Origin of the sequence: Pseudomonas sp. S10E 269 (assembly GCF_002798465.1) — a bacterium.
Classification (GTDB): Bacteria; Pseudomonadota; Gammaproteobacteria; order Pseudomonadales; family Pseudomonadaceae; genus Aquipseudomonas; species Aquipseudomonas pergaminensis.
This window is the reverse complement of record NZ_PHIJ01000001.1, coordinates 4,460,101-4,575,443: the sequence shown is the minus strand read 5'-3', so window position 1 is coordinate 4,575,443 and position 115,343 is coordinate 4,460,101. Positions and strand designations below refer to the sequence as shown.

99 protein-coding genes and 2 pseudogenes (1 of these 101 running past the window's edge) are annotated in these 115,343 nt (G+C 62.6%); 43 read left to right on the top strand and 58 right to left on the bottom strand.

The annotated features are described in order from the left end of the window. Window positions 1-509, top strand: partial view of an aldose 1-epimerase gene (locus CWC48_RS21375; RefSeq protein WP_078049300.1) — the 3' portion only. The gene continues 370 nt to the left of window position 1, outside the view; only the last 509 of its 879 coding nucleotides appear in the window; the start codon falls outside the window, past its left edge; it ends in the stop codon at window positions 507-509. Between the two features lie 80 nt (window positions 510-589). Here the strand turns inward: CWC48_RS21375 and CWC48_RS21370 are convergent, their stop codons facing one another. From CWC48_RS21370 to CWC48_RS21350, 5 genes are all read right to left on the bottom strand, one after another. After that, window positions 590-1,741: an HlyD family secretion protein gene (locus CWC48_RS21370; protein WP_078049301.1), complete on the bottom strand. Its 1,152-nt coding sequence runs from the start codon at window positions 1,739-1,741 to the stop codon at window positions 590-592. Then, window positions 1,738-3,384 carry an MFS transporter gene (locus CWC48_RS21365; protein WP_078049302.1) on the bottom strand — a complete coding sequence of 549 codons (1,647 nt, stop codon included), beginning with the start codon at window positions 3,382-3,384 and terminating at the stop codon, window positions 1,738-1,740. The genes CWC48_RS21370 and CWC48_RS21365 overlap by 4 nt, the downstream gene beginning before the upstream one ends. A 185-nt stretch (window positions 3,385-3,569) precedes the next feature. Further along, entirely contained in the window at window positions 3,570-4,382 is an 813-nt protein-coding gene (locus CWC48_RS21360; protein ID WP_100490254.1) for a sulfite exporter TauE/SafE family protein, read from the bottom strand. Continuing rightward, window positions 4,383-5,627: an FAD/NAD(P)-binding oxidoreductase gene (locus CWC48_RS21355; protein WP_078049304.1), complete on the bottom strand. Its 1,245-nt coding sequence runs from the start codon at window positions 5,625-5,627 to the stop codon at window positions 4,383-4,385. A gap of 50 nt (window positions 5,628-5,677) precedes the next feature. After that, window positions 5,678-6,013, bottom strand: a complete 336-nt coding sequence (locus CWC48_RS21350) for a helix-turn-helix transcriptional regulator (protein ID WP_005789341.1) — start codon at window positions 6,011-6,013, stop codon at window positions 5,678-5,680. Window positions 6,014-6,107: 94 nt separating this feature from the next. Between CWC48_RS21350 and CWC48_RS21345 the strand changes: the two genes are divergently transcribed. Next, a complete protein-coding gene (locus tag CWC48_RS21345) occupies window positions 6,108-6,971 on the top strand; it encodes an MBL fold metallo-hydrolase (protein WP_078049305.1) in 864 nt (287 codons plus the stop codon). Here the strand turns inward: CWC48_RS21345 and bkdR are convergent. Continuing rightward, complete coding sequence (gene bkdR, locus CWC48_RS21340) at window positions 6,968-7,453, bottom strand: Bkd operon transcriptional regulator BkdR (RefSeq protein WP_010209335.1); 486 nt, start codon at window positions 7,451-7,453, stop codon at window positions 6,968-6,970. The genes CWC48_RS21345 and bkdR overlap by 4 nt on opposite strands. 195 nt (window positions 7,454-7,648) lie before the next feature. On the opposite strand from bkdR, the gene CWC48_RS21335 reads away from it, so the two are divergent. From CWC48_RS21335 to CWC48_RS21315, 5 genes are all read left to right on the top strand, one after another. Further along, entirely contained in the window at window positions 7,649-8,884 is a 1,236-nt protein-coding gene (locus CWC48_RS21335; RefSeq protein WP_078049306.1) for a 3-methyl-2-oxobutanoate dehydrogenase (2-methylpropanoyl-transferring) subunit alpha, read from the top strand. Between the two features lies 1 nt (window position 8,885). Next, window positions 8,886-9,944: an alpha-ketoacid dehydrogenase subunit beta gene (locus tag CWC48_RS21330; protein ID WP_034107322.1), complete on the top strand. Its 1,059-nt coding sequence runs from the start codon at window positions 8,886-8,888 to the stop codon at window positions 9,942-9,944. After that, window positions 9,945-11,228: a dihydrolipoamide acetyltransferase family protein gene (locus tag CWC48_RS21325; RefSeq protein ID WP_100490253.1), complete on the top strand. Its 1,284-nt coding sequence runs from the start codon at window positions 9,945-9,947 to the stop codon at window positions 11,226-11,228. Window positions 11,229-11,231: 3 nt separating this feature from the next. Further along, the gene (lpdA, locus tag CWC48_RS21320) at window positions 11,232-12,611 is read left to right on the top strand and encodes a dihydrolipoyl dehydrogenase (RefSeq protein ID WP_100490252.1); all 1,380 of its coding nucleotides are present in this window, start codon (window positions 11,232-11,234) and stop codon (window positions 12,609-12,611) included. 203 nt (window positions 12,612-12,814) lie between these two features. Beyond that, a complete protein-coding gene (locus tag CWC48_RS21315; RefSeq protein ID WP_100490251.1) occupies window positions 12,815-13,834 on the top strand; it encodes a branched-chain amino acid aminotransferase in 1,020 nt (339 codons plus the stop codon). A gap of 129 nt (window positions 13,835-13,963) precedes the next feature. Here CWC48_RS21315 and CWC48_RS21310 read toward each other — a convergent pair whose 3' ends face one another. Beyond that, window positions 13,964-14,857, bottom strand: a complete 894-nt coding sequence (locus tag CWC48_RS21310) for a GNAT family acetyltransferase (protein WP_078049310.1) — start codon at window positions 14,855-14,857, stop codon at window positions 13,964-13,966. Window positions 14,858-15,124: 267 nt separating this feature from the next. Between CWC48_RS21310 and ctlX the strand changes: the two genes are divergently transcribed. The 7 genes from ctlX (at window position 15,125) to CWC48_RS21275 (ending at window position 21,004) form a co-directional block, all read left to right on the top strand. Beyond that, window positions 15,125-16,051: a citrulline utilization hydrolase CtlX gene (gene ctlX / locus CWC48_RS21305; RefSeq protein ID WP_078049311.1), complete on the top strand. Its 927-nt coding sequence runs from the start codon at window positions 15,125-15,127 to the stop codon at window positions 16,049-16,051. Between the two features lie 16 nt (window positions 16,052-16,067). Then, window positions 16,068-17,114 (top strand): ornithine cyclodeaminase, encoded by a 1,047-nt coding sequence (locus CWC48_RS21300; protein WP_100490250.1) that lies wholly within the window; start codon window positions 16,068-16,070, stop codon window positions 17,112-17,114. Between the two features lie 226 nt (window positions 17,115-17,340). Next, a complete protein-coding gene (locus tag CWC48_RS21295) occupies window positions 17,341-18,120 on the top strand; it encodes an ABC transporter substrate-binding protein (RefSeq protein WP_099492968.1) in 780 nt (259 codons plus the stop codon). Between the two features lie 135 nt (window positions 18,121-18,255). After that, window positions 18,256-18,957, top strand: coding sequence for an ABC transporter permease (locus tag CWC48_RS21290; protein ID WP_100490249.1), 702 nt, complete (start codon window positions 18,256-18,258; stop codon window positions 18,955-18,957). Continuing rightward, the gene (locus tag CWC48_RS21285) at window positions 18,954-19,667 is read left to right on the top strand and encodes an ABC transporter permease (RefSeq protein WP_078049314.1); all 714 of its coding nucleotides are present in this window, start codon (window positions 18,954-18,956) and stop codon (window positions 19,665-19,667) included. The genes CWC48_RS21290 and CWC48_RS21285 overlap by 4 nt, the downstream gene beginning before the upstream one ends. Before the next feature lie 3 nt (window positions 19,668-19,670). Then, a complete protein-coding gene (locus tag CWC48_RS21280; RefSeq protein WP_218248034.1) occupies window positions 19,671-20,501 on the top strand; it encodes an ABC transporter ATP-binding protein in 831 nt (276 codons plus the stop codon). A 5-nt stretch (window positions 20,502-20,506) separates the two neighbouring features. Beyond that, window positions 20,507-21,004, top strand: a complete 498-nt coding sequence (locus CWC48_RS21275) for an Lrp/AsnC family transcriptional regulator (protein ID WP_016974875.1) — start codon at window positions 20,507-20,509, stop codon at window positions 21,002-21,004. A gap of 124 nt (window positions 21,005-21,128) precedes the next feature. Here the strand turns inward: CWC48_RS21275 and CWC48_RS21270 are convergent, their stop codons facing one another. The 4 genes from CWC48_RS21270 to CWC48_RS21255 all read right to left on the bottom strand — a co-directional run bounded on the left by CWC48_RS21270 (window position 21,129) and on the right by CWC48_RS21255 (window position 25,186). Continuing rightward, window positions 21,129-21,962 carry a TIGR03915 family putative DNA repair protein gene (locus CWC48_RS21270; RefSeq protein ID WP_078049315.1) on the bottom strand — a complete coding sequence of 278 codons (834 nt, stop codon included), beginning with the start codon at window positions 21,960-21,962 and terminating at the stop codon, window positions 21,129-21,131. Further along, complete coding sequence (locus CWC48_RS21265; RefSeq protein WP_100490248.1) at window positions 21,959-23,179, bottom strand: putative DNA modification/repair radical SAM protein; 1,221 nt, start codon at window positions 23,177-23,179, stop codon at window positions 21,959-21,961. The genes CWC48_RS21270 and CWC48_RS21265 overlap by 4 nt, the downstream gene beginning before the upstream one ends. Window positions 23,180-23,245: 66 nt before the next feature. After that, window positions 23,246-24,583: a lysine N(6)-hydroxylase/L-ornithine N(5)-oxygenase family protein gene (locus CWC48_RS21260; RefSeq protein WP_099492969.1), complete on the bottom strand. Its 1,338-nt coding sequence runs from the start codon at window positions 24,581-24,583 to the stop codon at window positions 23,246-23,248. A 120-nt stretch (window positions 24,584-24,703) separates the two neighbouring features. Further along, the gene (locus tag CWC48_RS21255) at window positions 24,704-25,186 is read right to left on the bottom strand and encodes a sigma-70 family RNA polymerase sigma factor (protein WP_078049317.1); all 483 of its coding nucleotides are present in this window, start codon (window positions 25,184-25,186) and stop codon (window positions 24,704-24,706) included. Between the two features lie 256 nt (window positions 25,187-25,442). On the opposite strand from CWC48_RS21255, the gene CWC48_RS21250 reads away from it, so the two are divergent. From CWC48_RS21250 to CWC48_RS21185, 14 genes are all read left to right on the top strand, one after another. Further along, complete coding sequence (locus CWC48_RS21250) at window positions 25,443-26,612, top strand: efflux RND transporter periplasmic adaptor subunit (RefSeq protein ID WP_078049318.1); 1,170 nt, start codon at window positions 25,443-25,445, stop codon at window positions 26,610-26,612. A gap of 1 nt (window position 26,613) precedes the next feature. Beyond that, on the top strand, window positions 26,614-28,584 hold the full coding sequence (locus CWC48_RS21245; protein ID WP_078049319.1) for a MacB family efflux pump subunit: 1,971 nt from the start codon (window positions 26,614-26,616) through the stop codon (window positions 28,582-28,584). Continuing rightward, window positions 28,577-29,995: an efflux transporter outer membrane subunit gene (locus CWC48_RS21240; RefSeq protein WP_100490247.1), complete on the top strand. Its 1,419-nt coding sequence runs from the start codon at window positions 28,577-28,579 to the stop codon at window positions 29,993-29,995. The genes CWC48_RS21245 and CWC48_RS21240 overlap by 8 nt, the downstream gene beginning before the upstream one ends. A gap of 107 nt (window positions 29,996-30,102) precedes the next feature. Continuing rightward, window positions 30,103-30,852, top strand: a complete 750-nt coding sequence (locus CWC48_RS21235) for an alpha/beta fold hydrolase (protein WP_100490246.1) — start codon at window positions 30,103-30,105, stop codon at window positions 30,850-30,852. Window positions 30,853-30,959: 107 nt separating this feature from the next. After that, window positions 30,960-31,730 (top strand): FadR/GntR family transcriptional regulator, encoded by a 771-nt coding sequence (locus CWC48_RS21230; RefSeq protein ID WP_078049322.1) that lies wholly within the window; start codon window positions 30,960-30,962, stop codon window positions 31,728-31,730. Between the two features lie 242 nt (window positions 31,731-31,972). Then, a complete protein-coding gene (locus CWC48_RS21225; RefSeq protein WP_100490245.1) occupies window positions 31,973-33,175 on the top strand; it encodes an ABC transporter substrate-binding protein in 1,203 nt (400 codons plus the stop codon). A gap of 57 nt (window positions 33,176-33,232) precedes the next feature. Further along, the gene (locus tag CWC48_RS21220) at window positions 33,233-34,093 is read left to right on the top strand and encodes a branched-chain amino acid ABC transporter permease (protein WP_016974865.1); all 861 of its coding nucleotides are present in this window, start codon (window positions 33,233-33,235) and stop codon (window positions 34,091-34,093) included. A 1-nt stretch (window position 34,094) separates the two neighbouring features. Further along, a complete protein-coding gene (locus CWC48_RS21215) occupies window positions 34,095-35,105 on the top strand; it encodes a branched-chain amino acid ABC transporter permease (protein WP_100490244.1) in 1,011 nt (336 codons plus the stop codon). Continuing rightward, window positions 35,102-35,851 (top strand): ABC transporter ATP-binding protein, encoded by a 750-nt coding sequence (locus CWC48_RS21210; RefSeq protein WP_078049325.1) that lies wholly within the window; start codon window positions 35,102-35,104, stop codon window positions 35,849-35,851. Before CWC48_RS21215 ends, CWC48_RS21210 begins: the two co-directional genes overlap by 4 nt. After that, window positions 35,851-36,546: an ABC transporter ATP-binding protein gene (locus tag CWC48_RS21205; RefSeq protein WP_100490243.1), complete on the top strand. Its 696-nt coding sequence runs from the start codon at window positions 35,851-35,853 to the stop codon at window positions 36,544-36,546. The genes CWC48_RS21210 and CWC48_RS21205 overlap by 1 nt, the downstream gene beginning before the upstream one ends. A gap of 13 nt (window positions 36,547-36,559) precedes the next feature. Continuing rightward, window positions 36,560-37,828 (top strand): Zn-dependent hydrolase, encoded by a 1,269-nt coding sequence (locus tag CWC48_RS21200; protein WP_100490242.1) that lies wholly within the window; start codon window positions 36,560-36,562, stop codon window positions 37,826-37,828. Further along, the gene (locus CWC48_RS21195) at window positions 37,825-39,228 is read left to right on the top strand and encodes an amidase (RefSeq protein ID WP_100490241.1); all 1,404 of its coding nucleotides are present in this window, start codon (window positions 37,825-37,827) and stop codon (window positions 39,226-39,228) included. Before CWC48_RS21200 ends, CWC48_RS21195 begins: the two co-directional genes overlap by 4 nt. A gap of 446 nt (window positions 39,229-39,674) precedes the next feature. Beyond that, window positions 39,675-40,538, top strand: coding sequence for a LysR family transcriptional regulator (locus tag CWC48_RS21190; RefSeq protein ID WP_100490240.1), 864 nt, complete (start codon window positions 39,675-39,677; stop codon window positions 40,536-40,538). Window positions 40,539-40,596: 58 nt separating this feature from the next. Beyond that, the gene (locus CWC48_RS21185; RefSeq protein WP_078049329.1) at window positions 40,597-41,601 is read left to right on the top strand and encodes a LacI family DNA-binding transcriptional regulator; all 1,005 of its coding nucleotides are present in this window, start codon (window positions 40,597-40,599) and stop codon (window positions 41,599-41,601) included. On the opposite strand, the gene CWC48_RS21180 is transcribed toward CWC48_RS21185, so the two are convergent. From CWC48_RS21180 to CWC48_RS21155, 6 genes are all read right to left on the bottom strand, one after another. Continuing rightward, complete coding sequence (locus CWC48_RS21180) at window positions 41,598-42,323, bottom strand: SDR family oxidoreductase (protein WP_100490239.1); 726 nt, start codon at window positions 42,321-42,323, stop codon at window positions 41,598-41,600. The two genes, CWC48_RS21185 and CWC48_RS21180, sit on opposite strands and share 4 nt — an antisense overlap. Before the next feature lie 135 nt (window positions 42,324-42,458). Further along, window positions 42,459-43,991 carry an FGGY-family carbohydrate kinase gene (locus CWC48_RS21175; RefSeq protein ID WP_100490238.1) on the bottom strand — a complete coding sequence of 511 codons (1,533 nt, stop codon included), beginning with the start codon at window positions 43,989-43,991 and terminating at the stop codon, window positions 42,459-42,461. Window positions 43,992-43,993: 2 nt separating this feature from the next. After that, complete coding sequence (locus CWC48_RS21170; RefSeq protein WP_078049332.1) at window positions 43,994-45,073, bottom strand: alcohol dehydrogenase catalytic domain-containing protein; 1,080 nt, start codon at window positions 45,071-45,073, stop codon at window positions 43,994-43,996. 22 nt (window positions 45,074-45,095) lie between these two features. Further along, a complete protein-coding gene (locus tag CWC48_RS21165; RefSeq protein ID WP_078049333.1) occupies window positions 45,096-46,088 on the bottom strand; it encodes an ABC transporter permease in 993 nt (330 codons plus the stop codon). Continuing rightward, on the bottom strand, window positions 46,054-47,562 hold the full coding sequence (locus CWC48_RS21160; protein ID WP_099492977.1) for a sugar ABC transporter ATP-binding protein: 1,509 nt from the start codon (window positions 47,560-47,562) through the stop codon (window positions 46,054-46,056). Before CWC48_RS21160 ends, CWC48_RS21165 begins: the two co-directional genes overlap by 35 nt. Window positions 47,563-47,625: 63 nt before the next feature. Further along, complete coding sequence (locus CWC48_RS21155; RefSeq protein WP_099492978.1) at window positions 47,626-48,549, bottom strand: substrate-binding domain-containing protein; 924 nt, start codon at window positions 48,547-48,549, stop codon at window positions 47,626-47,628. 294 nt (window positions 48,550-48,843) lie between these two features. On the opposite strand from CWC48_RS21155, the gene CWC48_RS21145 reads away from it, so the two are divergent. Together CWC48_RS21145 and CWC48_RS21140 are read left to right on the top strand one after the other, a co-directional pair. Then, entirely contained in the window at window positions 48,844-49,521 is a 678-nt protein-coding gene (locus CWC48_RS21145) for a sterol desaturase family protein (protein WP_100490237.1), read from the top strand. Then, complete coding sequence (locus CWC48_RS21140) at window positions 49,518-50,618, top strand: SMP-30/gluconolactonase/LRE family protein (protein ID WP_100490236.1); 1,101 nt, start codon at window positions 49,518-49,520, stop codon at window positions 50,616-50,618. Before CWC48_RS21145 ends, CWC48_RS21140 begins: the two co-directional genes overlap by 4 nt. A gap of 48 nt (window positions 50,619-50,666) precedes the next feature. Here the strand turns inward: CWC48_RS21140 and CWC48_RS21135 are convergent, their stop codons facing one another. The 6 genes from CWC48_RS21135 to CWC48_RS21110 all read right to left on the bottom strand — a co-directional run bounded on the left by CWC48_RS21135 (window position 50,667) and on the right by CWC48_RS21110 (window position 57,923). Further along, window positions 50,667-52,109 (bottom strand): hypothetical protein, encoded by a 1,443-nt coding sequence (locus CWC48_RS21135; RefSeq protein WP_100490235.1) that lies wholly within the window; start codon window positions 52,107-52,109, stop codon window positions 50,667-50,669. Between the two features lie 114 nt (window positions 52,110-52,223). Then, window positions 52,224-52,604 (bottom strand): hypothetical protein, encoded by a 381-nt coding sequence (locus CWC48_RS21130; protein WP_100490234.1) that lies wholly within the window; start codon window positions 52,602-52,604, stop codon window positions 52,224-52,226. 2 nt (window positions 52,605-52,606) lie between these two features. After that, window positions 52,607-53,602, bottom strand: a complete 996-nt coding sequence (locus CWC48_RS21125) for a hypothetical protein (protein ID WP_100490233.1) — start codon at window positions 53,600-53,602, stop codon at window positions 52,607-52,609. Between the two features lie 137 nt (window positions 53,603-53,739). Next, window positions 53,740-54,801, bottom strand: coding sequence for a lipocalin-like domain-containing protein (locus tag CWC48_RS21120; protein ID WP_078049340.1), 1,062 nt, complete (start codon window positions 54,799-54,801; stop codon window positions 53,740-53,742). After that, window positions 54,791-57,253, bottom strand: coding sequence for an FtsX-like permease family protein (locus CWC48_RS21115; protein ID WP_100490232.1), 2,463 nt, complete (start codon window positions 57,251-57,253; stop codon window positions 54,791-54,793). The genes CWC48_RS21120 and CWC48_RS21115 overlap by 11 nt, the downstream gene beginning before the upstream one ends. 1 nt (window position 57,254) lies before the next feature. Then, entirely contained in the window at window positions 57,255-57,923 is a 669-nt protein-coding gene (locus CWC48_RS21110; protein ID WP_099492986.1) for an ABC transporter ATP-binding protein, read from the bottom strand. Between the two features lie 274 nt (window positions 57,924-58,197). Here CWC48_RS21110 and CWC48_RS21105 point away from each other — a divergent pair, with 274 nt between their 5' ends. From CWC48_RS21105 to CWC48_RS21095, 3 genes and pseudogenes are all read left to right on the top strand, one after another. Continuing rightward, the gene (locus CWC48_RS21105; protein WP_100490231.1) at window positions 58,198-58,872 is read left to right on the top strand and encodes a histidine phosphatase family protein; all 675 of its coding nucleotides are present in this window, start codon (window positions 58,198-58,200) and stop codon (window positions 58,870-58,872) included. Window positions 58,873-59,049: 177 nt separating this feature from the next. Continuing rightward, window positions 59,050-60,705, top strand: coding sequence for a lipid IV(A) 4-amino-4-deoxy-L-arabinosyltransferase (gene arnT / locus CWC48_RS21100; RefSeq protein ID WP_078049344.1), 1,656 nt, complete (start codon window positions 59,050-59,052; stop codon window positions 60,703-60,705). After that, window positions 60,705-62,234 (top strand): annotated as a pseudogene (locus CWC48_RS21095) (ArnT family glycosyltransferase). Before arnT ends, CWC48_RS21095 begins: the two are co-directional and overlap by 1 nt. Window positions 62,235-62,242: 8 nt before the next feature. Here the strand turns inward: CWC48_RS21095 and CWC48_RS21090 are convergent. From CWC48_RS21090 to CWC48_RS21075, 3 genes are all read right to left on the bottom strand, one after another. Further along, window positions 62,243-62,956, bottom strand: a complete 714-nt coding sequence (locus tag CWC48_RS21090) for an AAA family ATPase (protein ID WP_100490230.1) — start codon at window positions 62,954-62,956, stop codon at window positions 62,243-62,245. After that, entirely contained in the window at window positions 62,956-63,699 is a 744-nt protein-coding gene (locus tag CWC48_RS21085; RefSeq protein WP_100490229.1) for an ABC transporter permease, read from the bottom strand. Before CWC48_RS21085 ends, CWC48_RS21090 begins: the two co-directional genes overlap by 1 nt. Window positions 63,700-63,866: 167 nt before the next feature. After that, the gene (locus CWC48_RS21075; protein ID WP_256581730.1) at window positions 63,867-64,088 is read right to left on the bottom strand and encodes a hypothetical protein; all 222 of its coding nucleotides are present in this window, start codon (window positions 64,086-64,088) and stop codon (window positions 63,867-63,869) included. A gap of 1,021 nt (window positions 64,089-65,109) precedes the next feature. Between CWC48_RS21075 and CWC48_RS21065 the strand changes: the two genes are divergently transcribed. Continuing rightward, the gene (locus tag CWC48_RS21065) at window positions 65,110-65,598 is read left to right on the top strand and encodes a hypothetical protein (protein ID WP_100490228.1); all 489 of its coding nucleotides are present in this window, start codon (window positions 65,110-65,112) and stop codon (window positions 65,596-65,598) included. A gap of 40 nt (window positions 65,599-65,638) precedes the next feature. On the opposite strand, the pseudogene CWC48_RS21060 reads toward CWC48_RS21065, so the two are convergent. Further along, window positions 65,639-65,857 (bottom strand): annotated as a pseudogene (locus CWC48_RS21060) (phosphopantetheine-binding protein); the annotation flags it as partial. Window positions 65,858-66,410: 553 nt separating this feature from the next. Here CWC48_RS21060 and CWC48_RS21050 point away from each other — a divergent pair. Next, window positions 66,411-66,899, top strand: a complete 489-nt coding sequence (locus CWC48_RS21050; RefSeq protein WP_100490227.1) for a hypothetical protein — start codon at window positions 66,411-66,413, stop codon at window positions 66,897-66,899. A 40-nt stretch (window positions 66,900-66,939) separates the two neighbouring features. Here CWC48_RS21050 and CWC48_RS21045 read toward each other — a convergent pair whose 3' ends face one another. After that, window positions 66,940-73,149 (bottom strand): non-ribosomal peptide synthetase, encoded by a 6,210-nt coding sequence (locus tag CWC48_RS21045; RefSeq protein ID WP_100490226.1) that lies wholly within the window; start codon window positions 73,147-73,149, stop codon window positions 66,940-66,942. Between the two features lie 490 nt (window positions 73,150-73,639). Between CWC48_RS21045 and CWC48_RS21040 the strand changes: the two genes are divergently transcribed. Beyond that, window positions 73,640-74,434 carry a helix-turn-helix transcriptional regulator gene (locus CWC48_RS21040; RefSeq protein WP_099493009.1) on the top strand — a complete coding sequence of 265 codons (795 nt, stop codon included), beginning with the start codon at window positions 73,640-73,642 and terminating at the stop codon, window positions 74,432-74,434. Next, window positions 74,434-75,912: an efflux transporter outer membrane subunit gene (locus CWC48_RS21035; RefSeq protein ID WP_157806833.1), complete on the top strand. Its 1,479-nt coding sequence runs from the start codon at window positions 74,434-74,436 to the stop codon at window positions 75,910-75,912. Before CWC48_RS21040 ends, CWC48_RS21035 begins: the two co-directional genes overlap by 1 nt. Here CWC48_RS21035 and CWC48_RS21030 read toward each other — a convergent pair. From CWC48_RS21030 to CWC48_RS21000, 7 genes are all read right to left on the bottom strand, one after another. Continuing rightward, a complete protein-coding gene (locus tag CWC48_RS21030) occupies window positions 75,845-76,249 on the bottom strand; it encodes a RidA family protein (RefSeq protein ID WP_100490225.1) in 405 nt (134 codons plus the stop codon). The two genes, CWC48_RS21035 and CWC48_RS21030, sit on opposite strands and share 68 nt — an antisense overlap. Before the next feature lie 540 nt (window positions 76,250-76,789). Then, window positions 76,790-77,722: a pyridoxamine 5'-phosphate oxidase family protein gene (locus CWC48_RS21025; protein WP_100490224.1), complete on the bottom strand. Its 933-nt coding sequence runs from the start codon at window positions 77,720-77,722 to the stop codon at window positions 76,790-76,792. A gap of 79 nt (window positions 77,723-77,801) precedes the next feature. After that, on the bottom strand, window positions 77,802-78,686 hold the full coding sequence (locus CWC48_RS21020) for a LysR substrate-binding domain-containing protein (RefSeq protein WP_100490223.1): 885 nt from the start codon (window positions 78,684-78,686) through the stop codon (window positions 77,802-77,804). Continuing rightward, a complete protein-coding gene (locus tag CWC48_RS21015; protein ID WP_100490222.1) occupies window positions 78,686-79,606 on the bottom strand; it encodes a LysR family transcriptional regulator in 921 nt (306 codons plus the stop codon). Before CWC48_RS21015 ends, CWC48_RS21020 begins: the two co-directional genes overlap by 1 nt. Before the next feature lie 18 nt (window positions 79,607-79,624). Further along, complete coding sequence (locus CWC48_RS21010; protein ID WP_100490221.1) at window positions 79,625-80,245, bottom strand: glutathione S-transferase family protein; 621 nt, start codon at window positions 80,243-80,245, stop codon at window positions 79,625-79,627. 1,150 nt (window positions 80,246-81,395) lie between these two features. Continuing rightward, window positions 81,396-82,187: an iron export ABC transporter permease subunit FetB gene (fetB, locus tag CWC48_RS21005; RefSeq protein ID WP_099492996.1), complete on the bottom strand. Its 792-nt coding sequence runs from the start codon at window positions 82,185-82,187 to the stop codon at window positions 81,396-81,398. Beyond that, window positions 82,184-82,867: an ATP-binding cassette domain-containing protein gene (locus CWC48_RS21000; RefSeq protein ID WP_100490220.1), complete on the bottom strand. Its 684-nt coding sequence runs from the start codon at window positions 82,865-82,867 to the stop codon at window positions 82,184-82,186. The genes fetB and CWC48_RS21000 overlap by 4 nt, the downstream gene beginning before the upstream one ends. A 173-nt stretch (window positions 82,868-83,040) precedes the next feature. Between CWC48_RS21000 and CWC48_RS20995 the strand changes: the two genes are divergently transcribed. Together CWC48_RS20995 and CWC48_RS20990 are read left to right on the top strand one after the other, a co-directional pair. Then, the gene (locus CWC48_RS20995; RefSeq protein WP_099492998.1) at window positions 83,041-84,237 is read left to right on the top strand and encodes a DUF1835 domain-containing protein; all 1,197 of its coding nucleotides are present in this window, start codon (window positions 83,041-83,043) and stop codon (window positions 84,235-84,237) included. A gap of 46 nt (window positions 84,238-84,283) precedes the next feature. Beyond that, a complete protein-coding gene (locus CWC48_RS20990; RefSeq protein WP_099492999.1) occupies window positions 84,284-85,108 on the top strand; it encodes a 5'-nucleotidase, lipoprotein e(P4) family in 825 nt (274 codons plus the stop codon). On the opposite strand, the gene CWC48_RS20985 is transcribed toward CWC48_RS20990, so the two are convergent. Beyond that, entirely contained in the window at window positions 85,077-86,450 is a 1,374-nt protein-coding gene (locus CWC48_RS20985; protein WP_100490219.1) for an LLM class flavin-dependent oxidoreductase, read from the bottom strand. The genes CWC48_RS20990 and CWC48_RS20985 overlap by 32 nt on opposite strands. A 287-nt stretch (window positions 86,451-86,737) precedes the next feature. Here CWC48_RS20985 and CWC48_RS20980 point away from each other — a divergent pair, with 287 nt between their 5' ends. Continuing rightward, the gene (locus CWC48_RS20980; protein ID WP_100490218.1) at window positions 86,738-87,115 is read left to right on the top strand and encodes a cytochrome c; all 378 of its coding nucleotides are present in this window, start codon (window positions 86,738-86,740) and stop codon (window positions 87,113-87,115) included. A 3-nt stretch (window positions 87,116-87,118) separates the two neighbouring features. Here CWC48_RS20980 and CWC48_RS20975 read toward each other — a convergent pair whose 3' ends face one another. From CWC48_RS20975 to CWC48_RS20885, 18 genes are all read right to left on the bottom strand, one after another. Then, window positions 87,119-87,553, bottom strand: coding sequence for a RidA family protein (locus CWC48_RS20975; RefSeq protein ID WP_100490217.1), 435 nt, complete (start codon window positions 87,551-87,553; stop codon window positions 87,119-87,121). An 11-nt stretch (window positions 87,554-87,564) separates the two neighbouring features. After that, window positions 87,565-89,148 carry an FAD-dependent oxidoreductase gene (locus CWC48_RS20970; protein ID WP_099493002.1) on the bottom strand — a complete coding sequence of 528 codons (1,584 nt, stop codon included), beginning with the start codon at window positions 89,146-89,148 and terminating at the stop codon, window positions 87,565-87,567. Between the two features lie 12 nt (window positions 89,149-89,160). After that, complete coding sequence (locus CWC48_RS20965) at window positions 89,161-90,084, bottom strand: ABC transporter substrate-binding protein (RefSeq protein WP_078049365.1); 924 nt, start codon at window positions 90,082-90,084, stop codon at window positions 89,161-89,163. Window positions 90,085-90,102: 18 nt separating this feature from the next. Beyond that, a complete protein-coding gene (locus CWC48_RS20960) occupies window positions 90,103-90,876 on the bottom strand; it encodes an amino acid ABC transporter ATP-binding protein (protein WP_100490216.1) in 774 nt (257 codons plus the stop codon). After that, window positions 90,869-91,834, bottom strand: coding sequence for an amino acid ABC transporter permease (locus CWC48_RS20955; protein WP_100490215.1), 966 nt, complete (start codon window positions 91,832-91,834; stop codon window positions 90,869-90,871). Before CWC48_RS20955 ends, CWC48_RS20960 begins: the two co-directional genes overlap by 8 nt. A gap of 16 nt (window positions 91,835-91,850) precedes the next feature. Continuing rightward, the gene (locus CWC48_RS20950) at window positions 91,851-94,244 is read right to left on the bottom strand and encodes a TonB-dependent siderophore receptor (protein ID WP_100490214.1); all 2,394 of its coding nucleotides are present in this window, start codon (window positions 94,242-94,244) and stop codon (window positions 91,851-91,853) included. Between the two features lie 1,114 nt (window positions 94,245-95,358). Further along, complete coding sequence (gene gspD, locus CWC48_RS20940) at window positions 95,359-97,473, bottom strand: type II secretion system secretin GspD (protein ID WP_100490213.1); 2,115 nt, start codon at window positions 97,471-97,473, stop codon at window positions 95,359-95,361. 5 nt (window positions 97,474-97,478) lie between these two features. Beyond that, the gene (locus CWC48_RS20935) at window positions 97,479-97,997 is read right to left on the bottom strand and encodes a general secretion pathway protein GspN (RefSeq protein ID WP_099491120.1); all 519 of its coding nucleotides are present in this window, start codon (window positions 97,995-97,997) and stop codon (window positions 97,479-97,481) included. Continuing rightward, window positions 97,994-98,596, bottom strand: coding sequence for a type II secretion system protein GspM (gene gspM, locus CWC48_RS20930; protein ID WP_099491121.1), 603 nt, complete (start codon window positions 98,594-98,596; stop codon window positions 97,994-97,996). Before gspM ends, CWC48_RS20935 begins: the two co-directional genes overlap by 4 nt. Beyond that, the gene (locus CWC48_RS20925) at window positions 98,571-99,563 is read right to left on the bottom strand and encodes a PilN domain-containing protein (RefSeq protein WP_100490212.1); all 993 of its coding nucleotides are present in this window, start codon (window positions 99,561-99,563) and stop codon (window positions 98,571-98,573) included. Before CWC48_RS20925 ends, gspM begins: the two co-directional genes overlap by 26 nt. Then, window positions 99,560-100,261, bottom strand: a complete 702-nt coding sequence (locus CWC48_RS20920; RefSeq protein WP_100490211.1) for a general secretion pathway protein GspK — start codon at window positions 100,259-100,261, stop codon at window positions 99,560-99,562. The genes CWC48_RS20925 and CWC48_RS20920 overlap by 4 nt, the downstream gene beginning before the upstream one ends. After that, window positions 100,258-100,827 carry a prepilin-type N-terminal cleavage/methylation domain-containing protein gene (locus CWC48_RS20915; protein WP_100490210.1) on the bottom strand — a complete coding sequence of 190 codons (570 nt, stop codon included), beginning with the start codon at window positions 100,825-100,827 and terminating at the stop codon, window positions 100,258-100,260. The genes CWC48_RS20920 and CWC48_RS20915 overlap by 4 nt, the downstream gene beginning before the upstream one ends. Continuing rightward, a complete protein-coding gene (locus CWC48_RS20910) occupies window positions 100,824-101,156 on the bottom strand; it encodes a type II secretion system protein (protein WP_078049375.1) in 333 nt (110 codons plus the stop codon). Before CWC48_RS20910 ends, CWC48_RS20915 begins: the two co-directional genes overlap by 4 nt. Beyond that, the gene (locus CWC48_RS20905) at window positions 101,153-101,578 is read right to left on the bottom strand and encodes a GspH/FimT family pseudopilin (protein ID WP_100490209.1); all 426 of its coding nucleotides are present in this window, start codon (window positions 101,576-101,578) and stop codon (window positions 101,153-101,155) included. The genes CWC48_RS20910 and CWC48_RS20905 overlap by 4 nt, the downstream gene beginning before the upstream one ends. Before the next feature lie 7 nt (window positions 101,579-101,585). After that, window positions 101,586-101,975, bottom strand: coding sequence for a type II secretion system protein GspG (locus CWC48_RS20900; protein WP_078049377.1), 390 nt, complete (start codon window positions 101,973-101,975; stop codon window positions 101,586-101,588). Between the two features lie 13 nt (window positions 101,976-101,988). Continuing rightward, window positions 101,989-103,185 carry a type II secretion system inner membrane protein GspF gene (gspF, locus tag CWC48_RS20895; protein WP_100490208.1) on the bottom strand — a complete coding sequence of 399 codons (1,197 nt, stop codon included), beginning with the start codon at window positions 103,183-103,185 and terminating at the stop codon, window positions 101,989-101,991. Further along, complete coding sequence (gene gspE / locus CWC48_RS20890) at window positions 103,182-104,843, bottom strand: type II secretion system ATPase GspE (protein ID WP_100492433.1); 1,662 nt, start codon at window positions 104,841-104,843, stop codon at window positions 103,182-103,184. The genes gspF and gspE overlap by 4 nt, the downstream gene beginning before the upstream one ends. A 252-nt stretch (window positions 104,844-105,095) precedes the next feature. After that, window positions 105,096-106,136: a LacI family DNA-binding transcriptional regulator gene (locus CWC48_RS20885; RefSeq protein ID WP_100490207.1), complete on the bottom strand. Its 1,041-nt coding sequence runs from the start codon at window positions 106,134-106,136 to the stop codon at window positions 105,096-105,098. A 208-nt stretch (window positions 106,137-106,344) separates the two neighbouring features. Between CWC48_RS20885 and CWC48_RS20880 the strand changes: the two genes are divergently transcribed. From CWC48_RS20880 to CWC48_RS20870, 3 genes are read left to right on the top strand one after another with little or no spacing between them, the layout of a single operon-like run. Then, on the top strand, window positions 106,345-108,528 hold the full coding sequence (locus CWC48_RS20880) for a TonB-dependent receptor (protein WP_100490206.1): 2,184 nt from the start codon (window positions 106,345-106,347) through the stop codon (window positions 108,526-108,528). A gap of 2 nt (window positions 108,529-108,530) precedes the next feature. After that, window positions 108,531-109,862, top strand: a complete 1,332-nt coding sequence (locus tag CWC48_RS20875) for an LLM class flavin-dependent oxidoreductase (protein ID WP_100490205.1) — start codon at window positions 108,531-108,533, stop codon at window positions 109,860-109,862. Further along, entirely contained in the window at window positions 109,859-110,779 is a 921-nt protein-coding gene (locus CWC48_RS20870) for a sulfonate ABC transporter substrate-binding protein (protein ID WP_100490203.1), read from the top strand. Before CWC48_RS20875 ends, CWC48_RS20870 begins: the two co-directional genes overlap by 4 nt. An 839-nt stretch (window positions 110,780-111,618) precedes the next feature. Here the strand turns inward: CWC48_RS20870 and fecE are convergent. Genes fecE through CWC48_RS20850 form a run of 4 tightly spaced genes read right to left on the bottom strand, consistent with a single transcriptional unit; the run spans window position 111,619 to window position 115,280 of the window. Then, window positions 111,619-112,404: a Fe(3+) dicitrate ABC transporter ATP-binding protein FecE gene (gene fecE / locus CWC48_RS20865; protein ID WP_078049383.1), complete on the bottom strand. Its 786-nt coding sequence runs from the start codon at window positions 112,402-112,404 to the stop codon at window positions 111,619-111,621. A gap of 4 nt (window positions 112,405-112,408) precedes the next feature. Then, window positions 112,409-113,377 carry an iron chelate uptake ABC transporter family permease subunit gene (locus CWC48_RS20860; RefSeq protein WP_078049384.1) on the bottom strand — a complete coding sequence of 323 codons (969 nt, stop codon included), beginning with the start codon at window positions 113,375-113,377 and terminating at the stop codon, window positions 112,409-112,411. Next, the gene (fecC, locus tag CWC48_RS20855) at window positions 113,374-114,363 is read right to left on the bottom strand and encodes an iron-dicitrate ABC transporter permease FecC (protein ID WP_078049385.1); all 990 of its coding nucleotides are present in this window, start codon (window positions 114,361-114,363) and stop codon (window positions 113,374-113,376) included. Before fecC ends, CWC48_RS20860 begins: the two co-directional genes overlap by 4 nt. Window positions 114,364-114,365: 2 nt before the next feature. Continuing rightward, entirely contained in the window at window positions 114,366-115,280 is a 915-nt protein-coding gene (locus CWC48_RS20850) for a Fe(3+) dicitrate ABC transporter substrate-binding protein (protein ID WP_371857076.1), read from the bottom strand. Window positions 115,281-115,343 lie beyond the last annotated feature (63 nt).

Below are 115,343 nucleotides of genomic sequence, written 5' to 3'. Positions count from 1 at the left end.
TTCGCCTGCACGAAGGTGAACTGAGTATTGCCCTGCGCGTGACCCATCTCGGCGAAAAAGCCGCCTGGCATGGGTTGGGTTTGCATCCTTACCTGCCACGCCGAGCCACCACGCGGCTGCAGGCCAGGGCGTCGCAGGTGTGGATGAGTGACGCGTCCAAGTTGCCCACGAGGCTGGCGCCGGTGCCGCAGGCCTGGGACTTCAGCGCCTTGAAAGCCCTGCCGGAAGGCCTGGTGGACAATGGTTTCTGCCAATGGGACGGGCACTGCCGGATAGAACAACCGGAGCTCGGGTATGCGTTGGAATGCCAGGCGAGCGGCGCGGATTACTTCCTGCTGTACTGCCCGCCGGGGCTGGGGTTCTTTTGCATCGAGCCGGTGAGCCATCCGGTGAATGCTCATCACCTGCCCGGCCGGCCGGGCCTGAAACTGCTGGAACACAATCAGTCGGTACAACTCAACTTCAAGCTCAAATACATACAACATGTGGGAGGGGGCTTGCCCCGATGACGGTGTATCAGTAATACAGTGGTGGCTGGGACACCGCTATCGGGGGCAAGCCCCCTCCCACAGTTTTGATTTGTGTTGTGTCAGGGTGGAGCGTTTTTCAGGCGCCCGGCGGTGTCGATGCTCACCACCACCGACAACCCCGGCCGCAACCGCTCGCTCTCGGCCTGGTCGGGGTCCACCGTGATCCTCACCGGCACGCGCTGGGCGATCTTCACGAAGTTGCCAGTGGCATTGTCCGCTTGCAACAGGCTGAACTCCGAGCCGGTGGCCGGGGAAATATGCTGCACCGTGCCGTGGAATTTGCGGTGGTTCAGGGCATCCACGGTGAAGGTCACCGGCTGGCCGACCTGCACATTGTCCATCTGGGTTTCCTTCATATTGGCGATCACCCACAGTTGCTTCGGCACCAGCGCCATTAACTGCGCACCGGAGTTGACGTAGGCCCCCAGGCGCACGCCGATCTGCCCCAGTTGCCCGTCGCGTGGCGCGGTGATGCGCGTGTTGGACAGGTCGATGCGCGCCAGCTCCACCGCCGCCTCGGCACTCGCCACGGCCGCTTCCAGGGAGCCGCGATTGACGATCACGGTCTGCAGGTCCTGACGTGCGATTTCCAGGCTGGCCTGGGCCTGGGCCACCGCCGCGATGGTTTGCGCGTTGGCGGCGCGGGTCACGTCCAACTCACGCTTGGACACCGAGCCGTCACTGATCAACTCTTCATTGCGGCGCAGATCGGCGGTGCTCTTGCGCGCCTGCGCCTGGCTGTCCGCCAATGCCGCCTGGCGCAACTGGATGGTGGCTTCGGCGCTGTTGCGCTGCTGCACCACATTCGCCAACGAGGCCTTCTGCACCGCCAGTTGCGCCAGCGCCTGGTCGAGGCGCTGCTTGTAGATTCGGTCGTCGAGGCGCACCAGCAGGTCGCCGGCCTTCACGTACTGGAAGTCCTGCACCGGCACTTCGAACACATAGCCGCTGAGCTGCGGGCCGATAATCGTCACCTGCCCACGCACCAAGGCGTTCTCGGTGGTTTCCACGGCACTGCTGAACGGTGGCAACTGCCAGGCATACAACACGATCAGCACCCCGACGATGGCAATCGCGGCAAAGCCCAGGGACGAGACGATGCGCACCCGCAAGGAGCGCGGCTCGGTCACCGTGGCGCCGGGCGGTGTACTGCCTTCCGGGGTGGAGGCGATGGCGTTGGTGGTCGTGGTAGTGGAAGTCGGTTCGGTCATGAAGAAGCGCCGCTGGGTTGAACGGGAGTGGCTGCTGCCTGGGTGGTGCTCATCAGCCACAGACTGCGGATAAAGATCCAGATCATGGTCAGTATCGCGATGATCGCGATCAGCATGAAGACATCGTTGTAGGCCATCACATTCGCCTCGCGGGTTGCCGCCGTGGCCAGGCTGCGAATGCCCATCAGGTTGCGCAGCTCGGGGTCGGCGACAATGCCGCCGTAGGCCGAGCCGCCGCTCTGCACCCGCGCGGCCACACGTGGGTCCAGCAAGGTCAAATGTTCGACGATCATGCTGGAGTGATATTTCTCGCGCACAATCTGGAACGTGCCCAGCAACGCCGCGCCAATCAGCCCGCCGAGGTTCTGGCAGATCCCGAACATCACCGAAAAACTCACCAGGTTACGCGGGTTGGTCAGCACGTTCTTGGTGCCCAGCACCATGGTCGGCCCCAGGAAGAACGTACCGCCGAAGCCTAGCAGGAACTGGCTGATATACAGGTTCTGCGGCCGCGTGAGGTTGCTGGAAAAGCTGTCCATCACCGACCCCGTCGCCATCAGCGCCAGGGAAATCACCAGCGGCATCAGCAAATGCGCAGGGTTGATGGTGAGCGCACTGACCGCCAGGCCCGCGATCGCTCCGGCCAGCATCACCACGTACAGCGTGTGCATCTGTTGGTAGCTCATGTTCAGCATCTGCATGAACCCCACGGCGCCGGTGGACTGCTCGGACAGCACCATGCGAATCAGGATCACCGCCAGTGCCAGGCGAATCATCACGCCACTGCCCAGCCAACGGGTCATCAGCATCGGGTTGGCGCGGTTATGCTCGATAGCCAGCCCGGCCATGATCAGCACCAGCGAGCAGGCCGAGGCCACGCCGATCCACGGCGCTTCCAGCCACCAGTCGATTCGGCCCAGGGACAGCACGGCGCAGAGCAAGGCAACCCCGGTGGCAAGGATGGCGAAGGTGAGGAAGTCGAGTTTTTCGAAGGTCTTGAAGCGGTCACCGGGCGGCAACTTGAGCAGGAACACGCAGCCCAGGCAAATCAGCGCCATGCCCAGTTCGAACAGGTACAGCCCGCGCCATTCGGCGATTTGCAGCAGGTCCTCGGAGAACAGCCGCGCCAGTGGCAAGGCCAATTGCGCCGTGCCCAACCCCAGCACCAAGGCCTTCAAGCGCCACTTGGCCGGGAAAGCCTGGATCATGTAATACAAACCCAATGAACTCAGCGCCGCACCTACCATGCCGTGGGCCGCTCGCACGGCGATGGCGGAGTTGAGATCGTTGACGAACAAATGCCCGAACGTCACCAGTGCATACAGCACCAGGAACACCTCGGTGAACGCGCGCAGGCCGAACTGCTGGCGGAACTTCACCAGCAGCAGGTTCATGCACACGTTGGTCATCACATAGGCGGCGGGCAGCCAGGCCATTTCGGCGGTGGTCGCGCCGAGGGCACCCTGCAGGTATTGCAGGTTGGCAATGACCAGCGCGTTACCCAACCCCCCGGTAATCGCTACGAGCACGCCCACCATCGCGAACAGCCACCGCTTGTGGGTGGGGTGCAATGGCGTCGACGGCGAGCCAGGCAGGCTTGGCCGCTCATGGGGCTCCCAGGTGTGAGGGGTGTATTTGTTCATTCGATGACCTAGATGACCCGACGCAGGATGTCGGTAAAACCATTACTCAGGGAGTAGTAAACCTGAGCGGAGTTCATCTTGCCATGTCGAGGGGGTGATTGATCCTCCAAACGAGCGCGGTCGTGGACGGGCAGCGGGTGCCCGGCACATTCGGCGTAGGACGGGCCCCGTCACAGGCCCGGCACTTAGGATGTAAGACAGGCCTTGACCAACATGCCAACGGCCACCAGTACGCACAGGCTGGCAAACCCCACCTGCAAGGTGCGCGCGGGAATCACCGAGCACAGGCGCCGCCCGGCCAGCATGCCGACGATGCTCGCGCCGATAAACACCCAGCCCACTGATTCGATGCGTACACCGGCATGGAACGCGCCAGCCACACCGACCAAGGAGAGCAGGCTGATCACCATCAAGGAGGTGGCGACGATGCCGCGCATCTGCACATCGGTGAGTTGCTTGAACGCCGGCACGATCAGGAAGCCACCGCCCACACCGAGCAGGCCGGATACCGCACCGGTCACCGCGCCGAGGGCGGCCAGGGTCGCGCTGCATTTGGCGGTCCAGGCGAAGCGCCCGGTCTGCTGATCGAGCATGCAGTTCTTCTGTCCCCAGGACGCCGTGCCATGGTCACTCGGCCCCGCCTCACGTTTTTCACGCTGCAACATGCGCCAGGCCACCAACACCATCAAGCCACTGAACAGCCCCATCAGCAACGCTTCCGGCAGTTGGTGGGCGAGAAACACCCCCACCGGCGAGAACAGCGCACCGAGCAAGGCGATCAACAACGCGGCGCGGTAACGCACCAGGCCATGGCGCAAACCATCGACCGCTCCCACCGCCGCCGCCGCGCCAACCGCAAGCAACGACACCGGCGCGGCCTGGGTCATGCTCAAGCCCAAACCAAGCACCAGCGCCGGCACCCCAAGGATGCCGCCGCCCGCGCCGGTCAGGCCCATGACCAGGCCCATCAATAACCCCAACACACTGGCCAGCAGCATTCAGTCCACCTTGCTCAGGCGGGTCAGCCACTCGCGGCCCTTGAGCATGCCATTCCAATAGAACCACGGCAGCAACGTGGCCTTGAGGAACCACATCGAGCGACGCGCCTGGGTCGGGTCGAGGGGAAAGGTCGGCAGCAGCTTGCCGCCGTAGCCAAACTCGGCCAGCACCACCTTGCCCTTCTCCACCGTCAGCGGGCAGGAACCGTAGCCGTCGTATTTGAGCGGCAGCGGCGCCTGTTTGCGCAGGGCCAGCAGGTTTTCAGCGACCACTACGATCTGTTTGCGCACTGCAGCGGCGGTCTTGGCGTTGGTGGTGCCGCACACGTCACCCAGGCCGAAGATGTGCGGGTAACGCAGGTGTTGCAGGCTGTGGGGGTTCACTTCGCACCAGCCCGCTGCATCGGCCAGCGGGCTTTGGCGGATGAAGTCCGGAGAAACCTGCGGTGGGACCACGTGCAGTAGGTCGAAGGATTTTTCTTCAACGCGGGCATTGCCTTCGGCGTCCTTCACTTCGAACCAGGCCTTACGCGCTGGGCCGTCGACTTTCACCAGGTTGGCGTTGAACGCAAGGCGGGCGTTGTACTTCTCCACGTATTTCATCAACGGCGGCACGAAGGTCGCCACGCCGAACAGCGCGGCACCGGCCAGGTTGAATTCGACATCGATGTTTTTCAGCGCGCCCTGCCTGAGCCAGTGATCGCAGGACAAATACATGGCCTTTTGCGGCGCGCCTGCGCATTTGATCGGCATGGCTGGCTGGGTGAAGATCGCCTTGCCGCCCTTGAGTTGCTGCACCAGTTGCCAGGTGTAAGCGGCGTGCTGGTAGCTGTAGTTGGACGTGACGCCATGCTTGCCGAGGGTGTCTTGCAGGCCTTCGATCTTCTCCCAGGCCAGGCGCAGGCCCGGGCAGACGATCAGGTTTTGCCAGCTGACACGCTGGCCGCTGTCGAGGATCAGGGTCTGCTCGTCGGGCAGTACTTCGGTGACGGCGGCTTGCACCCAGGTAACGCCGTTGGGCAATACATCGGCCAGCGGGCGGCGGGTCTTTTTCAGGTCATAGGCGCCGCCACCCACCAGGGTCCAGGCGGGCTGGTAGCTATGATGGTCGCTCGGTTCGATCAGGATGATATTCAGGTGCGGGTCGCGCTTGAGCAGGCTGGCCAGCAGGCCAATGCCCGCCGAGCCGCCGCCGATGACTACGATGTCGCCACTGATGGTTGGGCCCCAGTGTTGGTCGGTCATGGTCTATCGCCTTTGTCATACATGCACACAAGGGTCGCTGCCGGATGGCGTCACGCCCAGCTTTTTATGACCGCGCCGCAGTACAAGCCGGACAGGGTCTTCATTACTTGAATCACTTCGTGGCTGGCCAACCCGTAGAAGATGTATTTACCTTCCCGACGGGTGGCGACCAACCCTTCGTCACGCAGGATGCCCAACTGTTGAGACAGCGTGGGCTGACGCACGCCGGTCAGGGCTTCCAGTTCGCCGACATTGCGCTCGCCCTGGGTCAACTGGCACAGGATCAACAAACGATCCTCATTGGCCAGGGCCTTGAGCAAGGAGCAGGCCTTGGACGCCGATGCGCGCAACTGGGCGACTTCGCCCTCACTCAGAGTAGATTCCATTTGCCTCGGGTCCTTTTTGTCACTTAAGCTCAAAACATTATGTGAAAACGTAAACTGATTGTAACTACTTTTTTCTTCATCCGGGACAACCGCCATGCCAGCGCTGATCCAAGCCTTTCTGGACGAGGCATCGTCGACCTACACCTACGTGGTTTATGAAACCGATGGCGGCCCCTGTGCCATCGTCGATTCGGTGCTCAACTACGACCCGGCCTCGGGGCGCACCGACACCGCCCAGGCCGACAAGGTCATCCGCTTTGTGCGCGAGCATGGGCTGCAGGTGCAATGGCTGCTGGAAACCCACGCCCACGCTGATCACTTGTCTGCCGCGCCATACCTGCGCCGCACGCTGGGTGGCAAGATCGCCATCGGGCAGTCGATCAGCAAAGTGCAGGGCGTGTTCAAGAACCTGTTCAACCTGGAGCCGGAATTTCGCGTGGATGGCTCGCAGTTCGATCACCTGTTTGCGCCGGATGAGGTGTTTCACATCGGCACGCTCAAGGCCCAGGCCCTGCATGTGCCAGGGCATACCCCGGCGGACATGGCCTATCTGATCGACGACCGACTGATCCTGGTGGGTGACACGCTGTTCATGCCGGATGTCGGCACGGCGCGCTGTGATTTCCCTGGCGGCGATGCGCGGCAGTTGTATGCGTCGATGCGCAAGTTGCTGGGCTTTCCCCTGGAAACCGAGTTGTACGTCTGCCACGACTACCCGCCCGAAGGCCGTGAGGCAAAGTGCCGGACCACGGTGGCAGAGCAGCGTGCGGGGAATATCCATGTGCATGATGGCGTGGATGAAGCCACGTTTGTCGAGATGCGCACCACGCGCGACGCAGGGCTGGGGATGCCGACGCTGTTGCTGCCGGCGATCCAGGTGAATGTGCGGGCGGGGAATATGCCGCCGGCGGAGGACAATGGTGTGGTGTACCTGAAGATTCCGGTCAACCACCTCTAACCCAGGTTGATGCCGTTGGCCGGTAGCGGCAACGCAGTTTTGTAGCGCACCTGCTTGAGGGCGAAGCTGGAGCGGATGTTGGCGACGCCCGGCACCTTGGTCAAAAAGTCCATCATGAAACGCTCCAGCGACTGGATTGTCGGCACCAGCACCCGGATCAGATAGTCCGGGTCACCGGCCATCAGGTAACACTCCATCACTTCTGGCCGGTCCGAGATCGCGCCTTCGAACTGCTGCAATGCCAACTCATTCTGCTTTTCCAGGCTCACGTGGATGAACACGTTGACGTGCAGGCCCAACAGGTCGGCGTCGAGCAGCGTGACCTGGTCTCGAATCAGGCCCAGTTCTTCCATCGCCTTCACCCGGTTGAAACACGGCGTGGGCGACAGGTTGACCGAGCGGGCCAGGTCGGCGTTGGTGATGCGGGCATTCTCCTGCAGGGCGTTGAGAATGCCGATATCGGTACGGTCCAGTTTGCGCATGAGACAAAATCACCTGTTTATTATGTTTATGCAGTTTTTTTATCCGCAAATGGTCTTGAGCGCAACGAAACAGAGATAAATATTCTTCTACGCCACGCCTATGATTGTTGTAGGACAAGATTTCTCCTACCCGGAGCCTGACTGTCAGCTAGCGCGCCCACTACAAGAAATTCACAAGATAGAGCGTAGAAAGCCATGACCCAGCAGTACGAACCACTGCGCCTGCACGTCCCTGAACCCTCGGGACGCCCAGGCTGCAAGACCGACTTTACCTACCTGCGCCTGACCGACGCCGGCCTGGTGCGCAAACCCGCCATCGACGTAGAACCCGCCGACACTGCCGACCTGGCCAAGGGCCTGATCCGCGTGCTCGACGACCAGGGCCAGGCCCTCGGTCCCTGGGCTGAAGGCGTCCCCGTCGAGATCTTGCGCAAAGGCATGCGCGCCATGCTCAAGACGCGGATCTTCGACAACCGCATGGTGGTCGCCCAGCGTCAGAAAAAAATGTCGTTCTACATGCAGAGCCTTGGCGAAGAAGCCATCGGCAGCGCCCAGGCCCTGGCCCTGAACATCGACGACATGTGCTTTCCCACCTACCGCCAGCAAAGCATCCTGATGGCTCGCGACGTGCCCTTGGTGGACCTGATCTGCCAACTGCTGTCCAACGAGCGCGACCCGCTCAAGGGCCGTCAGCTGCCGATCATGTATTCAGTGAAAGACGCTGGCTTCTTCACGATTTCCGGCAACCTCGCCACCCAGTTCGTACAAGGCGTGGGCTGGGGCATGGCCTCGGCGATCAAGGGCGACACCAAAATCGCTTCCGCCTGGATCGGCGACGGCGCCACCGCCGAATCCGACTTCCACACCGCCCTCACCTTTGCCCACGTGTACCGCGCGCCGGTGATCCTTAACGTGGTCAACAACCAGTGGGCCATTTCCACCTTCCAAGCCATCGCCGGCGGCGAAGCCACCACCTTTGCCGGACGCGGCGTGGGTTGTGGCATCGCCTCCCTGCGGGTGGACGGCAACGACTTCATCGCGGTGTACGCCGCTTCCGCCTGGGCTGCCGAGCGTGCGCGCCGCAACCTGGGGCCAACGCTGATCGAGTGGGTCACGTATCGAGCCGGCCCGCACTCCACTTCTGATGATCCGTCGAAATATCGCCCAGCCGACGACTGGAGCCACTTCCCCTTGGGCGACCCGATTGCCCGCCTCAAGCAGCACCTGATCAAGATTGGCCAGTGGTCCGAAGAGGAACACGCGGCGGTCAGTGCAGAACTTGAAGCCGAAGTGGTCAAGGCACAGAAAGAAGCCGAACAGTACGGCACCCTTGCCGGCGGTCAGATTCCAAGCGCCGCGACCATGTTCGAAGACGTTTACAAAGAGATGCCGGAGCACTTGAAGCGCCAGCGTCAAGCGTTGGGGATCTGACATGAACGATCACAACAACAGCATTGAAGTGGAAACCGCCATGACCACCACCACCATGACCATGATCCAGGCCCTGCGCTCGGCCATGGATGTGATGCTCGAACGAGACGACAACGTGGTGGTGTTTGGCCAGGACGTCGGCTACTTCGGCGGCGTATTCCGTTGCACCGAAGGCCTGCAGACCAAGTACGGCAGCTCGCGGGTATTTGACGCGCCAATCTCCGAAAGCGGCATTATCGGCGTGGCCGTGGGCATGGGCGCCTATGGCCTGCGCCCGGTCGCCGAGATCCAGTTCGCCGACTACGTTTACCCTGCCACCGACCAGATTATCTCCGAAGCCGCCCGCCTGCGTTATCGCTCGGCCGGTCAGTTCACTGCGCCGCTGACCATGCGCATGCCCTGCGGCGGCGGCATCTACGGCGGCCAGACCCACAGCCAGAGTATCGAAGCGGTCTTCACCCAGGTCTGCGGCCTGCGCACGGTGATGCCGTCCAACCCCTATGACGCCAAGGGCCTGCTGATCGCCTCCATCGAAAACGATGACCCGGTGATCTTCCTTGAGCCAAAACGCCTGTACAACGGCCCGTTCGACGGCCATCACGACCGCCCGGTAACCCCGTGGTCGAAACACCCGCAAGCCCAGGTGCCCGACGGTTACTACACCGTGCCGCTGGACGTGGCCGCCATCGTGCGTCCGGGTTCGGCCGTCACCGTGCTGACCTACGGCACCACCGTGTACGTGTCGCAAGTCGCCGCCGAAGAAACCGGCATCGACGCCGAAGTCATCGACCTGCGCAGCCTGTGGCCGCTGGACCTGGAAACCATCGTCAACTCCGTTAAGAAGACCGGCCGTTGCGTGGTGGTGCATGAAGCCACCCGCACCTGCGGCTTTGGTGCCGAGTTGGTGTCACTGGTGCAAGAACACTGCTTCCACCACCTGGAAGCGCCGATCGAACGCGTCACCGGTTGGGACACCCCCTACCCGCACGCGCAGGAGTGGGCGTATTTCCCAGGGCCGTCCCGAGTGGGCGCGGCGTTGAAACGGGTCATGGAGGTCTGAATGGGCACGCACGTTATCAAGATGCCGGACATTGGCGAAGGCATTGCGGAAGTTGAACTGTCGGTGTGGCATGTGAAGGTCGGCGACATGGTCGTCGAAGACCAGGTGCTGGCGGATGTAATGACCGACAAGGCGATGGTGGACATTCCCTCGCCCGTGCACGGCAAAGTGATCTCCCTCGGCGGCGAGCCGGGTGAAGTCATGGCCGTGGGCAGTATTCTGATCAGTATCGAAGTGGAAGGTGCGGGCAATGCCAAGGACGCGCCGGTCATAAAGGAAGCACCAAAGGACGCGCCAAAGGCTGCACCGGTGGTTGAAGCCAAGCCTGAAACCAAGCCTGCGCCGGTCGCCGTTGAAAGCAAAACTGTGCCGGCTGTTGCCGCCCAGGCCCCGGTGGGCCGGGCTGCCGACGAACGCCCGCTGGCCTCCCCCGCCGTGCGCAAACGCGCATTGGACGCCGGGATCCAGCTGCGCCTGGTCCAGGGCTCTGGCCCGGCGGGCCGGATTCTGCACGAAGACCTGGACGCTTACTTGCGCCAGGGCCCGACGCCGTCCAAAGCCGCAGCCAACCCCTACGCCGAGCGCAACGACGAAGAACAGATCCCGGTGATCGGCATGCGCCGCAAGATCGCCCAGCGCATGCAGGACGCCACCCGTCGTGCCGCGCATTTCAGCTATGTGGAAGAGATCGACGTCACCGCCCTCGACGAGTTGCGTGTGCACCTCAACGAGAAACACGGCGCCACGCGCGGCAAGCTCACCCTGTTGCCGTTTATCGTGCGCGCCATGGTCGTGGCGTTGCGGGACTTCCCGCAGATCAACGCGCGTTACGACGATGAAGCCCAGGTCATCACCCGGCTTGGCGCGGTGCACGTAGGGGTCGCCACCCAAAGCGACGTAGGCCTGATGGTGCCGGTGGTGCGTCACGCCGAAGCCCGCAGCCTGTGGGGCAACGCCGAGGAAATCGCCCGTTTGGCCACTGCTGCGCGCAGTGGCAAGGCCAGTCGCGATGAACTGTCGGGCTCCACCATTACCTTGACCAGCCTCGGCGCTTTGGGCGGCATCGTCAGCACGCCGGTGCTCAACCTGCCGGAAGTCGCCATCGTGGGCGTCAACCGCATCGTCGAACGGCCCATGGTGATCAAGGGCCAGATCGTGGTGCGCAAGATGATGAACCTCTCCAGCTCGTTCGATCACCGCGTGGTCGATGGCATGGACGCGGCGCAATTCATCCAGGCCATTCGCGGCCTGCTCGAACAACCCGCCAGCCTGTTCCTGGAGTAAGGCATGACGCAGACATTGAATACCACGCTGCTGATCATCGGCGGCGGCCCGGGCGGTTATGTGGCGGCGATCCGTGCCGGCCAACTGGGCATCCCGACCATCCTGGTGGAAGGCCAGGCGCTGGGCGGTACGTGCTTGAATATCGGCTGCATTCCGTCCAAGGCCTTGATCCATGTGGCCGAACAGTTCCAGCAAACCATCCACCACAGCCAGGGTTCGCAACTGGGCATCGAAGTGGATGTGCCAACCCTGGACATCCGCAAAAGCGTGGAATGGAAAGACGGCATCGTCGACCGCCTGACCACCGGCGTCGCCGCCCTGCTGAAAAAGCACAAGGTGCAGGTAATCCACGGCTGGGCCAAGGTGGTGGACGGCAAGACCGTCGACGTCGGCGACCAGCGTATCCAGTGCGAACACCTGCTGCTGGCCACCGGCTCGAAAAGCGTCAACCTGCCGATGCTGCCGATTGGCGGGCCGATCATCTCGTCCACCGAGGCGCTGGCGCCAACGCGAGTGCCCAAGCGTTTGATCGTGGTGGGTGGCGGCTATATCGGGCTGGAGCTGGGGATTGCCTACCGCAAGCTCGGCGCCGAGGTCAGTGTGGTCGAGGCCCAGGACCGCATCCTGCCGGCCTATGATGCCGAGCTGACGCAGCCGGTCAACGAATCCCTCAAGCAACTGGGGGTGAAGCTGTACCTCAAGCACAGTGTCACCGGTTTTACCGATGGTAGCCTGCAAGTAAGCGACCCGAATGGCGACACCCTGTCGCTGGCAACGGATCAGGTGCTGGTTGCTGTGGGTCGCAAACCCAACACCCAAGGCTGGAACCTTGAAGCACTGGACTTGGAGATGAACGGCGCGGCGATCAAGATCGACAGCCGCTGCCAGACCAGCATGCGCAACGTGTATGCCATCGGCGACCTGAGCGGCGAGCCGATGCTGGCGCACCGCGCCATGGCCCAGGGCGAGATGGTGGCCGAACTGATCAGCGGTAAACCTCGCGAATTCAACCCGGCCGCGATCCCGGCGGTGTGCTTTACCGACCCGGAACTGGTGGTGGTCGGCAAGACCCCCGATGAAGCCAAGGCCGCTGGTTTGGACTGCATCGTGTCGAGCTTCCCGTTTGCGGCCAATGGCCGGGCGATGACCCTGGAGTCGAAAACCGGCTTCGTCCGGGTGGTGGCGCGACGCGACAACCACCTGATCGTCGGCTGGCAAGCCGTGGGGGTGGGCGTCTCGGAACTGTCCACCGCCTTTGGCCTGAGCCTGGAGATGGGCGCGCGCCTGGAAGACGTGGCGGGCACCATCCATGCGCATCCGACGCTCGGCGAAGCCGTGCAGGAAGCCGCGTTAAGGGCCCTGGGCCACGCGCTGCACCTGTAAAAACGAGGTGAGGCCATCGCGGGCAAGCCCGGCTCCCACAATGGAATGCATTGCAAATGTGGGAGCTGGCTTGCCTGCGATAGCGGTGGATCAGCCATTACAGAGGCTGAATGGTCCGCCCACCCGCTCCCACACCGGCCAAGAATGCAGTATTGTTGCGCCCATCCAGAAAAAAACCGACTTGACCAACGATAGAGGGTGTCATGGGTAACGAAAGCATCAATTGGGACAAGCTGGGTTTTGACTACATCAAGACCGACAAGCGGTTTCTCCAGGTCTGGAAAAACGGCGAATGGCAAGAAGGCACCCTGACCGACGACAACGTGCTGCACATCAGCGAGGGCTCCACCGCCCTGCACTATGGTCAGCAGTGCTTCGAAGGCCTCAAGGCGTATCGCTGCAAGGACGGTTCGATCAACCTGTTCCGCCCGGACCAGAACGCCGCCCGCATGCAGCGCAGCTGCGCACGCCTGCTGATGCCGCATGTGTCGACCGAAGACTTCATCGAAGCCTGCAAACAAGTGGTCAAGGCCAACGAGCGCTTCATCCCGCCGTACGGCAGTGGCGGCGCCCTGTACCTGCGCCCGTTCGTGATCGGCACCGGTGACAACATCGGCGTGCGTACCGCACCGGAATTCATCTTCTCCGTGTTCGCCATCCCGGTTGGCGCCTACTTCAAGGGCGGCCTGGTGCCACACAACTTCCAGATCTCCACCTTCGACCGCGCCGCGCCACAGGGCACCGGTGCCGCCAAGGTCGGTGGCAACTACGCCGCCAGCCTGATGCCAGGTGCCGAAGCGAAGAAATCCGGCTTTGCCGACGCAATCTACCTGGATCCGATGACCCACTCGAAGATCGAAGAAGTCGGCTCGGCCAACTTCTTCGGGATCACCCACGACAATAAGTTCATCACGCCGAAGTCGCCTTCGGTGCTGCCAGGCATCACCCGCCTGTCGCTGATCGAACTGGCCAAGACCCGCCTGGGCCTGGACGTGATCGAGGGCGAAGTGTTCATCGACAAGCTCGACCAGTTCAAGGAAGCCGGCGCCTGCGGTACGGCTGCGGTGATCTCGCCGATCGGCGGCATCCAGTACAACGGCAAGCTGCACGTGTTCCACAGCGAAACCGAAGTCGGCCCGATCACCCAGAAGCTCTACAAAGAGCTGACCGGCGTGCAGACCGGCGACGTCGAAGCCCCCGCCGGCTGGATCGTCAAGGTCTAACCCACAACAACGCGAAACCCAAATGTGGGAGCGGGCTTGCTCGCGAAAGCGGTCTATCAGCACTGAAATCGGTGACTGACACTCCGCTTTCGCGAGCAAGCCCGCTCCCACATTTATTCTCAGGTGTTCTCAGGACCGTGTCGGGATGTTTTCGGCAATCTTCTTGCCCATACTGATCCTCGGTTCCACCCCATACCCCAACGCCTCGTAAAACCCCGCCACCGCGTCATTGCCACTGGTGATCTGCAGGTTGATCTTCATGCAGCCCAGCGCCGTCAATGCCTGTTCCGCATACCGCACCAGCGACGACCCCAGGCCATGCCGCCGATAGTCAGCGTGCACCGCCACCGAATACAGCCAGCCGCGATGCCCGTCATAGCCGGCCAGAATCGTCCCGATCACGGTTTTTTTGTCCATCGCGACGAAAAACAGCCCGTCGTTGACCGCCAGCTTTTTATCAATCGCCAGCGCCGGCAGGTTATGCGCCGTGTCATAGCCAAATGCTTCCTGCCATAACGCCACCACCTGCGCCCGGTGCGGGCGGTCGCGATACGGCCCGATAGGGTGGCGGGACAGCAGCGCTTTTTCCATCACCAGCGTACGCTCGTTGCCGTGGTAGACGTCGCGCACGGTATGGAACCCCAGCTTGGCGTAGAACGGCTCGGCTGTCAGCGAAGACGGCACGCTCAGCACCGTCACCCCGGCTTCGCGGGCGCGTAGCTCAATCTCGATCATCAACAGCCGACCAATGCCCTGCCCTTGCAGCGCCGGGTTGACGAACACCGAGCGCACCACATTGCCATCGAGGGCCGCAGTGGCAACGATCACCCGTTCCTGAACCGCCACCAGCACCACGCGACGCTTGAGCAGTTCCAGCACCGCCTCAGGCGTGAAGTTAGCGGCAACCCGCGCAATCACATCCGCCGGATAGTCCCGCGCATTGCTGCTGTGCAGGGCCGCCAGAATGACCTGGCTGATCCCCTCGGCATCGGCGGTTTGGGCAGTACGAACAGCGGTAGACATGCATTCTCCTTCCTGGCTCGGGTTTCACGACCGCCCCCATACTAATGTAGGAGCCGGCTTGCCAGCGATAGCGGTCTGTCAGACCCAGCGCTTTCGCCGCCAAGCCGGCTCCTACCGTTTGAGCGCACTTCAACCTCCACAGCCGATTCGGCTGCCCTACCCCACTTTTCAGCTTTCCCGGCTGAACCTCCCCAAGTTTTCAGCCGGGATTCATCCCGCACAAGCCACACACTATTCCCACAGCTCAACCCATGGACCCGTGCACCCATGCAAACCACCAACACCGTCTTGATGATTCGCCCGGCGCGCTTTGCCTTCAACCCGGACACCGCGATCAACAACCGTTTCCAACGCCCGCCCCTCGACCCGCTCAGCGCACAGCAGAAAGCGCTGGAAGAGTTCGACGGCTATGTCGCCACCCTGCGCCAGCATGGCGTGGAAGTGCTGGTGGTGCAGGACACCCCGGCGCCCCATACACCCGACTCGATCTTCCCCAATAACTGGTGGAGCAGCCACGCCGACGGCAGCCTGGTGCTGTACCCGATGGAAGGCCAGAACCGACGACTGGAACGCAACAAAGGCGTGCTGCAAGTGTTGGAACAGCGATTTACGGTCAAGGACACCATCGACCTCAGCCACCTCGAACAACAGAACATCTTCCTCGAAGGCACCGGCAGCATGGTGCTCGACCGCCAGCACCGCATCAGCTACGCCTGCCACTCCGGGCGCACCCACCACGACGCCCTGCGCCAGTTCGCCGAACGCCTCGACTACCAGCTCTGCGTGTTCCACGCCGTCGACCGCCACCACGCGCCGATCTACCACAGCAACGTGATGATGAGCGTTGGCCGCGACCTCTCGGTGGTGTGCCTGCAAGCCCTGCCCCATGCCGACGAGCGCCAGGCCCTGGAACGCTCCCTGCGCGATACCGGCAAGGACATCCTCGCCCTCGATTTCGATCAGCTGGAGGCGTTCGCCGGCAACATGCTCGAAGTCCACGACCGCGACGGCCAGCCGCTGCTGGTGATGTCCGCCAGCGCCTGGGGCGCCTTGCAGCCTGCCCAGCGCCAACACGTGGAACGCCATACGCGGCCAGTGGTGGTGAACATCGACAACATCGAACGCATTGGCGGCGGCAGTGCCCGCTGCATGCTGGCGGAAGTGCATCTGCCTGCCCGCACCACCTTCCAATAACTCAAGGAGTCTTGCCATGACCCGCTACATCGACGTGAACGACCTCTGCTACCTGGTCTCACAAAAAGGCCTGCCCACCTGCATCTCCGAAATGGCCGAGTACATCCGCGCCGACTACCTGCGCTGGCAGGACTTCGAAAAATGCGCGCGCCTGGCCAACCACTCGCCGGACGGCGTGATCGAGCTGATGCCGGTCTCCGACGCATCGCTGTATGCGTTCAAATACGTCAACGGCCACCCGAAAAACACCCTGGCCGGCATGCTCACCGTGATGGCCTTCGGCGCACTGGGCGATGTCGACACCGGCCTGCCGGTGCTGCTGGCGGAAATGACCCTGACCACCGCGATTCGTACCGCCGCCACTTCCGCGCTGGTCGCCCGCTACCTGGCCCGCGACAACAGCCGCAGCATGGCGCTGATCGGCAACGGCTCGCAAAGCGAATTCCAGGCCCTGGCCTTCCACGCCATGCTCGGCATCACTGAAATCCGCCTGTTCGATATCGACGCCAAGGCCACCGCCAAACTGGCGGCCAACCTCAAGGCTTTCCCGGCGATCAAGGTGATCCTGGCCGGCAGCGTGGCCGAAGCGGTCAAAGGCGCCGACATCGTCACCACCGTGACCGCCGACAAGGCCTACGCCACCATCCTCACCGACGACATGATCGAGCCGGGCATGCACCTCAATGCCGTCGGCGGTGACTGCCCCGGCAAGACCGAGCTGGACCGACGTATCGTCGAGCGCGCTCGCGTGATCGTCGAGTACGAACCGCAAAGCCGCATTGAAGGCGAAATCCAGCATATGCCGCAGGATTCGCCCGTCACCGAACTGTGGCAAGTCATCAACGGCCAGAAGCCCGGTCGCGAGAATGCGCGCCAGGTCACCCTGTTCGACTCGGTGGGCTTTGCCATCGAAGACTACTCTGCCCTGCGCTATGTGCTGGACGTGGCCAAGGCGCTGGACGTGGGCAGCACCCTTGAGCTAGTGCCGGACCTGGCCGACCCGAAAGACCTGTTCGCACGCCTGGCCCAACAGCCCCGCGCACAGCAGAAAAAGCGCGCCTGAAAACGCTCTGGCCTGCCGCTTTGCGCCGTTGGCAGGCCAGGATTTGCAGGCGTAAAAGCCGATTCAGCGGGCGCTGCAGCCGATTCCGCTGCATTGGCGGTTTTAACAGCGCAATTTGCGCTTTAGGCACCGGGTAAACGACACAAAAAACGCACCATCATGAAGCATTCTCTGCTCCCAGCTATTCACTGCCCTGACATCAATTACAAAATATAGGGACCTGCACATGACTCCATTGCGATCACTCTTCGCCGCGCTGCTGTTGCCACTCTGCGCAACCGCCGCCCACGCCCAGGACTGGAAAGAAATCCGCTTCGGCGTTTTCCCCGAATACCCCCCCTTCGAATCCGTGGCCGCCGACGGCAGCCTGCAAGGTTTCGATATCGAGTTGGGCAACGCGATCTGCGCCAAGCTCGAAGTGAAATGCACCTGGGTCCACAACGAATTCGACGGCATGATCCCGGCCCTGCGCGCACGCAAGTTCGACGCGATCATGTCGTCCATGGCCGTTACCCCGGCGCGTGAAAGAATCATCGACTTCAGCGACAAGCTGTTCCTCAGCCCGACCTCGGTAATCACCCGCAAGGGCGCCGACTTCGGCGACACCCCGGAGTCCCTCAAGGGCAAGCAAGTCGGTGTGCTGCAAGGCTCGTTGCAAGAGGCGTATGCCCGTGCGCACCTGGCCAAGCTCGGCGCGCAGATCAAGGCGTATCAGTCCCAGGACCAGAACTACGCCGACCTGCAAAACGGCCGCCTCGACGCGACCCTGACCGACAAGCTCGAAGCCCAGCTCAACTTCCTGTCCAAACCCGAAGGCGCCGACTTCAAGACCGGCCCGGCCTTCAAGGACCCGACACTGCCCCTGGACATCGCCATGGGCCTGCGCAAGAACGATCAAGCTTTGCGTGAGCTGATCAACAAGGGCATTGCAGCTGTGCAGGCGGATGGGACTTATGCCGAGATCCAGAAGAAATACTTCGGCGATCAGGACATCTACAACGAATAGCAGCCTCGTCCTTATGTGGGAGCTGGCTTGCCTGCGATCGCGGTGGGTCAGCTTGCACATCTGTGACTGACGTTCTGCTATCGCAGGCAAGCCAGCTCCCACCGCCAACCTGTGCGCTCCTTCGAGATCTTCCCAATGAACGAATTCCTCAACCTGCAAGGCTACGGCCCGATGCTGGCCCAAGGCGCCTGGATGACCCTCAAACTGTCATTCCTGGCCCTGGCCCTGAGCCTCGCCCTGGGCCTGATCGCCGCCGGCGCCAAGCTCTCCAGCGCCAAATGGCTGCGCGTACCGGCCACGCTCTACACCACGCTGATCCGCAGCGTGCCGGACCTGGTGCTGATCCTGCTGATCTTCTACAGCCTGCAACTGTGGCTCAACGACCTGAGCGAAGTGTTCGGCTGGGATTACTTTGAAATCGACCCGTTTACCGCGGGCGTCATCACCCTGGGTTTTATCTACGGCGCGTATTTCACCGAGAACTTCCGGGGCGCGATCCTCAGCGTGCCAGTCGGCCAGCTGGAAGCCGCGACCGCCTACGGCCTGAGCCGCTGGCAGCGCTTTCACCTGGTGCTGTTCCCGCAACTGATGCGTTTTGCCCTGCCGGGCCTGGGCAATAACTGGCTGGTGCTGCTCAAGTCTACGGCGCTGGTGTCGATCATCGGCCTGTCGGACCTGGTCAAGGCCGCGCAGAACGCCGGCAAGACCACCAACGAGCCGCTGTACTTCCTGATCCTCACGGGCCTGGTGTACCTGGTGATCACCACCCTCTCCAACCGCATCTTCAAGCGCCTCGAGCGGCGCTACAACCTCGGCATCAAGGGGATGGCGCGATGATCGAACTGTTCCAGCAATACGGCCTGGCCTACCTGTTCAGCGATGGCGCGGGGTTGTCCGGCGTCGCCATGACCCTGTGGCTGTTCATCGTCTCGGTGGTGTTTGGCTTCATCCTGTCGATTCCACTGGCACTGGCGCGCGTCTGCGAGCACTTCTGGCTGCGCTGGCCGGTGGAGGTCTACACCTACCTGTTCCGCGGCACGCCGCTGTATATCCAGTTGCTGATTTGCTACACCGGGCTGTACAGCCTGGAAGTGGTGCAGGACAACGCCCTGCTCAACCAGTTTTTCCGCAATGCGCTGAACTGCACCCTGCTGGCTTTCGTACTCAACACCTGCGCCTACACCGTGGAAATCTTTGCCGGGGCGATCCGCAATATTCCCCACGGCGAAATCGAAGCGGCACGCGCATACGGCCTGCACGGCTGGCGGCTGAACCTGTTTGTGGTGGTACCGGCGGCCTTGCGTCGCGCGTTGCCGGCCTACAGCAACGAAATGATCCTGATGCTGCACGCCACGTCCCTGGCCTTTACCGCCACCGTCGCCGACATCCTCAAGGTGGCCCGCGATGCCAATGCCGAGACGTTCCTGACGTTCCAGGCATTCGGCATCGCCGCCCTGCTCTACATGCTGCTGTCCTTTGCACTGGTGGGCCTGTTCCGACTGGCCGAACGTCGCTGGATGCGCTTTCTCGTTCCTACCCGAGGCTAACCCATGAATCAGTCCGCGCAGGCCCTGGCCGCTTATCCCGTTGATGAACCCGTTGCCAAACCCGCCACCGCCGCCATCAAGCTGCAAGTCGAAGGCATCCACAAACGCTACGGCGAACACGAAGTGCTCAAGGGCGTGTCCCTGAACGCCCGTAATGGCGACGTGATCAGCCTGATCGGCGCCAGCGGCTCCGGCAAAAGCACGATGCTGCGCTGCATCAACTTCCTTGAACAGCCGGACGCCGGTGTCATCACCCTGGACGGCATCAGCATCGAAATGCGCCAGGGCCGTGCCGGCGCCCGCGCACCGCACCAAGACCAACTGCAGAACCTGCGCACGCGCCTGGCCATGGTGTTCCAGCACTTCAACCTGTGGAGCCACATGACCGTGCTGGAAAACATCACCATGGCCCCGCGCCGGGTGTTGGGCGTGAGCGCCGCCGAAGCGGAGAAACGTGCGCGCCTGTACCTGGACAAGGTCGGCCTGCCAGGCCGCGTGGCCGATCAGTACCCGGCGTTCCTGTCCGGTGGCCAACAGCAGCGCGTGGCGATTGCCCGGGCGCTGGCGATGGAGCCGGAGATCATCCTGTTCGATGAGCCGACGTCCGCGCTGGACCCCGAACTTGTAGGAGAAGTCCTCAAAGTCATACAGACGTTGGCCGAGGAAGGTCGTACCATGCTGATGGTCACCCACGAGATGGGCTTTGCCCGCCAGGTGTCCAGCCAAGTGCTGTTCTTGCACCAGGGCCGTGTCGAGGAACAAGGCGACGCCAGGATCCTCGACCACCCCAGCAGCGAGCGCTTGCAGCAATTTCTTTCCAACCGTTTGAAGTGAAACCCATGGATACCAAGGCCAACGGACCCCATTCCTCCCCTGCGCTGGACCGCATCGATGAAGCCATCATCGAAGTACTGCGTCACCAGGGGCGTATCACCTACGAAAAGCTTTCGTCGCTGGTGCACCTTACCCCCAGGCCCTGCCTGGAGCGCGTGCGCAAGCTGGAGCGACGCGGGGTGATACGCGGGTATGGGGCGATCATCGATGTGCAGATGGTCTCGCCAGGGCTGTCGTTGCTGGTGCTGGTGGCCTTGTCCAACCAAAGCGGGCGGTCGGCGCAAAAGGCTTTTGAAGCCTGTGTGAAGGCCTGCCCGCAAGTGTTCGAATGCCAGTTGATCAGCGGGCCATTTGACTACAGCCTGCGCATGCGCTGCCGCGACATGGAGCACTACCGGGTGCTGACCGAGACCTGGTTGAACAATGACGAGTTGCACATCGATAAGTTGGTGGCGCATCCGGAATTGGCGGTGGTGAAGAACACCGCCACCGAACTGGCCTGAGCCCCCATTTCACCAAACACTGCATAACCCCTGTGGGAGCGGGCTTGCTCGCGAATGTGGAGTGTCAGTCACTTAATTTGTCACTGATACACCGCATTCGCGAGCAAGCCCGCTCCCACATTTTTTAACCGTGCCCACTTAGTATTTTCTTGCCAGGCTTGACCCCAATCATCTTCGCCTGCCCATCCTTCTGCTTGCCCGTCCGCGCCTCACTGATCAACCCCGGTATCAACTTGCCCTCCGGCAGGTTCTTCCAGAACCGGCTGGGTAAGTGCCCTTCCATCACCTTGGGGTTCAACCGCGCCGGGTTGAAGATGTGGCTGTAGTAGGTCAGCCACATCGCACTGTGGGGGTCCTCGACATTCTGCGCCAACTGCCGCCACGCCTCGGGGCATTCCCGCTGATGGATCAACTGCTCACCGTCGTAGTAAACCCCATCCAACGGCGTGGCGATCATCCAGCGATGCCGGCCCATGCGCCCGATAAAGTGCTGGCTGGCTGATTTCAGGATGTCATGGGCCGGCTCATGCCACGCCACGTACTCGGGCAGTTCCGGCCCCGCCTGCGCCGGCAACGCAATAAACCGCACAAACGCATGCAGGTGGTGCGCCTCGCGGCTGACCTGCTTGATCCGCCGCTGCAACTCACTGCCCAGCTTATCCCCTGCCAGCATGGCGGTGCGGTCGCCGTGGCTGACCCGCCACAGCACTTCGTACAGCAGGCTCCAGCGCTGGTCGCCGTGGTAACAGGCGGCCGACTCCAACAGTTCCAGCAGGGCCTTGGGCACCCGCGTCTGGAAAGGCCCAGGCGCTTCGGGAATCGACTGGTCGGTGGCAAACAGGTCGGCCACCTCCGCCTCGCCCCAGCTTACCTGGCTGGGGTCTACCTGATGGCTGAGCAACCAGCGCGCCTGGTCGCGCCAGGTGCTGAACAGGTTGTCGCATTCCAGGCTGATCATCCCCACAACCCCATCTGCTGCGGTTGCGGGCGGTCGCGCAATTGTTCGCGCAGCAGCACGCTGGTGCTGTCGGCCTGTTGCGGGTGGTAGTCAATGGTGATGAAAAACGGCTTGGCCTTGGCCAGTACGCAGCGCATGCGCGCCAGGTCTTCGAAGCGGATCTTGCGCTCGCGGCGCAGGTCCACCAGGCGCTGGGTGGTGCGCAACCCAATGCCCGGGATGCGCGCGATCAAGGTCGGCTCGGCGCGGTTCAGGTCCAGGGGGAACACCTCACGGTTTTCCAGGGCCCAGGCCAACTTGGGGTCGATATCCAGCGCCAGGTGGCCGGGACCTTTGAACAGTTCATTGGCGTTGAACCCATAGCTGCGCAACAGGAAATCGGCCTGGTACAAGCGATGTTCACGCATTAACGGAGGCGCGGCCAGGGGCACGCTTTTCGGGCTATTGGGGATGGGGCTGAACGCCGAGTAATACACGCGGCGCAGCTTGAAGTTGCCGTACAACGCCTCGGCACCGTGGAGGATGGTGCTGTCATCGGTGTCATCCGCGCCGACGATCAGTTGCGTGCTCTGCCCGGCCGGGGCAAAACGCGGCGCGCGCGGCTCGTTACGGACCGTCTGCTCGCCGGTGTAGATGGTCTGCATGGCCTGCTTGATCGACACGATCTTTTTTTCCGGCGCCAGGGTCTGCAGGCTGGCCTCGGTCGGCAATTCGATGTTCACGCTCAGTCGATCGGCATACTTTCCGGCTTCGGCGATCAGCGCCGGGTCGGCATCGGGAATGGTCTTGAGGTGGATATAGCCACGGAAGTCGTGCTCTTCGCGCAGCAGCTTGGCCACGCGCACCAATTGCTCCATGGTGTAGTCGGACGAACGGATAATGCCGGAGCTGAGAAACAGCCCGCTGACGCAATTGCGCCGGTAGAAATCCAGGGTCAGGGTGACCACCTCCTCCGGGCTGAAACGCGCGCGCGGCACATCGCTGGAGCGGCGGTTAACGCAGTACTGGCAGTCGTAGAGGCAGAAGTTGGTGAGCAACACCTTGAGCAATGACACGCAGCGCCCGTCGGGGGTGTAGCTGTGGCAGATGCCCATGCCATCGGTGGAACCCAGCCCCGCCTTGCCTTCGGAGCTGCGCTTGGGTGCGCCACTGCTGGCGCAGGACGCATCGTACTTGGCGGCGTCGGCGAGAATGCTGAGTTTTTCGATCAACTGCATGGAAGGTTACCGATACTGGTTTTTTGTACAGTATCAGCCAACCCTCCAGGTCACAAGTGCAGCCTGTCAGCTCGCGGTGGCGAGCAACAGGTCCTGCACCGAACGCCCTTTGTCGCGCCCACGGTCCAGCGCATACAACGACGCCGCAATCTCATCCGCGCGAATCGGCAGCACCGACAGCAAGGTATCGCTCAAGCCATGGCTGGCCTGGCTGAAGCCCTGGATATAGATGCCGGCATTGCAACGTTCGTCAGTGACGATGCGGTAGTCACGCGCCACGTCGAAGTCGCCCAGGTAGGCTTCCAGCGGCGCCAGCAGCGCGCGGTGTGTCTGGCGCTCGTAGCCAGTGGCCAGGATCACCGCGTCGTAATGGTTGACGCTGGTGTCGCCGTTGGCGTTGTTGCGCAGCACCAGCTCGATGCCCAACGGGCCTGGGGTGGCCTTTTCCACCACGGTCATGGTGCGGAAGGCCTGGCGGGCGATGCCGGAGACTTTCTGGCGGTAGAAGATGCCGTAGATACGCTCGATCAGGTCCAGGTCCACCACCGAATAGTTGGTGTTCTGGTACTCGGCCACCAGGCGCTCGCGCTCGGCGCCCTCTTGCTGGAACACCAGGTCGGTGAAGGCCGGCGAGAACACTTCGTTGACGAACGGGCTGTCATCGGCGGGCTTGAGCGCCGAACCGCGCAGGATCATGTCGACCTGCACCGACGGGAAGCTGTCGTTCAGGTCGATAAAGGCTTCCGCCGCGCTCTGGCCACCGCCGATGATGGCGATGCGCATGGCCTTGCCGTCGACACACGGCTGCGTCGCCATGCGCTCCAGGTATTGAGAATGGTGGAACACCCGGCTGTCACCCTTGAGTGCCTTGAACGCTTCGGGAATGCGCGGCGTGCCACCGGCGCTGACCACCACCGAACGGGTGGTGCGCACATGCTGCTCACCCAGGGCATCACGGGAGATCACACGCAGGGCTTCGACCTGCTGCTGGTGCAGGATCGGCTCGATGGCCAACACTTCCTCGCCATAGCGCGCCTGGGCCTGGAACTGCCCGGCGACCCAGCGCAGGTAGTCGTTGTACTCCATGCGGCACGGGTAGAAGGTGCCCAGGTTGATGAAGTCCACCAGGCGGTCGTGGGCTTTCAGGTAATTGACGAAGGAGTACGGGCTGGTGGGGTTGCGCAGGGTCACCAGGTCCTTGAGGAACGAGATCTGCAGTTCGCTCTGGGTCACCAGGGTATTGCCGTGCCAGCGGTAGTCGGCTTGTTTGTCCAGGAACAGCACGTCCAGTTTGCCCTGGGCCTTTTCGCGCTCCTGCAGGGCGATGGCCAGCGCCAGGTTCGAAGGGCCGAAACCGATACCGATCAGGTCGTGAACCGCGGGCGAAGCAATTGCCTGTGTCATTCCAGTGTCCTCTGGATAAGCCCCTTGGCGGTGGGGCGGGAATACCTTTCAAGGCCTGAACAACAGGCCGTGTGTTGATAGGAAACGAGGACAGTGAAATAAAATTTAACTGATCAGTGATCAGTGCGCTTCCCACTCGCGCATCCGCACCCGGCAGTGCTTCATGGCGTTGACGATATGTTTTTCCACCAGGGCGCGAGAAATGCACAGGCGCTCGGCGATCTGCAGGTGGGTGAGGCCGTCGAGCTTGCGCAGCAGGAAGCTGTCGCGACAGGCCGGCGGCAGCTCGGCCAGGGCGCGTTCAAGCAGTTCCAGGCGTTGGGCGTGGTCGTGGTTGGTGTGGGGCGAACTGCTGGCGAAGCGTTCTTCGGCATCCAGCACGTCCAGGGGTTCAACCTGGCGCAAGGCATTGCGCCGGTGGCCGTCGATCACCAGGTTGAGCGCGGTACGGTACAAAAAGGCGCGGGGTTGTTCGATGGGGGTGTCGCTGGAACGTTCCAGCACCCGGACATACGCGTCATGCACCACATCCTCGGCCACCTGACGGTTGCCCAGCTTGGCGTTGAGGAAACACACCAGCTCGCGATAGTAGTTTTCCAACATGACTCCCGGCCGCCGGGTAGCGGCATTAGGTCCCTGGGTGCAAAAAAGACAGCGTTAAGGTGATGGCAGTTTGAGTGCGTGCAATTTATAGTAATTCTCATCTACTTTTAAAGCAGACTTGCATCAACGGACGAATTTTTTCTTCAAGGGAGCTGTAACTGCTTATGTAACCGCCTAAATCCCCGCGCAATTCTCTCGTTTACTTGTCAGCTCTCCCGCAACTGCGGTCCGAACTTTCCTGGCTGGAAACCCAAGCATGAAACGCCCTCGACCTGCCCGACGCGCCTTGCTCGTTATCGCGTGCCTGATCCCCCTGATTGCCGTCGCGGCCTGGCAGGTGCTGCCGCCGGGGCGTGACACCCTCACCACCGTCACCGTCACCCGCGGCAATATCGAGAACAGCGTGACCGCCCTGGGCACCCTGCAGCCGCGTCGCTACGTGGACGTGGGCGCCCAGGCGTCGGGGCAGATCCGCAAGATCCACGTCGAGGCGGGCGACCAGGTCCAGGAAGGCCAGTTGTTGGTGGAAATCGACCCGTCCACGCAAAAAGCCAAGCTCGACGCCAGCCGCTACGCCATCGAAAACCTCAAGGCCCAGTTGCAGGAACAAAAGGCCCAGCACGAACTGGCGCGCCAGAAGTACCAGCGCCAGCAGCGCCTGGCCGCCGGTAACGCCACCCGCGAAGAAGATGTGCAAACCGCCAAGGCCGAACTGAGCGCCACCCAGGCCCGGGTCGACATGTTCCAGGCGCAGATCCAGCAAGCCCAGGCCAGCCTGCGCAGCGATGAGGCCGAGTTGGGCTACACGCGTATCTACGCGCCAATGACCGGCACTGTGGTCGCGGTGGACGCACGGGTCGGCCAGACCCTCAATGCCCAGCAGCAGACCCCACTGATCTTGCGGATCGCCAAATTGTCACCGATGACCGTGTGGGCGGAAGTCTCGGAAGCCGATATCGGCCACGTCAAACCGGGCATGACCGCCTATTTCACCACCCTGAGCGGCGGCAACCGACGCTGGACCAGCACCGTGCGGCAGATCCTGCCGATCCCGCCCAAGCCATTGAACGAAACCCAGGGCAGCGGCAGCCCCAACAGTTCGAATAAAAGCGGCAGCGGCCGCGTGGTGCTGTACACCGTGTTGCTGGATGTGGACAACAGCGACAACGCGTTGATGGCCGAAATGACCACTCAGGTATTTTTCGTCGCCAGCCAGGCCAAGGACACGCTGACGGCACCGGTCGCTGCGCTGCAGGGAACCTCGGACGCCAGCCAGCAGATCGCCCAGGTCGTGGGCAAGAACGGCCGTATCGAGCAGCGTCAAGTGCAGGTCGGCATCAGCGACCGCCTGCGCGTGCAGGTGCTCGCCGGCCTGAACGAAGGTGATCAACTGCTGATCGGCCCGGCCGACGGCAACGGGGGTTGAGGTGACCACGCCCCTGATCGAACTCAAGAACATCCGCAAGTCCTACGGCGGCGGCGACAGCCCGCAGGTCGACGTATTGCGCGGCATCGACCTGGCCATCCATGCCGGGGAATTCGTCGCCATCGTCGGCGCTTCCGGCTCCGGCAAGTCCACGTTGATGAATATCCTCGGCTGCCTTGACCGTCCAAGCGTCGGCGACTACCTCTTCGCCGGCGAGAACGTCGCGCACTTGGACAGTGACGAACTGGCCTGGCTGCGCCGCGAAGCCTTTGGCTTTGTGTTCCAGGGCTACCACTTGATTCCCTCGGGCTCGGCCCAGGAAAACGTCGAGATGCCGGCGATCTATGCCGGTATCAGCGCCACCGAGCGCCATGCCCGCGCCAACGCCCTGCTCACGCGCCTGGGCCTGGCCGAGCGCACCGGCAACCGTCCGCATCAGCTTTCCGGTGGCCAACAGCAACGGGTGTCCATCGCCCGTGCGTTGATGAACGGCGGGCATATCATCCTTGCCGACGAACCCACGGGCGCCCTCGACAGCCACAGCGGCGCCGAGGTCATGACCCTGCTGGACGAGCTGGCCAGCCAGGGCCACGTGGTGATCCTGATCACCCACGACCGCGAAGTCGCGGCGCGGGCCAACCGCATCATCGAGATTCGCGACGGCTTGATCATCAGTGACTCGGCCGATGACAGCGACGCCGTCCCCGTCGCCACGACCGGCGCCCTGCAAGCCGTGGACCTGCGCCAGCGCCTGGCCGACGGCGCCGAGCACAATGGCGCCTGGAAAGCCGAACTGGTGGACGCGGTGCAAGCCGCCTGGCGAGTGATGTGGATCAACCGTTTCCGTACCGCGCTGACGCTGCTGGGCATCATTATCGGCGTGGCATCGGTGGTGGTGATGCTGGCGGTGGGCGAAGGCAGCAAGCGCCAGGTCATGGCGCAGATGGGTGCGTTCGGCTCCAACATTCTCTACCTCAGTGGGTCGTCGCCCAACCCGCGCACGCCCATGGGGATCGTGACCCTCAACGATGTCCATGCGCTGGCGGCTTTGCCCCAGGTGCAGCGCATCATGCCGGTCAATGGCAGCGAGGCCGGGGTGCGTTTCGGCAACGTTGACTACATGGCCTATGTGGGCGGCAACGACACCAACTTCCCGGCGATTTTCAATTGGCCGGTGGTCGAGGGCAATTACTTCACCGCAGCCGATGAGCGCGCAGCCGCCACCGTCGCGGTGATCGGTCATCGCGTGCGTGAGAAGCTGTTCAAGGGTGAGGTCGACCCTATCGGCCAGTACATCCTGATTGAAAACGTGCCGTTCCAGGTGATCGGCGTACTCGCGGAAAAAGGCGCCAGCTCCGGCAACAAGGACAGTGACGACCGTATTGCCATCCCCTACACCGCCGCCAGCGTGCGCCTGTTCGGCAACTACAACCCCGAATATGTGGTGATCGCCGCAGCCGACGCGCGCAAGGTGCACGAGGCCGAGGTGGCCATCGACCAGTTGATGCAAAAGCTGCACAACGGCAAGCGTGATTACGAGTTGACCAACAACGCCGCGATGATCCAGGCCGAGGCCCGCACGCAGAATACGCTGTCGCTGATGCTGGGTTCGATTGCCGCGATTTCCCTGCTGGTGGGCGGCATCGGGGTGATGAACATCATGTTGATGACCGTGCGCGAGCGTACCCGTGAAATCGGCATTCGCATGGCGACCGGTGCACGCCAGCGCGACATCCTGCGCCAGTTCCTCACCGAGGCGGTGATGCTCTCGGTGGTCGGTGGCCTGTGCGGTATCGCCCTGGCCCTGCTGGTGGGCGGCGTGCTGGTGCTGGCCGAGGTGGCGGTGCAGTTTTCCCTGGTGGCCGTGCTGGGCGCATTTGGTTGCGCCCTGGTCACCGGCGTCGTATTCGGCTTTATGCCGGCCCGTAAAGCTGCCCGGCTCGATCCGGTTAAGGCGTTGACCAGTGAATAAACGATCCCTGTGCGTGTCCGGCCTGTGCGTGTTCCTCAGTGCCTGCGCCGGCAACCCTGCCGCCCTCGACAGCGGCATCGCCCCGCCCGCCGCCTGGCAGTACGCCGAGCGTGACGCGGCGCAAGCCACCAACCAGCAGTGGTGGACCCAATTCGGCAGCCCGCAGTTGAACCGCCTGGTCGACCAGGCCCGCCGCGACAGCTTCGACGTGGCCGCCGCTACGGCCCGTGTGCGCCAGGCCCAGGCCAGCGCGGTGATTGCCGGTGCACCGTTGTTGCCGGAAGTGAAGTTCAACCTCGCCACCAGCCATCAGAAATTGCTGCGCGGCAAAGGTGGGCCGGACCTTGACGCGTCACAAAGCGATGACGCCGTCGATAACTTTGGTGCCAACCTCACCGCCAGTTACGAAGTGGACTTCTGGGGTGGCCGCGCGGCCGCCCGTGACAGCGCCCTGCAGAGCCTGCGCGCCAGCGAGTTTGACCAAGCCACGGTGGAATTGACCTTGCTCAGCAGCGTGGCGGACCGCTATGCCCAGACCCTCGCCGCCCACCAGCGCGAGCAGATCGCCGCGCTGAACCTGGCCAATGCACGCAACGTGCTCGACCTGGTACAAACCCGCTACGACGCCGGCTCCGCCACCGCCCTGGAACTGGCCCAGCAAAAAAGCCTGGTGGCCAGCCAGCAGCGCCAGTTACCGCTGATCCAGCAACTGGCCGAAGAATCTCGCATCACCCTGGCCGCCCTGCTCGGCCAGCCGGTGCAGGCGCTGAACGTGGGGGCAGAACCGTTCCAGGCACTCACCTGGCCGGACATCGGCGCTGGCATGCCCAGCCAATTGCTCAGCCGCCGGCCCGATATCGCCAAGGCCGAGGCTCAGTTGGCAGCGGCCCAGGCCGACGTCACCGTGGCGCGCGCGGCGATGCTGCCCGCCGTCACCCTCGGCGCGACCCTGGGTTCGGATGCCTACAAAGCCATGGATGTGCTGCGCAGCCCCTACTACACGCTGACCGCCGGCCTGGTGGGTCCGATCTTCAACAACGGTCGTTTAAGCGCTGAACGCGACAAGGCCCGCGCCCGCCAGGATGAACTGCTGCAAACCTATCGTGGCGCGATCATCAACGGCTTCGCCGATGTGGAAAAAGCCCTCAGCAGCATCACTCGCCTCGACCAGCAACGCCAATGGCAAACGGAAGAACTGCAACAGGCGCAGAGTGCCTTTCAGATCGCCGAGAGCCGCTACCAGGCAGGTGCCGAAGACCTGCTCACGGTGCTGGAAACCCAGCGCACCCTGTATGCGGCGCAGGACCAGAACGTGCAACTGCGCCTGTCACGCCTGCAAGCCAGCATCGCCTTGTACAAAGCGCTGGGGGGCGGTTGGCAAATACAGCGCTCTGATAAGCAAGGGTTCTGATAAACAAAACTCCGATTTCGTACACAAGTCGTCTTTTCACCCTACATTCATCGAGCCAGGGTCCTTGGTAAAAAAGCCGCCACCACACGGCCGCCCAGGACCTCTCGATGACTGTTGCAAGACACCTGCTGTGCGCCTGCCTCTGGCTGACCGCAGGCATTGCCGCTGCCCAGCCGCTGATTCCCCCCACCGCCATCGACTGGCTGCTGGACTGCCCTTTCCCCACCGCTGACCGCCTGGACCCCGAGGTGCTGGAACGCACCCAATGCGGCACTGTGTCCGTACCGCGCAACCATGCCGCGCCCCGGCAAGGCAACCTGCGCCTTTACTTGACCCGCGTCGGTGCCAGAGACCCATTGAACCGGCTAGGCGTGGTGTTTGCCCAGGCCGGCGACACCGCACGCAAGCACCAGGGCGGCACCTTTGCCATCAGCCTGACCAGCCTCTGGGGCGCCCACACCAACCCGGCCTATCGCACACTGGTCAACCGCTACGATGTCATCGAACTGAGCACCCGCGACCTCAGCAACGAGACCGCCATCGAACAGGCGGTTCAAGACCTGGAGTTCGTCCGTAGCCAACTCGGCGATGCCCAAATGTTCTACCTGGGCCACGCCACTGCCGCCCGCCTGGGTAACCATTACGCCGCGCAGTTTCCCGAACGGGTGGCGCGCATGGTGCTGGTCAACGGGCAACAGCCCGGGACGGCCGCTCCCCTGGTCGAACAGTTGCGCCTCAAAGAGCCGGTCAAACAGGACGCCAGCGCGTGTATCAACCGCTGGGTGGGCGACTTCCTGGTCTACGGCAAGCGACCGCCGCGATCCACGCGTTGCCTTGATTCCGCAAACGCGGAGTAGCAACCCGTTTGCGACCTGTTGCCATCGAAAACGACACCCGCCGTTGACGCTGCACCGCGATCGTTATTAAGTGCTATTTATCCGCATTAATACGATAAATCGAACCCATGCTAAGCCGCCCGCTGAGACGCAAACGCCAGAAGCTGTCCGATGTGATTGTCGAGTCGGTCAAGCGCTCCATCGTCACCGACGCCCTGAAGCCCGGCGACCGCCTGCCCACCGAACGTGAGCTGATGGAGAGTTTCCAGTGCTCCAAGGGCTCGGCCCGTGAGGCGCTCAAGGCCCTGGAAGTGGAAGGCCTGGTAAGCACGCGCACCGGCCCCAGCGGCGGCGCGTACCTGAACCAGGCGGGCACCGAGCCGGCCAGCCGCGCCTTGCGCAACTACCTGCACTTCCAGCACCTGGACGGCGAGCAGGTGTACCAATTGCGCAAAGTCATCGAAGTGGAGTTGGCCGTGTCGGTGTTGGGGCGCCTCAGCGAAGACGACTACCAGGCCCTGCAAGACAATGTGGATTTCTGCAGCGCCCCGGAAGACAGCGAGGCCGGCCAACGCGAGCAACGCCTGGCGGAACTGGAGTTCCATAACCTGCTGGCCAAGGCCTGCCCGAACCCGCTGCTGAGTTTCATGGCGCAATTCCTCAACGACCTGCTGCGCGACCTGGTGGTGCTGAAAAAAGCCTACAAGCCCAAGCGCAAGCAATTCGACGCGGCCAACCTGGATTATCACAAGCAGTTGCTGGCCGCCTTTCGCGCCGGGGATGAAAGCGCGGTGCGCAGCTTGATGCATGAGCACATGTGCGATGCCGAACACCACATGACCGCCCTTGAAGGCCAGGTCAGCCCGCATTTTCTACTGGAGTTCGATCACACCCACTGACACACCACGGTACCTACTGTGGAAACCCGATCAATGTGGGAGCTGGCTTGCCTGCGAATGCATCGACTCGGTTTGATAGAAACACCGAGGTGCCTGCATCGCAGGCAATCCAGCTCCCACACTCGATCCAGGTCCAACCGTTAGAGCGTTTGCCCCAACCAATAACAGGCCTGCCCACAGGCCCTTGCTCCACCGTATCGCCATTGCCACTCCTGCCAATAACTAAACCAGGGAGTCACCCCATGCAGCGTCGTACGTTGTTGAAAGCCAGTCTCACCGCCGCCGCCGCCCTCAGCCTTCCGCTGAGCGTGCGTTCGGCATTCGCCGCCGAGCCCTTTACCTTTTACGGCCTCAAGTCCATGTCTGGCGCGTTTGCCAGCTATGGCAAATTTGCCGACATGGGTTCACGCCTGGCCGTGGAGCAACACCCCGAACTGCTCGGCCGCCCGCTGAACTACAAGGTCATCGACACCGAAGGCAACGCCGGCAAGGCCGTGCGCAAGGTGCAGGAAGCCATCCAGCAGGACGGCGCGCGGTTCTTCCAGGGCTGCACCTTGTCATCGTCGGCACTGGCGGTGGCCAAGGAAGTGGACAAGGTCGGTGGCGTATTCATGACCCCGGTAGGCGCCGATGAAGTTACCGGCAAGGACTGTAACCCTGCGACCTTCCGCTGGTCGGTGCCCACCTATGGTGCCATCCACGAGACCCTGGTGCCGCTGATCAAGCTGCTGCCGGACGCCAAGCGTTGGTACACCATCACCCCGCAATACGTGTTCGGCGAAGCGCTGCTCGAAGGCGCGAAGAATGTGCTCAAGGAAAACGGCCTGGAACACATCGGCAACAGCTACCACTCGTTGCAGGAACAGGAGTTCTCCGGCTACCTGACTAACGCCATCGCCGCCAAGCCCGATGTGCTGGTGCTGCTCAACTTTGGCAGCCAGTCGTCCAACACCCTGCGCCAGGCGGTCAACTTCGGCATCAAGGAACGCATGAAGGTGCTGCTGGTGTGGTCCGCCGGCCTCGACCAGTTCCAAGAGCTGGGCAGCGATGTGCTGGAGGGCGTGTACCTCGGCGCGCAGTACTGGCACCAGGTCGACACCCCGCTCAACCGTGAACTGGTCAAGCTCACCCAGGCCAAATACGGCATCAACCCCACCTACCCGCTGGCCGCCGACTACATCAGCACCAAGGTCATGCTCGACACCATCATCGCCACCGGCAGCTTTGACGGGCCGACCGTGGCCAAGGCCATGCAGGGCCTGAGCTTCGAAGGCCCCACCGGCAAGGAATCGATCCGCGCCGGCGACCACCAGGTGATCAAGGATTACTACCTGCTGATCGGCAAGGCCACGGCCGACATGGCCGACAAGGATGACCTGGCCAAGGTGCTCAGTGCCGGCCAGTCGTTCCCGCCAGTGGAAGCCACGGGCTGCACGCTCGGCTGATCCCCTGAATTTTGTAGCGCAGGGCCGCGCGAGCGGCGTCCTGCCGAGGGTTCCTGCATGCTAAATCTTTACCTGTTCCAGATCCTCAACGGCCTTGGGTTGGGGATGATCTACTTCCTGATCGCGGTCGGGCTGACAATCATTTTCGGCCTGCTCAACTTCGTCAACTTCGCCCACGGTGCGTTCTTCCTGCTGGGCGCCTACATCTGCTACACCGCCGTGAGCCTCACCGGCAACTTCTGGCTGGCGCTGCTGATCGCGCCGTTGGTGGTGGCCGCGTTGGCCTGGGCCATCGAGCGATTGCTGATCCAGCGGATCTACCACTTGCCGCACATGTTCCAGATCCTGGTGACCCTGGGCATCGCGCTGATCATCCAGGAAGCCAGCGTGATGATCTGGGGCCCGGTGGGCAAGAGCGTCGCCGTGCCGGAACTGCTGCGCGGCGTGCTGGTGGTGGGTGACTTCGTCTACCCCTACTACCGCCTGTTCCTCATCGTGTTCTCCGGGTTGGTCGGCCTGGGCCTGTGGCTGCTGCTGGAACGCACGCGCTTCGGCGCCCTGGTGCGGGCCGGCAGTGAAAGCACCGAAACCGTGTCGCTGCTGGGCACGAACATTTTCCGCCTGTTCTCCATGACCTTCGCCCTCGGCGTAGCCCTGGCCGGCGTTGCGGGCGTGCTGTTCGCTCCATTGCGCGGCGCCCAGCCCTTCGTCGGCCCGGAAATTCTCGGCGTCGCCTTCGTGGTGGTGGTGATCGGCGGCATGGGCTCGTTCAGCGGTGCGCTGGTCGGCGGTTTGCTGGTGGGCGTGGTGCAAAGCCTGATGACCACACTCTGGCCCCAGGGTGCGAGCCTGATGATCTACGGCGCCATGGCCGTGGTGATTCTGGTCCGTCCCTACGGCCTGTTCGGGAGAGCCTGACATGAGCGAGAAAAATCCCCTGCCGTTTGCCAAGACCCAGTCCAAGGCCATGTTGCTGTGGGTGCTGGCGGTACTGATCGGCCTGCCGGTGATATTACCTTCGGCGACCCTGGCCACCGAGATCCTGATCTTTGCCATGGCCGCCCTGGCCTGCAACCTGTTGCTGGGCTACACCGGATTATTATCATTCGGCCAAGGCATCTTCTTCGGTGCCGGCGCGTATTGCGCGGCGCTGCTGATGATCCACCTGCAACTGGGGCTGTTCACCGCATTGCTCGGCGCCGCCATCGCCGGTGGGTTCCTGGCCTTGCTGGTGGGCGCCCTGGCGATCCGCCGCACCGGCATCTACTTTGTGATGCTGACCCTGGCCTTCAGTCAGATGGCCTACTTCGTCGCCTACACCCTCAGTGACTGGACCGGCGGCGACAACGGCCTGCTCAGCGTGCCGCGCCCGGAGATTCGCCTGGGGGACACCGTGTTGTTGTCGCTGGCCGATGCCCGTGCCTTCTACGGTTTTGTCGCGGTGCTGTTCCTGCTGATCTTCATCGGCGCACGCCGGGTGATTGCCTCGCCCTTCGGCAGCACGCTGATGGCGATCCGCGAAAACGAAACCCGGGCCTCGGCCATCGGCTATGACACACGCCACTTCAAGATCCTGGTGTTTGTGCTGTCCGGTGCGGTGACCGGGATTGCCGGGGCGCTGTACGCGATGCTGCTGCACTTTGTGCCGTTGTCGAATATCGACCTGGCGATGTCCGAGAACATCCTGATCATGACCATCGTCGGCGGCACCGGCTCGTTGTTCGGCTCGTTGCTGGGCGCCGGCTCCATCGTGCTGCTCGGAGATTTCCTCTCCGACCTGTGGCCACGCTGGCTAATGCTGCTGGGGGTGATCCTGATCCTGGTGGTGATCTTCATGCGCGGCGGTTTGTGGGGCGGCCTGGCGTCGCTGTTCGAGAAGGTGCGCGGCAGCCGCAAGAGCGTCGTCGTCGCCAAGGAGGAAGGGCTATGAGCATCCTGCTGGAAACCAAAGACCTGGAACTCGCCTATGGCGCGTTCCACGCGGTGAATGGCGTGAACCTCAAGGTCGAGGCCGGCACCATCCACACCATCATCGGCCCCAACGGCGCCGGCAAGACCAGCCTGTTCCACTGCCTCACCGGCGAGCGCCAGGCCACGGCCGGGGCGATTCATTTCGACGGCAGGAACCTGATGCGCAAGCCGGCCCACGGCCGTGTGGGCCTGGGCATGGCGCGCTCGTTCCAGCTCACCAGCCTGTTCCAGAACCTCAGCGTGCGCGAAAACCTGCGCCTCGCCGCCCAGGGCCGCGACGGTGCACGCGCACTGAATTTCTGGCGCCGCGTGGACAGTAAGCGCGAACACCTGGAGATGGCCGACCAGGTGCTGGAACGCCTGCAACTCACGGCCCGCGCCGACACCCTGGCCGGTGAGTTGTCCCACGGCCAGCAGCGGGTGCTGGAGGTGGGCATGTCGATCTGCTCCAAACCGAAACTGTTGATGCTGGATGAGCCCACCTCGGGCATGGGCATCGACGATATCCCGATCATGACCCAGCTGATCAGCGACCTCGGCCGCGACCACACGGTGCTGCTGATCGAACACAACATGAGCATTGTCATGTCCATCAGCCAACGCATCACAGTGATGAGCCACGGCCAGATCCTGGTGGAAGGCACGCCGGAATTCGTGCGCGCCGATGAACGTGTGCGCACTGCATACCTTGGGGAGGCTGCCTGATGCTGATCGTCGAGAATATCCACTCCTACTACGACAAGAGCCACGTGCTGGAAGGCGTGTCGCTGACCGTCAACCCCGGTGAGCTGGTGACGCTGCTGGGCCGTAATGGCGCCGGCAAGACCACCACCCTGCGCAGCATCCTCGGCATCATTTGCCCGCGCCAGGGCCAGATCCACTTCAACGGCCAGGCACTGGTGGGCCAGAAGATCTTTGAAATTGCCCGCCAGGGTTTGGCGCTGGTGCCGGAGAACCGTGGGATCTTCCGCCTGCTCACGGTCGAGGAAAACCTGCGCATCGCTGCGCGCAAGACCAGCCGCTGGCAGCTCGAAGACGTCTACGGCATGTTCCCGCGCCTCAAGGAACGGCGCAAAAACGCTGGCCACGCGCTGTCCGGCGGCGAGCAACAGATGCTCGCCATCGCCCGCGCGCTGCTCAACGACCCCAAGCTGCTGATCCTCGATGAACCCACCGAAGGCCTGGCCCCGGTGATCGTCGACGAGCTGGTGAAGATCCTGCGCAAGATCAAGGACGACGGCCTGCCGGTGCTGCTGGTGGAACAGAACCTGATGGTCTGCGACAAGCTCGCCGACCGCCATTACGTACTTGAACAGGGCCGTGTCGTATACGAAGGCAGCGCCGAAGCTTTCCGCGCCGACCCTACGATCAAAAACCGTTATTTGGCCCTGAGTGCCTGACCGGAGATTGCAGATGAATAGTTTTGCGCAACCGCTCAAGAGCAACGCCCCGCTGATCAACCGCGACCGCCTGTGGCAATCGCTGATGGACCTGGCCCAACTGGGCGCCACGGTAAAAGGCGGCGTGTGCCGCCTGGCCCTCACCGACCTCGACCGCCAGGCCCGCGACCTGTTTGTGCAATGGTGCGAGGCCGCCGGGTGCAGCGTCAGCGTTGACGCCATCGGCAACATCTTTGCGCGCCGTGCCGGGCGCAATCCGGCCCTGCCCCCGGTGATGACCGGCAGCCATATCGACACCCAACCCACCGGCGGCAAGTTCGACGGGTGCTACGGGGTAATGGCGGGACTGGAAGTCATCCGCACCCTGAATGATTTGAAGATTGAAACCGAAGCGCCGATCGAAGTGGTGGTGTGGACCAACGAAGAAGGCTCGCGTTTTCCGCCGTGCATGATGGGGTCCGGGGTGTTTGCCGGTAAGTTCGATTTGCAGGACACCCTCGACAAGCTCGATGACCAGGGCCTGTCAGTCGGCGCCGAATTGCAGCGCATCGGATACGCCGGCTCCCGCGCCGTGCTCGGCCACCCGGTCGGTGCCTACTTCGAAGCGCATATCGAACAAGGCCCGGTACTGGAAGACCAGGCCACCACCATCGGCGTGGTCATGGGTTGCCTGGGCCAAAAATGGTTCGACCTGACCTTCACCGGCGTCGAGGCCCACGCCGGCCCGACGCCGATGCACCTGCGCAAGGACGCCCTGGTCGGCGCCGCCGAGGTGGTCAGCGCAGTCAACCGCATCGCCCATCAACAGCAGCCCCACGCCTGCGGCACGGTGGGTTGCCTGAGCCTGCACCCCGGTTCGCGCAACGTGATTCCCGGCCAGGTGCACATGACCCTCGACCTGCGCCACCTGCACGCGGACACGCTGCAAGCCATGGTCGATGAAGTGCGCGGCGTGATCGAAGCCACGGCCGCCAGGCACGGGTTGACGTTCGAACTGACCCCCACCGCCGACTTCCCGCCGCTGGACTTCGCCCCGGCCTGCGTCAACGCCGTGCGTGAAGGCGCCGAGGCCTTGGGCTTGAGCCATATGGACATCGTCAGCGGCGCCGGGCACGACGCGATTTTTGTCGCGGAGCTGGGCCCGGCCGGGATGATTTTCGTGCCGTGCGAAGGCGGTATCAGCCATAACGAAATCGAAAACGCCGCGCCGGACGACCTGGCGGCGGGCTGCGCGGTATTACTGCGGGCCATGGTTAATGCAGCCCAGGGGGAAATCGCATGAGTGAGATCGGCCAACTGACGGCAGTGCAACTGCTGCAGCATTTTCGCGACAAGACCTTGTCGCCGGTGGAGGTCACCGAAGACGCCTTGCTGCGGATCGAACGCTATAACCCGGTGGTGAATGCCTACTGCCACGTGGACCCGGAAGGCGCGCTGAACGCCGCGCGCGCGTCGGAACAACACTGGCTTAACGGCCAACCCTGCGGCGCGCTGGACGGTGTGCCGGCGTCGATCAAAGACCTGACGCTGACCGTCGGCATGCCAACCCGCAAGGGCTCGCGCACCACATCGGCCGAAGGCCCGTGGGACGTCGACGCCCCGTTCACAGCCTTTATGCGCAAGGCCGGCGCGGTGCTGCTGGGCAAGACCACCACCCCGGAATTCGGCTGGAAAGGCGTCACCGACAACCCGCTGTACGGCATCACCCGCAACCCCTGGGACACCCGCACCACGGCGGGCGGCTCGTCCGGCGGCGCAGGGGCAGCGGCGGCGTTGAACCTCGGCGTGTTGCACCAGGGCAGCGATGCGGGCGGTTCGATCCGGATTCCCTGTGCATTCACCGGCACCTTCGGGATCAAGCCGACCTTCGGTTATGTGCCGCAATGGCCGGCCAGCTCCATGACCATCCTCTCGCACCTGGGGCCGATGACCCGCACGGTGGAAGACAGCGTATTGATGCTGCAAACCATCGCCCAGCCGGACGCGCGCGATGGCTTGATCGGCGCGCCACGCACCACACCGTGGCTGTCGGGCGCAGCGGATTTGAAAGGCTTGCGCGTGGCCTACAGCCCCAACTTCGGTTACGTGGATGTCGACCCGCAGGTGGCCAAGGTGGTCGCCCAGGCGGTGCAAGGCCTGGTGCAACTGGGCGCGCAGGTCGAGCAGATCGACCCGGGTTTCAGTGACCCCCTGGAGGTGTTCAGCACCTTATGGGCAGCCGGCGCGGCACGCCTGACCGGGCCGATGAGCGAGGCACAAAAACAACAGCTGGACCCTGGCCTGCTGCGCATCGCCCAGCGCGGCGAGCGGTTGAGCCTGGATGACTTCAACGCAGCCCTCGAAGCCCGCGCCGCCCTGGTGGCGCGGATGGCAGCGTTCCATGAGCACTACGACGTACTGGTATCGCCGATGATGCCCATCACCGCATTCGACGCCGGTCACGACGTCCCCCCCGGCTCCGGCTTACAGGAATGGACACAGTGGACGCCCTTCACCTACCCCTTCAACCTGACCCAACAGCCGGCGGCATCGGTGCCTTGTGGGTTGGCGGCGAATGGCTTGCCGGTGGGCTTGCATGTAGTCGGCGCGCGGTTTGCCGACGACCAGGTGTTGCGGGTGTGCCACGCCTACGCGAAGGCCTTCCCGACCCAGCACCTCCAAGCCCCACAAACCCCAACCTGAAAGGCACTCCCTGTAGGAGCCGGCTCCTACAGATCTAACCACTCAGGTCGGCTACCAGGCCGCCGTGCTCTTGCTTTTGATCTTGATCTTAGGCGCCCCGTCAAACACGCTGGCCGGAATTCGACAGGGATTTGGGGGGTAAACCGGCAGGGATGCCGGTTTAGCCGCCCCGCGCCATGGATGGCGCGTGGCGGCGGCCCCCCAAATACCTGTCGGATTACGGGCATACCGAGCCTAGGCGAGGTACCGAGTGTTGGGGCAAGAGCCCTTTTGGTTACTTTTGGGGCTCTTTTCCAAAAGTGACCCGCCGTAAGGGCGGAACCCATACCAGCCGTTACCTAAATAACGGATATGTACACAGCACCACCACCATAGCAGCCAATCCCCCTCCCACAGTTTCAACCACATTCCATTACACTGTCCCCCATTCATCCCCGGGGGGCTTCATGGACATCGAACTGGCACGCACCTTCCTCGAAATCACCCGCTGCGGCAGCCTGGCCGCAGCCGCCGAGAAACTGCACGTCACCCAGACCGCCATCACCGCGCGGGTCAAAAGCCTCGAAAGCCAGCTAGGCAGCACACTGTTCATCCGTAACCGCGCCGGCGCCCGGCTGACCGCCGACGGCGAGGCCTTCGTGGTATACGCCAACCAATTGCTGCAAACCTGGGAAGCCGCAAAACGCGACCTGCCGCTGCCCGATGGCTACCGCAACGTGCTGCACATCGGCGGCGAGGTCAGCCTGTGCAACCCGTTGATGCTCGGCTGGGCCCAGGCCCTGCGCCAACACATCCCCGGCCATGCACTGCGTACCGAAGTGCGCGAAGGCGACTACCTGTTGCGCCAGCTGGAACTGGGCGTGCTCGACGCTGCCTTGGTGTTCCAGCCGCAATACTGGCCCGGCTTGCAAGTGGAGCAGGTGCTGGAAGAAAAACTGATCCTGGTGCAACTGGTGAGCAACCCGGCCCCCTACGTGTACATCGACTGGGGGCCGGGCTTTCGCCAGCAGCATGACGCCGCCCTGCCCGACAAGGCCCGCGCCGCGCTGAGTTTCAATCTTGGCCCGTTGGCGCTGCAGTACATCCTGGAGAACGGCGGCGCCGGCTATTTCCGTACCCGCGTGGTGCAAAGCTACCTCGACAGCGGCATGATGCAGCGCGTGCCCAAGGCGCCGGAGTTCAACTTCCCCACGTTTGTGGTGTATTCACGGGCGCGGGATTCGGCGGTATTGCAACAGGCGCTGGTGTTGCTGCGTGAGGTGGTCAAGGCCGAAAGTGACTGGTCGCAGCGCTGGGACCCGCTGATTTGAAGCAACAATATCCGTCGCGCATGCTAGCCTGCGGGTGTTTCCTTTCGCAGCCTTACCGATGAACAAGAAAAAGTCCGTCACCATCAGCGACATCGCCAAACGGGTCGGCATGACCACCATCACGGTGTCCCGCGCACTGAGCAAACCCGACCTGGTCAAGCCGGCCACCCTGGCGCGCATCCTCGAAGTGGCGCGGGAAATGGACTATGTGCCCAATGCCTTCGCGCGTGGGCTCAAACGCAGTGAAAGCCTGATCATCGGCGTGATCACCGCGTCCGTCGACAACCCGTTCTACAGCGAAATGATCAAGGCGATTTCCCGCGAGGCCAAACAGCACGGCTACACCATCATGCTGGTGGACACCGATGAGCTCGAAGAGCTGGAAAGCAAAGCCGTGGATACCCTGTTGGGCTACCGCGTGGCCGGGATCATCCTGTCGCCGGTCTCGGATGAGCCGAGCTACCAGCCCGATTACCTCGAACGCCTGGGCAACGGCAAGACGCCAGTGGTGCTGCTCGATCGCACAATCCACGACAGCCCGTTCAGCCGCGTGGTGCTCGACAACTACCACAGCGGTATCCAGGCCGCGCACTACCTGCTGCGCCAGACGCCCGACCTCAAGCGCCTGCTGGTGCTGACCGGCCCCGAGCACTCGCGCATCACCGTCGAACGCCTCAAGGGCCTGCGCGAAGTGTTGGCCGAACACCCGCAGGTGCAGGTCGAAGTACAGGCCGGCGACTACACGTTGATGCCGTCCTACCTGCACACCCTCGACTACCTGGCCGAACACTCGGCGCCAGACGCGATCATGGGCTTCAACCAGTTGATCACCCTGGGCGCCCTGCGTGCGTTGCGCATGCACAACATTCCCCACGACAGCCTGACCATCTGCGGCATCGACCGCCTGCCCTTCGCCGATATCTTCGGCGTGCCTATCGCCTGTGTGGCCCACGATGCATCCCTGGCCGGCAGCAGCGCGGTACGCCTGCTGCTCGACCGCCTCGAAGACCCGCACAAGCCACGGGACAAGGTGGTGATCGCCGGCCAGTTGGAAAACGGCTAGCGGCTGGTGTAGCCGCCATCGATGGGCAGGCTGACGCCGCTGATCATGCTGGCGGCGCTGCTCAGCAGGAACAGCACCGGCAACGCCACTTCGAGGGTTTCAGCAAAACGCCCCAGTGGAATGGCCGCCAGCGCCGGGTCGCGCTTGGCCGGCTCGGACCAGGCCATGGCCGCCATCGGCGTGAGCGTGATCGTTGGGTTAACGCTGTTAACGCGAATGCCGAAGCGGCCCCACTCGGCGCACTGCACGCGGGTGATCGCATCCAGCGCGGCCTTGGAGGCGCAGTAGCCGAGGTGATCGTCCAGGGCCACCAGTGAGGCCTGGCTGGAGACATTGACGATACTGCCGGCGATGTGTGCTTCGATCATTTTCGCCGCCACCCGGCTGCCGACCTGGGCCGCAGCGCGGGCGTTGACGTGCATCACCTGGTCGAAGGCGTTGGCGCTGATAGCGGCGGCGGGCTCCAGCCGCGAGATGCCGGCGCAATTGACCAGGCCGTGCAGCGGCGGCAGGTCCTTCAAGGCGTTGTCGAGGGCGGCGCTGTCGGCGATGTCCAGGCACAGGGTGTGGCAGCCGAGTTGAGCCAGGGCCTGCGCGTCACGGCCGAGGGCGAAGACGTCGGCGCCGCTGGCGATAAGCTGTTGGGCGATTTCACGGCCGATGCCGCTGCTGGCGCCGGTGACGAGGATGCGCTGGTGGGTGAAGTTGAAAGTGGTGGTCATGATCACTGTTCCATAGGCGATGAAGATCCCGTGTGGGAGCTGGCTTGCCTGCGATAGCGGAGTGTCAGCCAATCCATCTGGTACTGATACACCGCCATCGCAGGCAAGCCAGCTCCAACAGGGGATTGTGTTGAGTCAGTTGGTTTGCAGGTTGTGCATGATCGGTTTCAGGGCCGGATACAGCTTCAGGTACTCGCCGAACGCACGGTCGTACGCCTCGACATTTTCCGCCTTGGGCTCAGCCCGCAACGCCAACTGCACCCAGCCTTTGTCCATCGCCCCATCACTCACCAACCCCACCGTGTGCGCCGCCAGCAACGCCGCGCCCAGCGCCGCTTCCACCTCCTGGACAATGGTGTACACCGGGTACCGCGTGACATCCGCGATAATCTGCATCCACAGGTCCGAATGGCTCGCCCCACCGACAACGATCAAACGTGAGTCCAGGGAATGCGCGCCGCGCGTGCCCGCTTCGATGTTGTGGCGCAAGGCAAAACTCACCCCCTCCAGCACCGCGCGATACAGGTGAATGCGGCTGTGGTAGAGGTTCAAGCCGACAAAGCTGCCACTGGCGCGGTCATCCCACACCGGGCTGCGTTCACCCATCAGGTACGGCAGGAACAACAGGCCATCGCTGCCCGCCGCAATCGTCATCGCGCGCTGCTCCAGCAGCACCAGGCTGTCCTGGCCGGTGGCCTTGGCCTGCTGCTCCTCGGCCTGGCAGAACTGCTCGCGAAACCAGCTCACCGACGCACCGGCCGTGATCGCACCGCCAAAGATGTACAGGTCACGGTGGCCGTTGTAGACGTGGGGCATGCTGACCAAGCCGTGATGGGCGTCCACCTGTTGATTCAGGTAGCCCCAGCACATGCTGGTGCCGATCATTGCCACGTGGTTGCCCGGCTGGGTCACCCCCGCAGCCAACGTGGCCATGGCCGCATCAACGCCACCGGCCAGGATCGGCGTACCCGCCTGCAACCCCAAGCGCGCTGCCCACTTCTCCAGCAACCCGCCTACGACTTCTGCGGAATACACCAGCCGCTCCGGCATCATCGCTTGCGGTATGCCCAGCGCATCGAGCATCTCGGCAGACCAGCCACGCGCCTTTACGTCATAGACACCGCCGATATTGCCGGCGCTGCTATGGTCCACCGCCAGCTCTCCGGTGAGGCACCAGTTGATGTAGCTGTTGGGCGGCAGCAAGTAACGGGTTTTCGCCCACACCTCTGGCTGGTGCTGCTTGAGCCAGAGCATCTTGGTGAAGCCGTAGTAGCTGTCCACCGAGTTGCCGGTGACCGCGAACAGCCGCTCCAGGTCTACGTGCTCGCGTACCCAGGCCACCTGCTCACCGGCGCGGCGGTCCATCCAGATCAGGCACGGGTGCAGCGGTGTGAGCTGCGCATCCACCGCAATCCCCGAACCGCCATACAGGCTGCTGATGCACAGGGCCTTCACGTGATCCTTGGCCACGCCGGCCTTGGCCATGCACTGCGCCACGCACGCCTCGACCGCATCGAGCCAGACCTGCGGCCATTGCTCGGCCCAGCGCACTTTCGGGGTATCCACACGATACCCCTGGCTGTGCTGGGCGATGATCGTGCCATGGGCATCCACCAGCAGCGCCTTGGTACTCTGGGTTCCTATGTCGACCCCCATCACGTAGTTCATGCTCAGACCACCGGCTTCAGCAGCACCTTGATCGATTTGGTCGAGTTGGCCAGCTCGAAGGCTTCGGCCCAATCGTCCAGCGGGAAGTCATGGGTGACGATACCTTTGGAGGTGACCAGGCCGCGCTCGAACAGGTCGATGGCAATGGGGTAGCAATAGGGGCCGAGGTGCGCACCACGTACGTCCAATTCCTTGCGGTCACCGATGATCGACCAGTCGACGCTGGTCTCGGCGCCAAACACGCTGAACTCGACAAAACGCCCGAGCTTGCGGATCAAATCCAGGCCCTGGGTCACGCCGGCCGGCACGCCGGTGGTTTCGATGTAGACGTCGCAGCCATAGTTGTCGGTGAGGCCGTTGATGATCTCGCGGGCGTTGTCGCGCGACGGGTTGATCACCACATCGGCGCCGAATGTCTTCGCCAGCTCCAGGCGCTCATCGACCATGTCGATCACCACCAGTTTCTTCGGGGTTTTCAGCGCGGCGACCTGGACCATGCACAGGCCGAGGGTGCCGGCGCCGGCGATCACCACCACGTCGTCGAGCTGGATATCGCCACGGTTGACGGTGTGGATCGAACACGCCATTGGTTCCACCAGTGCCGAGTCTTCCAGCGACACCGACTCGGGAATTTTGTGCACGATGGCGGTCTTGGGAATGCGCATGTACTGGGCCATGCCGCCTTCGGCGACTTCGCGCTGGAAGCCGAAGATGTTGTGCACTTCGCACATCCAGTACTTGCCGGATTTGCAGAAGCGGCACTTGCCGCAGGGCACGATCTGCTCGGCGATCACCTTGTCGCCTACCGCGACTTCAAAGTGCTCTTCGGCGCCCTCGCCCGCCTCCACCACATAGCCGAAAAACTCGTGCCCCGGCACCACCGGCGCCTTGACCCACGGGTTGTCGCCACCCCAGAACATCGCCGCGCCGGAGTGGCACTTGCAGTCACTGGCGCAAATGCCACAGGCGGCGATGCGGATCACCAGTTCATTGGCGCGCGCCTGGGGTTTGCCGATGCGCTCCAGGCGATAGTCTTTGGGGCCGTGGCAAACGACGGCTTGCATTTGGGTGTGCTTGTCCATGGTGTTAGGTCCTGTCTTGAGTTTATTTATGGCGCTGACGGCTGATGAAAATCGCCAGCAAAATGATCCCGCCCTTGATCACGCTCTGGACGTAGGGCGAAACGCCGAGCATGTTCAGTCCGTTGTTCAATACGCCGAGCAGCATGGCGCCAAGCAAGGTGCCGACGATCACGCCACGCCCACCGGCGATCGACGCACCGCCGAGCACCACGGCGGCAATCGCATCCAGCTCGAACGACACGCCGGCATTCGGCTGGCCGCTCATCAAGCGTGAGGTGAGTACCAGCCCGGCAATCGCCGCCGTCAGGCCGCTGATGCCGTACACCAGCAACTTGAAGCGCGCCGCGCGCACGCCGGACAAGCGCACCGCTTCTTCATTGCCGCCGATGGCGTAGATGTAGCGGCCGATGCGCGTGTGTTGCAGCAGCACATAGGCGGCGGCGTAGGTAATCAGCATGATCAGGATGGGCACTTCGATGCCGAACAGGCTCTGGCGACCAAAGAAGCCAAACCACTCCGGCAACCCGGAAATCGGGTAGCCGTCGGTGTACATCAGGCCCAGGCCGCGGGCGATGCCCATGGTCGCCAGGGTGACGATGATCGGCGGCATGTGCAGGTAGGCGACGAACAGGCCGTTGCCGATGCCGAAGGCCACGCCGATCAACATCCCCGCGCCAATCGCCAGGCCCGGCGGCAGGCCAGCGACCATTAGCCCGGCCGTGAGCGTGCCGGACAACGCCATCACCGGCCCTACCGACAAATCGATGCCGCCCGTGAGGATCACGCAGGTCATGCCCACCGCGATAATCGCGTTGATCGACACCTGGCGGGCAATGTTCGACAGGTTGCTGGCGGTCAGGAAGGTGTCGCTGGCGAGGATCATCACCAGGGTCACCACCACCAGCCCCACGAACGGATAAAAGGCCGGCGAACGCACCAGCCGCGCCAGGTTGAGGCGCAGCCGGCTGTTGTCGCCGGTACTAATGGACGTATTCACTTGAGCCCCCTGTTGCATGGCGCATGACCTCTTGAGGATTGACGGCGGACGCTTCCAGCAGCTTGACGATGGCGCCCTTGTGGAACACGGCAACGCGGTCGCACATGCCGATGATTTCCGGCAATTCGGAGGAAATCATGATGATTGCGTAGCCTTGTTCGGTGAGGTTGCGCATCAGCGCGTAGATCTGCGCCTTGGCCCCCACGTCGATGCCACGGGTGGGTTCGTCGAACACCAACACGTCGCAGTGGTGGTTGATCCAACGGGCGATCACGACCTTTTGCTGGTTGCCGCCACTGAGGTTGAACACCCGGCTTTCACTGCTGGGGGCCTTGATCGACAGTTGTTTCATCAGGCCCTCGACGCTGGCGCATTCGCGGCTTTTGTCGATCAGGCCCGAGGCGTTCTGGTACTTGGGCAGGTTGTTCAGCGAGATGTTTTCGCGAATGCTGAAATCGGTGATCAGCCCTTCGCTCTTGCGGCTTTCCGGCAGCAGGCCGATGCCATGCGCCAGGGCCTGGGCCGGGTCGTCGAGGGTGATTTTTTCACCGCGCAGCCACACGTCTTTGCTCACCGATGGCAGAGCCCCCATCATGCCCAGGGCCAGTTCGGTACGACCGGAACCGACCAGGCCAGCAAAGCCGAGGATCTCGCCCTTGTGCAGCTGGAAGCTGTTGTGAGGACCGTTGCGCACCAGTTGGATGTCCTTGACCTCCAACAAAAGCGGGCCGCGCTCGCTGTTCGGTTTGGGTGGAAAACTGCATTCCAGGCGGCGCCCGACCATCATCTCGACCAGCCGGTCGATATCACTGTCAGCCACATCGGTAACGCCCACATTGCCGCCGTCGCGCAACACGCTGATGCGGTCGCACACCTGGAAAATCTCCTCCAGGTGATGGGAGATGAAAATCACCGCCACGCCCTGGCGCTTGAGCTCGCGCATGATCTCGAACAGCAGCTCGGCCTCGCTGGGCGTCAGCGTCGCGGTGGGTTCATCCAGCACCAACAGGCGCGCATCCAGGGCCAGGGCCTTGGCGATTTCGACAAACTGCTGTTCGGCCACGCTCAGGTGCTTGACCGCGCATTGCAGGTCGATGGTCACGCCGAGGCGCTTGAACAACGCCTCGCTGGCCTCGACCATTTCGCGCTTGCGCAGCAGGCCGAAACGGTTGCTCAGCTCGTGGCCGAGGAAGATATTTTCCACCGCCGTGAGGTAGGGAATCAGGCTGAACTCCTGGAACACAATGCCGATGCCGGCGGCAATCGCATCACGGTAGGTCGCGAATTGCCGGGGCTGGCCGTCGATCAGGATCTGGCCCTCGTCTTGATGCTCGACGCCGCCGAGGATCTTCATCAGCGTCGATTTGCCCGCGCCATTTTCCCCGAGCAAGGCGTGGATCTCGCCGCGCTCGACTTCTAAGTTGATGGACTTGAGGGCCTGTACGCCCGGGTAACGCTTACAGATATTTTCCAGCTTCAGAAGACTGCTCATACCGCCGACCTCGTATTCAGAAGGATGACCTGGGCCCCACGGATTGCGTGGGGCCTGGGTGATTTACCAGCTGAAATCCTTGGCCTTGGCCTGGTCGATCAGGGTGATGTCCACCGGGATGGTGGCCGGCACCTGCGAGCCCCACTTCTTGGCCAGGGCGATGCCCAGGGCAAGGCGAATCTGGTCGCGCGGGTACTGGGCCGAGGTGGCGATGAATTTGCTGCCGGGCTTCTGGATCGCCTTGATGGCTTCGGGCGCGCCGTCGACACTGACCAGCTTCACGTCCAGGCCGCTGGCCTCGATGGCCGAGAGCGCGCCGAGCGAGCCGTTGTCATTCACGCTGAAAATGCCCTTGAGGGTGGGCTGGGCCTGCAGCATGTTCTCGGTGACGGTCAGCGCCTGGTCACGTTCCTGCTTGCCGTTCTGGATGCTGACAATCTTAATGTCCGGGTGCTTGGCCACGGCCTCTTTGCAACCGCGCACACGCTCCAGGATCGGCACCACGGCGATGCCGTCGAGGATCGCGATATTGCCTTTGTCGCCGATGTGCTTGGCCAGGTATTCACAGGCCTGGAAGCCAGCGTCAAAGTTCTTCGAGCCGACGAAGGAGTCCAGCGGGCCGTCGGCCTGGGCGTCCACCGCGACGACCACGACACCGGCGGCGTGGGCAGATTTGACTGCCGATTGCACGCCGACCGAATCAGTGGGGTTGATCAGCAGGATATCGATGCCTTTTTGCAGCATGTCTTCGACGTCACTGACCTGCTTGGACACGTCGTGGCGGGCGTCGGTGATGATCAATTTCGCGCCGATGGTCGCCCCGGCTTCTTCGAGGGCGTTTTTCATGGTGACGAAATAAGGGTTGTTGATTTCCTGGAAGGACGCGCCGATGCGGATCGGCTTGGCAGCGTCGGCGAATGCTGGGGAGACAGTGCCGAGGGTGATGCTTACAGCCAATAAACACAGGGTTTTCGGAAGCATTTTCATGGCGTGGTTCTCTGTTTTGTTTTTATTGTTAGAGCAAATGTTATCGTTAACATTTTGCGAGAAACTAGCAAGGAAATAAGAGGGGCGCAAGGGGCCGCTGGTCGGTCGCGATCAAAATGTGGGAGCGGGCTTGTTCGCGAATGCGGAGGGTCAGCCACCTGATGCCTTGCCTGACACGCCCTCTTCGCGAGCAACCCCGCTCCCACAGGCGTAGTGCGCTGCCTGCAAAAACTCGCACATTCCCCACCACCAACTAAGCTCAGACTCCCATAAAAAAACACCGAGCAACCGGCCATGGACCACCCCACCGAGACCTTCCGCGCCCGTTACCGCGCCACTGTCGCGCCCCACTACAACCCTTGGCTGCACGCCAGTTTCGTGTTCGGCTACGGCATCGTGTGCATCGCCCTGGCCTGGTCATCCACACATCAGATCAGCGCTGTGCAATGGCTGACCGTGCCGCTGACCCTGGTGTTCTTCAACCTCTGCATCTACCTGGTCCACCGCCACCTCGGCCACCATAAACACGGGTTGGCCCGGCTGTTTTATGCGCGCCACACCGGCGACCATCACAGCTTCTTCACCCCTGGCCACATGACCTACGACAGCCCCCGGGATTGGCGGGTGATCCTGTTCCCAGCCTGGCTGATCGTGCTGCACAGCCTGGCAATCACCCTGCCCGCCTGGTGGCTGCTCAAGCACTGGAGCCCCAACGTTGCCGGGCTGTTCGCCGGCTGCATGATCCTCGGTTATTTGCTTTACGAAGTGTTTCACGCCTGCGAGCACCTGCCCGCCGACCATCCGGTGGCGCGCCTGCCGTGGTTGCGCCAGATGCACCAACTGCACGCCCTGCATCACCGCCGGGAGCTGATGCAGGGACGCAATTTCAATATCGTCCTCCCGCTAATGGATTACCTGTTCGGCACCCTGCACTGGGAGCCGCGCACCCACGACAACCAGGAATCGTCATGAGTACCCGTCCAAAAAAACTGCGTCATCTGTTGTTCTTGCTGTTTCTGGCGGTGATCGCCTTTTTGCTGTTGATGCCCACCAAAGTCCAGCCGGTGAACTGGACGCCGCCCAAGGCCCCCTCGATGAAGGACGGCCCCTATGCCGAGAACCAGCGCCTCAAAGGCGTGCAGAAAATCGGCGCCCAGGACATCGCCGGGCCCGAGGCCCTGCTGTTGGATGCCCAGGGCTACCTGATCAGTGGCCTGCATGACGGACGCATCATCCGCACCTCGCCCGACAGCCGCAGCCTGGAAGTGCTGGCCAACACCGGTGGGCGGCCGTTGGGCATGGCGCTGCACCCGGACGGGCGCTTGATCATTGCCGATGGGGTCAAGGGTTTGCTGGCACTGGAGACCGATCGCCAACTGACCACCCTGAGCACCAGCGCCAATGGCGTCGCCCTGGGTTTCACCGATGACGTGACCGTGGACGCCAGCGGGCGTTATGCCTATTTCAGCGACGCCTCGAGCCGCTGGGGTTACGGCCAGGACGGTGAGGCGGTGATTGAGCACGGCGGCGACGGTCGGCTGTTGCGCTATGACTTCAGCAACGGCACCACCGAGGTTTTGCTGGACCAACTGCAATTCGCCAACGGCGTCGCCTTGGGCCCGGATGAACACTACGTGCTGGTGAATGAGACCGGTGCCTATCGCATCAGCCGTTACTGGCTCAAAGGTGAGCACACCGGCACCCATGATCTGTTTATCGATAACCTGCCGGGCCTGCCGGACAACCTCAGCTTCAACGGGCAGGACCGCTTCTGGGTGGCGCTCTACTCGCCGCGCAATCCGCTGCTGGACAGCTTTGCCGGCTACCCTCTGCTACGCAAGGTGATGGTGCGCGCGCTGATGGTGGTGCCCAAGCCCATCGAGCGCAAAGCCTTTGTGCTGGGGCTGGATACCGAGGGCAAGGTCATCGCCAACCTGCAGGATGGCAGTGCCGGCAACTACTCACCCATCACCACCGCGCGCGAGTATGGCGACTGGTTGTACCTGGGTTCATTGAAGAGCACGAGCATGGCGCGATTGCCGTTGGCGCTGGCATTGGCGGGAGAATAGAAAAGGGGCAGCCTCGTCAGGCTGCCCCTCTTCACTGACGCCGTTGTATCAGTGAACGATGTTCTGGGTGCAGATATGCCCGAACGTTACGTAAGGCACATTCTCGCCTCCCACACCCACACCAGGGAACTCATCCAACTCGATACGCCAGCCGCCGAAGTTGAAGGTGGTGTCCCAGGTGTACGTCACACCGGTGCTGCTGTCTGGATACTGCACACGGTACTCGCCAAAGCAGTCACCGATAGCCGCACTGGCCAGGGAGTTACCCGCACTGTTGGTGGTGGCCTTGAAGTCGGTCCAATTGAAATCGGCACCTTCGAAGTGTTTATCGATGCGCAGCACCGGCGTAACGCCCAGCAGCGGTGCACCCGTGGAGTCGGACCAGTTGGTGGTCCAGTTCACTGTACGTGCGGCCTGGGTCGCCATCCAGAATATCGACGCGGGTACCCGCACGACGTTGTCACCCTTCACATCCGACGTGTTCAGCCGCGGCGTGGAGCCGAGGCTCAGTTGGTAGTGCTTGGTCGGGTCCTGAACCACAGCCGGATTGGCCCGCACACGCACCTTCACGGTGGTGCCCGGGGTGACACTCGGGTAGGTCGAGGTCGAGCCAGCAGGAACCGTAACCCAGTTGACGCCATCAAAACGGTCGAAAATCCACTGGTTACGGCTGCCACTCGCGTCACCGGCCAGGTACATGCTCACGCTCTGACCACGGACGGCCTTGAAGTCGAAGTAGTCGACGTCGTTGGCGTTGTCGAGGTTGCCGGTGACCTTGTTCATCGAGTCCGGCAGCACAAAGGCCGTTTGTGGCGTGTCATTAGGCTCGTAGGCATCGATGTTGGTGTCCACCGCCACGCCAAAACTGAACTGCGAATTGTTGGCGACCTTGGCGACCATGTACCAATAGTAATCACCGGCCGGCAGAACACCGTTGAGATAATCATCGGTATTGCCCGCCGCATCAGCGGAGCCCACCACGCTCAAATTGCCCTGGCCGTCGTCCTGGAACAGGGTCAACGACATGTCGGTGCCCGCACTCTGGTTGACCAGTTGCACCTGGACCCGCGCATTCTGTGGGAGGTTGAAGTGGTACGCGAACTCTTCACCCTGGGCCACACCGTTGATGGTGTAGAGGGTGTTGATATCCAAGGTGGGGAACAGCGGTACAAAGTCAGCGACGGCGGCGCTTTTCGGCTCGACTTGGCTCGGCTTTTTCAACTCGCCGACCACGCTGTTGAACGGCGCGGATTTGACCGCCTGGGTAACGGCCTTGGACTGACCGGTCTTGGCCGCCTGGAGTTTTTGCTTGAGGCTGGCCGGCACCTTAGCCGCATCCAGCTTGCCGCCGGATTTGAGCGCTTTGTCCACAGCCTGTTTGACCGCTTCGGCGCTGAGTTTCTGAGGGGTTTGCTCGGCCAGGGCAAAGGCCGAAACGAAGCAGGAGGCCGCCATGGCCGCGCCCAGCATAAAGGCTTTTTTCGATTTCATTTTTTATCCATCCATAGTTAAAAAGTGAAGCTCAGGTGACATCCGGTCACCTGGGATGGAATCTAGGATATAACTGGATGGATGTACAGTATTTTTTTGAAAAAATTTCAATTTCTATGGAATGGGGATGTCACACCACCAGCGCCAGAAGCTCCAGACCGCTGTTGCAATCAACCACATGAACCCAAGGTAATAGGGCCAAACTACCCAGCGCTTAAGCGATATGGGAATGGAAGCCAGTTCCGCCTCAGTCACCACCCCAGCTTTCAGATGGCGCTTTGAATCTGAAAGCATTTCAGCAATCAGCATCATGCGATATTGCCTGTCGATCCAACGGTTTCGGCTCCAAAATCGCTTGTTGCCGCAGACCATTTCGTTTTGGCCGAAGTAACTCTCCACCTCGTCGAGCTTTGTGTATTCGACAAAAAACCCCAGCCCCAAAACGACAAACACTCCTGCAAAATGCACAAGGGTGAAAGCAAAAAAAAACGACACGGTTAAGCTCCCTCCGGCACAAAGATCACATCCCCATTGGCGTCTTGGATCTTTCCACCCAATAAAGCACTTTCATGACTAAGAGCATTACCTACGGTCTGACCACCCGCAGCGCCGCCAATAATTGCGCATGCAAGCTCACCGCGCCCCTTCATCGCAATCCCCAAAAACATGCGACAACCACGAATCGCAAGTTTGGCACCATACTTTCCTCCTACCGCGGCCCCCGACACTCCCCCCACCAACCTCCCCGTCTCCACATACTTCGCCCTTCTACACTGCGCCTCCCTCCCCTCCACACACGCCTCCTTGATCTCCAACCCCGCCACCCCCACATCCAGCGCCAACCCCACATAAGTCCCTTTGCCCAACCACTTCGACATCTGCGCAATCTCCCGCATCCGCTTCGCATACCCCGCAATCTCACCTTTATGCAGATAGCTCTTGGTCGACAGGCCCAACACCTTTTTCAACGACTCATTACCCTGCAACCCCGTCCCCAACCGCGCCGCGCCTTGCAGTTGCACTTCCAGCCGCCGGAACAACGCCTGGCGCTGCTGGATAAACGCTGCCCTGTCCAAAGCACCGTCCTTCAACCGCTGATGCAAGCGCTCGATGTCTTCCAATGTTTGCGCTACTTCATCCAGATGCCGCGCCCAGGCCGACGTCGCACTGCCGATGCCAATCGAGCCCTTCGCCATGAAACTCTGCAGCAAGTCATAGTTGTCGATCACCGCCGTACCGGCCGCTGCACGCCTCTCCAAGTGACGACTTACCTGCTCGGCATGCCGCATCAACCAGGCCTCCTCGACCGAACAATTCAAGCTCTGGTTATCGGGAATAATCACCAGTTGCCCCGGCGCTACCAAGCCGGGGCGCAGGTGCCGGTTCAGCACATCAAAATGAGCGGAACGCTGGCGGCTCAGGGCGCCGCCCATCAGCCGGTTTTTCAAGCTCTGGTAGTCCGTCGCGCGCTCGTTGATAAAGCTCTGCGCCATGCTTCACATCCCTGATGCGATGAAGATGGCGTCGAAATATAAGCAAGCGCCTACGCCCCGGACACACGTCCAGGGGGGGCAATTTACATTTGGGAAGCTGCCTACGCAGCGAAGAAATACGACCTACAGAAACAACCCTAATACCCGGTCATTTCCAGGTAACCCACCCCACCCTCGAACTGCACCGGACCTTCCCAGTACGGGACTCCCAGGTTCATCCAGGCATTCGGGTTGACCGCTTGTGTGGTGATATCCAGCTGCTTGCCGGGGACTTTCAGCGACCAGCGAGTGGGGATCTTGCGCCCTTCAATGGCCGTCGTTTCCAGCGGCGTCAGTTGGATATCCGCGTTGTGCAGGGTCTGGGTCTGGCCCTCGCGATCAATCCAGGTGCCGGTCAGGTAGGACGCGCCGTCGGTTTGCCGCACCCGGAACAGCATCAACTGTTCGCCCCGGTCCAGGTGCAGGGAAAACCAGTCCCAGCCAGTCTGGCTGGCGGTCAGCGGTTGGCTGCTCCACTCGCGGTCGAGCCAGGCCGGGCCGGTGACTTGATACACCTTGCCATCGATGCTGACGCTGCCACTGGCACTGAAAAACGGCTGGCTGTAGTAGTACGACGCCTGGCCCTGGTCGGATTTGCGGCTGTAGCCATTGTCGCCTTGCAGCACCAGTGGACGGCTGGAGGTCAGGTGCAGGTCGTAGGCGAACTGGGCGCCGCTGGCCTTGAGTTGCATGTCCGCCAGGCTGCTGTTGGCGCCGGGGCGGGTGGCGAAATTCCAGTCGTCGATCCAGGCGTTGAACGGCACCGCCTGGGCCCCGGCCTGGCCGACGCCACCGCGCGCATAACGTTCGGCGGCGTAGTGGTGGGTGGCGGACGTCACGGCGGCGTGGCCCAGCCAGATCGTCGAGTCGTGCCAGCCCGCCTGCGTGGGCCCGGCCTTGAGGGCATTGCGAAACAGCGTCCATTGCACGCCGAATACGTTGCCGTGTTCATCCTTGAGATTGGCGGTGACGTACCACCACTCGATCCGAAAGCCGGCGTGGGGGCCATGGTCCTCGGGGAAGCTGAACACCTTGCCAGGCACCACTTGGGCAAAGTCTGCCGCGTCACTGCCCAGGCCGGCGAAGCTCTCCTGTGGCGCGGGGACTTTGTCGCATGCGGCCAATAACAAGCACGTCCACAGCAGGTACTTAATCTTCATTGGCAAACGTCCTCAACAAATCCGCAGGACGGCTGCGGTACAACTGCCACAACGGCCAGGCCGACGCCAGCAAGGTCGCCAGCATCGCCAGCCCGAGCAATTGCGCGAGTTGCCATGGGAACACCTGCAGCGGCAGGCGCCAGCCAAACGCCTGCACATTGATCACCGCATCCAGGCACCAGGCCAGCAGCAGGCCGAGGGGTAACGCCAGGATCAGTGTGAGCACCGCCAGCAGCCAGGTCTGGCCGAGGTTGAGCAGCATCAACTGTCGACGCGTGACACCCAATGCCCACAGTGGCGCGAGTTGGCCGAACCGGCTTTGGCTCTGGGTCAACAGGCTGATAAACAGCGCCACACCGGCTACGCCCAGGGTCAGGCTGTTCAAGGCGGCGGTGGCGGCGAAGGTGCGTTCGAACACCTGGCTCGACCAGCCCTTGAGTTGTTGCTGATCGACGATACGGCTGTCGTCCAGGGCAAAGGCGCGTTGCACCTCGCGCACCAGCGGGGCCACATCCGCCGGCGCGACCCGCAGGTTGAAACGCGCCGGTGACAGCGTCGGCCAGTGCGCCAGCAGGTGTTGGGCATTGACCAGCACATGGCCCTTGGGGTTGCCGTAGTCGGCGTAGACCCCCACCACTTTCGGCGCCCACACACCTTGGGGCGTTGGAATGCTCACGCTATCGCCCAGCCTCACGTCGAGCCGACGCGCCAGTTGTTCGCTGAGCATCAGGGTGTCGCCTTGCTGCAACTGGTCCCACGGTTCAGGGGACGCCTCCAGCAGCGGCCAGTGCTGACGATAGGTCGGGTCGTCGACCACGCCAAACAGGTCCGCCGGCCAGCCTTGCACCTGCACGGCGACCTGCCAGGTGGGCAGCACGGTTTGCACCAACGGTTGCCGCGCCAGCCAGGTGCCGAGTTGCTGCGCCTGGGCCGGGGTTTGTGGGTTGAGATACAACTCGGCGGTGAGGCGTTGCTCCAGCCAGTTGTTGAAGGTGTGACGAAACCCCGAGGTCATCGACCCCGCACCGATGTTCGCCGCCAGGGCCAACAACAGCGCCATCAGGGCCAGGCTCAAGGCTGGCAATTGCTGGCGGCAATCTGCCAGGAACCATTGGCCGAGCACCGAATGGCTGCGCCCCAACACCGCCTTGAGCAGGCCATTGAGCACCACCGGCAACCCCAGGGCGGCGCCGAGCAGCAACGCCGCCATCAGCACAAAGCCGGCAGCCAGGCTGTTGCCCAACCACAGTGCCAGCAGCGCGGTCAGCAGCGCCGCACTGGCCACCCAACCCTGGCGACGCAACCAGCGTCCGTGGGCTTCATGCCACGCCTGGGCGTTGGCCAGCGCCAGCAAGGGCAAGCGCGCCGCCCGCCACAGGCTGCTGGCGCCGGCCAGCAAAGCGCCGAGCAGGCTCAAGCCCAACCCCGCGCCCCACCACCAGGGGCTGAGGCTCAACTGCCCCGGCACCTCGGCGCCATATAACCCGCGCAGGCTGGCGGCCACATCCGGCAGCAACAGGCTGGCCAACAGGTAACCGCTGGCCACACCCAACACGCCGCCCAGCAATGAGAGCACGCCCAGTTCCACGCTGAGGCTGGCGATCAACATCCGCACACTGACGCCACACGCCCGCAGGGTACGCAGCAGTCCACGCCGTTGCTCCAGGGCCAGGCCGATGGCGGCGTGCACGATAAACAGCCCGACCACAAAGGACAGGAAACCCAGCGCATCAAGGTTCAGATGAAAGCTCTCGGTGAGGCGCGCGAGGTTATTGTCCTCGCCCTGCTTGAGTTGCAGCCCGGTGGGCGGTATGGGCTGGGCGGCGGCGAACGCCTTGTCCACCAGCAGGTGCGACAGGCGCCCCGACATCTCCAGCAGCGGCTGGGCAAAACCGATATCGGTGAGCAACAGGCCGGGGGCCATATCTGCTTGGGCTTGCAGCGGCGGCAGTGTGTGACCACTCAGGGCGGTCGGTTGCTGACCTTCGTGCAGGCCCAAAGCCTGCAGGGTTTGCGGCGCGATCCAGGTACGCCCCGGCGGCTCGAAAAACGCCAGCATCTGCGCCTGGCTCAAACGCTGCCCCGCCACCGCACCGCTGCCGGGCAACGATACCGGGTCGATGCCCATCAGTTGCAGGCGCACGTCTGCCTGCCCCGTGAGCTGTACGCGGCCCTGCACCACCGGCGACACCGGCCACCCGGCACGCCGCAATTGGGCAAAGACGGCTTGGTCGACACTGGCCCCGTCCGGCGTACCGAGGCTGGCTTGGGGTTCGCCGCCGATCAGTTGGCTGGCGCGGGCATAGCTGTCACGCGCCTGGCTGTTGAGGGCTTGCACGCCGACCAGCAGCGCAGTGGCCAGCCACAGGCCGGTGAGCACGCTGAAAAATTGCACGGGATGCCGCCGCCAGTGGCTCAGCAACGCGCGCAGGGTCCAATGAAACACCGCCATGTCAGGCCGCGCCCGCAGGCACGACACGACCGCGATGCAGCACCACCTGCTGGTCCAGGCGGGCGGCGATGCGCGGGCTGTGAGTGACCATCAGCAGGCTGGTGGGGCTGTCACGCAGCAAGTCCAGCAGCAGTTGCAGCACCTCGTCGCTGGTGGCTTCGTCAAGGTTGCCGGTGGGTTCATCAGCCAACAAAAGGCCTGGCCGTGACGCCAATGCGCGCCCCACCGCCACCCGTTGCTGCTGGCCGCCGGAGAGCTGTTCCGGGTAACGCTTGAGCAAATCCCCCAGCCCCAGGCGTTCAACCAGTTGCGCCTGCCACTGCGGGTCAAACCGCCCGGCCAGGCGTGCCTGGAACGCCAGGTTGTCCTCGACCCGCAGACTGCCAATGAGGTTGAACTGCTGGAACACCAGGCCGATTTCGGTGCGCCGCCAATGGGCCAGTTGCGCTTCGCTGAGGTGGTCGAGGCGCTGCTCGCCCACTTGGATGCTGCCGCCGTCCAGCCGGTCGAGTCCGGCCACCAGGTGCAGCAAGGTGCTCTTGCCGCTGCCCGACTCGCCCATCAGCGCCAGGCTGCTGCGCTCGGCCAGGTGCAGGTCCACACCGGCCAACACCGCCAATGGCCCCTGGGGGGTGGCATAGCTTTTGAACACACCTTGCACCTGCAACATGACAACACTCGTTTGATGGGCGGCAATCGAGAATAACGGCTGGCGCTCCACGCCACGCAAATTTTTCACATGGATTTCACCGGCTGCCCACCCACGCCTCTTTAAATTACCCGCCATGGGTCATTCGTCGGCAACTTGTTAGTTGCCTCGCCTGACAACTTTTTAACCGCAACATGTTCAGCGAAAAGACAGCCGCCGTGTGACAGCCTCCAGCATCACTGCGGCATTCGCCAACCCGTTGCGCCTAATTAATACAAGATTGCCAACACTGCCCATGGTGAATGAAGTGGTTGACCTTACCCTGACCAAACCGCGCTCGCGATGGGCCTTTATCAAGCGCCTGCAACGGCTGTGGCTGGGAATGCTGGTGGTGGCGTTGCTGCTCGCCACCAGCCTGCTCTGGCACGCTTCACCCAAGGACCTGGGCATCGGCAACCGCCTGCTGACCTCCCACGTGCTGCCCCTCTGGCGCGACGGCGATTTGATCGTGCTGGTGCGCCACGAAGAGCGTTGCGACCGCTCGACCAACCCATGCCTGGGCCCGGTGGAAGGCCTGACGATCCACGGCAGCCAGCAGGCCGAGATCCTCGGCAAAGCCTTTAAAACATTGGGCATGGAGGGCAGCGACGTACTGGCCAGCCCCGCCATCCGCACCGCCCAGACCCTGCGCTTCATGTTCGGCAAAAACGAGTTGACCTCCGGCCAGCAAGCCGTCTGCGGCGCGGCCATGGGTGAGGAATTGCTCAGCCACAAAACCCCCGGACGCAACCTGGTGTTCGTCACCCACAGCGGCTGCATAGCCGACTTCGAAAACAGCCTGGGCTTCCCCCACGCCGCCTTCCCCCAGTACGGCAGCGCGCTGTTCGTGCAGGTATTGCCCCACGGTAAATTCAAGACCCTGGGCATCGTCAACAACCCGGATTGGCCCGCCGCGTTAAAACAACTCTAATCACTTTCCTGTCTGTTTGTTCAGCAAAAAGACAGGCCTGCTCTGGCATGTTTAGTTGCGCCTTTTAACTAAGGACGTCATGAATATTTCCTGCAACTCAGTGACCGTTGTGACTTTTTCTTCCACGACTTTATTAGTTCAAACTTCTTCCACTAAACGTCAGGGAGCGACGTTTGCATGACTCGATTAAAACCGCTGCCGGTCTTACTGCTGGCCTTTGTCGCGTTCTACCTGCTGCCCCTGGGCCTGCACGGCCTGTGGATACCCGACGAGACCCGCTACGCGCAGATCAGCCAGGAAATGCTCCAGAGCGGCAACTGGATCGCGCCGCACTTCATGGGGATCCGCTATTTTGAAAAGCCTGCCGGCGGCTACTGGTTGATCGCCCTCGGCCAGGCGGTGTTTGGCCAGAACCTGTTCGGTGTGCGCATCGCCTCGGCGCTGACCACCGGCCTGAGCGTGCTGCTCGCCTACCTGATTGCCCGTCGCCTGTGGAATGACCCGCGCAAAAGCTTCGCCTGCGCCCTGCTCTACCTGAGCTTCGGCCTGGTGGCTGGCCAAGCTGGCTATTCCAACCTGGACCCGCTTTTCACCCTGTGGGTCAACCTGAGCCTGGTGGCCCTGTGGTTTGCCCTCGACAGCACCACCCAACGCGGCCGCTTGTGGGCCTGGGCCGTGGTGGGGTTGGCCTGTGCGTTGGGTTTCTTGACCAAGGGTTTCCTGGCCTGGGTGCTGCCGGTGCTGATTGCCCTGCCCTACATGCTCTGGCAACGCCGCCTGGGCGAACTGCTGCGCTACGGCCCGTTGGCGATACTGGTAGCGGTTTTGGTGTGCCTGCCGTGGGCACTGGCGATCCACCTCCAAGAACCAGACTTCTGGCGCTTCTTTTTCTGGAATGAACACATTCGCCGCTTCAGCGCCGACAACGCGCAACATGTGCGGCCGTGGTGGTTCTTCCTGCCAATCATTGCTGTGTCATGCCTGCCCTGGGCAGGGCTGTTGCCCAGCACCCTACGCACAACCTGGCAGCAAAAGCGCCAGCCGGCCATCGCCTTCCTGGCCCTGTGGCTGCTGCTGCCGCTGGGCTTCTTCAGCCTGAGCAACGGCAAGTTGCCGACCTACATCATGCCGTGCCTGCTGCCCCTCGCGCTATTGATGGGGCACACCCTGACGGACCTGATCAACCGGCACAAAGCCCGCACGATCTGCCTCAATGGCCTGCTCAACTTCGTGATCGGCATGGCCGCCATGATCGGCCTGATCTACCTGCAAATCGCCCGGCCGTTGTACAGCAACAGCCACGCCGAGATGTTCAGCCTGTCCCTGGCCTTTATCGTGTTGCTGGTGTGGATCCTCGCCAACCTGCTGCAAGCGTTCCGGCCGTTGACGCTGTGGGCCATGCCCGCCCTGGGCATCGGCCTGCTGGTGATATTGCTGCCGGCGAGCATGCCCGCCTGGATCGCGGACAACGAAATGCCCGACCAGTTTGTGCTCGAACACTTGGAAGAACTGCAGCAGACTCAAGCGCTGCTGAGCAATGAATTGGAGAGTGCCAGCGCCCTGGCCTGGCGCCTGAATCGCCCGGACGTGGCGCTGTATGACACCGAGGGCGAGCTGCGCTATGGCTTGCAATACGCGGGTTCGGCACATCGCAAAGTGGAATTGGAAGCGGTCCAGGCCTGGCTCAAGGCCGCCCGCCAGCGTGGCTCGGTGGGCGTGCTGATGCGGGTCAACAGCACCAGTGAAATGCGCGAGGCGGGGCAATTGCCGCCGGGTGGCAAACGTTATTACAAGGGTTATCTCGAACTGATCATCTACCCGAGCCTGCCCTGATGACGACGTTGTGGAAGAGCGAACGCGGCGCCCTGCTGCTATTGCTGGGCGTCACCGCGCTGCTGCTGCTCACCGGCCTCGGCGCACGCGACCTGTGGGGCCCGGAGACCCGCTGGGCGAACATCGCCTTGCAGATGCTGCAGAGCGGAAATTACTTCGACCCCTACCTCAAGGGCGCGCCCTATTACGACAAGCCCCTGCCTTCCTATTGGCTGATCACCGCCACGGCCCACCTGATGGGTGGCCTCGGGCCGTGGTCACTGCGCTTGCCCTCGGTGATAGGCGCCTGGCTGAGCGTGTGGCTGGTCTACCTGCTCGGTGAGCAACTGATGCGCAAAGGCACCGGGCTGATCGCCGGCTGGATGCTCGCCACCACCTTCTACTTTCTGTTCTGGGCGCGGGTGGCCACGGCGGATGTGCTGACGGTGTGTGGCGTGCTGGCCGCGGTCTGGTGGTACTGGCGTGGACCAAAGGACACCCGGCTGGGTCGCTATACCGTGTTTTTCCTGTTGCTCGCCGTGAACTCGCTGTTCAAGGGCTTGATCGGCTTTGTGCTGCCAGGCCTGGTCCTGCTGCCGCACCTGCTCGGCGAGCAGCGCTACAAGCAGCATCTCAACCTGCGCCTGGTGCTCGCCCTGCTGATCGCCGCCGCGGTGTATGCCGTGCCGTTCGTGCTGTCGCATGTCTACGGTGCGCCGACCTAGGGGCAAAGCGGCCTGGCCCTGGTATTCCGCGAAAACGTGGTGCGATTCTTCGACCCCTTCGACCACATGGGGCCGATCCACACCTACCTGATCTACCTGCCCGCCTACACCCTGCCGTGGCTGCCGTGGCTGCCGTGCTGGCTGCTCGGCCTGCGGCTGGCGCTGCGGCACTGGCGCCAGGCCCCGCCCAACGTGCGATGGCTGGTGTGGGGCCTGGGCCTGTTGTTTATGTTCTTCACCGCCAGTGGCAGCCGGCGCAGCTACTACGTGTTGCCACTGGTGCCCTTCGCCCAGTTGCTCGGCGCCTGGTGGCTCAGCGAACGCCTGCAAGCCAGGCCCGCCAGCCGCCCGCGCTGGTACAAAGGGTTCGCCTGCGCCGCGGTGTTGATGCTGCTGGTCATTGGCGTGGCCTATCCATGGAGCAACGGCAATGGCGGCGTCACCCGCCTGGCCGAGGATGTGCGTACCGAAGCGGTCAAAAGCGCGCCTTGGGATGAGTGGCAAATGGTGCTGGTGGAAGTGGACAACAAGGTGCCGATGTACCTGCAAAACAGTGGCAAGCCTTTCTACTACGTGGCCGAGACCCAGGACTTCCCGCGCCAGGGCGACAGCGCGGCGTTCATGGCCTGGCTGCAGAAAACCAGCGTCAAGGCCTTCGACCCGCAGCGCACGATCATCGTCGCGCAGTATTCCAAGGATGATCCGACGCCGTTGGCGTACCTGGGCGCGGATCACCAGGTCATCACCACCCAGCCGGACAATGGCGAGCGTTTGTTTCAAAAACGGCAGGACGGCAACGTGGCGTTCGTTCCCTTGCCTGAATAGAAGCGGTCTTATCCTTTTGGCAGGCTGGCGGCATGGATAAATGCCTCATCCAGGCTTTGGGCGTCGTAGGCGCCCATGAAGCCTTGCGCATCAGTGAAACGGTTGAATCGCCTTTGGCTCAGCATATAAAAATCATCGCAATGGGCGACGATCTCATCGACGTTATGTGATGAAACCAAGACCGCGACACCCTCTGCCGCTGCCCCCTCCAGACAGCGCCAAATGTGATAACGAAACTCTGGATCCACACCCGCGGTGGGCTCATCCAGTATCACCAGGTCCGCGTTGGCACAGAGCAACGACAACGTAAAAAACCAGCGTTTCTCTCCATAGCTGCAGAGCGCAGATTTTTTGTTCCAGATCTCGCAATACCGATCGGCGATGCCGGGGCTCCATTTTTCGATTTTATCGAGTGCATGTTGTTGGGTGACCCGGGTGTCGGAGCAAAACAGCATGGTCATTTTGAAGATGTCGAACATGCGAAATACAGGGGGTGTGCTGATGATCTGTGACAGGTACAGCAGCTTGGAGAAGGAGCTGTTTATTTCACCACCCTCCACTTTCTTCAGGCCGCACAGCACATCAAAAAAGGTGGTTTTGCCGGAGCCGTTTGGGCCAAGAAGACCTGATATGGAGCCGGCGGTGACTGTCAGAGAAGCCTTATGAAACACGATATGAGTTCCATACCTGACGTCAAGAGAGTCTACGAGAAGCCTTGCCATCAATAACGACTCCAAACAGGATCAATTAATAAATAACGACACATCACTAAAAACAAAAACACAAGTGAAATGGCAACGACCCAGAAAACCAAACCGCATTCAACCACGCCGACCAACATAATCTTATTCGCCCACCACATCGGGTTAAAAAAACCGACAATAGCTAAGGCGGGACTGACTGGCCCCATACTGATAATCCCGAGAGCCAACATCGTAAGGGACAAAATTGAAAAAAGGGTGCTCGCATTTTGAAAGCCTAATGGGACAAGCGTCAGCAACAGCGCGGGTATAGAAAAAAGAAGAAAGCAAACATAAAATCGCCCTACGATCACAAGATACTCCGCGACATCAAACTCCCCTGAAAAAACTCGAGTGAGCATATAAAATACGGAGCAATACAATATTGAAACAACTGAATATGCAGAAAACTGCCCAATCAAAAAAACAACCTTCGTACGATCCGTGTAAACAAAAGACCGAAGAAAACCACTTTCCCTTCGACCAACTATGTAAAAGGCAAGCCCGAACAGTGCAACATTTGAGGAAACAAAGGCGTAAAACCATGAAGTCTTCGACAGGTAATCCACGGCCTCACTACTCAGTGGCGCACGCGCGTAGGTAAGCAAATAATAGGTAACCACTGGAGATACCACTGTCCAAAATAATGCAACAGGTTCTCTGAGTTGTTCCTTTATGAACAATACTGCTAGCAAGACCGGCCTTGACACGAAATAAAAACCCATCATTCACCTCACGGAAACGGGACTATAACTTCTAGCCTAGAGCTTTCAACCGGGTACAGTGCGACACCGCTCGGGTATCCCCTTTTGCAAGAGCCCAGATCCCTTGATAGTAATGGGCGCATCAATTTCTCTACATCTGAAACTCTAAGGAGAAAGGTGAGAAACACTCAAAATCTCAGGGGAATTGCTCTTTCTAAAAATGCAAAAGCATCATTTTGATTTAATCCATTTTCCGCCAACACCTCATCCAGCTCGACTTTCGTCATCAGCTTCGACAGTTTTAGTTGCCGAAGGGCTCTTATCAACGACTGTGAATGAATTTTCGAAATCCCGACATCGGAAATTAAAAGACTCTCCGCCTCAAAGTTCAGGATTTCATAGTTAGGCATGGTTATATTCATTAGCTTCATGCGCGCATTAAATTAGGTTGCTCACCGTCAAGCAACAACACCAAATCTAGTCCAGCAGGAGAATATCGCAACAACAATAAAATCTTCATGTAGGAAACATAACTACCAACTTTAGGAAATTTCACTCACACAATTCAGAAGATCAACAATTGCCAAAAACATCAAAGCTATCACTCATCGCGCCTCAAAAAATCAATCCCTGCGAATTTAATAACTTACAAATTATCGGACTAATAGAATAAACTTATATCCACGCAGGTGTCTTTTGCAAAACAGAACTTAGTCCTACAGACGCGAACAAAAAAAACCGACAAACGGCACTGGTTAGTTCTTAATGTTTGTCGTCCGCGCTACGCTAATACCGGCGTCGCTCACCCGTGTAATGACTACATCACCGAGGATGTGTGTACAGAGACGGCCAAACTCGCGTAGTGCTTTCAGCACACCCGCAGGTGGTGTGTATGGTGCAGAGTACCTCCTTGAGTTTTTCTGCCTCGCGAATGAATGCGATGTGCCCTTGGGGCTCTTCGCAGTGGGCATCGCTCGCTGCGCCATACGCCCGCAATCAAGTATCCGGATTGATCCGGCTTTTGCGCTGCGCACTCGCCAAGTTCCGGCTGTTGAGGTCGCTATTCCGTCTGCCCGCGTACAGGACGATGGCGCGGTTGGTCACCCGTTGCAGGTCGGACAAGCGCTGAGAAATGCAAAGGATGACTATGCAGCGGGCGTGTTGGCAGTGTGTTTGGTGAGCGTATAGGTAGCCTTGGACTGCGTGGCGCGAGCGGCAATAGCCCGAAAACGAGTCGAACAAACAGTCATGCGCCGAAGGGAAGAACAATCATCTTAATCACCTGCAAGATAGTTGGGCTCATCAAAACCAACAGCTCCATATAACCCAAACACATGGATACTCGTTTTTTATACCTGTCAACATTCACAGTTTACACACGTCTGAAACTTGAAATAATTGGAGCACACCCACGCAAAGGAAGCGCTCATCATGTCTCAGGCACACTTGAAAGACCTCATTCATCACAACGAGCCCGGCAACAGCAAAGCAACGGGTACATTCACCGTAAGTCTGGATGGTGCTCCATTCCCACTGCCACCAGAAAAACGCTTGGATTTCGAGAAACATCTCGGCGACGAGCTTTTCGAAACCAGATGGATTGGCAGGAGAGTAGGTGAGCAGCCTGACGCCAACTATCAAGCCGTTGTATTGGCCATTTCAGATTCGGTCCCCGATGGCACTCATCAAGTTACATACTTTGGAGACGTAACGGTGACTTACGCTCTTGTTAAAAACAATCTCATCGTCAGTTATTATGCAAGGGAAGGAGAACTAACCCTCACCTCTGATCGCACATCTGGGCAGGAGCATATTTATGGCACTTTCACCAATTGCCGAATGGTTCAGGATGCGGCGCCGCAAAATGAGTTCCGGATGTCGGGCACTTATGACCTGAAGGATGTTCGCATCATCCCTTGAAAAAAGGGGGGCGGTGCCAATTGCAGCCGCCCCTCTCACTTCAAATCCGCCGCCGCCGCCCCAACTGCGGAATAGCCGCCTGAGGCACCTCCACCCGCTGCACCTGCGTCAACACACACCCAGCCAGTTGCGCCACCGTCGGATGACTGAACAACGCCCGCGCATCCACCTCCACCCCCGCCTTGCGCATCCGCGCCACCAGGTTCACCGCCAACAACGAATGCCCCCCCAGCTCAAAGAAATGATCGTGTCGCCCCACCGCAGGTGGTGTGTATGGTGCAGAGTACCTCCTTGAGTTTTTCTGCCTCGCGAATGAATGCGATGTGCCCTTGGGGCTCTTCGCAGTGGGCATCGCTCGCTGCGCCATACGCCCGCAATCAAGTATCCGGATTGATCCGGCTTTTGCGCTGCGCACTCGCCAAGTTCCGGCTGTTGAGGTCGCTGTTCCGTCTGCCCGTGTACAGGACGATGGCGCGGTTGGTCACCCGTTGCAGGTCGGACAAGCGCTGAGAAATGCAAAGGATGACTATGCAGCGGGCGTGTTGGCAGTGTGTTTGGTGAGCGTATAGGTAGCCTTGGACTGCGTGGCGCGAGCGGCAATAGCCCGAAAACGAGTCGAACAAACAGTCATGCGCCGCAGGGAAGAACAATCATCTTAATCACCTGCAAGATAGTTGGGCTCATCAAAACCAACAGCTCCATATAACCCAAACACATGGATACTCGTTTTTTATACCTGTCAACATTCACAGTTTACACACGTCTGAAACTTGAAATAATTGGAGCACACCCACGCAAAGGAAGCGCTCATCATGTCTCAGGCACACTTGAAAGACCTCATTCATCACAACGAGCCCGGCAACAGCAAAGCAACGGGTACATTCACCGTAAGTCTGGATGGTGCTCCATTCCCACTGCCACCAGAAAAACGCTTGGATTTCGAGAAACATCTCGGCGACGAGTTTTCCGAAACCAGATGGATTGGCAGGAGAGTAGGTGAGCAGCCTGACGCCAACTATCAAGCCGTTGTATTGACCATTTCAGATTCGGTCCCCGATGGCACTCATCAAGTTACATACTTTGGAGACGTAACGGTGACTTACGCTCTTGTTAAAAACAATCTCATCGTCGGTTATGAAGCAAGGGAAGGAGAACTCACCCTCACCTCTGATCGCACATCTGGGCAGGAGCATATTTATGGCACTTTCACCAATTGCCGAATGGTTCAGGATGGGGCGCCGCAAAATGAGTTCCGGATGTCGGGCACTTATGACCTGAAGGATGTTCACATCATCCCTTGAAAAAAGGGGGGCGGTGCCAATTGCAGCCGCCCCTCTCACTTCAAATCCGCCGCCGCCGCCCCAACTGCGGAATAGCCGCCTGAGGCACCTCCACCCGCTGCACCTGCGTCAACACACACCCAGCCAGTTGCGCCACCGTCGGATGACTGAACAACGCCCGCGCATCCACCTCCACCCCCGCCTTGCGCATCCGCGCCACCAGGTTCACCGCCAACAACGAATGCCCCCCCAGCTCAAAGAAATGATCGTGTCGCCCCACCCGCTCCAACTTCAGCACCTCAGCCCAGATCCCGGCCATCAAGCTCTCCACGGCTCCGACCGGCGCGGCATAGGCTCGGCTCACCACCGCCCCCAACCCCGGCTCCGGCAAGGCCTTGCGGTCGAGTTTGCCCGCTGGGTTGAGCGGTAATTCGTCGAGCTGCACAAACGCCGCCGGCACCATGTATTCCGGCAATTGCTCTAGCACATGGGCGCGCAACGCATCCGGGCTCGGCGCCTCGGCACGCACGGTGAAGTACGCCACCAGGCGTTCATCGCGAATCAACACCGCCACTTCACGCAACGCCGGATGCACCAGCAGCCGTGACTCGATCTCCCCCAGTTCCAGGCGCACACCGCGCAGTTTGACCTGGAAGTCGTTACGCCCGAGGAACTCCAGATTGCCGTCAGGCAGGTAACGCACCAGGTCGCCAGTGCGATACAGGCGATCTCCGGCCACGAACGGGCTGTCGATAAAACGCTCGGCGGTCATCTGCTGCAGCCCCAGGTAACCCCGCGCCACGCCGACCCCACCGATGTGCAACTGACCGCTCACGCCCATGGGCGCCGGCGCATCGTGCTCATCCAGAACATACAGGCGTGTGTTGTTGATCGCCCGCCCGATCGGCAACTGCAATGCCGGCACCGGCGCGCCGGGTTCCAGGGTCCAGGCGCTGCTGTCCACCGTGGCTTCGGTGGGGCCATAGACATTATGCAAGCGCACCTTGGGCAAGCGCGCTTGCACGCCACGGGCCAGGGCTTCGGTGAGTTCGCCGCCGCCACACAACACATCGGTGAGGCTGGTGCACAGCGCCGACGCCTCCAGCTCAAGGAATTGCTGCAACATCGCCGGCACAAACTTGATCACCGTGATCTGCTGCTCGCGAATCACCTGCGCCAGGTAGGCAGGCTCGCGATGACCATCGGGCCGCGCCAGGACCAAGCGCATGCCATGGGTGAGCGGCCAGAACAGCTCCCACACCGACCCATCGAAGCTGAACGGCGCCCGCTGCAACAGCGCGCCGCCTTCGGCATTGGGGCAAAGCCGGGAACCCCAGTGCATCAGGTTGCCGAGCCCGCGATGCTCGATCATCACGCCTTTGGGCGTACCGGTGGAGCCCGAGGTGTACATAACGTAGGCCAGGTTGGCGACGCTCAAACCGGGCACAAGCGGGTTGCCGCTGGGTGCCTGGCTCCAGGCGCAGTGGTCGAAGTCGATCACCGGGATCGACACCTCACCCGGCACGTCGCGGGTGGCGGCGTGCACCAGCAACGCGACCGGTTGGCTGTCCTGAAGCATGTAGGCCAGGCGCTCGCGCGGGTAGCCAGGGTCGAGCGGCACATAGGCGCCGCCCGCCTTGAGGATGGCCAGCAGGCCCACCACCAGGTCCAGCCCGCGTTCGACGCACAGCGCGACGCGGGTGTCCGGTTGCACACCGCGTTCACGCAGGTGGAAGGCCAGTTGGTTGGCGCGTTCGTTGAGTTCGCGGTAAGTCAGTTGCCGCTCGCCGGCCTGCACGGCCACGGCATGCGGGATTTGCCGCGCGTGGGCTTCGAACAACGCCTGCACGGTGAGGTGCTCGGGGTAGTCCGTGGCCGTGGCGTTATAGTCCACCAGCAGGGTGTTCAGTTCGCTGGCGGGCAGTACCTGCACGTCACGCAAGGGGCTTTGCGGCCTGTGTTCCAGCGCGTCCGCCAAGTTCACCAACGCGGTTTCGAGGTAGTCCAGCAGACGCTCGGCGCCGACCTGGCGCGGGGCCTTGGCCTTGAGGCGAAAACCGCTGGCGATGTCGTCCACGGTCAGCATCAGCGGGTAGCTGAGGATGTCTTCGCTGCTGAGCAAGGCAATGCCCGGTACCAGGGTCAGGTCGCGCTCGGCGTCGGTGTGCCGGTAGTTGAGCAGGCTGTTGAACAAAGGCGACGCGCTGCTGCAGCGTTGGGCCAGCGCAAGGGACGCTTGTTCATGGGCGAGCAAGGCGCTGAGCCGGGTGTGGGTGTCAACGAGCGCATCGGCCACCGTTCGCCCCGCCAGCCGCACCCGCAGCGGCAGGGTGTTGATGAACATGCCCAAGGCCCGGTCGGCGCCCTCGCCCGCTTGCAAACGGCCGAGCAGCACGGTGCCGAACACCACATCATCGCGCCCCGCGACACGGCCAAGCACATGGGCCCATGCCAGGTGGAACAGGCTGGCGGCGCTCACGCCGACCCCACGGGCCTGCGCACGCAGACGCTGGTTGAGGCTGTCGCTCAATACACGTTCGGCTTCGTCGGTGTGGGCGCGATCCGCCTGGCGCTCCTGCAGGCCGAACGCCAGGGTCGGCTCATCCACATCCCCCAACTGCTCACGGAAAAACGCCTCATGCCCGGCCTGTCGCGCTGGCGAACGGGCTTGCACCACCACATTGCGATACGGCACCGGCGCAGGCAGTTGCGCCTGTTGGCCGAGCAGGTGGGCGCGGATTTCCTGCATCAGGATCGTGGTCGACGTGGCGTCGTTGACCAAGTGATGAAAGCGCAACCGGGCGACCCAGCGCGGGTGTGAAGGCTCTTCGGCATAGTCCAGGGCCATCAGCGGCGCCCGGCGCAAATCCAGCGGCGCAGGGCCTTCGCGCAGCGGTTCGACGCGCAACGGCGCCTGGCGCCACACCACCTGCATCGGTTGCTCCAAGCCCTCCCACACCAGGCTGGTGCGCAGGATGTCGTGGCGATCGATCACCTGTTGCAGGGCCTGGGCAAACGCGTCCAACTGCTCGCGCCGGGCAAAACTGAACTGCGCCTGTTGCTGGTAGGGATCGTGCTCGTCGGTGAGGTGGTGGTAGAGCAAGCCTTCCTGCAACGGCGCCAGCGGGTAGATGTCCTGCACATTGGCCGCGCCACCCGGGATGCTGGTAGCGATGAGGTCACGGATGGCGGGGTCCGGTTCGGCCAGGTCCGTCTCGTCGGCCTCAGTGTATTCACTCGCCGCCGCCAAGGCCGCCAGGGTCGGCTGGCCAAACAGTACCTGCACATCGGCGCGCAGCCCGACCTGGCGCATGCGCTGCACCAGTTGCACCGCCAGGAGCGAATGCCCGCCGAGTTCGAAGAAGTGGTCGTGTCGCCCCACCTGCTGCACGTGCAACAGCTCGGTCCATATCGATGCCAATAAGGTTTCCACCCCGGCGTGCGGCGCTTCAAAAACGCGAGTGACGAAGGCGTCCTGGGTCGGTGCCGGCAGCGCCCTGCGGTCGAGTTTGCCGTTGGCGGTCAGGGGCAAGGCGTCGAGTTGCATGTAGGCGGCCGGCAGCATGTAGTCGGGCAACGAGGCTTGCAGGTGGCTGCGCAGGGTCTCGATCTGCACGGCTTCGCGCGCGACAAACCAGGCCAGCAATTGCCCCTCGCGTGCCTGCACCACGGCTTCCTGGATCTGCGGGTGGGTGGCCAGGGCGGATTCGATTTCACCGAGCTCGATGCGCACGCCACGGATTTTGACCTGGTCGTCATTGCGGCCCAGGTATTCAAGGTGACCTTGCGGCAGCCAGCGCACCAGGTCGCCGGTGCGGTACAGACGGCCATCGCTGAAGGGGTCGTCCAGAAAACGCTCGGCACTGAGGTCGGGGCGATTCAGATAGCCGCGCGCCACGCCCTGGCCACCCACGTACAACTCCCCCGCCACCCCGATGGGCACCGGCCGTTGCTGCGCGTCCAGGACGTGCACACAGGCATTGGCGATGGGCGCGCCGATATGCAGCGGCTCGCCCACGTGCATGCGGCCAGAGGTGGCGACCACCGTGGCTTCGGTGGGGCCATAGTTATTGATCACCGCAAAGGACTGCGCCTGGGGGAACGAACGCAGGCGGTCGCCGCCGATCAGCAGCGTGCGCAGGGTCGGGTGTTGCAGGCCCTGGCTAAACGCGTATTCGGCCACCGGCGTGGGCAGGAAGCACAGGTCCAACGGCTGCGCCTGCCACCAACCGAGCAGCGCGTCGATGTCTTCAGCGCCGTCATGGGCGGGCGGCAGGTGCAGCGTGGCGCCCACGCACAGCGCCGGCCAGACTTCCCAGGCCATCGCGTCAAACCCAAAACCGGCGACACTGGCCGTGTGGCTGCCGGCGCGCAGGTCGAAGGCCTGGCAATGCCAGTCCACCAGGTTCGACACACTGTGATGCTCGACCATCACCCCCTTGGGCAAGCCGGTGGAGCCGGAGGTGTAGATCACGTAGGCGAGGTTGGAGGGGCTCACCGCGACACGGGGGTTGGTGCCCAGGTGGAAGGTCGGACGGTCGAGCTGGATCACCGGCACATTCAGCGGCGGCAGGCGCTGCAACAGGTCGTGCTGGGTCAGCACCACCACCGGCTCGCTGTCCTGCAGCAAGTAGTTGATGCGTTCGGCGGGATGGGCCGGGTCCACGGGCACGTAGCAGGCGCCGGACTTGAGAATCGCCAGCAAGCCCACCAGCGTGTCCAGCCCGCGCCGCGCCAGGATCACCACGCGGTCGTCCGGCTGTACACCACGCTCCAGCAGTTGATGCGCCAGGGCGTTGGCTTGCTGGTTGAGTTGCGCGTAAGTCAATTGCCGGCCCTGGTACACCGCCGCCACCGCGTCTGGCGTGCGCTCGGCCTGGGCTTCGATGCGCGCGTGCAGGGTTTGCGGGTGCGCGTTGGGTTGGGCGGTGGCATTCCATTGGTGCAACTGGGCTTGTTCGGCGGGCGTTACCAACGAAAAGTCGCGGATTTTCAGCGTGGTGTCTTCCAGCCCCTGCTCCAGCAGCCAGGTGAAGCGCTGCGTCAGCGCAAGCACTTCGTCGTGCTGGAAGTAGGCTTCGTTGTAGACGCAATGCAGGTACGCGGTGTCCTGATAGCGGTTGCTGCGCAGGTGGATGGCCAGCGGCAACGGCTCATGGTGGTTGGACACCTTGATCGCACGGGCCTCGGTCGTGCCGTAGCGCAGTTCATGGTCGTCCTGCTCGTAGGACACCGACAGGTCGAACAGCTGGCCGCGATCGCTGCGGCGCAGGCCCAGCGCCCGGTTCATCTCACTCAGGGGGAACCGCTGGTGGCGGAAATCCTGCTTTAGCTGGTCGCGCACCCCGCGCACCAAGGCGCTGAACGGCAACTGCTCATCGAACTGCAGGCGCACCGCGCTGACCTGGGTGAACAGCCCGACGGTGGAACGAAAGCGCGCGTTGGAACGGTTGAGAATCGGCAGCCCCACGACCCATTCCTGGCGCTGGGCGGTGCGGGTGAAATACACATGCATCGCCGCCAGCAGCACATGAAACGCCGACGCCTGGTAACGGTTGGCCACGTGTTCCATGCGATTGAGCAGCGCGACCGGGAACGCTTGCAGCAGGGTATTGCTCGAGGCCTTGGCGGCGTGCCGTGGCGTCAGCAGTGGCTCCGGCAACTGCTGGTATTTGTCCAGCCAATAGGCGCGGTCGCGGGCATAGCGGGCCGAGGCGTGGTAGTGAGCATCCGCGTCGATGAAGTCGATGTAGGACGGCGCCAATGGCTCCGATTGGCGGCCGTGTCCCAGGTCGGTGTACAGCCGGGCCAGCGACTGCAGCATCTGGCCGAAGCCCCAGCCATCGAGAATCAAGTGGTGGGCCTGGGTGCCGAGGCGGTAGTGATGGGCACCGAGCTTGACCAGGAAGAAGCGGAACAGCGGCGCGCCCCTCATCACAAAGGGCAAGGCCATTTGCGTTTGCATCAGCGCCTGGCTCGCGGCCTGAGGGTCGGGTGCTGCGGACACATCATGCAGCGCCAGCTCCACGGCCAACGTGGCGGCAAAGGTCTGCCGGGGCAAACCGTCGGCATCGCTGTGCAGTTGCGTGCGCAAGGCGTCGTGCTTGGCCACCAGTCCTTCAAGGGCGCGCTGCATCAGGTCGGCATCGATGGCGCCGGCGAAATCCACATAGCCGCCGATGTTGTACAGCGGCGAGTCGCCCACACGCAGTTGGTCGAGCCAGATGTCCTGTTGGGCGGCGGTGAGGGGGAAGCTGGAGGAATGCTTCATAAGATCCTTCTCATGGAGGTCAGGCACTGGCCGCGCAGGGGCGCCCATTACGACGAATGTGCCGGATTGGAGCATGGGGGTGGGGGGCTGTCTGTCACCCGAAACCCGGACATCCAAAGGGTAGGATCAGGCTTGGCTGAGGGTTCATTGCTGAAACGATTAAAGCGGTGTAGGACATTGGCTATATCTTGCCGATGCCAAGGTGCATTGCCTTCCCTTTAGATAATATTTTTCCGTTATTTATCATCATGTTAAGCAAATACAGAAACTTCTCAAGGATTTAATTGGTCGGAAATGTCTTTCAGAAACGTCGAATTAATGACGTGGTTTTTATGGCACGTTGTGTCCCTCGTTTCCGCTACATACGTAGGACGAATCCGCTGGCTAAATAAACGCTCGACTACCGCCTCGGGTGCGTGAGCACGGATCGCCCCCCGCAGAGAGCCCAGAGAGACTGTTGACGGTGTTCGACATCAAGGATGAGATGGCTATGAGTTTGACCCGCAATAATGCCGACCCGCAAAGCCCGAATTTCTATGCCGAAATGGGCGAGTTGATTGCCAGCAGTGGCCAATCGGACTTCGCCGCCCACATGCTGCACCTGGTGGACAAGTGGGTGCCGATCCACCTGGTGGACCTGAGCGAATGGACCCTCGACGAGCTGCGCAACCGCGTGCTCGATATCAAGCTGTTGGGCAGTGCCGGCGAGAAGCAGGACCTGCCGCCGCCCCTGCCCCTGAACTCCATGGAAGACCATCCGCTGCTGCGGGACATGCTCGGCATGCAGGACCCGCTGCTGATCCAGCTCAAGGCCAAGGCCAAGAGCCTGTACCCGCGCGGCACCTCGCACCAGTGCAACCTGGTGTCGCGCCAGGGCAACCGGCGGTGCGTGATTTCGTTTTATCGGCCGCCCAACCATCGCGGGTTTTCACTGGCCGAGCTGTCGTTTCTCAAGTGCCTGTCGGACACCCTGCTGCCGCTGATCGAGTGCCACGCCCAGGGCCTGCGCCAGGCACCGCACACCGAGGTCGAACCGGCCCACACCTTGCTGGAGCAATCCCAATTGCAGCGTGAGTTCTACAAGCGCCTGTCCCTGGGCGACATCACCCTGTCGGCACGCGAGCAAGAGGTGTGCCTTGGCCTGCTGACCGGCGGCACCGTGCCGCAAATGGCCGAAAAGCTCAGCGTGAAAAACAGCTCCATCGAAACCTACCTCAAGCGCGCCGCCGCCAAGTTAGGCGTCAGTGGTCGGCATGGCTTGGCCAAATGGATGATTGGCGCCTGATGCATAAATTGAGCACATTCGCGATGGCATGGATGCTCGGCGGTTGCTCGCTGATCCCGGACTATCAAAGACCCCCGGCCCCCGTGCCGACGCAGTATCCCCAGGCAGGTGTGTACGCAATGGCGCAGTCCGGTACGTCGGACTGGCAGCACCTGTTCCGTGACCCGGCGCTGCAACGCTTGATTGGCGATGCCCTGGTCAATAACCGAGACCTGCGGGTGGCAGCGCTGAACGTCGAGGCGTTCCAGGCGCAGTACCGTATCCAGCGGGCGGACCTGTTCCCGGCGGTGTCCGCCACCGGGGCCGGCCAACGTCGGCGTTTGCCAGGGGATGTGACAGGCACGGGCAAGCCGGCGATTACCTCCAGCTACTCGGCGACCCTGGGGCTCAGTGCCTACGAACTGGATTTGTTCGGCCGCATCCGCAGCCTCAGCGAACAGGCCATGCTCACCTACCTGGGCACCGAAGAGGCGCGGCGCAGCGCACAGCTGAGCCTGGTGGCGAACGTTGCCAATGCCTACCTGACCTGGCGCGCCGACCAGGAACTGCTGGCCCTGGCCCACCAGACCCTGGACGCCAACGAGCATAGCCTGCGCCTTACCAGTCGCAGTAAAACCGCCGGCAAAGCCTCGGCGCTGGATGTGGTGCAAGCCCGTACGAGCGTCGAAAGCACCCGCGCCAGCGTGGCCCGCTATGAACGCCAAGTGGCCCAGGACCTCAACAACCTCGCCCTGCTGGTGGGCGGCGCGGTGGATGAACACTTGCCGTCGCGGCCACTGGCTGACGACCTGGTGGCACGCGTGCCCGCCGGCCTGCCCTCGGACTTGCTGCAACGGCGCCCGGACATCCTCCAGGCCGAATACCAACTGCGCGCCGCCAACGCCAACATCGGCGCGGCGCGTGCGGCGTTTTTCCCGTCCGTGAGCCTCACCGCCAACGCCGGCAGCGCCAGCACCGAACTGTCGGGGCTGTTCAAGGGCGGTTCGGGCAGTTGGACCTTCCAGCCGCAGATCAACCTGCCGATCTTCAATGCCGGCAGCCTGCGCGCGAGCCTCGACTACGCCAAGCTGCAAAAAGACATCAGCGTGGCGCAGTACGAAAAATCCATCCAGACCGCCTTCCAGGAAGTCGCCGACGGCCTGGCGGCACGGCAGACCTTTGTCGACCAGCTGCAAGCGCAACGGGATTTTGTCGCGGCCAACCAGCAGTACTACAACCTGGCCGAACACCGCTACCGCAGCGGCGTCGACAGCAACCTCACGTTCCTGGATGCCCAGCGTGCGTTGTTCAGCTCGCAGCAGGCGCTGATCGTCGATCGCCTGGCGCAGTTGGTGGCCGAGGTGAAGTTGTATACCGCGCTGGGCGGCGCCTGGGGAGAAGCCCTTGCGGACGCAGGCGGGGTTGTCGCGTTTAACCCTGAGGAATCACCGCCTCCGCCTCGATCTCGATCAACCACTGCGGCAACGACAACCCGCTGACGATAATCCACGAAGACGGCGGCGGGTTGTGCGGGAAGCGCTCGCGCAGCGCCTGCGCGATCGGCTCCTGCTGGTCGCGGGCGGACTCGACGATATACAGCCGCAGCATGATCACATGGGAGAGATCGCCCTCGACCTCGGCCAGGACCTTTTCGATATTGTCCAACGCAGTGGCGGTTTGCTCGGCAATGCCAGGGCCGACGGTGCGCTCGTTTGCATCCACGCCCACCTGCCCGGAGAGCAGGATGCGCCGGCCTTGCGGGACTTCAAGCGCCTGGCTGAAGCCGTATTGCAGGGAGTTGAATACCGTTGCGGGATTGATGACTTTTCGCTGCATGACGCTTCCTTGTTGTCTGTAGGAAAACAAGGCTAACCCATTGGGTGGGGGCAATCCGGTGATTCAATATCTGGCAACATTTCAACCCATGCATGCTCAGCAATCACCGGACTGTTCTTACATAACTTTCGGGTTGCGTCCGATGAACCTCGCCCCTAACCTTCGCGGGTCGCTGCAAATTCAGCGAATGGGTGTGGTAGCCCAGTTCTTTCATCGACCCCAAAACGCTCAAGGGCGTTTTTTTGTGCGGGCTGCTTTGTGGCGGCTGTGCATGGGAGTCTTCGGCCTGCCGGGCTTCTATGAACGGTCTACCACCCCGTGTACAGTCGCCTCCTTACTTCGCGTGGTAGCGAAGTTGTTGGTCGATGAGGCGCTGAACCGGGAATGCCCGGTGGCCTGATCAAACACGTAACTCCATCAGACAACGCAATCCCCTGTGGGAGCCGGGCTTGCCCGCGATAGCGGTGTATCAGTCACAGCAACGCCACCTGACACTATGCTATCGCAGGCAAGCCAGCTCCCACACTTGGGCGTCGTCGCCTACCAACTCCCCATCGCCAGACTAAACGGCGAAAACTCCGCGAACTGCCACCGCAACGCCAACGCCGCCGGGCGGCGCACCACCTGTTCCACCGTCACCGTCCACAGCCGTTGCGCCCCCTCGAACAGCGCCACTTCCGGGCCGTCGAGGATCAACGTGGTACGCCCGGCCACTTGCAGCACATCCCCCGATTCAAAGTCGATGAACAACAGCCCGGCCACCGGGTTGGCTTGCAGGTTGCCCAGGGTGGCAAAAAACAGGTTACCGGCAAAGTCGGGGATGGTCAGTACGTTGCCCTCGACCCGCACAAAACCCGTGTTGCCACCTCTATGAGAAACGTCCACCGAGCGTTGAGCGTCCACCTCGACGTAGCTGGCGACGAACAGCGTGTCGGCGTTGCGAATCAGGGTCTGGGCGGCAGCGTCCAGGTCGTTGGAGCGCTCGACCGCCGTGCCGGGTTTACGGGCAATGCCATCGACCGGGCGCAGTTGGATGTACTTGGGGCAATTGCCGAAGGTGTGTACCACGTCGACCGAAAAGCCATCGTGATCGAGTGCACCCACACGGCCGTTCATGCGATTGCGACGCCGGGTGTTGAGGTCGATGCCCAACAGGCCGACAGCTGCCCCCTCTTGCAGGGCGTTGCGGGCCGGGTCGGTCGCGGACGGCAGGCTGTCGATCTGCAGGGTCTGTGGGTCCGGCGAGTGGGCGAAACCGGGGGCGCCTTCGATCATAGTCGCCCAAGGGATGCCACGCTCGTCCACCGCACCCAGTATCAGGTAAGGCAACAAGGGGTAGAAATCCCGGTGCTGTTCCGGCAGGTGATCGCGTATTACCTTCGGCCCGACCACGGCCATGCGGTCGGCCACGCCCACCGCCTCTTGTATGTGCCGTTCGCCGGCATGCCAGGGAGAATGTTCGATCAGGTTCATGGCAAGCACCTCAGGTTGGATGTGTCGATGCTGCGCCCTGCCAGTCGGCGTGAGAATCACCACGCCAGGCAATCCACTATTACGCCAGCTGAAATGCCGGGTGCTCGCGCAGCACCATTACGCAGTGGTCGACAAAGCTGCGCACGCGCATCGGTGCGTTGCGACCTTCGCGGTACACCACCTGCACTGGCAGTGGCGGCAGCTCAAAATCGGGCAATACGCGATGCAGTTGCCCGCTCAGCAGGTGTTCGTGCACCGGATAACTCAAGCAGCGAATCAACCCCGCGCCCTGCACCGCCGCATTGATCGCACCCTGTACCGTGGCGCAGCCCAGGCGGGCGCGGGCCTTGAGTTGATAGCCCTGGAAATCCCAATGCACCTGATCGGCGCTGGCGATCAGCCGGTGCTGCTTGAGATCGTTCGGGTGTTGGGGCTCGCCGTGAGCTGCGAGATAGTCGGGGCTGGCGCAGAGAATATGCCGCACCTGCCCCAGCGGCCGAGCGATCAATGACGAGTCGGGCAGTTCACCGACGAGGATGGCGACGTCGAGCCCTTCTTCGTGCAGGTTCGGGTAATAGTCGTGGTAGCTGACGACCAGGTTCACCTCGGGATAGCGGTCCAAGTAGTCGGCCAGGACCGGCGCCATCACATAACGGCTGAACAGGAACGGTAAAAACACCCGCAGATTGCCCTGGGCCTGCACATGCAGCCCCTTGGCCGAGGCTTCGGCGGTGTCGACCGCAGCGAGCAGGCGCACGCAGTCCGCCAGGTAGGCGCTGCCGGCGTCGGTAAGGCTCACGCCACGCGTGCTGCGCGCCAGCAACGGCACGCGCAAACGCGCCTCCAGGCGGGCGATCGCGCGCACCAGGGTCGGGCCGGAGACCTGTGCGTCACGCGCCGCCGACGCCAGGCTCGGCTGCCCGGCCAGCGCGGCGAACAACTGCATGTCGCGATAGCGTTCCATCAGCTGCGCCGTTTCATCGCCGGGTTCAGGGCAGCGTCCTGGCCCAGGCGATGGGTAAGGAAGTCGACAAAGGTGTTGACCTTGGCCGGCACCCGGCCGCTTTTCTGGAACACCACCTGGATCGGCAGCGGCGGCGCCTCATAGTCTTCAAGGACAATCTCCAGCTCCCCCGCCGCCACCGCTGTGGCGACCTGATAGGACAACACCCGCGTCATGCCCCAGCCCAAGCGCGCCAGGTTGATGGCGGCGTTGTTTGCCGTGACGACCAGGCGCGGCTCGATGGACACGGTCAACGTTTGGCCGCCGTCGACGAACTCCCAGCCACTCACCAACTGGCTGGACGACGACGTGGCAATCTTGGCCTCGCGCAATTGCGACGGATGCCCAGGCCGGCCATGTTGGTCGAGATAGGCTGGCGACGCACACACCACCCGGCGCACTTCGCCGACCTTGATCGCCTGCTGCCCCGGCTCGTGCAGATGGCCGATTCGCACCGCCACATCCACCCCCTCGTCGGTCATGTTGACCACGCGGTCGACGAGCAGGGCGTTGATGTTCACCAACGGGAACCGGTCCAGGTATTCCCCCAGTACCGGCGCCACATACAACTCGCCGAACAGCACCGGTGCCGTAACCGTCAAGTGGCCGCAGGGGATGGAATAACTGCCCGCCGCCGCTTCCTCGGCTTCATCAAGCTCGGCCAGGATGCGCCGACAATCTTCCAGGTAGCGCTGGCCGGCTTCGGTCAAGTGCAGGCTGCGGGTGGTGCGCGCCAGCAGCTGGGTGCCGATACGTTCCTCCATGGCGGCGATGGCCCGCGTCACACTGGGTGGCGAGGTTTTCAGGCGACGCGCGGCGGCGGCGAAGCCCTCCTCCTCGGCCACCGCCAGGAACACCTGCATTTCATGAAATCGGTCCATCGGCACGCCTCTAGAAAGTTATTGCGACTGCAAGCCCACCGCCGTGCGCGGCATGCCCACGAACCCCGGCAACGCCTCGATGCTGGCGAGCCAGGCGCGCACCTGAGGGTAGTCGGCCAGCGACACATTGCCTTCTGGCGCATGGGCGATGTAGGTGTAGAAGGCCACGTCGGCGATGGTCGGCTGCTCACTGGCCAGGAAGCGGCTTTGGCCCAGCTGCGTTTCCATCAATTTCAGCAACGCGTGGGACCGGCTGATTGCGGCGGCGGTGTCCACCTGGGCACCAAACACCAGGGCAAGGCGTGCGGTCGCGGGCCCTGCATGGAGTTGCCCGGCGGCGGCCGAGAGCCAACGCTGCACACGGGCCTGGCCCACCGGGTCGCTCGGCAGCCACTGGCCTTTGCCGTAGGTGTTCGCCAGGTAGACCAGGATCGCATTGGAGTCCGCCAGTACCACACCGTTATCATCGATGGCTGGCACCTGGCCGAAAGGGTTGATGGCAGCAATGAACTCGGGCGCTTTGTGGGCGGCTTGCTTGAGGTCCACCAACACATAGTCCGTGGGCAGGCCCAAAAAAGACAGCATCAGCTCGACCCGATGGGAGTGGCCGGACAACGGGAAACCGTAGAGTTTGATCATGAAAGGCTCCAAAAAAGGGGTTATCGACCCCCCGCATGTTCCACCGCTGCCGCGACCGTTGGAATCACCAGGATTTACAATCCAGCATTTCATCCGGCGAAACAATCACTCACTGGGACACAATCAAAAATCTGGCCATCTGAGCTTGTTCCCTGTGCGAGCTGGCTTGCCTGCGAGAGCGGTATCTCAGGCGAAAAAAAATGCCAGCAGTCCCGCCGCCTTCGCAGCCTCGCCAGGGCTCGACAGCTCCCACAGTTACTCTTCGTCGTGACTCAAATCCCGCCCCCACAGCCGATCCCCTCTGGGAGCTGGCTTGCCTGCGATAACGGTATCTCAGGCGAAAAAAATGCCAGCAATGCCGCCGCCTTCGCAGCCTCGCCAGGGCTCGACAGCTCCCACAGTTGATCTTCGTCGTGGCTCAAATCCCGCCCACACAGCCGATCACCTGTGGGAGCTGGCTTGCCTGCGATAGCGGTATCTCAGGCGAAAAAAATGCCTGCAATTCCGCCGCCTTCGCTGCCTCGCCAGGGCTCGACAGCTCCCACAGTTAATCTTCGTCGTGGCTCAAATCCCGCCCACACAGCCGATCCCCTGTGGGAGCTGGCTTGCCTGCGATAACGGTATCTCAGGCGAAAAAAATGCCAGCAGTCCCGCCGCCTTCGCAGCCTCGCCAGGGCTCGACAGCTCCCACAGTTGATCGTCGTCGTGGCTCAAATCCCGCCCACACAGCCGATCCCTGTGGGAGCTGGCTTGCCTGCGAGAGCGGTATCTCAGGCGAAAAAAATGCCAGCAATGCCGCCGCCTTCGCAGCCTCGCCAGGGCTCGACAGCTCCCACAGTTGACCCTCGTCACGGCTCAAATCCCGCCCACACAGCCGATCCCCTGTGGGAGCTGGCTTGCCTGCGATAACGGTATCTCAGGCGAAAAAAATGCCAGCAGTCCCGCCGCCTTCGCAGCCTCGCCAGGGCTCGACAGCTCCCACAGTTAATCTTCGTCACGGCTCAAATCCCGCCCACACAGCCGATCCCCTGTGGGAGCTGGCTTGCCTGCGATAGCGGTATCTCAGGCGAAAAAAATGCCAGCAATGCCGCCGCCTTCGCAGCCTCGCCGGGGCTCGACAGCTCCCACAGTTGACCCCCGTCGTGGCGCCTCAACGCTCTACGAGGCGATCCCGCAGGAATCGATGGCTACTGGAAAACAACCGCCGATAGGTCAGCAACACCGCCCCTACCGTGCCCAGCGCCGACGACGCGGCAATCAGAAACATGATCACGATCTGATACCGCACCGCATCCTCCGGGCTTTCCCCCGCCAGCACTTGCCCGGTCATCATGCCGGGCAGGCTGACGATGCCCACCACAGTCATTTGGTTCAGCGTCGGGATCATGCCCGCGCGCACCGCCTGGCGGATGGCTTCCTGCGCCGCTTCCCAACGGGAGCCGCCGAGGGCCAGGATCATCTCGATGGTGTTGCGCCCCGAGGTCAGTTCCTGGGTCATGCGCTCGATCCCCAGGGACACGCCGGTCAGGGTGTTGCCGAGGATCATCCCCAGGATCGGAATCGCGTACTGCGGCTCGTACCACGGGTGGATTCGGATCACCGCAAACAAACCCACGGCCGTGACCAGCCATGAACTGCCCCACACCGACAGGATGCTGTCAGCGCGCTGCCCGCGATAAGTCCGTCGCCCACGCCCTGCTGCCGACAGGCCGGCGATCAGGGTCATCGCACACATCAGCGGCAGCACCACGTACCAGTAGGCGAACTCGAACACCCAGCCCAGCAGGTAACCGATGGCCAACAGTTGCACCACGGTGCGCACCGCCGCCCACAGCAACTGGCGGCCCAAACCCAGGCGCAGCAGCAGCGAGAGTGCACCATTGATAAGGATCAGCGACGCGGCGATGCCCATGTCGAGCGCGGTGAGGTTCTGATAATTCATGGCTGGGGCACTCCGCTCAACACACCGGCACTCATCTGCAAATGGATGTCACTCATGCGTCGCGCCTGGTCCAGGTCATGGGAGACCCAGATACAGGCGCGGGACGGATCCCCGGCAAACCAGGCGTCGATCAGCGCTTCCACTTCGCGGGATGAGGTGGGGTCGAGGGCGGCGGTGGGCTCGTCCAGCAGCAGCACTTCGGGGTTGAGTTGCAGGGTGCGGATCAACGAGACCACCTGGGATTCGCCGCCCGACAGGTCGGCGGCGCGCTTGGCCAGAAAGTCCGGTGCCTTGCCGGCATGCCCCAGCAGTGTGGTGACGGTCGCCAGGTCGAAGCGGCGCTTGCGTGAGGTCTTGAGGCTGAAGGGAAAGCGCAGGTTGTCTTCCACCGAGCCTTCGAGCAGCGCCGGGCGTTGCGACAGGTAGCTGATGTGGCAGCGGTAGTGAGGTATCTGTGCGTTGCCGATCGGCTGGTTATTCCACAGGATCTGCCCGGACGTGGGTGCATCCAGCAGCGCCAGTGCACGCAGGAACACACTTTTGCCGGAGCCGGACGCACCGGTGATCGACACGCGGTCGCCTGGTTGCAAAGTGAAATCGGTGGGCTGGAGCAAGGGCACCTGGCGGCGCTCGTCCATGCGCGTGAGGGCGCGGGCTTCGATTAATGCGGTGTCGGTCATGAACTCATTACTCGCTTGAACGGCTTGCAATCAAAAACTTCACTGCCTATATTCCTTGCCTGGCGCTCTCTACGCCACCTTCCGCGGAAAGGGCTGCGCCCAAGACACTGCAACACCCTCATTCTCTACGACTCCCAACCTTAAAGCGGAAAAGGTTTGTGCAAGGAGATCGTATGTCCCGACACGTCAACACCGATGGCCGCCTCAACCTCACGCAGCAGCGCAAGCGCGCCAAGGAATTGCTGCCACACCTGAAAAGCCAAGACCCGAATGCGACCCTGTCCCAGGCGCAATGGGCGATCGCCAAGCAGTTGGGGTTCCGCAGTTGGCCGAGGCTCAAGGCCCATGTCGATGCCATCGACTTCGCCGCCCACCACCCCGACTTCGCCGCCAGCGACGAACCCCGCACCACCCATTGGCGTTGCGGCAATGACATTGCCCACAGCCTGCAGATCGCCGGGTTCAAGGGCGACTTCAAAATGCTCACCGACCCACTGTGCATGGGGCCGGTTCGTGATGTGCCCAGCGAAGCATTCCGCGCCATGCGCAGTACGTTTATCAGCCAGGCTTTCGCCCTGGACAAAACCCAAGCAGCGCGCCGCGTCGCTGATGAATATGACCAGCTCGACGCCTTGGCCAACGCCGATCATAGCGTGCTGTGGTGCGAAGCGGATGCCTACGACCAACTGTTCCTGATTCGTGCACTCGCCAGTCTTGAGCAGGCGCCGCGCAAACTGGAGCTGATCGAGGTGGACCGCGTGCCCGGTGTCGAGCGCTTTATCGGGATCGGCCAATTGGCCCCCGATGTACTGGCCTGGCTCTGGCCGCAGCGACGACGGCTCGGTGACGACGCGGTGCATTTGGCCAAACGCGCCTGGGCGGCGTACTGCTCCCCCTCTCCCGAACGCCTGGCGGAACTGGCCCACGGCACCCATTCGGCATTGCCCTTGCTGGCACCTGCGCTGTTGCGCCAATTGCAGGAATTACCGGGCGTGCGCGATGGCTTGTCGCTCACCGAGCGCCTGTCACTGAGCTACATCGCCGAAGCCGGACCGGTGCCGTTTGGCCGGGTGTTTGCTGAGTTAATGGGCAAGCGCGAACCGCTGCCGTTCCTGGGAGACATGATGTTTCATGCGCTGTTGCGGCCGCTACTCGATGGCGACACCCCTTTACTGACGGCCACCGAGACGCACCTGGAATGGCCGCGCCAGGTGCTGGCCTTGACTGCGCTGGGGCAAACCGTGCTGAAGGGTCACGCCAACTGGCTGGATCACGCCGGCCATGTGCGATGGGTGGGTGGGGTTTGCCTGCGACCTCGCCAACCCCATTGGGCGATTGATGAAAACATCATGCCTTTATGGCGACCGTGATTAAGCTAACGTGCTGCCCATTCAACCCTCACTTGCGAGACTGCCCATGCGCAACCTGATCTTCGCCAGCCTGCTTCTGCTGGCGGGCTGCCAACATACGCCGCCGGCCAACGACCAACTCGACGCCGTGCTCTGGACCCAAACCTCCATCGAGCATGAGTTGATCTACCGTCAGCTCTTCGCCAATGCCACCCGTCAACTCGACGTGGCGTTGGCTGATCCGACCTGGGACGCCCTGCCCTTCCCCCCGCGCGACCTCAAAGGGTTGCCGCCGGCGGTCGTGGTCGATATCGACGAAACCCTGCTGGACAACGTGCCGCTCAACGCCCGCGATGTGGTCAACAACCAGGTTTATTCCTACGATCGCTGGAACACCTGGGTCGACCAGGCCAGGGCCGAGGCTTTGCCCGGTGCGGTTGCCTTCCTGCAAGCGGCGCAGCAAAAAGGTATCAAGGTTTACTACCTCACCAACCGCGAACACAACCAGGTCGCGGCCACCGTGAAGAACTTGCGCCTGCGGGGCTTCCCGGTTGAAAGCGCAGAACAAGTGCTCGCCGCCAGTACCCCCACCGGCCACTGCGAAAGTGCCGGCTACGGCAAGAACTGCCGCCGCCAATGGGTCGCCAGCCATGCCCGTGTATTGCTGATGGCCGGGGACTCCCTGGGGGACTTCGTGCAGGCCGAACACAACACCCTCGCGGATCAACGCAAGGCGGTGCAGCCTTATATGAATTGGCTCGGGCAGCGCTGGTTCTTGCTGCCCAACCCGACGTACGGAAACTGGTACAGCGCGCCGTATGGGGATGATGAGACGTTGCCGTTTGAGCAAAAGCGCCAGCTCAAGCAGCAGGCGTTGCAGTTGCAAGAGTAGCCCGCGCGGCTGAACGGGCCTGGGATGCCGCCGTATACCGATTCACCGGCACCGGCAGCCCCAGGTGCCCGCGCAACGTACTGTGGCTGTACTCACTGCGAAACAAGCCCCGCGCCCGCAATAGCGGCAACACCTGGTCAGTAAACCGCGCAAAATCCTCCGGCGCGCCCACATGGATGTTGAACCCATCCACCGCGCCCTCCACAAACCAGCGCTCAATCTCATCCGCCACGGTCTTGGGCGAGCCGACAAAGCTGGAAAACGGCTTGGCAAAGCGCAACGCCGCCTGACGCAAGGTCAACCCCTGCTCACGGGCGACGTGCTTGATGTTCTCCGCATGCCCGCGATAGCCATTGCTACCCAGGTCGCCCAACTCAGGAAATGGCTCATCCAGCGCGTACTGGCTGAAGTCGTGGTAGTTGAACGGCCGCCCCAATTGCACCAGCGCCTTGTCCAGGTCCAGCTCGCCATTGCGCTCGCGGTCGATGGCCAGGGCCTGCTCGTCGGTGTCGGCAATGATCGGCGAGATACCGGGCAGGATGGTCACGTGATCGGGGTTGCGCCCGGCGGCGGCCGTGCGTTGCTTGATGTCGCGGTAGTACGCCTGGGCGTCTTCGAAATTACCCACGCCGGCAAAAATCCCCTCGGCATAGTTGGCCGCCAGGTTGCGCCCGGATGCGGAAATCCCCGCCTGGAAAATCACCGGTTGGCCCTGGGCCGAACGTGAAATATTCAGCGGCCCGGTGACCGAGAAAAACTCGCCGTGATGGTCGAGACGGTGTTGGCGCTGCGGGTCGAGGAACACCTTGTTTTGCTTGTCGCGCACAAAGGCATCGTCCTCATAGGAATCCCACAGCCCCTGCACCACTTCCAGGTGCTCGGCCGCCCGGCGATAGCGCTCGGTGTGGTCGATGTGCTGTTCACGGCCAAAGTTGCCGGCAGCGCCTTCCAGGCCGGTGGTCACCACGTTCCACCCGGCGCGGCCGCCGCTGATGTGGTCCAGGGACGCAAACTGCCGCGCGACGTTGAAGGGTTCGGTGTAGGACGTGGTCAACGTTGCCACCAGGCCGATTTTCGAGGTGGCACCGGCGATGGCCGAGAGCAGCGTCAACGGCTCCAGGCGGTTAAGGAAGTGGGGCGCGGAGTCCGGTGTGATGTAGGGACTGTCGACGATGAACACCAGGTCGAACTTGGCCGCTTCCGCCTGCCGGGCCTGGGCGCGGTACCAGTCGATATCCACACTCGCATCGCCGGGGATCTGCGGGTGCAGCCATTCGTTTTGTGCAGTGCCGACACCGGTGAGAATGGCGCCGAACTTGAGTTGTCGGGATGAGGCGGGCATCAAGGTATTCCTCCGTGGATGGCAGCGGTGCTGGCCTGTGGAGATCGACCTTAATGCCCGCGAGCGGGGCTTGTGAAAGGCTTTGTAGATCTATGCTAATTATTAAAAATACTGATTTAATTAAAGGAAAAACATCCGCAACTGACATAACCGCGCATAGGCCGTCGAAGCAGCCTTGGACACGGTCACGGCAAAAAAAGGAGAATGGCGGCCTTTCAAACTCAACGCGCTGACATCAGGTTCTTCCCTCGATCCCAATCTGATTCAAGCCACAAGGTCATATGGATATGAAACGGGTACTTATCGCTGGGCTCGGCCTGTTATCGCTGGCCCAGCCCTTACTGTCCTTTGCGGATAACCTCAACGGGAAAACCCTCTTTAACCAACGGTGTGCGATGTGCCACGGCGCCGATATCAAAGGCACAGGCCCCTTGGCCAACAAGAGCAATCCCCCCACCCCCGACCTGACCACCGCTGCGTTCAAAAAACGCCTGAGTGATTATCCAGGCGTTATTGTTTCGTCGATCATCCTTCGCCCCAATGGCGACTTGATCCCGAGGACCTTGCGAGAGAACGGCGTGAAGCTGGCGCCGTTCGCTTGGAGGGTTAACGACTTCCGCGATTTGAACCAATACATGAGCGGTGTGATTGCAAAGAGCCGATGAGCCTCACACTGCTCTTGCAGCGATCGCCTCCACTTCAACCAACGCGCCGGGCAATGGCAACGCCACCACCTGCAGCGCGGTACGTGCCGGTTTGTTCGGCTGCTCCGGCGTGCCAAAAAACTGCGTGTAGCCCGCCTGCAAGCCGGCGAAATCCAGCTTTCCAGCGGTCTCTTCGGCGCCCACCAGGAATACGCGCAACTGCACGATATCCCCAAGGTCCAGGTCCTGCTGGCGCAGGATCTTGCGGATCTTGTTGAACACCGACACCGTCTGGATTTCCGTATTGCCATAGGCCGCCGGCGTCCCCGCCGGGGCATTGGCATCGTGCAGGTCGGGCAAGGTGCCGCTGACGAAGATCAGGCTGGCAGACGCCGGCACTGTCACGGTCTGCGAAATCGGGAAATCGCCGACGCTGGTGCGTTGAATGCTGTCGCTCATGATGACGCTCCTTAGGAGGCGGCCAGTGCCGCGCTGTGTCGTTGTTGGGTTACCCGTTCGGCCAGTTGCCCGACCACATGGCGCGCCGAGTTGGCCGCCGATTCCTGCCAGATGCCCACGCCGCTTTGCACCAGGCCGTCGCCGGCGAAGTACACCCGGCCATGCCCGGCTTCGAGCAAGGCGCTGGCGTCGGCCGGGAAGTGTTCACGTTGCAGCCACGGGCCTTCGCTGTAGGGGATCTGTTCCCAGGACACCGCCAGCGGGTTGCGCAGGTGTTTGGAATAGCCCGGATGCAACAGCTCAACCGCCTCCTTGGAGGTGGCGTACTGCTTGTCGAACGGTTGCGCGCCAAAGACGTCAGCGCCCTCCCCCGTCACGTAACCCGCCACCAGCAAGCCTTCGCGGGTGTTGAGGTCGTTGCTCGGGTACCACAGCAGGCGCGCCGGGTGCTCGATCCACGACAGGCCGCCGTAGGTGCGGTAGTCGGTTTCCCAGAACCGCGGCGACTGCCACGCGACTTTGGTGGCCTGGTCGCTGCGGGTGCTGAGCAGGGCGACCTTGATCGGGTCGCTGAAATCGGTGTCGAGTTGGGCCAGCAGCGGTAGCGGCAATGTCGAGATCAGATAATCGGCACGTACCACCTGCTCGCGGCCGCTGAGTGTGTCGTGATAGGTCACCGCCACGCCGTCTTCCAACTGGCGGATCTGCCGCACCAGGGCACCCAGTTGCACATGGCGCCTGACGCGCTGGTAGAAAGCATCGGTGATGCGGTCCATGCCGCCGACCGGCTGGAACATGGTCGCGGAGAACTCGGGGAATTCGGTGTGCAGCAGCGCGCCCCACAGTTCCGGGTGCAGCAATTGGTCCAGCGCCAACGGACGGCGGCTGGCGGGCAATGCGCCGGGATGGGCAGGCGACTCCAGGTGCCCCGAACGCAGCGTGCCCTCGAAGGCCAATGCTTGGGACAAATCGCCATACACCTGCAGGAACGCCAGCAGCCGTGTGCGTTCTTCAGCGCTCAACACATCATCGAGGGCATCGCGCTGCACGGCTTTGGCCAGCAAGCCGGAGAGGTGTCCGCGCGCATCGTTGATCGCCTGGCCGACGGTGAACGCCGGCTTGCTCACATCCGGCCGCACCTGGGCGCCATGGCTGCTGTTGACCAGCACCTCCAGTGGCACGCCCAACTCGCTGCAATAGTCGAGAATGGTGCGATGCTGGCTGGGAATCCGCGCCGGCCCGGCATTGAAGTAATGCCCGGGGTCGAACGCGGCGGTTTGCGTGCGGCCGTCCTTGTAGTCCACCCGGTCGCCGTTGCGGATTGTCCAGGTACGGCCGCCCGCCCGTTCACGGGCTTCCAGCACTTGCACGTCGAACCCGGCGCGGGTCAGCTCCAGCGCAGTGACCAACCCCGCGATCCCGGCCCCCAGGACCAGCACGCGAGTGCCCTGCCCCAGGCCGCTCTTGAGTTTCAGCGGTTGCGGGCGCCGGTGTGACGACGGCCCCAGGCCCAATGCCGCCAGCGCATCCTTGACTGCCTGCTCGCCGCCCACCGCAGCGATGCTCGACAGCGCTTCACGTCGTGTCAGTCCCATGTTCGATGCTCCTTAATCCGGTAGGCCCGGTGGGTTGATCAACGACTGGTCGACGCGCTCGATATCCAGGCCCCAGCGTTGCAGCACCTGTTCGTACTGGCCGCCGGCAATCGCGCCTTCCAGGGCGGTGTGGATCGGCTTGACCAGGCCATTGTCCTTGCGCGTGGTCACCGCGATGTCGGCTTTTAAAGGCCAGCCCCCATTCACCGTGCCGACACGCTTGATACCACCGGTGATTGCCGCCGAATAGGCGTACACCGAGTTGGGCCCGAACAGGGCGTCGCTGCGCCCGGATTGCACGGCCAACTGGGCGGCCGCCTGGTCGTCGAAGTACTGCAACAGCGCGGGCTTGAGGCCGGCTTTTTCGTTGGCGTCATTCCAGGCCAGCAGGACTTTTTCCTGGTTGGTGCCGGAGCCGACGATGATCTTCAGCCCGGCGATGTCCGCCGCCTCCTTGATCGCGCTGATCTTGCTGGTGCTCTTCACGTAGAAGCCGAGCACATCCTGGCGATAGGTGGCGAAGTCAAAGCGCTTCTTGCGCGCCTCGGTCACGGTGACGTTGCTGATCACCGCGTCGTACTTGCCCGAACTGACGCCCAGGGGCCAGTCCTCCCAACTGGTCTGCACCACGTTGAGTTGCAAGCCCAAACTATCAGCAACAAGCTGCGCCGTGTCGGCCTCGCTGCCGATGGTGGTCTTGTCGTCGTTGGCCAGCAGCGCCAGGGGTGGCCCGGCCACGCCGGACACGGCCACGGTGAATTTCCCCGGCTGGGCGAACTTGAAGCCTGGCGGGATCTGCGCGATGGCCGCCTCGTTGCGCGGTACATGGATGCGCACGCGGTCGGGGCTGAGGTCGACCTGTTGCACGGCAAACGCGGTTTGCGCGGTGCTGACGGCAAGCGCCAGCAAGGCCGCGCGGGTAGTCGCGATAAACATGGGCAGTCACTCCTTGAACTAAAGCACCTTGCCGAGAAAGGCTTTGGCGCGGGGATGTCGGGGTTGGCGAAAAATCTGCTCGGGCGGGCCTTCTTCGATCAACTGACCGTCGCAGAGGAACACCACGTGGTCGGCCACCTCACGGGCAAAGCCGATCTCATGGGTGACGATCACCAGGGTCACGCCCAGTTGGGTCAGGCCCTTGATCACGTCGAGCACTTCGCCCACCAGCTCCGGGTCTAGGGCCGAGGTGGGCTCATCGAAGAGCAGCACTTTGGGGTCCAGCGCCAGGGCGCGCGCGATGGCGACGCGCTGTTGCTGGCCGCCGGAGAGCTGGCGCGGGTAGGCATCGACCTTGTCCGCCAGGCCGACCTTGGCCAGCAGCTCGGCCGCCTTGGCTTGGGCGTCAGCCTTGCTCCAGCGTTTATGGGCCAGGGGTGCTTCGGCGACGTTTTCCCAGGCAGTCAGGTGCGGGAACAGGTTGAAGTTCTGGAACACAAAGCCCACGTCGATACGGCGCTTGAGAATCTCGCGCTCTTTCAGTTCGTAGAGCAGGTCGCCCTTGCGGCGGTAGCCGACGTATTCACCGTCGATGGTGATATGCCCGCTGTCGATTTTCTCCAGGTGATTGATGGTGCGCAGCAAGGTGGACTTGCCCGAGCCGGAAGGCCCGAGGATCACCGTGACCTTGCCCGGATCGATCGTCAGATCAATGTCCTTGAGCACCTGCTGGTTGCCAAAGCGCTTGCCCACGCCCTGGATCTGAATGCGCCCGGCGCGTGCTTCAGCCATGGGTTTTCTCCTTCAACCAACCGCGTAGGCGTTGCAACGGCGTGGGCGGCAGCACCCGCGCGGCGCCACGCGCAAAGTGGCGTTCGACGTAATACTGCGCGCTGGTGAGCACAGTGGTGATGATCAGGTACCAGACCGTGGCGACGATCAGCAGCGGGATCACCGCCTGGGTGCGGTTGTAGATGACCTGCACGGTGTAGAACAGCTCGGGCAGGGCCAGCACGTAGACGATGGACGTACCCTTGACCAGGCCGATGATTTCGTTGAACCCCGACGGCAGGATCGAACGCAGCGCTTGCGGCAGGATGATCCGAAAGATGCGTCGCGAGGCCGGCAGACCGAGGGCCGCCGCCGCTTCATGCTGGCCGGCGTCGACACCGATCAGGCCGCCGCGAATGATCTCCGCCGCGTACGCCGCCTGCATCAGGCTCAAGCCCAGCACGGCCACGGTGAACTGGCTGAGCACATCCACGGTGGACCACTCGGCAAACACCACTGCGGTGAATGGCACGCCGAGCACAATGTGGTCATACAGGTAGGCAAAGTTGTAGAGGATGATCAACACCAGCAACGCCGGCATCGAGCGGAAAAACCAGATATAGCCCCAGGCCAACGCCGCCAGCAGCGGCGAGCCCGACAGCCGCGCCAACGCCAGTGCGGTGCCAAGGATGATGCTGAACACCGTGCTCAGCAGGGTCAGCAACAGCGTCTGTCCCAGGCCGCGCAACACCGATGGCGAGAAAAACCACTGGCCGAATACCCCCCACTCCCAGCGCGGGTTGGTGGCCAGGGAATGCACGATGCCAAGCAGCACCAGCGCCGCGAAAATCGACCCGGCCCAGCGCCAGGGATGCCGCGCGGGCACCACCTGCAGGGCCTTGATCGGCGTGGAGACACGGGCCTGGCGCACCGGGGCGGGCTGTTCAATCAGGTCATAGGATTTGGCGACAATGGGCATGGTGTATTCCTCGGCCTCAGAAGGCATAGGTCAAGCGGGTGTAGTAGTACCCGCCGGTAAAACCGTAGGGCGAATAGACGCCGTAGCTGCTGACCATGGTGCTGCTCGGTACCCCTTGTTTCTTGGGGTAAATGTCGAACAGGTTCTTGGCGCCGACGGCGATGTTCAGGTCTTTGGTGAGGTTGTAGCCAAGGTCGAGATCGGTGATCCACTTGGCGCTGTAAATGCGGTCCAGGTCGCGATTGGCCGATGAGTTCACCTCCTTGTAGGAGCCGTAGCGCGTCAGGGCCAGGTTGAGGTTGAAGCGATCGATGCTCCAGTCGCCGCCCAGGATCAGCTTGGTGTTGGGCTGCACGCCGGTGATCAGGTTGCGCGCCTCGCGGTTCATCAGCTCGTAGGAGGTGCCGAGGATGTTGGTCGACTCCTTGTAATTGAGGATTTTGGTCTGGTTCCAGTTGAACGCGGCGGTCCACTTCAGCGAGCCGTACTGGCCGAGGTCCTGGCTGTAGTTGCTGACCAGGTCGAGGCCCTTGGTGCGGGTGTCGGCGCCATTGATGAAGTACTGGCCGCCGGAGGTGGAGTTGATGCCGTTGTTCTGCAATACCTGGGTGATCTCGGGACCGAGCAAGGTGCCCGTGAGGGTGATGCGGTCGCGCAGGTTGATCACGTAGGCGTCGGCGGTGAAGCTCAGGCGGTCGGTGGGCGTGAGGGTGAAGCCGAGGCTGAAGTTGGTCGAGCGCTCCGGCTTCAACTCCTGGGCGCCGAGGGCCTGGGCGGCAGCTGAGCCCACCGGCAACACGCCGTAGTTGATCGACTGGTACACGCCGTCCACCACGCCATAGGTGGTGGAGCGTGCGCTGAACAGGCTGTTGGCCAGGGACGGCGCTCGGAAACCGTTGCTGACAGTGGCGCGCACGGCGAACTGCGGGGTGAAGTCATAGCGGGTGGTCAGCTTGCCGCTGCGCGTGGCGCCGACGCCCTGGTTGTAGTGCTCGTAGCGAAACGCCGTGCCGACGTACCAGTCCGGCACCGGGTTGAAGCCCACATCGACATAACTGGCCAAGCTGTTGCGCGACGCGCTGCTTTCTTCATCCGGCGAAATGCCGTTGGTGACCTGCGCGCCCGACGACGCGCAATTCCCCGGTGCCACGCAGTAGCCGCCGTTAGCATAGGACTCATAGTCACCGGCCTGCACCTCATAAGTGTCGCGCCGATGCTCGAAGCCGACGCTCAGGTCCAAGGGTTTTTGCAGGCCGATATCGAAGCCGCGCTTGAAATCGAGGTTGGTGGTCAGTTCGGTGGAAATCCACGTACCGGAAGTAAAGTGATTCGGCGTAGCCTCGCCCAACGACGGGTTCTGGTTATGGGTGGTGCCCTGCTCCGCGTCGTTGCGCCCGTAGGTGGTGGAGAGGTCCCAATCCCACTCGCCAACGGTGCCCTTGCCACCGAATGCGGCCTGGAAATCGTCCTCGTCGATAAACCACGTAGGCGTGTAGCCGCCTGGGTAACCGTTCGGGCCGGTGGTGATGGTGTTGGTGATGGTCGGCAGGCGGAAGTTCTGCCCCTGCTCGGCCTTGCGATGTGAGTAGGTGGTGAAGGAGTACAGGCTGAAGCTGTCATCGATCGGCAGCTCGGCGTTGTAGCCCAGGGTCAGCAGGTTGGTCTTGGGTGTGCCGTAGCCACCATAAGTCGACCGTCCGGCTTGCTCGTAGGCTTGCGCGTAGGTGTAGCCATTGGCGCTGGCCTTGTTGTCGTCATTCTGGCTGCGGGCGTCCAGGGCCAGTTGGACAATGCCGCCGTTGCCGATCTCGAAACCCTTGTTGAGGCTTTGCTGCACGGTCTGTTTCTTGCCGTCGTAACCCTGGCCGACATTGGTCACCGAGGTGCCGCTGGTGTCGGCCTTGAGGATCACGTTGATCACCCCGGCGATGGCGTCGGAACCGTATTGGGCGGCGGCGCCGTCGCGCAGGACTTCCACGTGGTCGATGGCACTGATGGGGATCAGGTCAAGGTCGGCCGGGGCTGCGCCGGTGTTGATGCCGTTGATGTTTAGGGTGGCAGCGGTATGACGGCGCTTGCCGTTGACCAGCACTAGCACTTCGGCGGCGCTCAGGCCGCGCAGGTTGGGGGCCCGGGCGATGCCGCTGGCGTCCCAACCGGTTTTTTCCGGCAGGGTCAGGGACGGGATAACGGCGCTCAGGGCTTCCATGAGGCCGGGCTTGCCGGTGTTCTGTAATTGCTTGGCGCTGACCACGTCGATCGGCACCGGGCTGCTGGTGACCGTGCGCTGCTCGGCGCCGCGGTTGCCGGTGACCACTACGGTGGACAGGGTGCTGTCGTCCTGGGCTTGGGCGGTGTTGGCCAGGATGGCCAGTGCCAGGGTGGCGGTTGGGTGTAAGGCTCGCTTCATATGCATTCCTGCGTTTCCAAATCGCGAAGTCGGGCAGTCACGCGGGTGGGCGCGGTGCTCGGGTTTTTTCTGGGGTGTCAGGGCGATTTGGGGCTAGGTGTGGAGCGAGGTTTGAATTGGCAACATACGTTGAACTCCCTTCCAACGATTCTGCTGCGGGGTGGCAGCGCAGAATCCGAATCTAGATTGGTACCATCCGAGGTCAGGGGTAGGCTGTTGAGTTCAAACATAACGGAATGGATTTTAAAAATATAATGCTATTTGGGTATAAGCTAATATTCTTGGATTTCATTATTTGATTGATGCTTTATTCTTATTGGTAATGTTTTTTTGCGATTGGTCATGAGTACATATCCGTTGCTGCGGTAACGGCCACTTAGGGTTCCGCTCTTACAGCGGCTCACTTTTGGAAAGGCCCAAAAGTAAGCAAAAGGCCTTCGCCCCAACACTCGGTACCTCGCCTAGGCTCGGTATGCCCGTAATCCGACAGTGATTTGGGGGGCCGCCGCCACGCGCCATCCATGGCGCGGGGCGGCTAAACCGGCATCCCTGCCGGTTTACCCCCCAAATCCCTGTCGAATTCCGGCCAGCGTGTTTGACGGGGCGCCTAAGATCAAAATCAAAAACAGAGCCAGAGCCAGAGCCAGAGCCAGAGCCAGAGCCGTTTGATATCTGCCTGATGTAGGAGATCTAAATTGTGGGAGCGGGCTTGCTCGCGAAAGCGGTGGATCAGTTAGAGATGTAATTGCTGACGCACCGCTTTGGCGAGCAAGCCCGCTCCCACATTTGGACCGAGACCAGCTTCCAGAAGCCGGTCGGCTACCAGGCCGCCGCGCTTTTGCTTTTGATCTTCGGCGCCCCGTCAAACACGCTGGCCGAACGCAGGCTTGAATCCGTGGGTAACCCGGCAGGACGCCGGGTTAGCCGCCCCGCGCCATGGATGGCGCGTGGCGGCGGCCCACGGATTCAAGCCGGAGTGAGGGCACACCGAGCCTAGGCGAGGTGCCGAGTGTTGGGGCGAGGACCTTTTGGTTACTTTTGGGTCCTTCCAAAAGTGACCCGCTGTAAGAGCGGAACCATAGGTAGCCGTTACCTAAGAAACGGATATGTACACCTACTGACCAGGCCGCAACAACTGCATCTGCTGCCGATAATCATCCGTCACCTGCCGCGCCTGCCCACTGCTGGTAATCACCTTAGGCGTAATCAACACAATCAACTCCGTCCGATCCTTCGACTTGCTCGTACTCCCAAACAACCACCGCAACCCCGGAATCTTCCCAAGATACGGCACAGCACTCACGCTCTCCCCGTTGTCCTGCTTGATCAACCCCCCCAGCAACACCGTCTGCCCACTCTGCACCGCCACCTGCGTCGACACCGAACGCGTCGAGATACGCGGGTTCACCGGCGTGTCGCTGTTACCACTCTGGTTCTCGGCATCACTGACCTGCTGCTGGATATCCATATACACCAAGCCCCCCGGATTGATCCGCGGCACCACGTCGAGGATCACCCCGGTCTGCACATACTCGACGCTGCTCAAGGTGGTATCCGCATCCCCGGTGTTGACGGTGGTCTGGCTGATGGGAATGTTGTCCCCTACCTGAATCTGCGCCGGCTGGTTGTTCATCACCACCAGCGAAGGCGCCGACAGCACCTGGGTACGGCCGTTGGTTTCCAGGGCGTGCAACGCCACCTGCAAATTCGAGCTGACGAACGAATAGAACAACGAGTCCGTCGCCCCCAGCCCTGCCCCACCACCCCCCAGTGCGCCCTGGCTGCCGGAGGCATTGGCGACGGTGTTGCTGGAGGAATTACCCGCCAGGCGCCCCAGGTACCACTGCACCCCGAGGTCCAGTTCACCGGTCAATTTGACTTCAAGGATGCGGGTCTCGATCTGCACTTGCAGGGGCGGGTTGTCGAGGCGCTTGATCGCCGCTTCGATCTCTTTCCACTGCGCGGGCCGGGTGCGCACCAACAGTTGGTTGCTGCTCTTTTGCGCGGTGATGCGGGTGCCGGCTTCGAGGCCGCTGGCAGGGGCGACTTCTTTCTCTTCCGGCTCCGGCTCTTCAGCCGCCGGCGGGGTGTTCTGCAAGCCGCCGTTTGTGGGTGAGGATAAGGTGGTGGTGCGCAACCCTGGCGCAACCTTGGCCGGCGTGTCGTCCTTGATCGCGCCGGTGCCGTAGATCTGACGCAGGTACTTGGCCAAGTCGGCAGCCTTCATGTTGCGCACGTCGTAGACGTACATCTGCGGCTCGTTGCCACCGCCCTCGTCGATGGTGCGGATCCAGTCGCCCACTTCACTGAGGTACTGCGGCTGGGAAGAAATCGCCACCACCGAGTTGGTCCGTTCGATCGGCAAAAAGCGCAGCATGCCGGTCAGGGGCATGCCGCTGTCAGGGCCGAACATGCTTTGCAACTGGGGCATCAACTCCGCCACGGAAGCCCGTTGCAGGCCGAACACGCCCACCGACATGCCCTTGAGCCAGTCCACGTCGAAGGTGTCGATGGTGTCTTGGTAGTTGGCCAGTTCATCGGGCGTACCGGCCAGGCTCAGCACGTTGCGCGTCGGGTCGACCAGCAAGAATGCATTCTCGCGGGCGAACGGCTTGAGCAGTTTCTGCATCTCGGTGGCGGAGATATAGCGCAGCGCAAACAGCCGCGCCGACAGGCCACTGGACGGTGCGGCCACGCTCATCTGCGGCACCAGTTTGCCCGCCACCGCCTGGTTGGCGGGCAGGATCACGTAGCGATTGCCCTGCTTGATCATCGCGTTGTCGGTCCAGGACAGCAGGGTTTCGAGGATCGACAGCGCCTGTTGCTTGTCCACCGGTTTGGAGGTGGAAAAACTCACGTTGCCCTTCACGCCTTGGGCGATGCTGTAGTTTTCGTGCAGCAGGTCGCCCATCACGCTGTTGATCACGGCTTCGATGGGCTGGTCGGCAAAGTTGAACACAATATCGCCGCCCTCCTCCTTCGCCACCGGCTGCGTTGCGGGCGCACGCACGAACTGCTGGTTACCGCGAATCAGCTGGCGCTGCGGCGGGGATTTCGCCGAGGGCTGCGCCGCTGTTTCAGGCACGGGTTGCTCAGCCGGTGGGCGTTGCGCGCCGGTGCCCTGCATGGCTTCGTGCAGCAGGTCGTCGTCGGGTTCGAGACGGTCGGGGAAGGTGCCACAGCCGCCCAAAGCGAGAGCAGTGGCCAGGCAAAACGTTGAGGTGCGCATGTCGATCAAGGGAGGGGCTCGCGGGGCAAAGTAAGGGGGGGCCGGTTGGACGGTGGCGGCAGGCGCTTGGCGTAGAGGCTCAAGGTCTGGGTGCGGCCATCCAGGCTGAATCGGGCGTATTGCGGGGTGAGGTGGTCCAGGCGCCAGCCATTGGGCAGGGCCTGGCCCAGGCGAACGGTCAGCAGTGGGCCATCGACCTGTTTGAGCATGGCCATCTGCAGGTTGCCGGTGATCATGATGCCGCTGAGGGTGAGATTGGCCAGGCTGGTGACCTGTGCCTTGCCCACCACGCGATCCGGGCTGCGATCCGGACTGAACAACGGGGTTTGCCAAGTGGCCGCAAGGTTCTCGAGGGCCACCGTGGGCGCTACTTGCACCCTGGTCGAAGGGTGGGCGCGAGTAGGCGGTTCGGGCAACCACTGCGGCTCATCACCGATGCTGCTGAGGATCACCGCCATCAACAGGCCCAGCAGCCCGGCCAAGCCGAGCAAGCCCCACTCCACGGGGCGCAATCTGCCGATCATGGCGTCACCCGCGACGGTTGCAGGTAACCGCGCACCAGCAGGTGCACCACCAGCTTGCCCGCACCGCCACTGGCCGGCGCCTGTTGGCTGCGGCGGATGCGCAATTCATCCACAAACAGGAACGGCGGCTGGTACTCCAGCTCATGCAGCAGCGCTTCCAGGGGTTCGATGGCGCAGTTGAGGGTCAGGCTGACCTTGACCTGGCGATAGGGCTCACCGTCGTCCTGCTCCGGGGTGATGGGCTTGCGCTGGGTCAGGCTGCAACCGCCCCCCAGGTTGGCGTGGCTATTGACCAGGTCGGCGAGGCGTTGCATCAGGTCGGCGGCCACCACATCGGGATCATCCCCCGGCAGCAGGCTGGTGCTGCTGGCCGGGTCTTGCTGCGCCTGCTCAAGCTGTTGGCGTAGCGCCTCGCGTTGGCGCAGTACACCGGCGTACCGTTGCTGCTGCTCGCGCAGTTGCTCGGCCTGCTCGCCCATGTCGCGCAACGGGCCGGCGAACCAGCTGTCGACCAGCAGCCAGTAGGCCGTGCCGACCACCACGGCCAGCACCAGTAAGGCGGCGCCGCGGCGTTCACGGGGTGTGAGGGGTCGGCGCATCGGCGGCCTCCTGGCGTAGGTGGGCGCGCAAGGCAAACTGGTCCTTGCCGGTGCGCGCATCGGGCTGGATCACCCCTTCGAACTGGGCGTTTTCCAGGCTGCGGCAGCCTTTGATACGGGTGATCAACGCACTGGCCTTGGCACTCTGGCCGGAGAGGGAAATCTCGCCATCCTTCACATCCAATTGATCCAGCCAGGTGTCGGCGGGCAGGCAAGTCGTCAGGTCGTTGAGCAGCGCCGCCAATGGCGGTTGCGCCAGTTTGCGCCGGGTGAGGTACTGCGCCGCGCCCCGGGTGTTGAGCAGTTGCTGGCGCAGGGCGTGCACCTCGGCGACCTGGGCTTTTTGCTGCTGGACACTGGCGTGCATGGCGTCGATGACACGCTGGCGGTCGTTGAGCCACAGCAGCATTGCCGCGATCAGCAAGGCACCGCACAGCCACGGTAGGCTGCGTTGCAGGCCCATGCCGGCCGGGCGCTGACGTGGGCGCAACGGAGCAGGCAATAGGTCGATACCCAGGTGGGCCGCGTCCACGCGATGGGGATGCAGGCCAAGGCCGGCGCAGTCGACGAGGATCTGGTCCAGGCGCTCGCGCAGGATCGCCACCAGCGTCACCTCAAGATGGGTGGGCGTGCGGCGTTCCTGACGCGCGACAAAGTAAAGCTGGTCGGCCTCGTACGGGGTGTAACGGTCCAGTTCATACCCGACCACGGCACTCAGATTGCGCCCGGCGGCCAGCGGCAGTTGCACGCGTTGCACCAGCACAGCGTCAGCGGCGAGCATCAGCACCTGGCGCGTGCTGCTCGCCGCGACCGGCGCCGCCAGCGGCCAGTGGTGGACCTGCTCGGGCGGCTCTTGCCGTGCCAGCCAACTCGGCACGCAGGCGCGCAACTCGCTCAGCCACACACGCCAGCCCTGCTGCAGCAGGCTGCCACGCCAATAGCGGGCGATGGGTTCCAGTCGATTCATTCTTGCCAACGCAACACCCGGTAGGGTTGTGCGCTGTCCTCCGATGGGCTCAATAAAACGGTGACTTGCAGCCGCGCCTGATAACCGCCGGGACGTTCGGCGCGGCTGTCGACCACCAGCACTTCGCCAGGGTCGACCCCTTCGGCGTTCTGGCGCGGCAGGTTCAGCGCCTTGCGCATCAGTGGGCTGGCAAAGGCGGGATCGGGGCGATCCAGGTCGCTCCACAGGGTGATCTCGGGGAGCAATTGGCTGTAGAGGGTTTGGGTCATGCCGGGCAGTTGGCGCACTTCTTCCAATACCCGAAACGGTGCCAGGCCCTGGTGACGGCGGGCTTCGAGGGCCTTGGCCAGTTGCGTCGCCTGGGCTGCAGTGGCGCCGCAGGCCAGGGCAAGACGGGTAAAGTCCTGCAGCTCGGCGTTGATCAGGTAGAGCTTGCCGCGCTCGCTGCGCAGGCTCACGTGCAGTTGAGCATCGTCAAAGGCCAGGGGTATATCGCGACCATCGGCAACCCAGCGCCGATCGGCCATGACCTGCGCGATACCCGCTTCGGCAGCCAGGACGGTTTGGGTATGCTGGCGCAGCCACAGGGCTTGGCGGCTTTCCAGTTGCACCCACCCCGCCAGGCCGCCGAGCAACACGCTGAGCAACGCCAGCACCCACAACACCAGCAGCAAGGCCGCACCGCGCTGGCGCTTCATTCTTCGACACTCCCGCCGGCCAGGTTTAGGCGCAGCGCAATCACCTGGGTGACCCACGGCACCGGCCCCTCGACGCTGGCTGCGATGCGCACCGCAGAAGGCAGGCGCCTGGGCCATGGCCATTCACTGACCCACCCAGTGGGTTGACCCAGCGGTGACACGCCGCGATAACTGAATTGCACAGCCTCGATATTGTTCAGCAGCACCTGGGGTTCACGCTGAGAAAACCCGACCTGCAGATCCTGCTCGACCCGTTGCAGGCTGAACCGGTGGATCCCCCCGCCGAGCACACCGGGCAAGGTCGAGACAAACTCCAGACGCTGCGCCGTGCCGACAAAAAAACCATCACCCTCGCCCACCGCCAGCGGTAACGCCTCGCTGATTGCCGTGCGCAAAAACTGTTGCGCGGCGCGCACTTCGTCCAGGCTCACCGTATAGGACTGCGCCTTGGACACAGCCCGATTGGTCCCCAGTAATGCCCCACCCACCAGCACCAGCAAAACGCCAAGCAAGCTGAGCACTACGAGGATTTCCAGCAAGGTGAAGCCCTGCTCGCGGCGCTTCACAGCCGTGCCTTCAAGGTGCTGAAACGGGCCTGGTGCGGGCCCTCGCTGAGCACCAGGTCTAGACGAAAAAGACGCGGTTGCGGCCGGGTGGTGGTCAGCTGCCAGTGGATGCCGTCCAGTTCGCCCTGGCTGACGCCAATGCCCAACCGCCCTGCGGCCTCCTGGTCGAAAATCGTCAGCGCCGCGTGGGTGAGTCGGTCACTGTGGGCAACCTGGGACAACGAGCGCGCGCTCTGGCCAAACGCAACCAATAGCACCGTGCTGCACACCGCCATCAGCGTCAGGGCGGCGAGCATTTCCAGCAGCGTGAACCCGGCCTGGCGCTTCATGGCAGCGCCTTGGACTGCACGCTGCCGGTGAGCCAGCCGATGTCGATGCGCCAACGTCGGGTACCGTTGACCACGAGGAGGTTGCCGCCGGTGGAGCTGCCGTCAGGGTAAAACTCGACGGCAGGGCCGACCTGTTCGGCGGTGTGCAGCGTGACGCGCAGCTGCGCCGGCCACCGTTGCAGCGCCCTCCCCGGCGCCTGGAAGGTGCGCTCGCGCAAATCAAACGTGGTACGCGCGGCCTGCCCGCTCACAATCGCGCCCGCCCGCGTGGTGCGCAGCGCCTCCACCATCTGCCCCACCGCCCGCCGCTCTTTCGCCGCCTGCAGACCCTGGCGCACACCCAGCCCCAGCACGCTGGCAGCCAGGCTGATCAACAGGATCACCACCAGCATTTCCAGCAGGGTAAAGCCGCGCTGGAACATGGCAGCGTTACTCCCAATTGCCCAGGTCGGCGCTGTAGCCTTCGCCGCCCGGCTGGCCATCCTGGCCGTAAAAAATCAGGTCGAACGCACCGTGTTCGCCAGGGAAGCGATAGCCAAAGGCATGCCCGAACGGATCCTTGAGGTCCGAAGGCTTGGCATAGCCGCCGGGTCTGTCCACCAGCTGTTGCAGGCTGGTGGGCGGTGCGCCGACGTCGAGGGCGTAGCTGTCGATCTTCATGCTCAGGCTGGCCAGTTGGGCCTTGCCCGCACCGTACTTGCCCTTGTCCACATTGCCGCCGACCTGGCGCACGACGATGGTGGCAACGATGCCCAGCAGTACGATCACCGCAAGCATTTCCAACAGGGTGAAACCGCTTTGGCGGCGTGGTGTTCTCATGGGTTCAGCTCCTTCATATATTGCTGGTCAGGCTCATCAGCGGCAGCATGATCGCCAACATGATCACCGCCACCAGCACCGCCATGACCACGGTCAGGGACGGCACCAGTGCAGCGAGCAGGCGGTCGATGCCGCGCTTGGCGTCGACGTCGAAAACGTCGGCGACCTTGAGCAGCATGCTGTCGAGTTCGCCGGCCTGTTCGCCGACTTCAATCATTTGCAGGGCCAGTTCGGGCAGCAGCGGCTGGCTGCCAAATGCGCTGGCGAGGGTGCCACCGCCCTTTACCGATTCCGCCGCATGCCCCACTTGGGCCTGCAGCGCGCGGTTGGTGCAGACTTGCCGCGCAATCACTAAGGCCTGCAGCAAGGCCACGCCATTGCTCAGCAGCGTGCCAAGGGTGCGGGTCAGGCGCGCCGCTTCGACGCGTTGCAACAACGGGCCAATCACCCGGATGCCCAGCAGGCGCCGGTCGTATTGCTCCCGAAACGCTGGGTCGCGCAGGCGGGCGGCCCATAGCCAACCGATCAGGATCAACCCGGCCAACAGCGCCAAGCCATAGGTGCCGAGGAACGCTCCGAGGGCGAGGATCACCTCGGTGATCAACGGAATCGGCACGCCCAGGTCCTGGAAGATCGGCACGAACTGCGGCACTACATAGGCCAGCAACAGCGCCAGGGAACCGAGCACGCCCACCACCAGGAAGGCCGGGTAGATCAGCGCGTTGACCACTTCGCCGCGCAGCCGCTGACTGCGCTCCAAGTAGTCGCTGAGTTGGCGCAGGGTGTTTTCCAACGCGCCACCGGCCTCCCCGGCGCGCACCATGCTCAGGTACAACGGCGAGAAACTGCCGCCCTCTTGTTCCAGCGCTGTCGATAAGGGCTTGCCCGCCTTGACGTGATCGCGGATGCGTTCGATCAACGCGCGCACCGGGGCTGGGCCGGGTTGCTTGAGCAACAGGTTCAACGCGCGTTCAAGGGGCTGGCCAGCCCCCAACAACGTTGCCAATTGCTGGGTAAAACTCACCAAGGCCTGGCCCTTCATTTGCCCACGTGCAGTGCGCAGCAGAGGGCTGCCGGCCGCTTCAATCTGCAACAGCAACAGGCCGCGTTTGTGCAGGATCGCCACCGCAGCGGCCTGATCCGGAGCTTCCAGGGTACCGTTCTGCGGCCCCCCTTGGCTGTCCAGGGCGCGGAACTTGAAGAGACTCACGCGCCCTCTCCACGGGTCACGCGCAGCACTTCTTCCAGCGAAGTCACCCCCGCCAGCGCCTGGCGCAACCCTTCTTCATGCAGGGTGCGCAAACCGGCACGGCGGGCGGCCTGCTCAAGGGTGGCGGCGTCGGCGTGGCGCATCAGCAGGCCGCGCAGTTCGTCGTTCATTACCAGCAGTTCAGTGATGGCGCTGCGGCCCTGGTAGTCCCCGCGGTAGAGCAGGATCGGGCGTTGTTCGGTCAGGCGATCCAGGCCATGTTCGGCGATCAGTTCGGGCGGTGCTTCAAAGGCCACGCGGGTGGCCGGGTCCAGGCGCCGTACCAGGCGCTGGGCGAGGATGCCACTGACGGTCGAGGCGATCAGGTAGCTTTCCACGCCCATGTCCAGCAACCGCGTGATACTGGCAGCGGCGCTGTTGGTGTGCAGGGTGGAGAGCACGAGGTGGCCGGTGAGGGACGATTGGATGGCGATGCGGCAGGTTTCCAGGTCGCGGATCTCGCCGATCATGATCACGTCCGGGTCCTGGCGCACGATGGAGCGCAGCGCCCCGGCGAAGTCCAGGCCGATGGCGGGCTTGACCTGGATCTGGTTGATACCTTCGAGCTGGTACTCCACCGGGTCTTCCACGGTGATGATCTTGCGCTCGGCAGTGTTGAGCCGCGACAGCGCGGTGTAGAGCGTGGTGGTCTTGCCGGAACCGGTGGGGCCGGTGACCAGCAGGATGCCGTGGGGCCGCTCCAGTAAATCGAGAAAGGCGGCCAGGCGCTGGCCATCGAAGCCCAGGCTGGGAAAGTCGAACTGCACGGTTTGCCGGTCGAGCAGGCGCATCACCACCGACTCGCCGAAACTGGTCGGCACCGTGGACACCCGCAGGTCCAGCTCCTTGCCCTGGATACGCAGCATGATGCGCCCATCCTGGGGCAGCCGACGCTCGGCGATGTCCAGCCGCGCCATGATCTTCACCCGCGAGATCACCGCCGCCGAAGAGCTGGCGGGCGGTGCTTCGGCGTCATGCAGCACACCGTCGATGCGGTAGCGCACCTTGAGCTGGTTTTCGAAGGGTTCGATATGGATGTCCGAGGCACGCTGTTCCACCGCGCGCTGCAGGATCAGGTTGACCAACCGGATCACCGGCGCCTCGGAGGCCATGTCCTTGAGGTGTTCGATATCTTCCTGGGCGCCGCCCTGCTCATCGAGGTTTTCGATCAGCGTGCCCATGGCCGAGCGGCCCTGCCCGTAGTAGCGCTCGATCAACGTATCGACTTCATTGCGCGGGCCGATCGCCAGCCACACCGGCACTTGGCACGCATAGGCCAGGGCCTGGAACGGATAGAGCTGCGCCGGGTTGGCGGCGAGCACCCGCAGGCCGCCCTGGGTCCAGCCCATGGGCACTACCTGGTAGTGACGCATGAAGCGTTCGGTCAAGACGGGCAAGGGATCAAGCAACGGCGGCGCAGCGTCGGCCAGCAACAGCGGCGCCCCGAGCAACGCTGCCCAGGCGCGGGCCAGTTCGACTTCAGAGACCAGGCCCAGGCGCGTCAGCAGGCTCAGCAGGTCGTCCGTGGACAGGCGGCGGGCGCGCTCCAGGTCGACGGTTTTCAACCCGGCATGCTGCATCAGCCACGCGCACACCTGTTCGGTGTGCGGGATCTGCATCTGGCAGGCATCGATAGGCGCTGACGACATAATTTTGAGGTATCTAGTGTTGCGGGAAAGTATGGCTATTTGGAACTACCGAAAGATGCCATTAGTTAGCCACAACCCAAGCGAGAGTAAGCCGGGGTTATCGACTGGAAGTTATAGCGCTAGTTCCTGAGATAGGGGAATAAAATAAACACAATGACCAACAAGGCCGGGACAGAGCCTTAGCAGCTAATAGCCATCACTTCACTAGTTGCAATTAGCCACTTAGGCGCTTTCACGCGCAATTAAACGGCACTCCAATAAATTCAACCGGCTTACTTCATGTTCAACGGGTAGCACGCCGAGACTTTCAAGTACGCGCGTCGCGGCCAATACACCAATTTCCAACGCTGGCGGTTTGATGGTGCTGAGGCTCGGCAACAGCATTTCGGCAAACGGATAATCACCAAAACCCAGCACCGCGCAGTCGTGCGGGATCTTCAGCCCGGCACGTTGCCCGGCCAACAGACCACCGGCCGCCAGGTTGTCGTTGGCAAAGAAGATCGCATCCGGTGGCGTGGCATGGCTCATCAGCACTTGCATTGCCTGTTTGCCCGCTTCGAAAGGCGCGCGGTCGGCGTCGGGGGCAAAGACCCAGGGCTGCACGCCCAACTCGGCCAGGGTGGCGGCGAACCCTTCGCCCCGCTCCCTCGCGCTGAAGTCCCCTGTCGCACTGTTCTGCACGAAAGCGATACGCCGATAGCCCTGGCCATGCAGGTAACGCGCGGCGGTGACGCCCACGTCGTAGTGGGAAAAACCGATCTGCAACGGCGCACGCTCGGGCACGTAGTCCCAGGTTTCCACCACCGGTATATCCGCGTCGGCGATCATCTTCTCGGTGCCGACGCTGTGGAAACGACTGGTCAGCACCAGCGCCGCCGGCGACCAACCGAGGAATGCGCGCACCGCGCTTTCTTCTTGCTCGGCGCTGAAATAACTCGACGCCAACAACAGCTGGTACCCGTGCCGACTGAGGGTGTCGCTGAAGCCCTGGATGGTGTTGGCAAAGATCGGCCCCGAGATGTTTGGGATCACCATCGCCACGATGCGCCCGCGCGCCGAGGCCAGCCCGCCAGCCACCAGGTTAGGCACGTAACCCAGCTCGGCCACCACCTCGGCAATCCGTTCACGCCGCTCCGGCGATACCTGCTCCGGCTGGTTGAAGTAGCGCGACACGGTAATGGCCGACACCCCGGCCTGGCGGGCCACGGTGTCCAGGGTGACGCGCCCGGCGCCACGGCGCTTGCGCGGTTTGTCTTCACTCACGGGATGATCCTGTTAAAAACCAAAAAGAATATAGGACTAATTTTTCAGTATTTGACGTTCTAAACCAGACCTACCAATAATGCCGATGTTAGCGCTAACAAAGCGCGCTGTCTGCTACTCGCTCGAGCGAATGCCCAAGACATTTTCACAGGCGCTGGCGGTCGCAAGAACCGCAGCGGTTCAGGGCATTCTTTTGAGCGGACACAGCATGCACACACACGCGCACTTATTACTCCTTGCCGGTTTGACCGCCCTTCCCGTGGCCACGACCTTTGCTGCCGACGAGCCGCAAGCCACCCTCAAAGCGGTGACCGTTACCGCGACCCGCCGCGAAGAATCGCTGCAAAAAGTGCCGGTGGCGGTTTCCGTGCTGGATGGCGAGCAGTTGGAACGCGACAACCGCAACGGCGTGGCGAGTATCGCTCAACAAGTGCCGTCGCTGAACTTCCGCACCGGGGCCTCCAACAAAGACACCTCGTTGTTCGTGCGCGGCGTGGGCACCATTTCCACCTCCCCCGGCGTCGAGCCCACGGTTGCCACGGTGATCGACGGCGTGGTCTACTCCCGCCCCGGGCAGGCAACCCTCGACCTGCTGGACCTGGAACGCATCGAAGTACTGCGCGGCCCGCAGGGCACTTTGTTCGGCAAAAACGCGTCGGCCGGCGTGCTGAATATCACCAGCAAGGCGCCCACCGCCGAGACCCACGGCTATGTCGACCAGTCCTTCTACAGCGGCAACGAAAGCCGCACGCGCTTCGGCATCGGCGGCAGCCTGGTGCCGGAGGTGCTCAAGGGGTCGATCAGCACGCTGTTTGGCAGCTATGACGGCAACGTGGACAACAAGCACAATGGCCAGGAGGTCAACGGCTACAACCACAAAGGCATTCGCGGCAAGCTGGAATTCACGCCCAATGACGATGTGAAGCTGACCCTGATCGCCGACTACATGCAGTCCCACGACGACGCGCCGAACGGCGTGGTCAGCAAGTCCCTGACCCCGGCGTTCGCCAACGCGCTGAGACCGGTGCGGGCGTCCAGCGACAACCGCGACATCAACACCGATACCCGCAGCCATGTGGAAGACACCAACAAGGGTTTGTCGGCGCAATTGGACTGGAACCTCGGTGACTACACCCTGACGTCGATCACCGCCTGGCGCGGCTGGGACAACACCCAATACCAGGACGGCGACCGTCTCGGCACCGTTACGGCGGCCTTCCCCGGTACCGCCGACAAGGGCGAGCTGGACTTCAACCAGTACTCCCAGGAACTGCGCCTGGCTTCGCCCAAGGGTGAATTTGTGGAATACGTTGGCGGCCTGTTCTACATGCATGGCAAGGACGAAGAGACCTATCAACGCACCCTCACGACCACCACACGCACCGACCGTGGCATCGCCGACTACAGCACCACCAACGACAGCTACGCGGTATTCGGCGAGACCACGCTGAACTTCACCTCACGCTTTCGTGGCATCGCCGGGCTGCGCTACACCCACGATGACCTGAAATACGATCACCGCCGTGTCTCTACCTCAGCCACTACAGTCAGCGGGATCCAGCCGGCCACCTCCAGTTCGGGCTCGGTGGACGAAGACGGTTGGTCCGGTCGCCTGGGCGTGCAATACGACCTGACCGACAGCATTACCAGTTACCTCACCTACTCCCGTGGCTACAAAGGCCCGGCGTACAACGTGTTCTTCAATATGCAGCCGCGCGACACCGACGCGCTCAAGCCGGAAACCTCCAACACCTGGGAAGCCGGGATCAAGGCCACGGCGTGGAACAACCGCCTGACCACCAACCTGGCGGTCTTCCACAGCGACTACGACAACTACCAGGCCAACTTTTTCGACACCGTCGCCGGGCAGGTGGTCACCCGCCTGATCAATGCCGGCAGCGTCAGCACCGAAGGCGTCGAGCTGGATTATGCCTTGCAGGCCACCCAGCAACTCAAGCTCTCCGGCGCCCTGGCCTACACCCGTGCGCGCATCGACGAATTCGCCTGCCCGGCGGGTGCGGCCGCCACGTGCAACGTGAACGGCAAACCGCTGCCCTTCAGCCCGGACTGGAAAAGCTACGTGCGCGCCGACTACAGCATCCCGCTGGATAACGGCCTGGACATCGAACTGGGTACCGACTACAGCTGGCAGAGCGAAGTGCAGTACGACATCAGCCAGAACGTCGACACTCAGCAAGGCGCCTATGGCATCTGGAACGCCAGTGTGGCCCTGGCCGACTACAGCAATGGCTGGCGCGTCGCGTTGCTGGCCAAGAACCTCGCCGACAAGTCTTACTCACCATTGCTGGCCAGTGGCGGCAACTACATCTACCGCGCCGTGCCCCGTGACGATGAACGTTACTTCGGCGTGCAACTGCGCAAGGATTTCTAAGCATGAGCCGTCAATTGAAGCTCGGCGCCTTTCTGATGGCCACCGGGCACCACGTCGCCGCCTGGCGCCACCCGGACGTGCCGGCAAATGCCGGGCTGGACTTCGCCCAATACAAACACCTGGCACGCGTGGCCGAAGCAGCGAAGTTCGACGCGCTGTTCGTGGCCGACAGCATTGCCGCGCCTACGGGTGAGATCGCCCGTCACATGGCGCGCTCGGATCATTTCGAACCGCTGACCCTGCTGTCGGCGCTCAGCGCCGTGACCGAGCACATCGGCCTGATCGCCACGGCGACCACCACCTACAACGAGCCCTACCACGTGGCGCGCAAATTCGCCTCGCTGGATCACCTGTCTGGAGGCCGCGCGGGCTGGAACCTGGTGACCTCGGATGCCGCAGCCGAAGCGCAGAACTTTGGTCGTGATGAACACCTCGGCCACGCCGAGCGCTACAGCCGAGCCAGGGAGTTTCATCAGGTGGTGACGGGGTTGTGGGACAGTTGGGAGGACGATGCCTTCGTGCGTGACAAGGCCAGCGGCAATTACTACGACCCGGCAAAGCTGCACGCGCTGGAGCATGTCGGCGAGCATTTTCGCGTCAAAGGCCCGCTGAACGTGGCGCGCTCGCCCCAGGGCCACCCGGTGATCGTGCAGGCCGGCTCCTCGGAAACCGGGCGTGAACTGGCGGCGCAAACGGCCGAGGTGGTGTTTACCGCGCAGACATCGCTGGAAAATGCCCAGGGGTTTTATGCCGACCTCAAGGCGCGCCTGGGGCGGCATGGACGTGAGCCGGATTCGCTGAAAATCATGCCGGGGGTGTTTGTGGTGGTGGGCCAGACCGAAGCCGAGGCCCAGGCGAAATTCGAGGCGTTTCAGGACCTGGTCGAGCCGGAAGTCGGCGTGGCCTTGCTGGGGCGCATGCTGGGCAACTTCGACTTGTCTGGTTACCCGTTGGACGGGCCGTTACCGGCGTTGCCGTTGACTGACAGCGGGCAACGCAGCCGCCAGCAATTGCTCAGTGACCTGGCCCACCGCGAGCAACTGACACTCGCCCAACTGGGCCGGCGGATTGCCGGTGGACGCGGGCATTACAGCCTGATCGGCACGCCCGCACAGATTGCCGATGAGCTACAGCGCTGGTTCGAAGGTGGCGCCGCCGATGGTTTCAACATCCTGGTGCCGCACCTGCCGGGCGGGCTGGAGGATTTCGCCCAATGGGTGGTGCCCGAACTGCAGCGGCGCGGCCTGTTCCGAACCGAATACACCGGCTCGACCTTGCGTGAGAACCTCGGTTTGGCGCGCCCCGACCATCGCTTCAAAAAGGAGGAGGCATGAAGATTCCGGCACTGTTACTGACCCTGCTGGCCGTCACCCACACCGCTCTGGCGGCCGACCCCGCTACGCTGCGCATCGGCTACCAGAAAGGCTCCATCGCCCTGGTGCTCGCCAAGGAGCATGGCCTGCTGGAAAAGCGCTTCCCACAGACCGCCGTGAAGTGGATCGAATTCCCCGCCGGCCCGCAGATGCTCGAAGCGCTCAACGTGGGCGCACTGGATGTGGGCTCAACCGGCGACATCCCGCCCCTGTTCGCCCAGGCTGCCGGGGCCGACCTGCTCTACATCGGCGCCGAACCGCCCAAGCCCAGCGCAGAAACCATCCTGGTGCGCAACGACAGCCCGCTGCACTCAGTCGCGGATTTGAAGGGCAAGAAGGTTGCGTTCCAGAAGGGCTCCAGTTCCCATAACCTGATCCTGCGCGCCCTGAACAAAGCCGGGCTGAGCTACAAGGATATCCAACCGGTGTACCTGCCGCCCGCAGACGCGCGCGCAGCATTCGAGCAAGGCAGCGTGGACGCCTGGGCCATCTGGGAGCCTTACTCGTCCCTGGCCCTGAGCCAGAGCCCCAGCCATGTGCTGGCCAATGGCGAAGGCCTCGGTTTATCAGGACCGGTGTATACCGCCCGGCGTGAGTACGCGAAGACTAACGGAGCATTTGTGCACGACGTGCTCGATGAACTCAGCGCGGCCGAAGCCCTCACCCGCAGCCAGCGTGAAGACAGCCTCAAGGTGCTGACCGAATTCATGGGCCTGCCCGCCGAGGTAATCGCACGCTACATGGACAACCGCCCGCCTTCACCGATCCTGCCGATTGATGAAAAAGTCATCCAGGCACAGCAGGCGACGGCGGACCTGTTCTACCAAAACCGGTTGCTACCCAAGGCTATCGACGTGAAGCAAGCTGCCGCTCTGTAAGAGCCGGCGATGGCAGCGAGTAACCCCCCCTAACCACGATGCGAAGCGAGCCGCTCTTGATCTAGCTTTTGATCTTGATCCTAGGCGCCCCGTCAAACACGCTGGCCGGAATTCGACAGGGATTTGGGGGGTAAACCGGCAGGGATGCCGGTTTAGCCGCCCCGCGCCATGGATGGCGCGTGGCGGCGGCCCCCCAAATACCTGTCGGATTACGGGCACACCGAGCCTAGGCGAGGTGCCGAGTGTTGGGGCAAGAGCGTTTTGCTTACTTTTGCGCTGTTCAAAAGTGAGCCGCCGTAAGGGCGGAACCATTAGCAGCCGTTACCTAAATAACGGATATGTACCTGGTCTGATCCAACATTCTGGTCGGCTGTCAGGCCGCCTTCGCGAGCAAGCCCGCTCCCACATTTGGATCGCGGGGCAACAGTTGTAGAGTGGTTGGCTGTCAGGCCGCTTTCGCAGGCAAGCCAGCTCCCACATTTGGATCGTGGGGTGGCAGTTAGAGAGCGGTTGGCTGTCAGGCCGCTTTCGCAGGCAAGCCAGCTCCCACATTTGGATCGTGGGGTGGCAGTTAGAGAGCGGTCGGCTGGCTGGCCGCTTTCGCAGGCAAGCCAGCTCCCACATTTGGATCGTGGGGTGGCAGTTAGAGAGCGGTCGGCTGTCAGGCCGCCTTCGCAGGCAAGCCAGCTCCCACATTTGGGTCGTGGGGTGGCAGTTAGAGAGCGGTCGGCTGGCAGGCCGCTTTCGCAGGCAAGCCAGCTCCCACATTTGGATCGAGGGGCAGCAGTTCGGCCGCCATCGCTGGCAAGCCAGCTCCTACACTTTCAACCAAGCCAGGCTTAAAGCCGTGTGCTTTTTTCGATCAAACACATCGGCGTACCTGCCACCGGCTCACTCATCACCCGCACCTGCACCTCAAACACCTGCCGCATCAACCCGACACTGATCACCTCCCCCGGCGCCCCATCGGCCACCAACTGGCCACCGTGCATCACCGCCAAGTGATCGGCGTAGCGACAGGCCTGGTTGATATCGTGGAGCACGGTGATCACCGTCTTGCCTTCAGCCGCCAGCTCGCCCATCAGGTCGAGCAATTCGACCTGATGGCTGATGTCGAGATAAGTGGTAGGTTCGTCGAGCAGCACCACCGGCGCGTTCTGCGCCAACACCATGGCCAGCCAGGCCCGTTGACGCTGGCCGCCGGACAGGTCCGCCAGGGCGCGGTCGGCCAGAGTGTCCAGTTCCAAACGTTGCATGGCCTGGGTGACATGGGATTGATCGTTGCCGCTCAGGCGTCCCCATAGCGAGTTGTGCGGGCTGCGGCCATAGGCAACCAACTGGCGCACGCTGACGCCTTCCGGCACCGGCAACACCTGGGGCAAGAACGCGATCTGCCGCGCCAATTGGCGGGCGGACAGGCTCGCGTAGGCCTGGCCATCCAGGGTCAATTCACCCTGGGTCGGCTTGAGAATGCGGGCGAAGGCCTTGAGCAAGGTGGATTTGCCGCAGCCATTGGGACCGATCAGGGCGGTGACCTTTCCGGCGGGGGGTGCAAAGGACAACCCCTGTACGATACGCGTGGTGCCGTAGCCGATATCCAGCTCGCGTGCTTGAAGAATACTCATGTCATCAGCCCTTGAACCGTGCCAGCAACCAAAGAAAATACGGCGCACCGATCACTGCGGTGAGCACCCCGGCGGGGATTTCACTGGGCGCGATCAACGTACGCCCCAGCGTATCGGCCAGCACCAACAACAGCGCGCCAATCAGCATCGCGGCCGGCAGCAAGCATTGGTGATGCCCACCGACCAACCGGCGCGCCATGTGCGGCGCCACCAGGCCGATAAAACCAATCGGCCCGATCACGCCCACGCCCAGGCTGGTCAACACCACCGCGCACGCCATTGCCAGCCAGCGCGTGCGGCCCAGGGCCGTGCCGAGGCTGTGGGCGGCTTCATCGCCGAGGGCGATCAGGTTCAGCGGCTTGGCCAGGCACAGGCCCAGGGGGATCAGCACCAGGAACGGCAGCACCAGCGCCACATGGTGCCAGTTGCGGCTCCACAGGCTGCCGGTCAGCGCGAGCAAGGCGGTGTTGATATCCAGCGGGTGGGACAGGATCAGGAATTCGGTGACACTGGACAGGGTCACCGCAATCGCCACGCCGGACAGCGCAAAGCGCACCCCGGAAAAACTCACCCCGGTGTTGTACAGCGCCAGCAGCAACGCACCACCGGCACCGCCCAGGCAGGCCACCAGCGGCAGCCAGGCAATCGGCAAGTGCGGCCAGCCGATGATCGCGACGGTCAGTGCCAACCCGGCGCCCTGGGTCACACCGAGTATCTCCGGCGAGGCCAACGGGTTGCGGATCACGCCCTGCACAATCGCGCCGGCAAGGCCGAAGGCGCAACCGGCCAGGATCGCGATCAGGCTACGTGGCAGGCGGTGGTTCCACACTTCGAAATCGAGGGCGTCGTGGGCCAGCAGGCGCTCCAAAACAGTATGCGGCGTGAGCCACAAGGTACCGGCGCTGAGGCTGACCAGGGTGGCCAGCAGCAACAGGCCGAGCAGCAGCCAGAGGCGCAGTCGTGGGCGGATCATAGGGCGCGCCTGGCAAGAAAGAGGAAGAACGGTGCGCCGATCAGGGCAGTGACCACGCCGGCCGGGGTCTCCACCGGAAACGCCACGGCGCGGCTGAGCAGGTCGGCGCCCAGTACGATCACAGCGCCCAATGCCGCGCTCAGCGGGATCAGCCAGCGGTAGTCATTGCCGAGGAACTGGCGAAGGATATTCGGTGCGATCAGCCCGACAAACCCGATCGGCCCCACCGCACACACGCTCGCCCCCACCAGCAGCAAACTGGCGATAAACACCTGCAGGCGCAGGCTGGCGATGCCCACGCCCAGCGAGCGGGCGGCGTCCTCACCGAGGTTGATCAGGTTCAGCCGCGGTGCACACCAAAGCGCCCACAGGCCGCCGATCAAGGTGCATGGCCACAGCAATTGCACTTGCGCGGCGCCGACATTCGCCAGGGAACCGGCCAGCCAGTTGAGCACGCTTTGCGCCTGGGCCTCGACCAGGATCACCGTGAGCCGGGTCAAGGCCGCGCACAATGCCGCCACGGCCACGCCGGCCAATACCAGGCGGCCTTGGGCGGTGGTCGGCGACCACGCGCCGCCGAGGCTGAATACTGTGACCCAGGCCAGCGCGCCACCCAGGCAGGTCATCAACAACGCACCGCCCGCGAAGGGTGGCGCGACCAACCCAGTGGAAAACAACGCCAACCCCAGCGCCGCCCCCGCCGTCACACCAAACAAGGAGGGTGAAGCCAGCCGGTTGCGGGTAATGCCCTGCATCAACGCGCCGGCCAGGCCCAGGCACGCACCGACCAACGCCGCGCACACGGCACGCGGCACCCGCAACTGAGCGACGATATACGCCATGTTGCCGCCCACGCTGCCCTGATGCACCAGGCCATTCCATGCGTCCGTCGCGGTAAGCGTGAACGGCGACCAGCTGTACAGCGAACACCAGAACAACCCAGCGCCCAACAGCAGGATGCCAATGGCAGCGAAACTGCGTTGCACGGTTATTGGCTCAATACGGCTTTGCCGCCCTTGAGAATCGCCAGCGCGTCTTCGGCGATCTGCTCCGACGCCAGCACGCCACGGTTGCGCGCCCAGCTGTCGCCGTCCACTTCGGCTACGTGCTTATTGCGCACCGCACCGAGTACTTGCCACAGCGGCTGCTTGCTCCAGCTGTCGACAATGCTGGGGCGACGGTAGTGTCCGACCAGCAACCAGCCAGGGTCGAGGGCCAGCAGTTGCTCCAGGCTGACGAACTCGGTGGGCGCGGCGTTGGCGCGCACCGATGGAACCTTCAGGCCGATGGCTTCAAGCACGCTGCCGGCATAGGAGTCCGGACCGTGCACGGAGAAGCTGTCCTCACGCGCCACCCCGAACAACACACTGGCGCCGGCGGGGATCTGTTGCGCAATGGCCTTGAGGTTTTCACGGTTCTGCTGGATGCGTGCTTGCATCTGCGCGCTCTTGCCAAGGGCTTTGCCGATCAGCTCGGCGGATTTCAGGCTGCCCTGGTAATCCTCGCCACGCGAGGGCAGCAACAGCGTCGGCGCGATACTCGCCAGGTCGCTGTACAAGGCCTGGTGGCGGTTGAGGTCGGCCACGATCAGGTCCGGCTTGAGCCGGGCGATTTCCTCGATGCTCGGCTGCGAGCGCAGGCCCACGGACGTCCACTGACCGATGGCCTGGCGCACACGGGGCAGTACACGGTTGGCATCGCCATCATCGGCAGCGCCGACCGGCGTTACGTCAACGGCGGCCAGGCTGTCGAGGAAGGAAAACTCCAGCACCACGACACGCTTGGGCGCATCCGGCAGATGCACCGCGTGCTGGCCGTCGTTGAGGTCGATGGGGGCGGCGCTCAGCAGGCTTGAAGACAACGCCAACACGCAGGCGGCAAGGGTGGGGATGGAGCGCAGCATTCGCATGAAAAGGACCTCGGCGTTAAAACACCCCAGCTAGACAGGCCGGGGAAAACGGCGGGT

Bases quoted from the DNA above. Each gene is read 5' to 3' on its own strand.
- CWC48_RS21370 (WP_078049301.1), bottom strand. From the start codon at position 1,741: ATGACCGAACCGACTTCCACTACCACGACCACCAACGCCATCGCCTCC.
- CWC48_RS21365 (WP_078049302.1), bottom strand. From the start codon at position 3,384: ATGAACAAATACACCCCTCACACCTGGGAGCCCCATGAGCGGCCAAGC.
- CWC48_RS21360 (WP_100490254.1), bottom strand. From the start codon at position 4,382: ATGCTGCTGGCCAGTGTGTTGGGGTTATTGATGGGCCTGGTCATGGGC.
- CWC48_RS21355 (WP_078049304.1), bottom strand. From the start codon at position 5,627: ATGACCGACCAACACTGGGGCCCAACCATCAGTGGCGACATCGTAGTC.
- CWC48_RS21350 (WP_005789341.1), bottom strand. From the start codon at position 6,013: ATGGAATCTACTCTGAGTGAGGGCGAAGTCGCCCAGTTGCGCGCATCG.
- CWC48_RS21345 (WP_078049305.1), top strand. From the start codon at position 6,108: ATGCCAGCGCTGATCCAAGCCTTTCTGGACGAGGCATCGTCGACCTAC.
- bkdR (WP_010209335.1), bottom strand. From the start codon at position 7,453: ATGCGCAAACTGGACCGTACCGATATCGGCATTCTCAACGCCCTGCAG.
- CWC48_RS21335 (WP_078049306.1), top strand. From the start codon at position 7,649: ATGACCCAGCAGTACGAACCACTGCGCCTGCACGTCCCTGAACCCTCG.
- CWC48_RS21330 (WP_034107322.1), top strand. From the start codon at position 8,886: ATGAACGATCACAACAACAGCATTGAAGTGGAAACCGCCATGACCACC.
- CWC48_RS21325 (WP_100490253.1), top strand. From the start codon at position 9,945: ATGGGCACGCACGTTATCAAGATGCCGGACATTGGCGAAGGCATTGCG.
- lpdA (WP_100490252.1), top strand. From the start codon at position 11,232: ATGACGCAGACATTGAATACCACGCTGCTGATCATCGGCGGCGGCCCG.
- CWC48_RS21315 (WP_100490251.1), top strand. From the start codon at position 12,815: ATGGGTAACGAAAGCATCAATTGGGACAAGCTGGGTTTTGACTACATC.
- CWC48_RS21310 (WP_078049310.1), bottom strand. From the start codon at position 14,857: ATGTCTACCGCTGTTCGTACTGCCCAAACCGCCGATGCCGAGGGGATC.
- ctlX (WP_078049311.1), top strand. From the start codon at position 15,125: ATGCAAACCACCAACACCGTCTTGATGATTCGCCCGGCGCGCTTTGCC.
- CWC48_RS21300 (WP_100490250.1), top strand. From the start codon at position 16,068: ATGACCCGCTACATCGACGTGAACGACCTCTGCTACCTGGTCTCACAA.
- CWC48_RS21295 (WP_099492968.1), top strand. From the start codon at position 17,341: ATGACTCCATTGCGATCACTCTTCGCCGCGCTGCTGTTGCCACTCTGC.
- CWC48_RS21290 (WP_100490249.1), top strand. From the start codon at position 18,256: ATGAACGAATTCCTCAACCTGCAAGGCTACGGCCCGATGCTGGCCCAA.
- CWC48_RS21285 (WP_078049314.1), top strand. From the start codon at position 18,954: ATGATCGAACTGTTCCAGCAATACGGCCTGGCCTACCTGTTCAGCGAT.
- CWC48_RS21280 (WP_218248034.1), top strand. From the start codon at position 19,671: ATGAATCAGTCCGCGCAGGCCCTGGCCGCTTATCCCGTTGATGAACCC.
- CWC48_RS21275 (WP_016974875.1), top strand. From the start codon at position 20,507: ATGGATACCAAGGCCAACGGACCCCATTCCTCCCCTGCGCTGGACCGC.
- CWC48_RS21270 (WP_078049315.1), bottom strand. From the start codon at position 21,962: ATGATCAGCCTGGAATGCGACAACCTGTTCAGCACCTGGCGCGACCAG.
- CWC48_RS21265 (WP_100490248.1), bottom strand. From the start codon at position 23,179: ATGCAGTTGATCGAAAAACTCAGCATTCTCGCCGACGCCGCCAAGTAC.
- CWC48_RS21260 (WP_099492969.1), bottom strand. From the start codon at position 24,583: ATGACACAGGCAATTGCTTCGCCCGCGGTTCACGACCTGATCGGTATC.
- CWC48_RS21255 (WP_078049317.1), bottom strand. From the start codon at position 25,186: ATGTTGGAAAACTACTATCGCGAGCTGGTGTGTTTCCTCAACGCCAAG.
- CWC48_RS21250 (WP_078049318.1), top strand. From the start codon at position 25,443: ATGAAACGCCCTCGACCTGCCCGACGCGCCTTGCTCGTTATCGCGTGC.
- CWC48_RS21235 (WP_100490246.1), top strand. From the start codon at position 30,103: ATGACTGTTGCAAGACACCTGCTGTGCGCCTGCCTCTGGCTGACCGCA.
- CWC48_RS21230 (WP_078049322.1), top strand. From the start codon at position 30,960: ATGCTAAGCCGCCCGCTGAGACGCAAACGCCAGAAGCTGTCCGATGTG.
- CWC48_RS21225 (WP_100490245.1), top strand. From the start codon at position 31,973: ATGCAGCGTCGTACGTTGTTGAAAGCCAGTCTCACCGCCGCCGCCGCC.
- CWC48_RS21220 (WP_016974865.1), top strand. From the start codon at position 33,233: ATGCTAAATCTTTACCTGTTCCAGATCCTCAACGGCCTTGGGTTGGGG.
- CWC48_RS21215 (WP_100490244.1), top strand. From the start codon at position 34,095: ATGAGCGAGAAAAATCCCCTGCCGTTTGCCAAGACCCAGTCCAAGGCC.
- CWC48_RS21210 (WP_078049325.1), top strand. From the start codon at position 35,102: ATGAGCATCCTGCTGGAAACCAAAGACCTGGAACTCGCCTATGGCGCG.
- CWC48_RS21205 (WP_100490243.1), top strand. From the start codon at position 35,851: ATGCTGATCGTCGAGAATATCCACTCCTACTACGACAAGAGCCACGTG.
- CWC48_RS21200 (WP_100490242.1), top strand. From the start codon at position 36,560: ATGAATAGTTTTGCGCAACCGCTCAAGAGCAACGCCCCGCTGATCAAC.
- CWC48_RS21195 (WP_100490241.1), top strand. From the start codon at position 37,825: ATGAGTGAGATCGGCCAACTGACGGCAGTGCAACTGCTGCAGCATTTT.
- CWC48_RS21190 (WP_100490240.1), top strand. From the start codon at position 39,675: ATGGACATCGAACTGGCACGCACCTTCCTCGAAATCACCCGCTGCGGC.
- CWC48_RS21185 (WP_078049329.1), top strand. From the start codon at position 40,597: ATGAACAAGAAAAAGTCCGTCACCATCAGCGACATCGCCAAACGGGTC.
- CWC48_RS21180 (WP_100490239.1), bottom strand. From the start codon at position 42,323: ATGACCACCACTTTCAACTTCACCCACCAGCGCATCCTCGTCACCGGC.
- CWC48_RS21175 (WP_100490238.1), bottom strand. From the start codon at position 43,991: ATGAACTACGTGATGGGGGTCGACATAGGAACCCAGAGTACCAAGGCG.
- CWC48_RS21170 (WP_078049332.1), bottom strand. From the start codon at position 45,073: ATGGACAAGCACACCCAAATGCAAGCCGTCGTTTGCCACGGCCCCAAA.
- CWC48_RS21165 (WP_078049333.1), bottom strand. From the start codon at position 46,088: ATGCAACAGGGGGCTCAAGTGAATACGTCCATTAGTACCGGCGACAAC.
- CWC48_RS21160 (WP_099492977.1), bottom strand. From the start codon at position 47,562: ATGAGCAGTCTTCTGAAGCTGGAAAATATCTGTAAGCGTTACCCGGGC.
- CWC48_RS21155 (WP_099492978.1), bottom strand. From the start codon at position 48,549: ATGAAAATGCTTCCGAAAACCCTGTGTTTATTGGCTGTAAGCATCACC.
- CWC48_RS21145 (WP_100490237.1), top strand. From the start codon at position 48,844: ATGGACCACCCCACCGAGACCTTCCGCGCCCGTTACCGCGCCACTGTC.
- CWC48_RS21140 (WP_100490236.1), top strand. From the start codon at position 49,518: ATGAGTACCCGTCCAAAAAAACTGCGTCATCTGTTGTTCTTGCTGTTT.
- CWC48_RS21135 (WP_100490235.1), bottom strand. From the start codon at position 52,109: ATGAAATCGAAAAAAGCCTTTATGCTGGGCGCGGCCATGGCGGCCTCC.
- CWC48_RS21125 (WP_100490233.1), bottom strand. From the start codon at position 53,602: ATGGCGCAGAGCTTTATCAACGAGCGCGCGACGGACTACCAGAGCTTG.
- CWC48_RS21120 (WP_078049340.1), bottom strand. From the start codon at position 54,801: ATGAAGATTAAGTACCTGCTGTGGACGTGCTTGTTATTGGCCGCATGC.
- CWC48_RS21115 (WP_100490232.1), bottom strand. From the start codon at position 57,253: ATGGCGGTGTTTCATTGGACCCTGCGCGCGTTGCTGAGCCACTGGCGG.
- CWC48_RS21110 (WP_099492986.1), bottom strand. From the start codon at position 57,923: ATGTTGCAGGTGCAAGGTGTGTTCAAAAGCTATGCCACCCCCCAGGGG.
- CWC48_RS21105 (WP_100490231.1), top strand. From the start codon at position 58,198: ATGGTGAATGAAGTGGTTGACCTTACCCTGACCAAACCGCGCTCGCGA.
- arnT (WP_078049344.1), top strand. From the start codon at position 59,050: ATGACTCGATTAAAACCGCTGCCGGTCTTACTGCTGGCCTTTGTCGCG.
- CWC48_RS21090 (WP_100490230.1), bottom strand. From the start codon at position 62,956: ATGGCAAGGCTTCTCGTAGACTCTCTTGACGTCAGGTATGGAACTCAT.
- CWC48_RS21085 (WP_100490229.1), bottom strand. From the start codon at position 63,699: ATGGGTTTTTATTTCGTGTCAAGGCCGGTCTTGCTAGCAGTATTGTTC.
- CWC48_RS21075 (WP_256581730.1), bottom strand. From the start codon at position 64,088: ATGCCTAACTATGAAATCCTGAACTTTGAGGCGGAGAGTCTTTTAATT.
- CWC48_RS21065 (WP_100490228.1), top strand. From the start codon at position 65,110: ATGTCTCAGGCACACTTGAAAGACCTCATTCATCACAACGAGCCCGGC.
- CWC48_RS21050 (WP_100490227.1), top strand. From the start codon at position 66,411: ATGTCTCAGGCACACTTGAAAGACCTCATTCATCACAACGAGCCCGGC.
- CWC48_RS21045 (WP_100490226.1), bottom strand. From the start codon at position 73,149: ATGAAGCATTCCTCCAGCTTCCCCCTCACCGCCGCCCAACAGGACATC.
- CWC48_RS21040 (WP_099493009.1), top strand. From the start codon at position 73,640: ATGAGTTTGACCCGCAATAATGCCGACCCGCAAAGCCCGAATTTCTAT.
- CWC48_RS21035 (WP_157806833.1), top strand. From the start codon at position 74,434: ATGCATAAATTGAGCACATTCGCGATGGCATGGATGCTCGGCGGTTGC.
- CWC48_RS21030 (WP_100490225.1), bottom strand. From the start codon at position 76,249: ATGCAGCGAAAAGTCATCAATCCCGCAACGGTATTCAACTCCCTGCAA.
- CWC48_RS21025 (WP_100490224.1), bottom strand. From the start codon at position 77,722: ATGAACCTGATCGAACATTCTCCCTGGCATGCCGGCGAACGGCACATA.
- CWC48_RS21020 (WP_100490223.1), bottom strand. From the start codon at position 78,686: ATGGAACGCTATCGCGACATGCAGTTGTTCGCCGCGCTGGCCGGGCAG.
- CWC48_RS21015 (WP_100490222.1), bottom strand. From the start codon at position 79,606: ATGGACCGATTTCATGAAATGCAGGTGTTCCTGGCGGTGGCCGAGGAG.
- CWC48_RS21010 (WP_100490221.1), bottom strand. From the start codon at position 80,245: ATGATCAAACTCTACGGTTTCCCGTTGTCCGGCCACTCCCATCGGGTC.
- fetB (WP_099492996.1), bottom strand. From the start codon at position 82,187: ATGAATTATCAGAACCTCACCGCGCTCGACATGGGCATCGCCGCGTCG.
- CWC48_RS21000 (WP_100490220.1), bottom strand. From the start codon at position 82,867: ATGACCGACACCGCATTAATCGAAGCCCGCGCCCTCACGCGCATGGAC.
- CWC48_RS20995 (WP_099492998.1), top strand. From the start codon at position 83,041: ATGTCCCGACACGTCAACACCGATGGCCGCCTCAACCTCACGCAGCAG.
- CWC48_RS20990 (WP_099492999.1), top strand. From the start codon at position 84,284: ATGCGCAACCTGATCTTCGCCAGCCTGCTTCTGCTGGCGGGCTGCCAA.
- CWC48_RS20985 (WP_100490219.1), bottom strand. From the start codon at position 86,450: ATGCCCGCCTCATCCCGACAACTCAAGTTCGGCGCCATTCTCACCGGT.
- CWC48_RS20980 (WP_100490218.1), top strand. From the start codon at position 86,738: ATGAAACGGGTACTTATCGCTGGGCTCGGCCTGTTATCGCTGGCCCAG.
- CWC48_RS20975 (WP_100490217.1), bottom strand. From the start codon at position 87,553: ATGAGCGACAGCATTCAACGCACCAGCGTCGGCGATTTCCCGATTTCG.
- CWC48_RS20970 (WP_099493002.1), bottom strand. From the start codon at position 89,148: ATGGGACTGACACGACGTGAAGCGCTGTCGAGCATCGCTGCGGTGGGC.
- CWC48_RS20965 (WP_078049365.1), bottom strand. From the start codon at position 90,084: ATGTTTATCGCGACTACCCGCGCGGCCTTGCTGGCGCTTGCCGTCAGC.
- CWC48_RS20960 (WP_100490216.1), bottom strand. From the start codon at position 90,876: ATGGCTGAAGCACGCGCCGGGCGCATTCAGATCCAGGGCGTGGGCAAG.
- CWC48_RS20955 (WP_100490215.1), bottom strand. From the start codon at position 91,834: ATGCCCATTGTCGCCAAATCCTATGACCTGATTGAACAGCCCGCCCCG.
- CWC48_RS20950 (WP_100490214.1), bottom strand. From the start codon at position 94,244: ATGAAGCGAGCCTTACACCCAACCGCCACCCTGGCACTGGCCATCCTG.
- gspD (WP_100490213.1), bottom strand. From the start codon at position 97,473: ATGCGCACCTCAACGTTTTGCCTGGCCACTGCTCTCGCTTTGGGCGGC.
- CWC48_RS20935 (WP_099491120.1), bottom strand. From the start codon at position 97,997: ATGATCGGCAGATTGCGCCCCGTGGAGTGGGGCTTGCTCGGCTTGGCC.
- gspM (WP_099491121.1), bottom strand. From the start codon at position 98,596: ATGCGCCGACCCCTCACACCCCGTGAACGCCGCGGCGCCGCCTTACTG.
- CWC48_RS20925 (WP_100490212.1), bottom strand. From the start codon at position 99,563: ATGAATCGACTGGAACCCATCGCCCGCTATTGGCGTGGCAGCCTGCTG.
- CWC48_RS20920 (WP_100490211.1), bottom strand. From the start codon at position 100,261: ATGAAGCGCCAGCGCGGTGCGGCCTTGCTGCTGGTGTTGTGGGTGCTG.
- CWC48_RS20910 (WP_078049375.1), bottom strand. From the start codon at position 101,156: ATGAAGCGCCAGGCCGGGTTCACGCTGCTGGAAATGCTCGCCGCCCTG.
- CWC48_RS20905 (WP_100490209.1), bottom strand. From the start codon at position 101,578: ATGTTCCAGCGCGGCTTTACCCTGCTGGAAATGCTGGTGGTGATCCTG.
- CWC48_RS20900 (WP_078049377.1), bottom strand. From the start codon at position 101,975: ATGAGAACACCACGCCGCCAAAGCGGTTTCACCCTGTTGGAAATGCTT.
- gspE (WP_100492433.1), bottom strand. From the start codon at position 104,843: ATGCAGATCCCGCACACCGAACAGGTGTGCGCGTGGCTGATGCAGCAT.
- CWC48_RS20880 (WP_100490206.1), top strand. From the start codon at position 106,345: ATGCACACACACGCGCACTTATTACTCCTTGCCGGTTTGACCGCCCTT.
- CWC48_RS20875 (WP_100490205.1), top strand. From the start codon at position 108,531: ATGAGCCGTCAATTGAAGCTCGGCGCCTTTCTGATGGCCACCGGGCAC.
- CWC48_RS20870 (WP_100490203.1), top strand. From the start codon at position 109,859: ATGAAGATTCCGGCACTGTTACTGACCCTGCTGGCCGTCACCCACACC.
- fecE (WP_078049383.1), bottom strand. From the start codon at position 112,404: ATGAGTATTCTTCAAGCACGCGAGCTGGATATCGGCTACGGCACCACG.
- CWC48_RS20860 (WP_078049384.1), bottom strand. From the start codon at position 113,377: ATGATCCGCCCACGACTGCGCCTCTGGCTGCTGCTCGGCCTGTTGCTG.
- CWC48_RS20850 (WP_371857076.1), bottom strand. From the start codon at position 115,280: ATGCTGCGCTCCATCCCCACCCTTGCCGCCTGCGTGTTGGCGTTGTCT.